This is a genomic window from Maribacter sp. 2-571, from assembly GCF_050589625.1.
GTDB lineage: Bacteria > Bacteroidota > Bacteroidia > Flavobacteriales > Flavobacteriaceae > Pelagihabitans.
In genome coordinates this window covers 1-115,343 of record NZ_JBNGOP010000013.1, presented here as the reverse complement: position 1 = coordinate 115,343, position 115,343 = coordinate 1, and the positions used below count along the sequence as shown (strand labels likewise).

General features: G+C 45.0%; 96 protein-coding genes and 1 tRNA gene (1 of these 97 running past the window's edge). 37 read left to right on the top strand and 60 right to left on the bottom strand.

Translation table 11 applies throughout. The features are described from left to right. The 5 genes from ACRD7P_RS11230 to ACRD7P_RS11210 form a co-directional block, all read left to right on the top strand. Positions 1-470 carry the 3' portion of a PorP/SprF family type IX secretion system membrane protein gene (locus tag ACRD7P_RS11230; protein WP_430907707.1) on the top strand. 469 nt of this gene lie to the left of the window's left edge, so the window shows 470 of its 939 coding nt (coding positions 470-939); its start codon lies beyond the left edge, outside the window; its stop codon occupies positions 468-470. Between the two features lie 2 nt (positions 471-472). Next, positions 473-2,461 carry an OmpA family protein gene (locus tag ACRD7P_RS11225; protein WP_430907706.1) on the top strand — a complete coding sequence of 663 codons (1,989 nt, stop codon included), beginning with the start codon at positions 473-475 and terminating at the stop codon, positions 2,459-2,461. A 190-nt stretch (positions 2,462-2,651) separates the two neighbouring features. Beyond that, positions 2,652-2,969, top strand: a complete 318-nt coding sequence (locus tag ACRD7P_RS11220; protein ID WP_430907705.1) for a cupin domain-containing protein — start codon at positions 2,652-2,654, stop codon at positions 2,967-2,969. A gap of 35 nt (positions 2,970-3,004) precedes the next feature. Then, a complete protein-coding gene (locus tag ACRD7P_RS11215; RefSeq protein ID WP_430907704.1) occupies positions 3,005-3,790 on the top strand; it encodes an SDR family oxidoreductase in 786 nt (261 codons plus the stop codon). Positions 3,791-3,972: 182 nt separating this feature from the next. Then, positions 3,973-10,086 carry an alpha-2-macroglobulin family protein gene (locus tag ACRD7P_RS11210; protein ID WP_430907703.1) on the top strand — a complete coding sequence of 2,038 codons (6,114 nt, stop codon included), beginning with the start codon at positions 3,973-3,975 and terminating at the stop codon, positions 10,084-10,086. A 15-nt stretch (positions 10,087-10,101) separates the two neighbouring features. On the opposite strand, the gene ACRD7P_RS11205 is transcribed toward ACRD7P_RS11210, so the two are convergent. The 4 genes from ACRD7P_RS11205 to ACRD7P_RS11190 form a co-directional block, all read right to left on the bottom strand. Next, on the bottom strand, positions 10,102-10,488 hold the full coding sequence (locus ACRD7P_RS11205) for a hypothetical protein (RefSeq protein ID WP_430907702.1): 387 nt from the start codon (positions 10,486-10,488) through the stop codon (positions 10,102-10,104). A gap of 678 nt (positions 10,489-11,166) precedes the next feature. After that, complete coding sequence (obgE, locus tag ACRD7P_RS11200; RefSeq protein ID WP_430907701.1) at positions 11,167-12,174, bottom strand: GTPase ObgE; 1,008 nt, start codon at positions 12,172-12,174, stop codon at positions 11,167-11,169. Positions 12,175-12,559: 385 nt separating this feature from the next. Beyond that, positions 12,560-13,273, bottom strand: a complete 714-nt coding sequence (locus ACRD7P_RS11195; RefSeq protein ID WP_430907700.1) for an SIMPL domain-containing protein — start codon at positions 13,271-13,273, stop codon at positions 12,560-12,562. Positions 13,274-13,459: 186 nt separating this feature from the next. Beyond that, entirely contained in the window at positions 13,460-14,572 is a 1,113-nt protein-coding gene (locus ACRD7P_RS11190; RefSeq protein WP_430907699.1) for an adenylate kinase, read from the bottom strand. A gap of 108 nt (positions 14,573-14,680) precedes the next feature. Here ACRD7P_RS11190 and ACRD7P_RS11185 point away from each other — a divergent pair, with 108 nt between their 5' ends. The 7 genes from ACRD7P_RS11185 (at position 14,681) to ACRD7P_RS11155 (ending at position 21,366) form a co-directional block, all read left to right on the top strand. After that, positions 14,681-15,835, top strand: a complete 1,155-nt coding sequence (locus tag ACRD7P_RS11185) for a 5-(carboxyamino)imidazole ribonucleotide synthase (RefSeq protein ID WP_430907698.1) — start codon at positions 14,681-14,683, stop codon at positions 15,833-15,835. Positions 15,836-15,910: 75 nt separating this feature from the next. Then, positions 15,911-16,402 carry a 5-(carboxyamino)imidazole ribonucleotide mutase gene (purE, locus tag ACRD7P_RS11180; RefSeq protein ID WP_430907697.1) on the top strand — a complete coding sequence of 164 codons (492 nt, stop codon included), beginning with the start codon at positions 15,911-15,913 and terminating at the stop codon, positions 16,400-16,402. A gap of 62 nt (positions 16,403-16,464) precedes the next feature. Next, positions 16,465-16,842: a DUF2200 domain-containing protein gene (locus ACRD7P_RS11175; RefSeq protein WP_430907696.1), complete on the top strand. Its 378-nt coding sequence runs from the start codon at positions 16,465-16,467 to the stop codon at positions 16,840-16,842. Between the two features lie 517 nt (positions 16,843-17,359). Continuing rightward, the gene (locus ACRD7P_RS11170; RefSeq protein WP_430907695.1) at positions 17,360-19,387 is read left to right on the top strand and encodes a M3 family metallopeptidase; all 2,028 of its coding nucleotides are present in this window, start codon (positions 17,360-17,362) and stop codon (positions 19,385-19,387) included. A gap of 257 nt (positions 19,388-19,644) precedes the next feature. After that, on the top strand, positions 19,645-19,863 hold the full coding sequence (locus ACRD7P_RS11165; protein WP_430907694.1) for a hypothetical protein: 219 nt from the start codon (positions 19,645-19,647) through the stop codon (positions 19,861-19,863). After that, on the top strand, positions 19,863-20,168 hold the full coding sequence (locus tag ACRD7P_RS11160; RefSeq protein ID WP_430907693.1) for a type II toxin-antitoxin system RelE/ParE family toxin: 306 nt from the start codon (positions 19,863-19,865) through the stop codon (positions 20,166-20,168). The genes ACRD7P_RS11165 and ACRD7P_RS11160 overlap by 1 nt, the downstream gene beginning before the upstream one ends. A gap of 187 nt (positions 20,169-20,355) precedes the next feature. Further along, positions 20,356-21,366 carry a hypothetical protein gene (locus ACRD7P_RS11155; RefSeq protein WP_430907692.1) on the top strand — a complete coding sequence of 337 codons (1,011 nt, stop codon included), beginning with the start codon at positions 20,356-20,358 and terminating at the stop codon, positions 21,364-21,366. A gap of 57 nt (positions 21,367-21,423) precedes the next feature. Here ACRD7P_RS11155 and ACRD7P_RS11150 read toward each other — a convergent pair whose 3' ends face one another. From ACRD7P_RS11150 to ACRD7P_RS11010, 29 genes are all read right to left on the bottom strand, one after another. Next, positions 21,424-23,985 carry a hypothetical protein gene (locus ACRD7P_RS11150; protein WP_430907691.1) on the bottom strand — a complete coding sequence of 854 codons (2,562 nt, stop codon included), beginning with the start codon at positions 23,983-23,985 and terminating at the stop codon, positions 21,424-21,426. 243 nt (positions 23,986-24,228) lie between these two features. Beyond that, entirely contained in the window at positions 24,229-25,275 is a 1,047-nt protein-coding gene (locus tag ACRD7P_RS11145; protein ID WP_430907690.1) for a hypothetical protein, read from the bottom strand. Positions 25,276-25,281: 6 nt separating this feature from the next. Beyond that, positions 25,282-26,187, bottom strand: coding sequence for a hypothetical protein (locus ACRD7P_RS11140; RefSeq protein ID WP_430907688.1), 906 nt, complete (start codon positions 26,185-26,187; stop codon positions 25,282-25,284). 109 nt (positions 26,188-26,296) lie between these two features. Further along, positions 26,297-26,809: a macro domain-containing protein gene (locus ACRD7P_RS11135; protein WP_430907686.1), complete on the bottom strand. Its 513-nt coding sequence runs from the start codon at positions 26,807-26,809 to the stop codon at positions 26,297-26,299. Positions 26,810-26,813: 4 nt separating this feature from the next. Beyond that, on the bottom strand, positions 26,814-28,247 hold the full coding sequence (locus ACRD7P_RS11130) for an ankyrin repeat domain-containing protein (RefSeq protein ID WP_430907685.1): 1,434 nt from the start codon (positions 28,245-28,247) through the stop codon (positions 26,814-26,816). 251 nt (positions 28,248-28,498) lie between these two features. Beyond that, positions 28,499-28,945, bottom strand: a complete 447-nt coding sequence (locus tag ACRD7P_RS11125) for a hypothetical protein (RefSeq protein ID WP_430907684.1) — start codon at positions 28,943-28,945, stop codon at positions 28,499-28,501. 68 nt (positions 28,946-29,013) lie between these two features. Next, positions 29,014-30,009: a hypothetical protein gene (locus ACRD7P_RS11120; protein ID WP_430907683.1), complete on the bottom strand. Its 996-nt coding sequence runs from the start codon at positions 30,007-30,009 to the stop codon at positions 29,014-29,016. A gap of 103 nt (positions 30,010-30,112) precedes the next feature. Further along, entirely contained in the window at positions 30,113-30,508 is a 396-nt protein-coding gene (locus ACRD7P_RS11115) for a DUF6843 domain-containing protein (protein WP_430907682.1), read from the bottom strand. Positions 30,509-30,800: 292 nt separating this feature from the next. Continuing rightward, positions 30,801-31,499 (bottom strand): DUF2071 domain-containing protein, encoded by a 699-nt coding sequence (locus ACRD7P_RS11110; RefSeq protein ID WP_430907680.1) that lies wholly within the window; start codon positions 31,497-31,499, stop codon positions 30,801-30,803. 53 nt (positions 31,500-31,552) lie between these two features. Beyond that, a complete protein-coding gene (locus ACRD7P_RS11105) occupies positions 31,553-31,747 on the bottom strand; it encodes a hypothetical protein (protein ID WP_430907679.1) in 195 nt (64 codons plus the stop codon). Between the two features lie 95 nt (positions 31,748-31,842). Then, positions 31,843-33,996 carry a hypothetical protein gene (locus ACRD7P_RS11100; RefSeq protein ID WP_430907677.1) on the bottom strand — a complete coding sequence of 718 codons (2,154 nt, stop codon included), beginning with the start codon at positions 33,994-33,996 and terminating at the stop codon, positions 31,843-31,845. 33 nt (positions 33,997-34,029) lie between these two features. Next, entirely contained in the window at positions 34,030-34,446 is a 417-nt protein-coding gene (locus tag ACRD7P_RS11095; protein WP_430907675.1) for a hypothetical protein, read from the bottom strand. A gap of 269 nt (positions 34,447-34,715) precedes the next feature. Next, complete coding sequence (locus tag ACRD7P_RS11090) at positions 34,716-39,728, bottom strand: DUF5724 domain-containing protein (protein ID WP_430907674.1); 5,013 nt, start codon at positions 39,726-39,728, stop codon at positions 34,716-34,718. A gap of 195 nt (positions 39,729-39,923) precedes the next feature. Beyond that, positions 39,924-40,568 carry a DUF6714 family protein gene (locus ACRD7P_RS11085; RefSeq protein ID WP_430907673.1) on the bottom strand — a complete coding sequence of 215 codons (645 nt, stop codon included), beginning with the start codon at positions 40,566-40,568 and terminating at the stop codon, positions 39,924-39,926. A 208-nt stretch (positions 40,569-40,776) separates the two neighbouring features. After that, positions 40,777-41,565 carry a hypothetical protein gene (locus tag ACRD7P_RS11080; protein WP_430907671.1) on the bottom strand — a complete coding sequence of 263 codons (789 nt, stop codon included), beginning with the start codon at positions 41,563-41,565 and terminating at the stop codon, positions 40,777-40,779. Between the two features lie 112 nt (positions 41,566-41,677). Beyond that, positions 41,678-43,426: a leucine-rich repeat domain-containing protein gene (locus tag ACRD7P_RS11075; protein WP_430907670.1), complete on the bottom strand. Its 1,749-nt coding sequence runs from the start codon at positions 43,424-43,426 to the stop codon at positions 41,678-41,680. A 182-nt stretch (positions 43,427-43,608) separates the two neighbouring features. Then, the gene (locus ACRD7P_RS11070) at positions 43,609-44,667 is read right to left on the bottom strand and encodes a leucine-rich repeat domain-containing protein (RefSeq protein ID WP_430907669.1); all 1,059 of its coding nucleotides are present in this window, start codon (positions 44,665-44,667) and stop codon (positions 43,609-43,611) included. Between the two features lie 12 nt (positions 44,668-44,679). Next, a complete protein-coding gene (locus ACRD7P_RS11065; protein ID WP_430907668.1) occupies positions 44,680-45,852 on the bottom strand; it encodes a hypothetical protein in 1,173 nt (390 codons plus the stop codon). A gap of 8 nt (positions 45,853-45,860) precedes the next feature. Next, a complete protein-coding gene (locus tag ACRD7P_RS11060; protein ID WP_430907667.1) occupies positions 45,861-48,413 on the bottom strand; it encodes a DUF1963 domain-containing protein in 2,553 nt (850 codons plus the stop codon). A gap of 86 nt (positions 48,414-48,499) precedes the next feature. Continuing rightward, the gene (locus tag ACRD7P_RS11055) at positions 48,500-49,393 is read right to left on the bottom strand and encodes a hypothetical protein (protein WP_430907666.1); all 894 of its coding nucleotides are present in this window, start codon (positions 49,391-49,393) and stop codon (positions 48,500-48,502) included. 19 nt (positions 49,394-49,412) lie between these two features. Beyond that, the gene (locus tag ACRD7P_RS11050) at positions 49,413-50,285 is read right to left on the bottom strand and encodes a hypothetical protein (RefSeq protein ID WP_430907664.1); all 873 of its coding nucleotides are present in this window, start codon (positions 50,283-50,285) and stop codon (positions 49,413-49,415) included. 5 nt (positions 50,286-50,290) lie between these two features. Beyond that, positions 50,291-50,698 (bottom strand): hypothetical protein, encoded by a 408-nt coding sequence (locus ACRD7P_RS11045; protein ID WP_430907663.1) that lies wholly within the window; start codon positions 50,696-50,698, stop codon positions 50,291-50,293. 97 nt (positions 50,699-50,795) lie between these two features. Then, positions 50,796-51,035: a hypothetical protein gene (locus ACRD7P_RS11040; RefSeq protein WP_430907661.1), complete on the bottom strand. Its 240-nt coding sequence runs from the start codon at positions 51,033-51,035 to the stop codon at positions 50,796-50,798. Between the two features lie 466 nt (positions 51,036-51,501). Beyond that, on the bottom strand, positions 51,502-52,596 hold the full coding sequence (locus tag ACRD7P_RS11035; protein WP_430907660.1) for a SecDF P1 head subdomain-containing protein: 1,095 nt from the start codon (positions 52,594-52,596) through the stop codon (positions 51,502-51,504). A 5-nt stretch (positions 52,597-52,601) separates the two neighbouring features. Next, on the bottom strand, positions 52,602-53,231 hold the full coding sequence (locus ACRD7P_RS11030) for a hypothetical protein (protein ID WP_430907658.1): 630 nt from the start codon (positions 53,229-53,231) through the stop codon (positions 52,602-52,604). A 4-nt stretch (positions 53,232-53,235) separates the two neighbouring features. Next, positions 53,236-54,225 carry an SPFH domain-containing protein gene (locus ACRD7P_RS11025; protein WP_430907657.1) on the bottom strand — a complete coding sequence of 330 codons (990 nt, stop codon included), beginning with the start codon at positions 54,223-54,225 and terminating at the stop codon, positions 53,236-53,238. Positions 54,226-54,259: 34 nt separating this feature from the next. Next, a complete protein-coding gene (locus ACRD7P_RS11020; protein ID WP_430907655.1) occupies positions 54,260-54,823 on the bottom strand; it encodes a DUF6620 family protein in 564 nt (187 codons plus the stop codon). Positions 54,824-54,830: 7 nt separating this feature from the next. Further along, on the bottom strand, positions 54,831-55,610 hold the full coding sequence (locus ACRD7P_RS11015; RefSeq protein WP_430907654.1) for a hypothetical protein: 780 nt from the start codon (positions 55,608-55,610) through the stop codon (positions 54,831-54,833). 1 nt (position 55,611) lies between these two features. Beyond that, positions 55,612-55,821, bottom strand: coding sequence for a hypothetical protein (locus ACRD7P_RS11010; RefSeq protein ID WP_430907653.1), 210 nt, complete (start codon positions 55,819-55,821; stop codon positions 55,612-55,614). 391 nt (positions 55,822-56,212) lie between these two features. Between ACRD7P_RS11010 and ACRD7P_RS11005 the strand changes: the two genes are divergently transcribed. From ACRD7P_RS11005 to ACRD7P_RS10980, 6 genes are all read left to right on the top strand, one after another. Then, positions 56,213-56,716, top strand: a complete 504-nt coding sequence (locus tag ACRD7P_RS11005; protein ID WP_430907652.1) for a GbsR/MarR family transcriptional regulator — start codon at positions 56,213-56,215, stop codon at positions 56,714-56,716. Between the two features lie 53 nt (positions 56,717-56,769). Next, positions 56,770-57,090 (top strand): hypothetical protein, encoded by a 321-nt coding sequence (locus ACRD7P_RS11000; RefSeq protein WP_430907651.1) that lies wholly within the window; start codon positions 56,770-56,772, stop codon positions 57,088-57,090. Next, positions 57,087-57,527 carry a hypothetical protein gene (locus ACRD7P_RS10995; protein WP_430907650.1) on the top strand — a complete coding sequence of 147 codons (441 nt, stop codon included), beginning with the start codon at positions 57,087-57,089 and terminating at the stop codon, positions 57,525-57,527. The genes ACRD7P_RS11000 and ACRD7P_RS10995 overlap by 4 nt, the downstream gene beginning before the upstream one ends. A gap of 11 nt (positions 57,528-57,538) precedes the next feature. Then, positions 57,539-58,429 carry a methyltransferase domain-containing protein gene (locus ACRD7P_RS10990; protein ID WP_430907648.1) on the top strand — a complete coding sequence of 297 codons (891 nt, stop codon included), beginning with the start codon at positions 57,539-57,541 and terminating at the stop codon, positions 58,427-58,429. Between the two features lie 64 nt (positions 58,430-58,493). Continuing rightward, on the top strand, positions 58,494-59,402 hold the full coding sequence (locus tag ACRD7P_RS10985) for a TIGR01777 family oxidoreductase (protein ID WP_430907647.1): 909 nt from the start codon (positions 58,494-58,496) through the stop codon (positions 59,400-59,402). Positions 59,403-59,713: 311 nt separating this feature from the next. Then, positions 59,714-64,912 carry an Ig-like domain-containing protein gene (locus ACRD7P_RS10980; RefSeq protein ID WP_430907646.1) on the top strand — a complete coding sequence of 1,733 codons (5,199 nt, stop codon included), beginning with the start codon at positions 59,714-59,716 and terminating at the stop codon, positions 64,910-64,912. A gap of 34 nt (positions 64,913-64,946) precedes the next feature. Here the strand turns inward: ACRD7P_RS10980 and ACRD7P_RS10975 are convergent, their stop codons facing one another. Then, positions 64,947-65,306: a rhodanese-like domain-containing protein gene (locus ACRD7P_RS10975; protein WP_430907645.1), complete on the bottom strand. Its 360-nt coding sequence runs from the start codon at positions 65,304-65,306 to the stop codon at positions 64,947-64,949. 75 nt (positions 65,307-65,381) lie between these two features. Here ACRD7P_RS10975 and ACRD7P_RS10970 point away from each other — a divergent pair, with 75 nt between their 5' ends. Together ACRD7P_RS10970 and ACRD7P_RS10965 are read left to right on the top strand one after the other, a co-directional pair. Beyond that, entirely contained in the window at positions 65,382-65,942 is a 561-nt protein-coding gene (locus ACRD7P_RS10970) for a sigma-70 family RNA polymerase sigma factor (protein ID WP_430907730.1), read from the top strand. A 92-nt stretch (positions 65,943-66,034) separates the two neighbouring features. After that, a complete protein-coding gene (locus tag ACRD7P_RS10965; RefSeq protein WP_430907644.1) occupies positions 66,035-66,166 on the top strand; it encodes a hypothetical protein in 132 nt (43 codons plus the stop codon). On the opposite strand, the gene ACRD7P_RS10960 is transcribed toward ACRD7P_RS10965, so the two are convergent. After that, positions 66,163-66,825: a hypothetical protein gene (locus ACRD7P_RS10960; RefSeq protein ID WP_430907643.1), complete on the bottom strand. Its 663-nt coding sequence runs from the start codon at positions 66,823-66,825 to the stop codon at positions 66,163-66,165. The genes ACRD7P_RS10965 and ACRD7P_RS10960 overlap by 4 nt on opposite strands. Positions 66,826-67,119: 294 nt before the next feature. Here ACRD7P_RS10960 and gcvP point away from each other — a divergent pair, with 294 nt between their 5' ends. The 6 genes from gcvP (at position 67,120) to ACRD7P_RS10930 (ending at position 74,767) form a co-directional block, all read left to right on the top strand. Continuing rightward, the gene (gene gcvP, locus ACRD7P_RS10955) at positions 67,120-69,969 is read left to right on the top strand and encodes an aminomethyl-transferring glycine dehydrogenase (RefSeq protein WP_430907642.1); all 2,850 of its coding nucleotides are present in this window, start codon (positions 67,120-67,122) and stop codon (positions 69,967-69,969) included. A 169-nt stretch (positions 69,970-70,138) separates the two neighbouring features. Then, on the top strand, positions 70,139-71,197 hold the full coding sequence (locus ACRD7P_RS10950) for a 3-oxoacyl-ACP synthase III family protein (protein WP_430907640.1): 1,059 nt from the start codon (positions 70,139-70,141) through the stop codon (positions 71,195-71,197). A gap of 72 nt (positions 71,198-71,269) precedes the next feature. After that, the gene (locus tag ACRD7P_RS10945) at positions 71,270-71,791 is read left to right on the top strand and encodes a methyltransferase (protein WP_430907638.1); all 522 of its coding nucleotides are present in this window, start codon (positions 71,270-71,272) and stop codon (positions 71,789-71,791) included. An 87-nt stretch (positions 71,792-71,878) separates the two neighbouring features. Then, positions 71,879-72,736 (top strand): glycosyltransferase family 2 protein, encoded by an 858-nt coding sequence (locus ACRD7P_RS10940; RefSeq protein ID WP_430907637.1) that lies wholly within the window; start codon positions 71,879-71,881, stop codon positions 72,734-72,736. Positions 72,737-72,808: 72 nt separating this feature from the next. Next, complete coding sequence (locus tag ACRD7P_RS10935) at positions 72,809-73,438, top strand: hypothetical protein (RefSeq protein WP_430907636.1); 630 nt, start codon at positions 72,809-72,811, stop codon at positions 73,436-73,438. 186 nt (positions 73,439-73,624) lie between these two features. Further along, positions 73,625-74,767 (top strand): sterol desaturase family protein, encoded by a 1,143-nt coding sequence (locus ACRD7P_RS10930; RefSeq protein ID WP_430907634.1) that lies wholly within the window; start codon positions 73,625-73,627, stop codon positions 74,765-74,767. 214 nt (positions 74,768-74,981) lie between these two features. Here ACRD7P_RS10930 and ACRD7P_RS10925 read toward each other — a convergent pair whose 3' ends face one another. From ACRD7P_RS10925 to ACRD7P_RS10845, 17 genes are all read right to left on the bottom strand, one after another. Next, positions 74,982-78,308, bottom strand: a complete 3,327-nt coding sequence (locus ACRD7P_RS10925; RefSeq protein WP_430907633.1) for a DUF7594 domain-containing protein — start codon at positions 78,306-78,308, stop codon at positions 74,982-74,984. 636 nt (positions 78,309-78,944) lie between these two features. Beyond that, positions 78,945-79,193: a hypothetical protein gene (locus tag ACRD7P_RS10920; RefSeq protein ID WP_430907631.1), complete on the bottom strand. Its 249-nt coding sequence runs from the start codon at positions 79,191-79,193 to the stop codon at positions 78,945-78,947. 786 nt (positions 79,194-79,979) lie between these two features. After that, positions 79,980-80,053 (bottom strand) — tRNA-Arg (locus ACRD7P_RS10915). A gap of 10 nt (positions 80,054-80,063) precedes the next feature. Beyond that, entirely contained in the window at positions 80,064-80,513 is a 450-nt protein-coding gene (locus ACRD7P_RS10910) for a GatB/YqeY domain-containing protein (protein WP_430907630.1), read from the bottom strand. 86 nt (positions 80,514-80,599) lie between these two features. After that, entirely contained in the window at positions 80,600-82,543 is a 1,944-nt protein-coding gene (gene ftsZ, locus ACRD7P_RS10905; RefSeq protein ID WP_430907628.1) for a cell division protein FtsZ, read from the bottom strand. 59 nt (positions 82,544-82,602) lie between these two features. Continuing rightward, positions 82,603-83,985, bottom strand: a complete 1,383-nt coding sequence (ftsA, locus tag ACRD7P_RS10900; RefSeq protein WP_430907627.1) for a cell division protein FtsA — start codon at positions 83,983-83,985, stop codon at positions 82,603-82,605. Between the two features lie 3 nt (positions 83,986-83,988). Next, positions 83,989-84,708, bottom strand: a complete 720-nt coding sequence (locus tag ACRD7P_RS10895; RefSeq protein ID WP_430907625.1) for a cell division protein FtsQ/DivIB — start codon at positions 84,706-84,708, stop codon at positions 83,989-83,991. Continuing rightward, the gene (gene murC, locus ACRD7P_RS10890; RefSeq protein WP_430907624.1) at positions 84,698-86,050 is read right to left on the bottom strand and encodes a UDP-N-acetylmuramate--L-alanine ligase; all 1,353 of its coding nucleotides are present in this window, start codon (positions 86,048-86,050) and stop codon (positions 84,698-84,700) included. Before murC ends, ACRD7P_RS10895 begins: the two co-directional genes overlap by 11 nt. Positions 86,051-86,103: 53 nt before the next feature. Beyond that, on the bottom strand, positions 86,104-87,198 hold the full coding sequence (gene murG / locus ACRD7P_RS10885) for an undecaprenyldiphospho-muramoylpentapeptide beta-N-acetylglucosaminyltransferase (protein WP_430907622.1): 1,095 nt from the start codon (positions 87,196-87,198) through the stop codon (positions 86,104-86,106). Further along, complete coding sequence (locus ACRD7P_RS10880) at positions 87,185-88,393, bottom strand: FtsW/RodA/SpoVE family cell cycle protein (protein WP_430907621.1); 1,209 nt, start codon at positions 88,391-88,393, stop codon at positions 87,185-87,187. Before ACRD7P_RS10880 ends, murG begins: the two co-directional genes overlap by 14 nt. A 2-nt stretch (positions 88,394-88,395) precedes the next feature. After that, positions 88,396-89,730 carry a UDP-N-acetylmuramoyl-L-alanine--D-glutamate ligase gene (murD, locus tag ACRD7P_RS10875; RefSeq protein ID WP_430907619.1) on the bottom strand — a complete coding sequence of 445 codons (1,335 nt, stop codon included), beginning with the start codon at positions 89,728-89,730 and terminating at the stop codon, positions 88,396-88,398. Further along, complete coding sequence (mraY, locus tag ACRD7P_RS10870; RefSeq protein ID WP_430907617.1) at positions 89,731-90,951, bottom strand: phospho-N-acetylmuramoyl-pentapeptide-transferase; 1,221 nt, start codon at positions 90,949-90,951, stop codon at positions 89,731-89,733. Positions 90,952-91,027: 76 nt separating this feature from the next. Beyond that, on the bottom strand, positions 91,028-92,491 hold the full coding sequence (locus ACRD7P_RS10865) for a UDP-N-acetylmuramoyl-L-alanyl-D-glutamate--2,6-diaminopimelate ligase (protein WP_430907616.1): 1,464 nt from the start codon (positions 92,489-92,491) through the stop codon (positions 91,028-91,030). Continuing rightward, complete coding sequence (locus ACRD7P_RS10860) at positions 92,488-94,494, bottom strand: penicillin-binding protein (RefSeq protein WP_430907615.1); 2,007 nt, start codon at positions 94,492-94,494, stop codon at positions 92,488-92,490. Before ACRD7P_RS10860 ends, ACRD7P_RS10865 begins: the two co-directional genes overlap by 4 nt. Before the next feature lies 1 nt (position 94,495). Next, positions 94,496-94,822, bottom strand: a complete 327-nt coding sequence (locus ACRD7P_RS10855; protein ID WP_430907729.1) for an FtsL-like putative cell division protein — start codon at positions 94,820-94,822, stop codon at positions 94,496-94,498. A 40-nt stretch (positions 94,823-94,862) separates the two neighbouring features. Beyond that, on the bottom strand, positions 94,863-95,756 hold the full coding sequence (rsmH, locus tag ACRD7P_RS10850; RefSeq protein WP_430907614.1) for a 16S rRNA (cytosine(1402)-N(4))-methyltransferase RsmH: 894 nt from the start codon (positions 95,754-95,756) through the stop codon (positions 94,863-94,865). After that, positions 95,746-96,219: a division/cell wall cluster transcriptional repressor MraZ gene (locus ACRD7P_RS10845; protein WP_430907613.1), complete on the bottom strand. Its 474-nt coding sequence runs from the start codon at positions 96,217-96,219 to the stop codon at positions 95,746-95,748. Before ACRD7P_RS10845 ends, rsmH begins: the two co-directional genes overlap by 11 nt. Before the next feature lie 224 nt (positions 96,220-96,443). Between ACRD7P_RS10845 and ACRD7P_RS10840 the strand changes: the two genes are divergently transcribed. After that, a complete protein-coding gene (locus ACRD7P_RS10840; protein WP_430907611.1) occupies positions 96,444-97,208 on the top strand; it encodes an alpha/beta fold hydrolase in 765 nt (254 codons plus the stop codon). A gap of 108 nt (positions 97,209-97,316) precedes the next feature. Next, positions 97,317-97,934, top strand: coding sequence for a ribosome biogenesis GTP-binding protein YihA/YsxC (gene yihA / locus ACRD7P_RS10835; RefSeq protein WP_430907610.1), 618 nt, complete (start codon positions 97,317-97,319; stop codon positions 97,932-97,934). Between the two features lie 11 nt (positions 97,935-97,945). On the opposite strand, the gene ACRD7P_RS10830 is transcribed toward yihA, so the two are convergent. Further along, positions 97,946-98,320: a GTPase gene (locus ACRD7P_RS10830; RefSeq protein ID WP_430907609.1), complete on the bottom strand. Its 375-nt coding sequence runs from the start codon at positions 98,318-98,320 to the stop codon at positions 97,946-97,948. A gap of 101 nt (positions 98,321-98,421) precedes the next feature. Between ACRD7P_RS10830 and bla the strand changes: the two genes are divergently transcribed. Next, positions 98,422-99,165 (top strand): subclass B1 metallo-beta-lactamase, encoded by a 744-nt coding sequence (gene bla / locus ACRD7P_RS10825; RefSeq protein WP_430907608.1) that lies wholly within the window; start codon positions 98,422-98,424, stop codon positions 99,163-99,165. 10 nt (positions 99,166-99,175) lie between these two features. Continuing rightward, entirely contained in the window at positions 99,176-100,789 is a 1,614-nt protein-coding gene (locus ACRD7P_RS10820; RefSeq protein ID WP_430907606.1) for an alkaline phosphatase D family protein, read from the top strand. Positions 100,790-100,799: 10 nt separating this feature from the next. On the opposite strand, the gene ACRD7P_RS10815 is transcribed toward ACRD7P_RS10820, so the two are convergent. The 3 genes from ACRD7P_RS10815 to ACRD7P_RS10805 all read right to left on the bottom strand — a co-directional run bounded on the left by ACRD7P_RS10815 (position 100,800) and on the right by ACRD7P_RS10805 (position 103,607). Continuing rightward, a complete protein-coding gene (locus ACRD7P_RS10815; protein WP_430907604.1) occupies positions 100,800-101,669 on the bottom strand; it encodes an AraC family transcriptional regulator in 870 nt (289 codons plus the stop codon). Then, positions 101,666-102,721 (bottom strand): flavin monoamine oxidase family protein, encoded by a 1,056-nt coding sequence (locus tag ACRD7P_RS10810; RefSeq protein WP_430907603.1) that lies wholly within the window; start codon positions 102,719-102,721, stop codon positions 101,666-101,668. Before ACRD7P_RS10810 ends, ACRD7P_RS10815 begins: the two co-directional genes overlap by 4 nt. Positions 102,722-102,857: 136 nt before the next feature. Beyond that, positions 102,858-103,607 carry an SDR family NAD(P)-dependent oxidoreductase gene (locus ACRD7P_RS10805; protein ID WP_430907601.1) on the bottom strand — a complete coding sequence of 250 codons (750 nt, stop codon included), beginning with the start codon at positions 103,605-103,607 and terminating at the stop codon, positions 102,858-102,860. 220 nt (positions 103,608-103,827) lie between these two features. On the opposite strand from ACRD7P_RS10805, the gene ACRD7P_RS10800 reads away from it, so the two are divergent. Further along, a complete protein-coding gene (locus ACRD7P_RS10800; protein ID WP_430907600.1) occupies positions 103,828-104,637 on the top strand; it encodes a DUF6503 family protein in 810 nt (269 codons plus the stop codon). A gap of 49 nt (positions 104,638-104,686) precedes the next feature. On the opposite strand, the gene gldC is transcribed toward ACRD7P_RS10800, so the two are convergent. Together gldC and gldB are read right to left on the bottom strand one after the other, a co-directional pair. Then, on the bottom strand, positions 104,687-105,022 hold the full coding sequence (gene gldC, locus ACRD7P_RS10795; protein ID WP_430907598.1) for a gliding motility protein GldC: 336 nt from the start codon (positions 105,020-105,022) through the stop codon (positions 104,687-104,689). Then, entirely contained in the window at positions 105,022-106,020 is a 999-nt protein-coding gene (gene gldB, locus ACRD7P_RS10790; RefSeq protein WP_430907597.1) for a gliding motility lipoprotein GldB, read from the bottom strand. Before gldB ends, gldC begins: the two co-directional genes overlap by 1 nt. A gap of 57 nt (positions 106,021-106,077) precedes the next feature. Between gldB and nadE the strand changes: the two genes are divergently transcribed. Continuing rightward, the gene (gene nadE, locus ACRD7P_RS10785; RefSeq protein ID WP_430907595.1) at positions 106,078-106,866 is read left to right on the top strand and encodes an NAD(+) synthase; all 789 of its coding nucleotides are present in this window, start codon (positions 106,078-106,080) and stop codon (positions 106,864-106,866) included. Between the two features lie 166 nt (positions 106,867-107,032). Next, positions 107,033-107,662, top strand: coding sequence for a response regulator (locus ACRD7P_RS10780; RefSeq protein ID WP_430907594.1), 630 nt, complete (start codon positions 107,033-107,035; stop codon positions 107,660-107,662). A 188-nt stretch (positions 107,663-107,850) separates the two neighbouring features. Here ACRD7P_RS10780 and ACRD7P_RS10775 read toward each other — a convergent pair whose 3' ends face one another. Beyond that, positions 107,851-109,674, bottom strand: a complete 1,824-nt coding sequence (locus ACRD7P_RS10775; RefSeq protein ID WP_430907592.1) for a hypothetical protein — start codon at positions 109,672-109,674, stop codon at positions 107,851-107,853. An 86-nt stretch (positions 109,675-109,760) separates the two neighbouring features. Next, positions 109,761-111,740, bottom strand: a complete 1,980-nt coding sequence (gene dnaG, locus ACRD7P_RS10770) for a DNA primase (RefSeq protein ID WP_430907591.1) — start codon at positions 111,738-111,740, stop codon at positions 109,761-109,763. A gap of 353 nt (positions 111,741-112,093) precedes the next feature. Between dnaG and ACRD7P_RS10765 the strand changes: the two genes are divergently transcribed. The 4 genes from ACRD7P_RS10765 to ACRD7P_RS10750 all read left to right on the top strand — a co-directional run. Next, positions 112,094-112,519 (top strand): hypothetical protein, encoded by a 426-nt coding sequence (locus ACRD7P_RS10765; RefSeq protein ID WP_430907589.1) that lies wholly within the window; start codon positions 112,094-112,096, stop codon positions 112,517-112,519. A gap of 92 nt (positions 112,520-112,611) precedes the next feature. After that, positions 112,612-113,169, top strand: a complete 558-nt coding sequence (locus ACRD7P_RS10760) for an SIMPL domain-containing protein (protein ID WP_430907588.1) — start codon at positions 112,612-112,614, stop codon at positions 113,167-113,169. Between the two features lie 106 nt (positions 113,170-113,275). Beyond that, on the top strand, positions 113,276-114,148 hold the full coding sequence (locus ACRD7P_RS10755; RefSeq protein ID WP_430907587.1) for a DUF4846 domain-containing protein: 873 nt from the start codon (positions 113,276-113,278) through the stop codon (positions 114,146-114,148). Between the two features lie 709 nt (positions 114,149-114,857). Then, positions 114,858-115,343 (top strand): discoidin domain-containing protein (locus ACRD7P_RS10750; RefSeq protein ID WP_430907586.1); only part of this gene is annotated, 486 nt, incomplete at its 3' end.

Below are 115,343 nucleotides of genomic sequence, written 5' to 3'. Positions count from 1 at the left end.
TGAACATCGGATCGGGACTTTACCTTTACAGTGACACGTATTACGTTGGCCTTTCGGCGCCTAATTTTTTGCAAAGCAAACACTTGGAAGACCGAAACGGAGTAGCGTCCTTGGGCAATGAAAATTTGCATCTTTTCCTTACCGGGGGCTACGTTTTTGCACTGAACCAAAATTTGGATTTCAAACCATCCTTTATGGTACGCAGCGTACAAGGGGCCCCTATTTCGGCCGACATTAACGCCAACGTAAGGATCAATGGAAATTTTGAGGTAGGCCTCTCCTATCGATTGGACGATTCGGTAAGCGGAATGTTCAATATCGGTATTACACCCGACCTTCGCGTAGGCTATGCCTATGACTATACTACGAGTAATCTGGGCAACTACAATTCGGGAACCCATGAGATCATGCTATTGTACAACCTTCGCTTTGCCGGAGCCAAACGCTATTCCTCACCTAGATTCTTTTAATCATGTCAAGAAAAAACATATACATATACTTCATCCTTTTCGTAACTACCTTTGCTTCGGCCCAAGTTTCGAAGGCCGATCGTTTGTTCAAAAAAGGAGACTTTCTAAATGCGGCGGAGCTGTATGAGAAAGCGGTGGTCAAAACCCGAACACAACATATTTTGGAACAGCTTTCCAGTTGTTATTACAATACCTATCAATACGAGAAAGGTATCGAAAGCCTGAAAGCCTTGGTAAACGAGGATTTTACCCAACCCAAAGGAACCATGGAAGCACGGTACCATTTTATGTACTATCAGCTTTTGTCGGCTACCGGAGACTATGAGAAGGCCATCGACCAACTTGTGGTGTATAAAAACAAGATGGGTATGCAAGCGCCGAACGTTTCGGAATCCAAGGAAAAGGTGGAAACGTTCCGATTGAAAAAATCCGATTTTGAAATCAAAAGAGTAGGCTTCAACTCGGACGCTTCCGATTTTGGTGCGGTAAAGCGGAACGATTCCATTTACTTTTCATCCGATCGTGAGGGCGGTACTTCCAAAAAGGAGTACAAATGGACGCATCGTCCTTTCCTCGACCTTTATGTAATCGCTTCCGACACCACCAATGAAGGCATCGGGGAACCGGTCGCAATGCCCGAAAACATCAATTCCGCCCTACATGAAGGTTCGGTATGTTTCAGCAAGGACGGGAATACCCTCTATCTTTCTCGAAGCAACTTGGTGGACGGAAAAAGAATTTTTAACGAGGAGGATAAAAATCAAGTACAATTATACGTATCCAAAAAGACCGGGGCCAAATGGTCGGAACCCAAAAAGTTACCGTTTTGTTCGGATGATTACAATTACCAACACCCTTCGTTGAGCGCCGACGGTGCTACCTTGTTTTTCGCGACCGATGCCTCTGGAGGTCTGGGAAGCCATGACATTTACCGCGTGGCCATTTCCGAAGACGGTAGTTACGGAGAACCGGAAAACCTGGGTGCTACCGTAAACACTCCCGAACGGGAACAATACCCGTATGTTTCGGAAGATGGGCATTTGTTTTTTGCCTCCAACGGACACTTGGGATTGGGCCTATTGGACCTTTTTGTGTCCGAGTATAAGGACGGAGTTTTTCAGGAACCCATTAACTTGGGAGCACCTCTCAATTCCCGATACGATGATATTTCATTGAGTTATAATTCTCCCAAGGACGGCTTTTTTAGCTCCAACCGCGAGGCCAACAACGACGATATTTTTGCTTTTACCCAAATCGGGGAAATATTCACACGTGAATATGTAAATATTATTGCTCTTAAGGACTCTATTACGGGAGGCCCTATCCCTAATGCTAAGGTAATTCTTAGAAACAAAGATGGTGAGGTCGTTTATGAAAACACCTTGGACGAAGAAGGTACGTTTACCGCAAACTTGATACCTGGCGAATATGACCTGGTAATAGAGGCCCTTGGTTTTGAAAAGACCCAACAACAACTGACCATTACGAACAAAAATAATGACGAGCATAACATATCGATCAAAAAATTATTCGACATTGCGGAAATAACCAAAAATGATTCGGAAGACTCTAAAGAGGTTCTTAGCAACCTGTTGCGTGACCATACCCCTCCTAGGGTCAAAAACAAAGACGGGAAATTCTATTTTGATCTTCCCTATATTTTCTTTGACTTTGATCGCTGGGCGATCCGGGAGGATTCCAAAGTATTGTTAAACAATTTGGTTACTAAACTCAAGGCATATCCCAGTCTAAAAATTAGGATCAATTCACACACCGATAATAGAGGATCTAACATGTACAATCAAGTACTTTCCGAAAAGAGGGCTCAGGCTACACGGGACTACTTGGTAAAAGTAGGTGGCCTCGCTTCGGACAGGATCAGCTTTAAGGGCTATGGTGAAAAACAACCGCTGTCGGACTGTCAGGACGATTGTAGCGAAGAACAACATCAGAAAAACAGAAGGAGTCAGTTCGAAATCGTAGAATATTGATTTATTTGAGCTGCTTTGGATTGCTATAGGCCAAAATCCATTTAGCATTCAAAAGCCCGAACGGTACAAAACCGTTCGGGCTTTTTATTTTGGGCCAAGGTTGTGTTATCTTAGTGTACCAAAATCCTTTTTTCTCGCTGAATACCTACAAAAGGTGTACAAAAACACAAAAAAAATTTAAAAAACTGTTATGGCCATTAACATTGCGACCTTAGCTTCAAAAGAAATTATGCCCGGTTATCATGGTAAAATGATACATACGGCGACCATGACCCTCGTTTACTGGGATGTGGAAGAGGGTGCCGAGGTACCGGAGCATTCCCACAAAAATGAACAGATCATGCAGGTTTTGGAGGGTCGTTTCGAGTTTTGGGTAGCAGGGGAAAAAGCAATTTATGAAGCCGGGGACCTTGTGGTTATCAAAGCCCATCAAAAACATGGTGGTAAAGCCCTTACCCCTTGTAAGTTAATGGATGTTTTTTCTCCCACAAGGGAGGAGTATCATTAATGTGGTTGCAATACCATTTAAAAACCGAACATAAGATGCAGATTTCACTTGTTGGCAAAAACGCCCTAGTGGGCGGAAGTAGTGATGGTATAGGCAAGGCCATTGCAATACAGTTGGCCGCTAGTGGTGCCAACGTTACCTTAATGGCCAGAAATCAGGAAAAGCTAACAAAAGTGGTCGCTGCGCTACCAAAAACGGCAGGGCAGTCCCATGATTACCTGCTAGTAGATTTCAATGACCATGAGGCATACAAACGGAAGATTACCGCTTATTTTACCGAAAGATCGGTATCCATCCTGGTAAACAACACGCAAGGACCGTCCTCAGGGAGCGCTTCGGAGAAAAACGTGGAGGACTATCAAGGGGCATTCGATCTTTTGTTCAAGAATACCCTTCTCACCACAGAACTTGCCCTCAAAAATATGCGGAAGGACCAATGGGGGCGCATCATCAATGTTGCCTCGGTCAGCGTCAAGGAACCACTCCCCTACCTGGCACTGTCGAACAGCATTCGCGCGGCGGTGGTCACCTGGGCCAAAACGTTGGCAACGGACGTGGGCGTCCACCATATTACCGTAAACAGTATCCTAACGGGGTACTTTGATACACAACGCATCGCCCAACTGAATTCACAAAAAGCAAAACAATTGGGGATTCCGGTGAACGAGGTACGTTCCGACATGGAATCGAAAGTGCCCCTGAAACGCATCGGAAGTACGGAAGAGTACGGGTATTTGGTTGCATTTTTGGCTTCAGATCAAGCTGCTTATATCACCGGTACGCAAATTCCGATCGATGGCGGACTACTAAAAAGTATCTAATACCATTTTTACCTTTAAAATGGCAGAAGAAGCGGGACGTCCCTAATCCAAAAAGGAAGTTCCCTCATTTTTCATTGTATTCAGGGAGTAGCGTTATCACCTTTGTGCCTAACTTTGAACCGGTATACGTAGATCAAGATAAAATCGTTTTATTTGAAAACGTATCGTCCAATACCTTAGCAATGAAATACCTGGCACCCATAATCGCTATATTCTTATTCTCCCAAATGACAAAGGCACAAGACAAAAATACACCTTACGAATCCCTCTGGAAACAGGTAGTGCAGGCCGAAGACCAACGTCTCACCAAATCTGCACTGGAAACTGTACGAACGATCTCGAAAAAAGCCAAAAAACAAAAAAACACGGAGCAGACCGTTAAGGCGCTGTTGTACGCCTCCAAATATATGATGGTCTTGGAAGAGGATGCCCAATTACAAATTATCAACGATTTTAAAACGGAAATAGCGAACGCGGTTTTCCCTACCAAGAATATTCTGGAAAGTTACCTGGCCAATTTGTATTGGCAATATTACAAACAAAACCAGTATCGCTTTTATCAGCGTACGCAAACCGAGCGGAAAGTCGATTCCGTGGATTTTAGGACTTGGGACCTGAACACGCTCTTCCAAGAAATATCGCTCCATTTTGATCGATCACTTGAGCACCGGTCCCGTTTGCAAAAAACCAAACTTTCCGATTTTACCCTACTGTTGGAGGAAAGGGAAGATTCCAAAAAATATCGCCCTACCCTTTTCGACCTTTTGGCCCATACCGCACTTGATTTTTATAAATCTTCAGAAAACAGCATTACCCGACCTGCCGACAAGTTCGAAATAAACGATACCGATCTGCTGTGCGACGCCGGCATGTTCACCCAACGTACCATCCCGACCGATGACCGCACCTCCTTGCACGCAAAAGCACTGCGGTTGTACCAGCACCTCTTGCGGTTACACCTATCGAGCGATCAGCCGTATGCCTTGGCCGAAATCGATTTGGAACGGTTACAGTTCGTATATGCCAACGCCATTTTCGAGGGTAAGGACAATCAGTATTTAGAAGTGCTCGAAAATAGCGTCTCGGCCAATAAGGACACTCCCGGAAGCACCTTGTACCAGCATGCCATTGCGGCTTTTTATGTAGTTCAGGGCAACCAATACAACCCTAAAAGTAACGAAGGTGTTCGTTGGAAATTGAAGGAGGCCATAGAACGATGCAACACGGTCATCGAGAAGTTTCCCGACGCCAGGGGGGCGCAAATGTGCCGTGCCTTAAAATCACAGCTGTTGCGAAAAAATATGCAATTGACCTCAGAGCGTTACCTTCCTACGGAACAGACCGGAAAGCTATTGGTCAATTATAAAAACCATACGGGCCTAAAACTCTCGGCATGCAAAATAACGAAAGGGCAGCAGAAAAAATTAAATGGACTTTACCCCAACGAAAAACAATTGGCATACATCCGTGAGCTACCCGTTTCCCAACGTTGGGAAACAGCGCTTACCGACGAAAACGACTATCAAAATCATACTACGGAAATACGCATGCCTCCCCTAAAGAACGGACGCTACCTAATTTTAGCGGAACCTCTACAAAAAGATGGCACCCCGGTGGATGACGGAACCTTTGCCTTTAATACGGCCCAGGTTACGAACATCGCCCTATTGCCGACCACCGTGCAGGACGAGCATCTCTTTCAAATGGTCGATCGCAACAACGGAAAACCCTTATCGGGAGCCGGAGCTACCCTTTCGTACCAGGTAAACTACGACGGACCCTACCTAAAAAAAACAATGACCGCCGATGCCAATGGGTTTATAAGGATCCCGTTACAGTTGAGAAAGTATTGGAACAATGTGACGATTGCGGTCGCCCATGGTAAAGAAACTGCCCACTTTGGAGACTACTATATAAACGAAAAGTACGAACAATCCGAAGTAAAGGTAAACTACCATGCATTTCTTTTTACCGACCGTAGTATTTATCGCCCGGGGCAACCTTTATACTTTAAAGCGATCGCACTCCAAAAAAACGAAGCGGGCTCCAGCGCCCTTGAAAATACCGAAATTACCATCACCTTAAAGGATGTCAACTACCAAGAGGTAGCCAAACAAACGTTCCGCACCAATGCATATGGCTCGTTGGCGGGCGAGTTTATACTACCGGCAGGAGGACTTACCGGATCGTTCTCATTGGAAGCTACCGCCAAAAAATATGCAATGTTCGGGAATGCCTCCATTTCAGTAGAGGAATACAAAAGACCAAAATTTCAAACCAATTTTGAACCGGTGACCGAAACCTATCAAGTAAACGATAGCATTTCGGTATTTGGTAAAGCAATGGCCTATGCCGGCAGCAACATTACCGATGCAAAAGTAGCCTATACGGTAAAACGGGTGGTTTCTTATCCCAGATGGTATTCTTGGTTCAGACCCTATGTTTCCGGTAACGAACAAGAAATTGCCCATGGGGAGACTGTCAGCGATGCTTCCGGGCGTTACGAAGTGCGTTTTAAGGCGATACCGGATGAGCGAATTTCCAGAAAGGACCTACCGACCTTCAGTTATGAGATCACGGCCGATGTCACCGATCTCAATGGCGAAACCCATAGCGCAACCAGTGTAGTGCACGTGGGTTACCATACCCTTAACGCCAACATCTACGTACCGGGGAATATCAACAAGGACGAACCCCAAGAACTGAACATTGGCACCACCAATCTGAACGGTCAGTTCGTTCCGGCGAAAGGGACCATCAAGGTCTATAAACTAAAAGCACCGGATAATGTCCTTCGGTCGCGCCCTTGGCCTGCACCGGATTACCAAGCCTTTGACCGGGAAGCGTTCAAGACGCTGTACCCGCATGAGGCATATGGAAACGAAGATGATTCAAGTACTTGGAAAATAGGGGAAATGGTATACGAAACGGGTTTCGACACAGGAAAGAAAAAGACCCTGAACCTAGCGGATATGAAAAAATGGCGGTCCGGAAAGTACCGGATTATTTTGGAGAGCAAAGATCGGTTGGGACAAGCGGTCAAGGACATTTCGGAAACTAACTTGAGCAGTCCACAGGACCAAACCTTACCGGACAACCAACTCTTTAGCATCCGTACCGATAAGCAAAGCTATTCGGCAGGCGAAAAGGCCGTAATTACCCTGGCGAGCAGTGCGAAAGATGTTAAGGTTACCTTGTTCGTAGAAAAAGACCGTAAAATTGTCACCACCAAAATAATCACCCTCGACAATAACTCCAAGTCGATAACGGTACCCGTATTATGGGAAGATCAGGGCGGCTTTGGGGTAAGCTATAGCCTAGCTGCCTACAATGCGTTCCGAAATGGGAGTATTTCCATTTCCGTTCCCTATCCACAAACCGACCTGACCATAGAGACCACCACCTTTCGCGACAAACTAAAACCGGGAACGCACGAAACATGGTCCTTTAAGGTAAAAGGTCCGGAAGGGGAGCGTATTTCTGCGGAGTTATTGGCCGGTATGTACGACGCTTCCTTGGATGCCTTTAGGGGACATTACTGGAGTTTTGACCCCGATTATCGCCCTTCTTATTACACGAGCGTTCACACCCAAGGGTACTCGAGTTTTGGGACACAGGCTTTTCAGGCCTACAACCCGGCCAGAAACTTAATAAGCTATCAAACACAACATTTTGATACCTTCAACTGGTTCGGTTTCTATTTTGGCAACGGCAACACCTATAGGACAAGGCATTCAAGGATGATAAAAAGTGCACCGGTCGGCAGTACTATCGACGCTATGGAAATGGATGTATCGGAAGCTGAAGCGTCTCCAGCAGCAATGGAGGACAGCGCGGGGGCACCTCCACCGATAGCAGAAAAAAGAAAAGAAAATAAGGCCCCCGAAATTGAAAATAATGCTACCGAACAACAAACGACCGGTTCGGAAGAAGTCCAGGTTCGTACAAATTTGCAGGAAACGGCATTCTTTTTCCCGCAGCTGCAAACCGATAAGGACGGATCGGTCTCTTTTAATTTCAGAACGCCGGAAGCATTGACCGAATGGAAACTGCAATTGCTGGCCCACACAAAAACGATGCAGAGCGGATATACCACCTTACGAACGGTAACCCAAAAAGAACTCATGGTAGTACCCAACGCGCCCCGTTTTTTAAGAGAGGGCGATCGTATTATCGTTAGTACTAAAATCGCAAACCTTACCGATGCCGTGCTGAACGGAGAAGCTTCCCTTCAGCTTGTGGATGCCGTTTCAGGCAAGGATGTTTCCAACACATTACTGACCGACAAAGGCCTAAAAAATACCGTTAGGGGTTTTGAAGTAGATTCCGTTGGGAACACTCAAGTCTCCTGGCAACTGCGGATACCGGACGGTTTACAGGCTCTTCAATATCGTATTATCGCAAAAGCGGGAGATTTCAGTGACGGGGAACAGAACATGCTTCCGGTACTCAGCAACCGTATGCTAGTGACCGAAACCCTGCCTATGTGGGTACGCAGTAATGAAAACAGGTCCTTCGTTATGGACAAGCTCGCAAACAACAGCTCCAACACGCTTCGCAACCACCAGTTGACGTTGGAAGTCACCTCCAACCCCGCTTGGTACGCGGTACAGGCACTTCCCTATCTTATGGAATATCCGTACGAGTGTAACGAACAGACATTTTCACGATACTACGCCAACGCACTCGCTACCTATATTGCGAATAGCAATCCTAGAATACAACAAGTGTTCGAACAGTGGCGTTCGTCCGATGCGCTTTTGAGCGATCTTGAAAAAAATCAGGAAATGAAATCCCTTCTCATACAGGAGACCCCGTGGTTACGTGATGCACAATCGGAATCCGAACAGAAAAAACGTATCGGATTGTTGTTCGACCTCAATAAAATGAAGCAAGAACAGGCATCGACCCTACGGAAATTGCGCACCAACCAAAAATCGAACGGTGCCTGGGCCTGGTTCCAGGGCGGACCCGATAGCCGATACATAACCCAGCATATCGTTTCCGGAATGGGCCACTTAAAGCAGCTCATCGCATCCGATAAAGCAAGCGTTTTTGATGGTGAACAAGAACAGATGATCAAAAAGGCCATCGCTTATTTAGACAAAGAATTTGTGGCGGAATACGAATACATGAAAGCCCATACCGACGATATCGATAAGGACCATTTGACGCACAATCAAATACACTATCTGTATATGCGCAGCTTTTTTGGCTCCGTTAAGAAAAGTAAAAAAGTAAACGGTATTGTCGCCTATTATAAAGGGCAGGCACAAAAATATTGGAAAAACAAAAACCTATATGCCAAAGGTATGTTGGCCTTGGTGCTCCACCGTATGGAAGATACGGCAACAGCAAATAAAATACTCCGTTCTTTGGAAGAGAACAGTATCATTTCGGAAGAATTGGGAATGTATTGGAAGGAGAATACGGCCTCGTGGTATTGGTACCAAGCACCGATAGAAACCCAAGCGCTTTTAATTGAGGCGTTTTCAGAAATCAAACAGGACGCAGCCACCATTGACAACCTGAAGATATGGTTATTGAAAAACAAGCAAACCAAGCAATGGAAAACGACCAAGGCCACTGCGGACGCGGTGTACGCCCTTTTGTTGCAAGGTAGCGACTGGCTATCGGTTACCGATGCGGTGGAAGTGTTGGTCGGTGGCACCAAAGTAGATCCCGCAATTTTGGACGATGTAAAAGTGGCCGCAGGTACGGGTTACTTCAAAACCGCTTGGAAAGGCAATGACATCACCCCTAAAATGGCCGAGGTTAGCTTGAAGAAAAAAGGGGACGGCATCGCCTGGGGTGCCCTGTATTGGCAGTATTTTGAGGATTTGGATAAGATCACTTCCGCAGAAACCCCTTTATCGCTCCGAAAAAAGCTGTTCTTAAAAAAGAATACCGCTACCGGTGAACAATTATCGGCCATTACGGATGAAGATGAAGTTGCCGTAGGGGATCTTATCCGAGTGCGTATCGAATTAAGAGCAGATCGCAATATGGAATTCGTTCATATGAAAGATATGCGTGCCGCCGGCTTTGAGCCCGTAAACGTACTTTCAAGATATCGCTGGCAGGACGGGCTTGGCTACTATGAGAGTACCAAGGACGCCAGTACCAATTTCTTTTTCGACTATTTGCCAAAAGGTGTCTATGTTTTTGAGTATGACGTACGTGCCAACAACGCTGGTAATTTTAGTAACGGCATCACTACAATCCAAAGCATGTATGCTCCTGAGTTCAGCAGCCATAGTGAAGGGGTACGGCTACGGATCACCCCGGACAATTAAATACCATTTCTGACGTTAAAGTCCGGCCGTAAGCAGTAGTTGTAGTTTTTCAAAGTCGATCGGGTAGCGCTGGTACAAGAATAGGCCCAAGGTATAACCGGTAGCCACGCCCAATACAACGATAAGCGACAATAAAGCTTTGGAATTGTTCGATTTGAAATTGACCAAGGACAGCTGTATTCCATTTTTGTAGATGGAGTAATCCCTTCCGGAAGGCCCTGCAATATCCAATTTGGAATGGATGTCATAGGTATTCTTCCCGACTGAGAAACGATGTGGTTTTTTTACCGCCGACCTTCTCTCGGAAATCTTGTTTCCGTTAATGCTAATTATTTCTTTTCCGAAAAAAGAGTAGTGAATCTCAATTTTATGATTGTCCAAATAGTATTCCGCGCACTTCATGCAACCTGTGTATTTACGAACTTGTTTAACGTAACCTCTTGTGGGGGAACACAAGGTTTTCATATAGTTGAAGTATCGCACAAATTGTTCTCAAGAATTTGCTTTTGACACATCAGAAGTGTTAAAGAATTGCGATTGCACGAAAATATAAAAAGTAGGAAAAACCAAAAATAAAAGTTTTTAACAATCTTATTTTTCCACCGAAAAGACGTTGAAAAAAAGTAAGATCAAGCGCAAAAAATAACAATGTAAAGCAATTTTCATCAATTAAAAATTCCGGTAAAGCAAGCCTGTTAGAAAAGCAATATTTTCGTTTCCAGTAGTTTAATTTTGATATTCGCAGCGTGTTCCAAAATTTTGGTTCGCCTCATTAGGTTATTAACAATTTCACTAAAATTGTTAATAACCTAATTTTCTCATTTTCTTTGTTTTTTGTTACGAAAATTTACACCCCTAAAAAGTAGTTCATGAAGACAGCATAAAAAATCCATTATCTTTCGTTCAGGTGCTCTCAAAAGCTAGTTTTAAGGCTAAAAAAATAGCGGGGAGTATGCTGGGAATGTCTGGCAATACAGCATCGAAACTAAACGCTAGTCGGCTGCGAACAAACCATTCAAACCATTGTTCCTTTTATGTCTGTAAAGGGATATGATCAAAAAGGCGCTTACCATCGCAAAGCTACTCCTCCCGATTTAGCATGGACCATAACCGATCTTTTAAATCGGCAATTCCCTGCTGTGCTACAGCCGAAATGAATAGGAATGGGATGTCCTTAAAATCATTATCGAGCTCGGCCTTCATTTCGCTCATTAGTTCTTCGTCGAGCATGTCGCTTTTAGAAATCGCTATCAACCGGTTCTTATCCAACAGCTCGGGATTATACCTACGCAGTTCATCCAACAAGACCTCATATTCTTTACCGATATCCTTGCTATCGGCCGGAATCAGGAACAATAGTGTTGCATTGCGTTCGATATGCCTTAAAAAGTAATGCCCTAAGCCTTTTCCTTCGGCCGCACCTTCTATAATTCCCGGGATATCGGCCATAACAAAACTTTTGAAATCGCGGTATTCCACAATGCCCAAGTTTGGCTTTAAGGTGGTAAACTCGTAATCCCCGATTTTCGGTTTGGCAGAGGTGATTACCGACAATAAGGTCGATTTGCCGGCGTTGGGAAAACCCACAAGCCCCACATCGGCGAGGACCTTTAATTCCAAGATCACGGAAACCTCTTCTCCCGGAATACCGGGTTGTGCGTAGCGCGGTGTTTGGTTGGTAGGTGTTTTAAAATGCCAATTACCGCGACCGCCCATCCCACCTTCTGCAAGAATACGTTCCTCACCGTGCTCGGTTATTTCGAACAGCGTTTCCTCGGTTTCGATATCCTTGACCACCGTTCCCAAGGGTACGTCCATATAAACATCTTCACCATCGGCACCGGTACTTCTGTTTTTACTGCCATGCGCCCCATGCCCGGCCTTAAAGTGTTTTTTAAACTTAAAATTGACCAAGGTCCACAAATTTTCGTTCCCACGAATGATTACATGGCCTCCCCGTCCGCCGTCGCCACCATCAGGACCTCCTTTGGTAATGTACTTTTCCCGATGAAGGTGTATGGACCCCTTACCGCCCTTACCCGATACCGCATGTATTTTTACATAGTCAACAAAATTGCCTTCCGTCATTATCAATGGTTTTTCCCGTAGTCTGCCAACTCGGACAAATCGTTGCAAAAATAGGCAATTCGGCACGGCTAGCGATACCTTTGTTCGGTTTTGCGGGTGCATCGTTTCTTTGCTTTTTACTTGGGTGATTTTAAAGCAGAAATAGTATTAGTGCTTGAACCCATTTTAACTTGTTCGAGCGGAAAACTAGACGAAGGACCCTCATTAAAAAATCGATTTTTATCCTGTAAAAGAAGTTGGGCAAGTGAAGCCCATAGTTCCCCTTAAAAACGAAGTAATACCATTTTAACTTTGAAATAGTATAACGCTCCGTTGGGACTTCAAGAAACCGGGGCCAAAACAAGGATGATCGCTCCGTAAGAAGGAAAGAGCGACCGTAGGTTCTCTATTTTATTCGGTACGTAAGGGTTATGGATGCTTTTATCGGGATCATCCCAACGGACAACCCATCAATGGCCATGTCGTTAGCGCCATTTTGAACGATATTTTGCGACATATTGCTTCCCGAAAACCTACCAAAGCCACTGCTCAGGTTCTGGGAATACTCGGAAACGTTCGTTACCTCCCCTAATGTTATGCCCACTTCGGACGCCAAAAAAAGTGCTTTTTCCTTTGCGGCCTCCACCGCCATTTTACGGGCCAAGGTCCTGTTCTCCTTTAGCTTGGTGGTATTGAAACTGATGCCCTGTACTTTGTTGATACCGATTTTCAACAATTCGGTAAGTATTTCTTCATACTGTTCCGGTCGTTGCAAGGTTATGGAAAGTGCCTGATCGACGGTATAGTATCTTAAATCGGCAGGAGCGTCATAATTGTAGGTAGGGTTCATATGCACATAATCGGTTTGTATGTGCTTGTCCGCGATATCCTGCTCCCGGCAGTACGCCATTGCTTTTGAAATGATTTCCGCGTTTTCCGATTTTGTTTTCAGCAGGTCCTCTCCCCTACTTTCCACACCCAATTGCAATACCACCTGATCGGGGGCCACCCGTACAATGGCTTCTCCGGTAACCGAAAATTCATTTTTATAATCTTTCATTTGTTGTGAAAAAATGATGTTTACCACAAAACAGCAAATAATGGTAACGATAGGTTTCATCTGTTTAAAATTTTGCAGTTTACTGAAATGAAGAAACTAAAAATTTCTGCACATTCAGTAATTCGCATAAACTTATTTTAATCATCTCGGTAGGGTATGCTTAAAAAAGTGTATGCTCATTTCATATCTCATTGAATTTATAGGCCTACACAAAAAAAATGTATTGGAACGGCAAACAAAGGATTTTTAAAGCCCCTCGATTACTGCGCCCAAGCGTGCCGTAATCTCATCTATCTCCCCAATACCGTTCACGCTATAGAATTTATTTTGCATCTTGTAAAAATCCTTCAACGGCGCCGTTTTTTGATTGTATTCGTCAAAGCGGTTCCGAATTTTATCTTCATCTTGATCATCGGTCCTACCGCTTACTTTTCCTCTTTCCAACAACCGTTGGATCAAAATTTCGTCGTTCGCCTCAAGGGCTATGGTAGCGTTGATACCCATGTTTTTGGTTTCCAAAAAGGCATCGAGCGCTTCAGCTTGGGAAGCGGTCCGGGGAAAGCCGTCAAATATAAAACCTGCCGCATCGGGGCTTTTGTCCACTGCATCCTGTAACATTTGAATGGTAACCTCATCGGGAACCAGGTCGCCACGGTCGATATACGACTTGGCCAGCTTGCCGAGTTCAGTATCGTTCTTCATGTTATATCGAAAAAGATCGCCGGTGGAAATATGCTTTAAATTGTATTTTTCCTTTAAAAATTCGGCCTGGGTCCCTTTTCCGGCACCCGGTTTTCCGAACAAAACAAGATTGATCATATGTTGTTGGTTTAGTTGATATACTTCCCTTAAATTTCTACCCAGCTCGTTATAATCGAGTCCATAGCCCACGATAAACTTATCCGGTATCTCTATTCCGATATAGTCGATCTTGTATTCACCGGTATATGCAGCGGGCTTATAAAAGAGACTCGCTATTTTAAACTCCTTTACCTTTGTGTTGCTAAATAAGTGCACCAATTCCTTAAGGGTACGCCCCGAATCGATAATATCCTCCAAAATAATGACACTACGGCCGGCGATATTATCTTCAGGTTCCAAAAGAGTCTCCACGATTCCCGTAGAGGTCAGTCCTTGATAGGAACTTAGCTTCACAAAGGATACCTCGCAGTCATAAGGGTATGCTTTTAAAAAATCGGAAACGAACATGAACGCACCATTGAGCACTCCTACAAAAATGGGCCGTTCGTCCTGGTAGTCCAGGGCTACGGCATTGGCCATTTTGGTAACGGCGGCCAGAATTTCATTTTCCGATAAGTAGGGCACAAAAGTTTTGTCGTGCAACTGCATGGGGTGCATTTTTAGAAAATCGTAAATATAGTATTTTGATTTCTGTTTTTCGGTAGCGGGACCTTGGTTTTAAGAATTCGATGTATTTTTGTGACATTCCGTTTCAAATAAATGGCTATGAACTACTTTTCTTCCGACTTTACATTGGGCATCCTAGGGGGAGGCCAATTGGGAAAAATGCTTTTGTACGATACCCGTAAATGGGATATTCGCACCAGCGTACTCGACCCATCTTCGGAGGCCCCTTCCAAAATAGCCTGTAACGCCTTTTTTAAGGGTGACCTGATGGATTTTGATGCGGTTTATGCCTTCGGCAAAAAAGTAGACCTATTGACCATTGAAATCGAGAACGTAAACCTGGACGCCCTTGAAAAACTCGAACAGGAGGGGCTTGCAGTGTATCCGCCCACAAAAGCCCTACGGATTATACAGAACAAGGCAACACAAAAATTGTTCTATACGGACAATGCCATTCCAACGGCACCTTTCCAACGCTTTGCATATACCAGTGAAATAGCGGACAGTATTTCCAACGGGGGGCTTTCCCTACCGTTCGTATGGAAGGCGGCACAGTTCGGATATGACGGGCAAGGGGTAAAGATCGTTCGCACCTTGGCCGATTTGGAGGGGCTGCCCAACGGAGAGTGCATTGCCGAAACAATGATTCCCTTTAAAAACGAATTGGCCGTTATCGTTGCCAGAAACGCTTCCGGATCGGTGGTTACCTACCCCGTGGTAGAAATGGAGTTCCACCCGGAAGCCAACCAGGTGGAATACGTCATATGCCCCGCGCGTATCAACGCCGAAGTAGCCGAAAAGGCCCAAGCGGTGGCACTAAAGGTATCCGAAAAAATTAAGCATGTAGGGCTGCTTGCCGTTGAACTTTTTCAGACCGAAGCAGATGACATTCTGGTAAATGAAGTGGCACCCCGCCCCCATAACAGTGGTCATTACAGTATAGAGGCCAGCTACACCAACCAATTTGAACAACACCTGCGGTGCATATTGGATTTGCCGTTGGGGCGTACCGAAAGCAAGGTGGCGGGCGTAATGGTCAATTTGGTAGGTGCCGAGGGACATACGGGACCGGTAGTTTACGAACAGCTTAAAGCGGTTTTGCAAATGCCCGGGGTTACGCCCCATATTTACGGAAAAAAAGAAACCCGCCCTTTTCGGAAAATGGGCCATGTTACCATCGTAAACGATGATATGGCCGAAGCTAGAGCGGTCGCCCAAGAAGTAAAGGAAAAAATTAGGGTAATTACCAAATAGCCTGAAACCGTTGAGAAGACCGGTTGAAAGATATCAAGAAAAAATTGAACCAGAACAAGCATAATCGTTGTACCTATGAGTAAAGTAGTGGTAGTAATGGGAAGTACCAGTGACCTCCCCGTCATGCAAGAGGCCATTGATATTTTAAAAGGTTTCGATATCGAAGTCGATGTAGATATCGTTTCGGCACACCGAACGCCCGAAAAGCTGTTCGATTTCAGTAAAAATGCCCATACCAATGGGTATTCGGTCGTTATTGCCGGAGCCGGAGGTGCGGCACATTTACCGGGCATGGTAGCGGCAATGTCGCCCTTGCCGGTGATAGGGGTTCCCGTTAAAAGCAGCAACTCTATTGACGGTTGGGATTCTGTGCTGTCCATTTTACAAATGCCCGGCGGGGTACCCGTTGCCACTGTAGCGCTAAACGGAGCTAAAAATGCCGGTATTCTTGCAGCGCAGATCATCGGTAGTTCGGACAGCTGTGTGTTGGATAAGATCATTTTGTACAAGGAAGGCCTAAAGCAAAAGGTTATCGATGGTGCCAAGACAGTGGGTGGGAAGCAATGAGTATTTAGTAGTTAGTATTGAGTAGTTAGTAGTTAGTAGTGAGTACAAATAAGCTGGTGATTATGAAGGTTACAGCCGAAAAAAACGAAAAGGTCGCCAAGATGATATTTGGAACCGTTTATCCGCTTTACCTGGATAGATTGGAAAAAAACGGCAGAACAAAAGAAGAACTCGACGCGGTAATCAAATGGTTTACCGGATATGATCAAGAGGCACTACATACCCTTATTACGGAAAAACAAACGTACAGGACGTTCTTTCAAAAAGCTAAAATCCATGAGAACGCACACCTGATCAAAGGAGTCGTTTGTGGTTATCGAATTGAAGAAATAGAAGATGAATTTGCAGTATATAAACAATGTCGGCAACTGGAAAAGTTGATCGATGAATTGGCAAAAGGTCGTAAAATGGAGAAGATTTTACGCAAAGAAAAAAAGTAGAGACCGTTGCTAACATGCTAGAGCGCGAATAGCGGGGTTACTAATTCTCTGATCGATACTATTTGCAAATACCGGCAAATCGTTCTATACAGCCTTAACTGGCACATACTGTGGCTTAATGGTAAGTAGTTAGTAGTTAGTAGTTAGTAGTTAGTAGTTAGTAGTTAGTAGTTAGTAGTTAGTAGTTAGTAGTTAGTAGTTAAAATAGCGCTTTTACCGCTGTTTTGATAGCTGTGCAAAGGTTAATATTGGGTAGCTATGGTCTTCTGCGGGAACAGATTTTGTTTCTGCTTAGAACCAACGTTTACCGTTTGAATTTTAAAAACTAGACCCCTATATAGTAAAAAGGGTATAATATGCTTTTTCCACCTTGCATCAAAGTAGCCGTCGGTAGTAAGCTGTTTTATGACCCATAAAAAATTGTTGACCGCCAAGTGCGACTGCCGACTTTTTAAAGATTTATAGATACTGAAAGTAGTACGCTAAAGTGTATCCTTTCAACTAATAATTGAGACCAATGAATCCGCTTTTAGAACAATTTGATACCGCTCCGTTTTCCAAAATTAAGAACGAACATTTTAAACCGGCCTTTTTACAGGCTATGGAAGATGCGAGAGGCGAAATAAACGCCATCACCGACAACAGTGATGCCCCGACCTTTGAAAACGTAATAGAAGCACTGGAATTCTCGGGCAAACAACTAGATCGGATTTCCAGTGTGTTTTTTAACCTGAATTCGGCGGAAACGAACGAGACCATTCAGCAGATAGCGCAAGAGGTGTCCCCTTTGTTGTCCGAATTCAGCAACGACATTACGCTGAACGAACAACTTTTCAAAAAGGTAAAGGCCGTTTACGATCAAAGGCAACAGCTCTCCCTGACTACGGAGCAAGATACCTTACTGACCAAAAAGTACAAGGGTTTTAGCCGTAATGGGGCCAACCTTTCCGAAGATAAAAAGAAACGGCTACGGGAAATCGATTCCGAACTGTCCAAACTAAAACTCAAATTCGGGGAAAACATTCTGGCCGCAACCAATGGTTATGAAATGTACCTTACGAACGCCGCCGATGTGGAGGGCCTGCCCTCTGGCGAAAAGGAAGCGGCGGCCCAAAGAGCCTTGGCAAAAGGTAAAACGGAAGGTTGGCTGATCACCTTGGATTATCCCAGCTACGTACCGTTTATAAAGTACGCCAAAAACCGAAAACTCCGAAAGGAACTGTCCCTTGCCTTTGGCAGCAAGGCATTCCATAACGACGCTTTGGACAATCGCCAAAACGTTTTGGACATTGCCCGTTTGCGATTTGAGCGTGCGCAACTGTTGGGATACGAAACCCATGCCCATTTTGTATTGGAAGAACGTATGGCGGAGACTCCCGAAAAAGTACGCGCTTTTTTGAACGAGCTCTTGGAGAAGGCAAAACCTGCGGCACAAAGGGAGTTTGAACAACTGTCGGCTTTCGCAAACGAATTGGACAATATCGAAATACTCCAAAAATGGGACGGCAGTTATTATTCCGAAAAACTGAAACAGCAATTGTTTCAACTGGACGATGAGCAGCTAAAACCCTATTTTAAGCTTGAGAACGTAATTCAGGGCGTGTTTACGGTAGCCAAAAAACTGTTCGGACTACGGTTCGAACAAGTATACGATATCGACACCTACCACGAGGAAGTAAAAACCTATCGCATCTACGATGAAAATGACGCCTTTATCGCTGTTTTTTATGCCGACTTTCACCCTAGGCCCGGAAAACGGGGCGGTGCGTGGATGACCTCTTTTAAATCGCAGTACGTATCCGACGGAACCAATGTGCGGCCACATATTTCCAATGTGTGCAATTTTACCCCCTCCACTCCAAGCAAACCTTCGTTATTGACCTTTAACGAAGTAACAACCCTGTTCCATGAATTTGGTCATGGCTTACACGGCATGCTGGCCAATACCACTTATCCTAGCCTATCGGGTACATCCGTTTTTTGGGACTTTGTAGAACTGCCATCGCAGGTAATGGAAAATTGGTGTTATGAAAAAGAGGCGTTGGAACTGTTTGCCAAGCATTTTGAAACCGGGGAAACCATACCCATGGAACTTATTGAAAAAATAAAGGCCTCGGCCACTTTTCAAGAAGGCATGGCCACCCTTAGGCAGCTGAGCTTTGGCCTTTTGGATATGGCATGGCATGGCACGGACCCTAGCCGCATAGCTGATGTAAAATCCTATGAACAAGATGCGTTCACAGGAACAAACCTCTACCCCGATACACCGGAAACCTGCATGAGTACCGCCTTCGCCCATATCTTTCAAGGAGGATATTCTTCCGGGTACTACAGTTACAAATGGGCCGAGGTCTTGGATGCGGACGCATTCGCATTTTTTAAGGAACATGGCATTTTCAATAAAGCTATCGCTTCCAAATTCAAGGAGCACGTACTTTCCAAAGGGGGTACGGAAAACCCAATGGTTCTTTACAAAAGGTTTCGTGGTGCCGAACCCGATGTTTCCGCATTGCTGGAACGGGCGGGCCTTTTGGAAACCTCATAAAAAAAGTTTGGATTACGTAGATTTTAAAAAAGACTTCTGATGAAAAGAGGCAATAATGACCGATCAAACGAATTGCTAGGAGGCAAAAAAAATCTATTATTACACCTAACATTTCCACTTTAAAGTGGTATTGGTTTACGGCAAGAAACCCGCTGAATTTTATTGCCGAATTAATCATGCATTTACCGGCTGTGAGCAATACCGGAAAATCTGATGTGATAGGGAATTTTTAGTAAATTTGAGAAAAAGGAATTGCAATGGATATCAAAACTTCAAAAATAGAACTTATCAAAATAATATTGAATATCGACAATGATAAGTTCATAAAGAAAGTCACGGATTTCATAAATAATGAAAAGTCCGACTTTTGGAATGAGTTGACTAAAGCAGAACAAGCCGAAATCAAAAATGGAATTGAACAATTGGACAAAGGCAAGCGCACCAGTTACAAGGAAACTCTCAAAAGGATTTCTTGATGGAGGTCTTTATTTCCGAACTTGCCGAGAACAAACTCAAAAAACTTACCGAATACTTGTTGAAACAATGGGGTTTTAAGGTCAAAAAAGATTTTTTGACCAAATTGACCAGTAAAATCCAGCAAATCCGGTCACTACCTGAAAGTTGCCCGAAATCAAACGAATTTGGAGGAATATATAAGTGTGTCGTTACAAAACAGACGACTTTGTTCTATCGCGTCAATTTCGAGCGTAAAGAAATAGAAATAATTACGTTGTTCGACACCAGACAAGATTTGGAAAAACTCAAACAACAATTGGAATAGTTTTAAAAACCAATAGTGAATGTTTAACGAATTATACATTTTGACGTTAAAATAGATAATCGTATAAGGGACTAAAATATAGTTTCCCAACACTCTTTTCACCCTTCACAACATTTTTGGCATAACGCCATAAAATCGTTGTATTTTTCTTGATAACTACTTACGGCACAAGACTATAAAAATTGCTATGAAAAGATTATTTACCCTCAACTGTTTGCTGCTTTTATTTTCATGCAGCACCGATAACAATGGCGTTTCGGAAGACGAAGCGAATGCGGCTTATACCTTTGCCCCACTGGTCTATACCATTACGGAGCATAGTGCCGCAGGCACCGCTATCGGCACCGTATCGGTTATCGACCCGGGAATGGCCGACCTTACCTATACCATCGATACGGATCTGGATATTCTAATCGACGAAACCACTGGGGAGTTGACCGTAGGCGAGAACTTGATATTGGATTTTGAAACCGAAAACAGTCTCCAATTTTCGGTATCCGTTTTTGATGGCGCCCAAATCGTTGATGGATCGGCCACACTTAACATTACGGATGTTTTGGAATACGAGATCCTATCCGAAGAACAGCGCGCCTTTATCGATTACTACAAATACCTAACCCTTTGGCAATCCCCTACCAGTGCCCTCCAGAACCGGACAAGCCGCTGGGAAGAACCCATAAAGTTATACTTGGATGGTAACATTTCAGGACAGTTTCGGACCGGTGTCGCCACTGTACTGGAGGAGTACAATGCCATTTTTGCCGAAAGCGACTTTAACATTACGCTAGTGGAAACCTTGGAAGAATCGAACACCCACCTGTATTTTGGTAATACGGAGGACATCGAGCCCTTATGGCCCGATATGTTCGCCCTGATCGATGGAAACAGCTTTTCCGGATACGCCCTTACTTCCAAGAACAATTCGGTGTTGAGAAACAGCAGAATTTGGGTCTCTACCACCATTTCAATTCTTTTTAAACATGAACTGGGCCACGCCCTAGGTTTCGGACATTCCGATCGGTGCGAAACCGAAAACAGCTTTATGTGCTCCAATGTGGACCCTTCCCATATCTTTCTTGACGAAGAGCGCCGAATATTGGCATACGCCTATGCCAATGACATTCCGGCCGGCCTTTCGGAAGCCGAAATCGAGATGATCATCGCGAACCGATTATTGTTGGACGGGCCTTCGCTTTAAAAACTACCCTTGGAAACTTTGTCTCGACGCTCCCTATTGACCCTTGAACGGTTTGCTTCAATACAGGTTATCAGGTCGTATATAGTCTAGGCCGAAATCCAATTTAACGATATAGTTGAGTGTCGATCCGGGGCGAATTTTTTCCTCGGCCTTGAACACGACGGTATTTTCATGGTCGACTACCGTTACCGTCTGACGCTCCTCTGTTCTGTCGACTTCTACAAAAAGCGTTTTATTGTCCCGATATAGCGGGAGCAAGCGAATGGTTCCGGAAATCAGTTTATTGTTCTCCACTTTTGCTTTTGCCAATGCTTTTCCATCGTTATCGAACGAGACTACCGTACCGTGCAATTCGCCGTTTTTTGTAGTGTAGAACAAATGTTTGACCTCCGTTCCTTTCTGGAAGACCGTTGTACTCCCGAGGGTCCTATCCGTGGCAGCATAGGTCGTAATCCTTTTACCACGGTCGTCTTTGGTCTCGGACCGGATAAGGGCCCCGTTTTCATACGTTTCCTTGGTAACGTTATTGCCGTAACCGGAAACGACCACTGTACCGTCCATGGGCAACCCCATGGCGTAGACAATAGTGGTTTCAGGAATGCCCTTTTTGTCATAAAAAATGGTCTCCCCATCACGTACATCATCCACGTACCGCGCCTTTTCCTTTACTTTTTGGTTGTAATGGTAATGGTTGAAAACGCCTTGCTTTTTATCGTTGGCATAAGTACCCTCTTCCAACAGCGTCCCGTCATAGTTAAATTTTTCGTAGGGGCCGTTTCGCTTTCCCGACTTTAAGGTGAACAGGGTGCGTTTATTATGATCGTACACGGTACCTTCCCATGGTTTTCCCTCTTTGAACGTTACGTAGGCAAGCTTTTCACCTTTCTCGTTGTAGGAGGTAGCGCAACAGTCGCTATCGAATTCTTGGATAAGTACCGGATTGATCTCACCATATACCCGCTCCTCGCCATAGGTATATTTTTTTGAGCGGAGCAATACCCCTTCCTTTCGTTTCTCCATCGATTCAATGGCATCCGAATCCACGAAAAAAACATACAAGGTGCCATCTTTCTTTTTAAAATCATAGGTTCCCAGGAGATTTTCATCTTCATCATAAAACTGACCAAGAGCCTCCGAATACTTCTCAAAAGTGGTCTCGGATTGCTTTTTACCGTTGCTATAAAAACGCACTTCCTTTTGCTTGTTATATCCATCGGATTCATAGAACACGATCGTTCGGAACGTCTTCGCCGAATTCTCCCCGATTTTGCGTTCCCTAAAACTTTCCCTTTTTACCAGATTACCCTCTTTGTAGGTGCTTATGGCGGTCACCGTACCATCTTTGTAATTGGTAACGTATTGGTTTCCCGCAAAGGGTCTGGAATATCCATTCTCATACTTTAGCTGCAGCTCCCCCAATTTGTTTCCACTTTTATCAAAGTAGGTTTGCAAGGTTTTTGTTTTTCTCGTTTGCGGAATATCGGACTTCGGATAATACTGTATTTCTTCCACCAACTCCCCTTGATGGTAGGTCGACTGTCGGTCAGTACCGGTTTCGGTACCTTCATAGGGCAGGTACTTTTTGTATTGCATACGGGCCGTTTCTTTCCCCGTATCGTCGTAACTGATCTGAAGTTCCCTGATTCCCTCCACATACCTGGTCTCATTCTTCTTTTTTCCGTTTTCGTACCAAGTTTCTTCCTTTGTGATAACGCCATCACGATAGGTGCGCCCACTACTCTTTTTATCGGTTTTTTCACCGCTTTTCCCATAATAGAAGTAATATTCGGTGCCGTTGTCCTGTTTCAGGTTCTCCCCGTTTAAGGTATAGGTAATCGATGCGGTCTCATTTCCGTTTTTATCAAAAAAGGTTTTGCCCCAAACCGGTTCCGAAGTAACGGCATCACGGACCTGGCCGTTAGCATAATAACTCTCCGTAAGCAACTGTCGACCATAAGGCATGTAAAGAATTTCCTTTATGCGCATGGGACCATAGTAGTAGAACACCTCCACACCCCTAAAATTCCCGTCCGGTCCTTTGGTGCGTTCCCCGATCAGCTTGCCCGAAGCATCATAGTATTTGGAAAGGTAGCGCGGGTCCCCTTCGGCACTATAATGGACAAACCGAATACCGTTCAAGGTGTTTCCATAGGTGACCTCTTTTAGGGAGTCCCCTTTTTTTTCGACGTAGACCCTTGCCCCACGGCTTACCGTATTTCTTTTACCCGAAACTAAATATCCGTTGCCATATTCGGCCCTGAGTTTTTGCTGTCCCAAAAACGAAATGAACGTTCCGTCCAAACGATTATTACGGTAATTTCCTTCTTGAAAAAGGCTTCCATCTTCATTATACCAACGAACGGTCCCTTCCCATTCTTCTTTTGTACGGTCTTTGGACAAGGCCGTCATTTGGAGCTGACCGGACATGTAATAATCCTGAAATCGGAACAATTCCCCTTCCTTCCGTATCGGGGGACGGTAATACGCCGCACTATCCTTTTGAACGGCTTGCCAATCGGTGTTGAAATAAAGGGTGTCCTGTTGTGCAAATGATAGGTGTGCCGTTAGGAACAGTGCCAACAAAAGGCCTATCTGAAGGAATTGGTCGGTGGTTGTCATCTTATATTTTAAATGGTCCATAAATGTCACAGGTTAATTTGATCTTGACTAACGCTTTTTTAATACCATTTTTACCTTAAAATTACCTAAATAAAAATGGCATACCTTTGAAATCGCACTCATAAATCGTTTCTTTTTCAGCTCTTTCAAAGTCCAAATGGTAGGCGTTACCGTTTACACTTCTTAGGAACAAAATTACCAATGAACGGAGCGTTTCCCATCACGGAATACAGCTAAATTTCCCTACTCCTTTTGTTTGGCCCCTAAAAGCTCAAAATACTGGAGATCGTATTTATTCTGCAGTGCTTTTCCGACCTTAAAGCGCTCCGAAAACATGGAGGCATATACAGCGTCCAAGGTGATGAACGCATTGTCGGGACCTATTTTTTCCCGAATCAAATCCTTGATTTCTTCCTCGGACAACCCTTCCCGTTGAAAATAGGGCGTAAAGTTATGGGAGCGTATCTTATTATAAAAAGACATGTTGCACCGAAATACCAGTTGGGACCCATGCAACACATAGCCACGTAAGGGAAGTGTATTATTGGTTTCCGCATTTCGGAGGTAGTGGGTAGCCCCATCTCTTTTCAGCACCAACAAGGGTTCGGGTTGTGTGCTGTTGGCGGCATTGGTACCCATACCATGCCTTTCAAGGTTGGAAAGCCCATCGGCGATCCTTTGCGCAAAGGCTTGCCCATATGCCCAAGCATCAAAAACGGTGTCTTTTTCCGAAACTAAAATCGGCGGACAATATAGCGTAAACCGATAGTCATAGGCATCCTTTGGTACTTCGGTGGCCCGGGAGATGAAAACATCGGACCTCTTCTCCAAGGAATCTTTTTGTTGGAGGTAACGGGCCTTCGGCACATAAATGGATTTCAGCGTTACCGGGCGTCCATATTCCCGCAAATTTCCGACCTGGAATGTTTTGAAACTTCTCGCCAACCTGGCATGCACCAACCTATTATCCTTAAAAACCCTTATTCCGTTAGCACCGCCCCCCTCTCCGGGCAAGTAACTCAGCCAACTGACATCGGTCTTTATCTTATCTAAATTGTCCGATAATATTTGGGGATCGTCTATCAACACCGGCGGTCCGTCCTTATCGACAAGGAAGGCATAACTTCCATCGGACAGATCAAGATTTTTGAAGAACGCCTTTTCCGTTTTGGAACTACCACTATTATTAAAGGTGTCGGACACACCTTCTTTAATACTGGAAATGCAGGCCTTTACCATGACAAAAAGGAGGACTACGACCACGGAGACTATGAGCAGTGTTTTTTTCATTTCCCCTTACTTGTCCATCTGGGTCTTTATCTCCTTCAAAATAGCGATCAAATGCGCTTCGTTGCCACCGTTGCTATTGTGCCAGTATACATTCCCTTCCGCTAACGACAGCCCGTTACCGCTATTCGCCCTTTCTTTGGAGCCAAGGTAAAGCGTGTGGTTTTGATCGGCCCGTATGATCAATTCGATATACGCTTTCTTCTGTACTTCATCCTCCAAAAGTAAGCCCCGCTGATCACCGGTACCCAAATACACATCAAAACCATTAAAACGATAATGGGGATTGTGGTTATCGAAATTTCGAAACGTTTTTCTGTCCCCATTTTTAAAGATAAAATTTCGTATTCTTTTAAAATCCTTTGCCGAAAACCGTTCTTGCATGGGGATAAACCTAGCGGCCCGTAGTTGCTCGTACGCTTCCAATAAACTATACATTCCATCAAAAAGGTATTCTTTTCGTTCCATGGTAAAATGGAGGTCTTCCTCGGGGGAGAACCGAACGTACCGCTCATCCGGGCTACCTGTTTTAAGCGAATACCCATACTCCTCCAAGTGCGGATAACTCCAATTTCCTATGGAATCGGCATATATTGAAATGTTGCGCAAATCCCTCTCGTTCTTATAATCGAGGTACAGAATGGCGTTCAACTTACCATCATCTTCATAAAACGTTTTAGAGGTCATTCGTATCGGGGACAATTGGGGTACCAATTGTGTGGTGCGCATGAGGATATCCAAGGCGGTTTTGGCCCGGTCCCGATACTGTTCCAGACTATACAGGTCGTACTGGCACAAACGAATCTGTTTTGTTTGCCTATTTACATAGATTTCGGCCGATTTTGCGCCAATCGGATGGTCCTCCTGTGAGAGGAACGAAACCAATGCGAATACTAAAATTTTTATTTGTTCCATGGTATCTATCAATGAACTTATTTAGACTTTTTGGGCTAACGGTACTTTCTTTTCCGTTGTACCTATAACATTCCAACATCCTCCTGTTTCGTTCCTGCCACCTCCCCCTTTATTGTACCTCGGTTTGTTCCGAAAACAGTTTGTAATAGCTATCGTTATAACAGTGCATACCGATGCGATCGAACTGTTTGAATTTTAAGAAGGTTAGCTTCCCGACATCGACCACCAGCCGTTCTGGATATCCAAAAATGCCCGTACTCAAACTAGGGATGCCGATCGTTTTTGCCCCCAACATAACGGCTTTCTCCAAAAGATTGGTATAGAAACGTTCGAGCTGTTTCTCGGGCTCCACTTCCGACGCCATGGCCAATACCGCATAAAGCAGATCTGGCAGCTGTGGCCGTTCATTGGCAACGACAAAGGTGTCGCCCGATCGTATTATCGGATTTTCATCCCTGATCTTTCCTTGCTGTCCCAGCAGGTATCGGTGTTCCGAGATGACCATAGGTATCGCGGAATGGATACCCGAAACGGCCAAGGTCTGGTTGCAAGGGGCCACCACCAAGTCGTAACCAACGGCCGTAATCGGTACGGACCGATCTAAAACTTTTACATGTTCCATAGTATCAGAGGTATTTTCGCGACTTCAAAAATTTCACCATTTTAGGGTGCATCTCATGTCGTTTTAACTTTCGTATCGGTTTTGTCTTTGCGCCTTTTTTTGCTAAAAAGGAGACCATTTCCGTATCGTTGTTCCAAACTGCGGCACAGATAGGGGTTTCCCCACGGCCCATCCAACTGCCCGATCGAATTTCGATATGGGCACCTCGTTCGAGCAAAAAATCGACCGTTTCGGTATTTCCGGTATTGACCGCAACTTGCAGTACACTTTCGCCATTTCCGCTCACAACGTTTACCAAGGCACCCAAATCGATCAAATACTGCATCATCGCATGGTTCGAGTCCTTGCAGGCGACCATTAAGGGGAACTTGTCCATCATGCTATCGGAATCCGAAAAATTTAGGTCGGCGCCGTACCGCAGTAACAATTCGATAAGCGTTATGCTGTTTCGCATTACGGCCATGGACAATGGCGATCCGCCCAACCCCACATAGTTCGGATCAACGCCTTGGGCCAATAATGTTCCCGCGGTATCGAGATCTACCTCCAGGCATGCCCTGGCCAATTCCTTTTGTAGCCGTTCCCGCGTTTCTTTGGAAACTTCCTTTTGCGCTACTTCCTTCGTTTCACCGATACGCTCCAAGGTTTGTTCCGCCACAGTTTGTTGGGACCGTTGCCAAAATAACGAAGGGTCTTTTTCGTTCTCCCTGGATTGCAGAAAAGCTAAGCTTTGCTCAAAATAGTTGCGAACCGACTTACCCAATTGGTTTAGGTAAGGGTGCTCCTGTTCCTTTTTTTTAAGGGATAAGCTTGCCATGGCGTAAGCGCTGATCTGTTCCGGCAAATAGCCCTGACTTTTCATTTGCCACCCAAAACCATTATCCCCACCGGCCGAAAACTGAAATTTGGCATTTGCAATAAAAATCCCAAACCCGTAGACAATGGCCGTAAGGTCCGTCAGGTACTCGTCGTTCTGGATAATGCGACCTTCTCCCAGCAGTTTTTCATGGGACAGTTCATGGGCAATGGTGGCAACAAGCGTTTCCGTATGTTTCAATTGTCCCCGTTCGATACGGATAATGGCCTTCCCCTTTTGTTTTTGATAGGTGCCCGCAGCTCCGGCGGACTTCCCAAAAATATCGGCCGACGAGCTCAAAAGGGTACCATCGTCCAAATACCTATTTTCTTCGGAGTAGTATTCCAAAAGTACTTTTCCTTCCGGAATGTCCATCAATGCCATACACTGTTGAAGAATATGCTGCGCATCGGCTTCCGTACCGTCAAATTCCCTAGGGAAAAAGTCGGCGGAAAGCACTACGGTCGGTATTTCCAAAAGGGATGTTTCGCCCAAGCGCTCTTTTAAAAAAGAGAGGGATTCTTCCACCCAAATCTGATCTTCTGCCGTTATCGGCAGTTTCGGTTTCTTTTTGAACAACATACTTTTCTATTGTGATGGGCACCGGGTTTTGACAAACGTCTGGTAAACCAATGTCCTGAGTCGTTTTAACTTTGAATTGGCACTAACAATTAGAACGGCTTTTTTTGGTCCTAAATTGCCATTGCGAAGACCTAATTTGGATTCAAACCATCGGAACTATGGTGTTTTCCAAGGCATTTTTAAAGATGGATGTTCCGATAGTATCTTGGACGGTCAATAAAATGATAAAACCAGATTCGCGGATTATTCTACTATTCCACAAAAAACGACCACTCGCCCTCGCATTGCATTTGATAGGCTTTGGCGTTTTCTTCCATATCGATATACCAATAATTCCATCCTTTTTGAAAACCGGGGCCAACAACTACCGAAGTTATCATAATGTTCAGGGTCGTAAAGGCCAGCAGCAGTACCACAACGATACGATAACCGATCCACCATGCTTTTTTTGCATTAAGATGTTGGATATAACGGTGTATTGCAAACAGGGGAATGCTCCATACCAATACGTTCAGAACAATTCCCGAAACGCTATAGTAGTATTCCATAGAAGTGACCAATGACTTTTGTTTGAACACAAACGGGCTACCGTAGTACTTGGGCAATAGCTCATCTCCCACACAGGTATACTCGACCCCTATTGTCAGTGACAATACTAGGCCCAAAGCGATATATGGTATTAGAACGTACTTGATCATATTACATTTACGATAGGTCCGACAACAGCTGGTTTTAATGCGCTATAGTAACTACAATTAAACAACACTTACTGTTCTTGCAGCAGGGCATAAAACGTTGACTTTTCTAACATATTTTTGAGTTCCGCTTTTATAGATTCATCATCGCTCACGGCTTTTTCGTTCCAAAACGGAACATGAATTTCAATATTGAGATACTTGATGTAATAATCATCATGACGCCCATCAGTTGTCCTCTTCGTATAGCCATTGTTCATAGCCGTATGGAAGCTTGTTTTTAAAAAAGCCATATCATACTCCTTTTTGAGCAGTTCCAAGGCCAAGCGTACTACCTCTGAATTATCGGAGAGCGTGTTGTTAAAAAGATTGGAAAGTAAAAGACGTTCCGCCTTTTTTGTTTCCCCCAAACCGTAGTAAATTTTTGCGTATTGTGTTACACTTCTTAGATCGGCCGCTGCATAAGCGTTTCCACAGAAATGTTCGTAAGAGTACTTCTCGTTCAATTGTTTGTACTCCAATGCTTTTTCAAAATTTCCCTTGCCAATGAAGATGTCGACAAGTCGATTACTGGCCTCATTCTTAAAATTGGCATAAGGGCTTGCCATCAATCCTGTTTTTCCGCTCGCTTCCCTATCGTTCGCATTGCTTTTCAACATCAAATCAAGATAGTATCGTTCGCCTCGTTCATCGGCCATCATGCGATGAATAAGAATCAGATTGTACAGCGATTTGTGATAGAATTCGGAGTTAGGATACTGGTTCAACAGCGCATCGAACTGATCTGCGGCAAAAAGCAACATGTTCTCTTTTACTTCCAATAGGTCATCGTACTGGTATAATCCTATGGTAGTAGTGGTATCGATGTTCTCCAACGTATAAACAACTTCCGATTCTTCCACAGTTTCAAAAATTGCCGTTCCCCTTGTAAAAAGTAGCACATCCGGTTTTTCGGGATTGGCAACTACCGTCTCCTTTGCCGTTTTGCACGAACCGAGCAGACATACCGTTACACCTATAAAAAGAAACTTCTTTGCAAAAAACACTAGTTGTTTCAACTTAACCATACTTCAAAAATAATGGTTGCACTGTCTTGGAACATCCCCAAAAACAGGGTTCTTCCGTAGCCAAAAGGCGGTATTCCAAAGGGAACATTTCGTGGCGCCCATCTTACGGGACTTCATTTTGCCGACCTACAAAGGCCTTATGAAAACGGTAGGTATACCCAGTGGCGTCGGTGCTGATTCCCGTAATCATCCGATGCACATAGATTGCAGTGCTATCGGGAAGGGGTCCCGTACTGGTATACGTTTTCAAAGGTGTACGTCTTTTTTCGTCATCCTCATAATAATAGGTTCCCAAACTGGTGGCATTCCCCTTTACCCGAAATTGCGTTTTTAAAACACCGCCCTTAGGTATCCGGTAGATGCGTTTGCTCCCTTCAAATTCTTTTTCAGCTCCTTCTTTTTGCCCATAAATGACCGTTATGTTTCCCCGATAATCCTGTGGAACGATAAAAACATCCTCCGATGGTTCGTTTATGTACAGATAGCCGCAGAATGCCATAATCGGTGAGACCCCTATGAGGAACTGCCAAAAAGTAGCATACGGTAGCCATTGTGTGAAACCGTTGCCTACCAAAAAGAGGAGACCGATGCCGATGGCATAGAAATACGATAAGGTAAGGATACCATTGTCCTAAAAACATCCCGATAGTCATTACCAGCCCAAAGATGAAGTAGCACAATCCTATAATACCTAGTGGTGTTTTCAGGTTTTTCATCGTAATAGGATTTGTTCACTTGGTTTCAAAAACATTTACAAACGGTTTTATACCACATTACAGCCCCGTCATGTGCTATTGGTATTTTTTGCCCAAACCGATCCATTCATGGTCAATGTCCTTCATCAATAGGGCGTTGTCAAAGGTTACGGAACCTTTTGGAAAGATAGCTTGGTCCTCAAAAAAACTGGAATACACCGCTGTTACTTCCAAAAGCGACACCTTCCAGTTATGGGCCTTTAACTCCAGACCATCAAAGTGGTCCTTGTTCGGTGAATATCCAACGGAACCGTTCTCAAAAAAATCGGAAAGGCATTCCAAATTTTCAAAAACACTTTGGGTATTCCAGTAGTTGGTCTCCTTGGCCTTTATGGATAACGAAGTTTCGTCATCGCTCTTAAAAGCGACTTCATACTTCCCGTCTTTTTCAGATACCGAGAAATCAGCCAAATGATGTACTCCCGGAAAAAGAGAGCCCCCTGCCCAAGCGTTCAGTTTTGAGGAAGTATCCCTTCTAGGGATGTAGACCCCTTCCCTACGTTTGCCATTCTCCGTCCACTCCACGGCAATCCTATGGGCACCATTTTCCGATGCTATCCCGAGTTGCTCCGGTAATCCCTTGGGCCGTATTCCTTTTAACCGGATCAAACAAATACCGGCGATACCCTTACCCCCGACCAGTTTTGGAACAAAGGGCTCGGGCAAATAGGTTTCCAAGACTTCCTTATCCACAGTATAATTGATAAGGATCCTACGGTCTATGATTCCCTGCATTACGGGTATTTTTAACATGGAACAACTTTCAGGATTTTTAACCGATGTAAGGACTACCCTTTTTTACGTTTATCGAACCAGATCACTACCAAGGCGGAACAGCTGACGATAATGACTTGACCAACCAGATACCCGAAACCAGCGACGAGCTGTGTCTGTAAGGTGACGTCTGCAAACAACACCACCCATAGTACCAAAAGGATCATGGTCAAGAGCAGTAATTTTGAAAGCGGCTTTTTAAGGAACATTTTTTTCATTGTACGAACACATCAATGCCATTGGTCTCGTTCAAAGGTAACGCAGCTCGTATATGCCAGTATCCCCTAAAACAGGGAAATGTCCGTTACTTCGGAAACTTGGTCAACACCACTTTTTCGTTCATGGTCATTGTCTTTCGTTTTCGGAACCGCGTTATTTCCTCTTTTATAACGGCCGCGCATTTGTTTTGTTTTACCAATTGGTCGGCCAATCCCAATCCGGCGATCCGTTGGTCCTTGTTTTTAGATCGCATTAGAAACCGGAGCGCTTTCCCCAGATTGCTTTCGGACTGCTTTAAAAGGGACAACATGGCCAATTGATACAATGTATTACCCCTTCGGGTAAACAGATCCATTACTTTTTGTAGCTCTTGTTCGTCCAGTTCCAAATATGGGGCGCTCTCATCATCGGTACTGTCGAGTACACTGTCCATCAAAAGGATTTCGTCCACCGGTATTTTTTTCCGCTTTAAGTAGGCATTGGCTTCCCTATCCACAAATTCAAGGCAACGTTCCTTTTGCTTTAAAATGCCCAATAGCTCCAATGCACCCAACCGTCGCGCCGGTATAGTACTATAGAGGTCTTTTTCCAACATGCCCGTCAACGTACCATCGTCCTGTTTTAGAATGATGGTAAGGGCGAACAGCCTTATTTCGGCATCGTTACTTTCCAACAAACGGGCCAATACGTCGGTATCCTCCCCATTCAAGTCGGAATGGAACAAAGCGAGCAAGGCCGTAGCCACTACATCTTCTTCCGTGTCCGCCAGCGCCCGGTGCAAAACCGAACGCTGCCATTTGTTTTCATCAAGGTGCAACCCCTTATGCCTATTATGTTGGCTAAGAAATCGATATCCTTCCGGTACGGCCCACGTGCTACTGTAGAAGTCGGGAAACAGGCGTTTCATCATAAAACTTCGTTGTTCCGGCGGAATCAAAGCCAAATCGTTCGCTACCAACAGGAACTGTTCCCCCGCTGCGGCAGCAATCAGATATTCGTAAAAGGAGGCCGCAATGGGAACTTTTGTATCCACGGGTTCCCGATTTTCTTGAAGTAAGGCATCCGCCGTTTCTTTTATCCGTAGCAATAGTCCATCGGGCAAGGGAACGAAGGCCGCATTTTTAAGTATCCAATAATCCAATTCCACATCCTCGCCCCAGTTCTTTTCCAAATAAGGGACCAACCCGTCCATTTTCACCTCGGTATTGGAGGCAAAGGAAAGAGCCAACCGTTTCCTTGATTTTGAAAGGGTAGCATCGGACACCATTTTAAGCACGTTTTGGTGTGCCAAGCCCACATCATTGACGGCCATGACCCATAGGGCCACATAGGCCGCCATATCATCATCTTGCCATAGGGCAGCGTCCCTTTTGTCGGTATGCTTCAGGAACTCGGAAGCATGGTTTAAAAAAGCGTCGACAGTCTCTCTTTTGGACGTTCCCTTATCGAAACCAAACCAGGAATCGACCGTTTTCACCACTGATGGCCGCTCGGTCAGTCGGTGGTCGATAATGGCTTCGATAAAATATTCGAGTACCATAATCGGCGAACGTTCCAACTCCTTCAAAACAATCTGATGCACCGGATCTTTTTCTGCTCCTACTAGCAACAGCTCTTTTACCAATTCCCAATTTGTTACGTTTCCGCTTCGCAAGAATCCCCTTAGGTGCTGTTGTGCCGTTTTGCCTAGCGGATCCGATCCTTTTACGATGTTGACCAAGGTTTCCTGCAATTCGGTATGGCCCTGTTGTAGTACGGTTCCAAAGAAATAACCCATGACCACATCGTTGGTGTAACCGCACAGTTGTGCCTGTTCCTTCATGGACATATCGGAAAACCCCTTGGAATACGACATGGCCAAAAGGCGAAAAATGGTTAGCTTATAGTCCAGATGTCCCGTAGTAACGGCACTCCTAAAGGGCTTGTTGTATTCGTTTCTTTGATAAATTTCATCATCTAGGTCGTTCCAAAGTTTTTGGATGTAGGGCATGCGCACGGCGCCATAGACCAAAGTACCCAGCTTTTGTCCTTCTTCGCCCGACCAGGGATCGTGGCGTAGATCATCCCCGAAGAGTTCTTGATACACCTCAACATTGGACCGTTTTTTTAGGTTTTCGGGCAAATCGAAAAACAACATCCTGCCCAACAAGCGGTATTCCCTGGAAAACCCCTTAAGATCTTTTCTGGTCAACGGTCGCTTTCCCCTGGAAAGTAACATGATTTCTATTTCTTTCTTCATTTTTGTTGTTTTTGCTCCAACGTATTCTTGTAACTACCAGTACGTCCCGGATAAAAAAGTCATCCGGATAAAACTTACGACACTCTGTTCCGACAACTGTATGGGCGCATCCAGGTCGGTGATTTCCTCATCATCGATAAAAACTAGATAGAGTCCATCTTTAAAAGCGATCAACGCATTTTCCATCGCTTCTTTTTCCACCGCCAAGGTGTTGTTCGGGCTATCGCCAAAAGCGATCTTTCCCGTTTGTCCTTGCGCTTCAATTTCGGCCGGACCTAAAAAGGGAAGTATGGAAACACCTTCCCGTTTTTCATTATACTTTTTTACTTCATGGCGTACACAGGCCATCACCAACGCTTTAAGGGTTTCCGGTTTAACGGCAAAGGTGATATGAAGTTGTTTTATCTTTCTTTTTCCGAGACGTTTGAAGCCTATAGTCAATTCGTTCATAGTTGGTTCAATGTAAATTGTGTTTTTAAGAGGTGTATTGAACTCCCAAACAAAAATGTCTTTTTACTTCAGGTCGACCACATTTAACGCTCATCATTTTCAAAAGACTTGGATAGGTCAAAAAACGCCCATCATTTCTTTTTATCGATCGGTTTATTCGCCATAAAGCGTTTTTAAAGTGGGTTGGTTTTTCACCGAAATTAAAATATTCGTAAAAACCTACTGGGTCGATCTGTTCGTAATAGCCGTTCAACGCCTTTGTCATCGTATTACTGTTTATGGATTTGCCCTAAAACGGTTGGATCCTGAATTTTATGGTCTTCGGCCAATAATTTCATTTTTGAGATCAATTCGGCCGTTTTGGGGTCGTCATCTACGAAGGGAAGGAACATACGGCCCCGATGCTGACTATGTACCGGAACAATATTTAGGGCCAAGCCCCGCATACTCACGTTGGCACTTCCTAGGTGAATGTTGTATTCCCCCAGTTTTCCGGTGATGACAAGGTGTCTTTGCTTTACCGTTACATTGTCGAGCTTGAACAAACGGGCGGATTCCCTGGCCAACACGCCCCGCATTTCCATGGTACTATGGCTCGCTTCGGGATCGACGCCCCCTACATGGGCCACACTAACCACTAGGTCTACGTCGCGCATGACCTCGCTGAACACTACCGGAGGTATTTCCGCCATTGGAAGTGGCTTGTAATCCTTTAGGGAATGGAAACAGACATATTCCAAGGTCGGCGCTTCCACATCGGCCGGTGAGAACCAATCGGCCATGGCATACATGGTGGCCATAAAACCATGCCTGTGAAATACTTTTTGAAGTCCCTCGTCGCGGTTAACCGTCCACCCTCTACTACGCAACAAGGCTACTGTTTTTTTGGGCTGTATCTGATGCCCTTGGTATCTTTCGGAACGAAAACTACGCTCGCGTTCATCGTCGGTAATCACATAGAGCTCACGAAACACTTGTTTAAAGGGTTGTACGATGCGGTTTTCGAAAAGGTACTTTTGATACAGATCCCATTGTACGGCATCGTACAAATGTGAAGCATGGGCGATAACCAGACCGTCCGAAGATTTTAGGGAATGTTGTACGCCATCGGCATCGACCAAATGGCCTTCCCGATAAAATCCGGACGCTTTGGTCCCGGGGTTAAAGAGCACCAGTTTCCCCAGCATGGCCTTTACTACCGGATGGCGCATAATCTTTTCAAGTTCCTCAGGTCGGAAGACATCTTCTCGGACCATCGCATGCGCTAAGGAATTTCGGGTACGGGAATACTGTTTGGCCAAATAACTTTTACCTTCTTTTAAAAGTGCGATCTTTTTATCCTTTTTGTACTTGGCAGGAATGGTCTTTTGTGTTTTCTCTCCTTTAAACACCTTGATCTCGGCCTTGCCCATATCGTCAACCACCAGTTTTACGGTAACATCGTCGAAGGTGACGGTATCGTTTTCCATAATTTTTTCGGTGGCCTTGCCCTCCATTGCCCAACCGAAACGAATACGGTCCTCAAAACCGGCATTCCTGGAAAGGTTGTCCAAGGCGATTTCGGCGGCGTTTCGCTCGCTCTCTTGTCGTTGCGCCCCGAACTGTTTGCTTTCCTTAATATAGTTTTGAATAAGGTTATAACGGTTCAAAAGGTCCTTTTCCGCATTCGTCTTGCTCAAGGGTATTAGTCCCAAGGCGCGTAAATAATCCTTGTCCCGTTTTTCGTTTATTTTTTTAAGCGTGGCGGTAATTTTCACTTCTCCCAGCATTACACCGGAATACAGTTTTACGCGGCGGTGGCCATTGCCCTGTGAAATGTATTTGGCGGCATCGTGCAATAGCTTCCAATTGCTTTTTCCCAAACTGGCATACACCCGGTTGAACCAATCGATATCGATGGCGCCCTTGGCGAAGTCGTTTTTTTCGATATTGGAATATCTTGCGATGGTCGTTTCTTTTTGTGCGCTCATATAATGATCGGCGGCATGGGCATGAAACCACCATACGGCGTGCTCCAAATCGTCAATTTTAAGATAACGGCCGATCCATTCGGCCCATTGCGTCGCATAACAAGCCAACTCCATGAGTCTTTTTTTCGTGATCTTGGCACTTTTGACCCCTTCCGCAAACACTTCGTAGGTATCCGTTTCGGAGGGTTCGCTGATGCTCAAAATCGTACTGAAATTGGCTTTTTTACTATATCGGTCGTAGCTGTATCCGCGATCCAGGTTCTCCTTGCCCAAGCGTTCCAATACTTCAAATACATAGCGTACCCCTTGTACGTTTACAAAACTACCAATGTACTCGGAAGCTTCGGTAGGCAGGTCGCCCCGTTCTACCTCTACCTTGAGCATATTGGTCTTTAACGGCGACATACCGGTGGCCCTTATGTCATACTCCTTATAGCGTCTGGTGTTGTAACTAATGCCCCCATCGAGCAACCGCAATAGATCGGGATGGTAAAATGCCTGAAAAAGCAGGTTCTCCTCCGGTAATAGCCCTTTTTGAAAAAGGGTCAGCAGTATATGCAGCTGTGGAGGCTTTAGCTGCCGGTCTTCTATTTTTGCTTGGGTCACCGCTTTTACATCGGTAACTTTTTTTGGAAATCCGAGCCGCTGGACAAAAAGATACTGCTGAAGATCATAATATCGCTTTAGGATATCGCTGTTTTTTTCGGCCAGCATATCAATTTCATGGTCCGCGATCCAGAAACCGGCCTCCAGTATCATTTGCGTCCATATCAGCCCTTGTTGGTAGTGGTACTTTGGTGTTTTTAAATGTCTGCCCTTAAATGTTTCCGGGCAATTGGCAATCATATCCTCCAGAATATCCAGCTTAAAATGGATCAATGTCATCATGTCGCGGTGCACATTGTTCAGGGCGGCCAAAATTGCACCGACCTTTCGGTTGATGCTGTTGTAATTTCCGGTACTATCGATCTGTAAGCCATCCAAATCCAGGTAGTAGGACTTGATAAAATCGGTCATTTCGCTGTAACGGGCAAAAGGATCACGGTAGGCGTTCAAAAAAAACAGGGCGTAGAATACCTCAAAATCGTTCAGTTTGCTTTGGGCGTACCATTTTTTCCAAACATCGGCCAACGGCAGGTCGTTTAGATACTCCTTCGCGCTAAAATCCTTTCGATCACGGGACTTGGCACGAAACACATTGCCCAGCAAGGCGGTTTCTACGGCGCCTTGGTAGCCCTCGTACCGGTATTCGTAATTTCGATTTTCTTCGAAAAGGGCAATCAATTTGTTGATTTCGGTGACGGTCTTTTTCTCGTCCACTATTCCCTTGATACGGAATTTTGATTCCGGCTTCATGAACCCTAACAGTCCTTTTTTCTCTTTGAACTTGGCTTGTGGCGTAATCAAAGGTGTGATCTTGGAATAGTCGATCACCCCAAAACCGTTGGAAAAGGTATAATCGCTGGTAGGTGCTTTTGAAAATTTGGCCAAAAAGACCGATTCGTTTTTACCGAGACTTTTTCGTTGTTGATAGGCTTCCACCTGGGTCGCCACAAACTCGGGGTACTTATTTTCCCCATCGAGTACCGTCAAAATTTCGAGTCCCGCCAATCGTTGCTCCACTTTGTTGGAGGCTACCAAATTTAAGGTGCTCGCCTTCAACTTCTCCTCGGGTTGTTTTACCAACAATTGTATGGTATGCTTTCGAAGGTCTTTCCCTTTTCGGGAGAGCAGTCCCTCCAAAATTTCCAACTCCTCCTTTTCCAGATCCATATGACCGAACCCTTTTAAACCGGTCGCCATTACGGAAAGGTTCCGGTCCGTGGCCGCTTGCCGTAACAAAACGCGTTGCCAAGCATCTTTTTCCAAGGTCAATCGGGGCGATTCCTGTTTTTTGTTTTGATAACGGCCACTGTTCAACGAATAGGTATAATGCTTGGGAAATATTTTTCTGATGAACGCTTCCCGTGCATGGTTCGGCAGCTTGGCCAAATCTTGTGCCAATAGTATCATTTGTTCTTCTTTGGCATAACGGATCAGATAGTCATAAAAATAGAAAGGGGTAATGTCGTACTGCTTCCATTCAAAAACGGTACCGCCAAAACGCTTGCCCTCCGTTGGTAATGCATCCGCGGTTTCCTTTACCTTCAAAAAGAAATCGCTGGTCCAATCCAAGGCGGGCGCATTGCGCAACATCCAGTAATCCAGCTCCACATCCTTGCCCCAATGTTCCAACATATAGGGGGTGAGTTCATGTTTGGTCCGCACGGTCTCGTAAACAAAGAAAAGTGCCAAAAGCTTTTTCGTTTTGGGCGTATCGTTATCGAACACTAGCTCAAAGGCTTTGGTATTTGCTAGAGTCACATCCTTTATGCCTATCGCCCATAACGCCACATAACTTGCCAAATGGTCTTTCCCCTTAAGGGTTTCGTCTACCTTTTCCGGTGCGTCCATAAAGGTTACGGCGAGTTCCAATGTTCTTTTGATGGTCGCTTTTTTTGGTGCGTCCCATCCAAAACCGAACCAAGTATCCACGGCCCTTACCACACTGCTAAAACGGGACAGGTCGTGTTCGAGCACCGTATCGATCAAATACCGCAGGGCACCAATGCTGGTCTCATCCAAAGATTCCAAAATGGTCTGCCGCAGCCCCTCCTGCCGCTGGGCGGCCAACAATAACTTTTCTACCAGCTGCCAGTTTTCTTTTTTATCGGTCAGCAACAGGGCCTTTATAATGTCCCTGGAGACGACCCCTACCTCATCCTCGCCATTGACAATATCGGTAACGGCCCCTAACAGTTCTTGGTTTCCCTCCGACAGCACCACGCCAAAAAGATAGGCGTTGCCCATGTTTTGATAGTACCCTGAAAGCTGCGCCTGTTCGGTAAAGGAGCAATCGGCAAAACCGTAACAACTGGTGTTGCAAAGGACACGTAGTTGCTTTAATACCAAATTGATGTGCTTGGTGTTGGCCGTCATACGGAACGGTCGTCTATTATAGCCCGATTGATAGGGCAGCTGCATGAACAACGCCCAAATTTTTGAAATATAGGGTGCGCGCAAATCCCCGTAGATCAGTTGCGCCAACCGAAGTCCCTCCTTACCGTCCCACGGATTGGTTTTTAAATCCTTACCGAAGGCCTCCTTGTAGTACGTCAATATCGGCTTTGTATCCCGATACTCCGGAAGATGGGCCACAACGAGTTTCCCCAAAATTTGATAGGGTTTTGAAAAACTGGAAAAGGTTTCTTTTTTGAAATCTAGCTTCCTTTTGTTTTTGAGGAGGGCCGTTACTTGTTCTTTTGCAATCATAAGGTTCTACCAGTTTAATTTTGAAATAGCACTAATAAATGGTTTTTTTCGTTATTCTTCGTTAAAAAGCCTGTCCCCAGCTTGACTAGGGATCTAACCGTAGCTATGGCTATACTTAGGTTTTTCGCCTTGAATACCTAAAAAATAATTCAATTTCTATTGATACCATTTCAAAGTTAAAATGGTATTCCTATTTTATCCTACCAACGCCTTCACTTTCCAGAAGGCAATGGCATTTTCCAACTCCTTATAGCGTTTGTCGAAGGATGGTTTTTGAGTGATGCCGTGTGCTCTAAAATGGGATTTCCGTTCTCCCAAAGCATACTCCAAAAAGTACACCACGCTCTTCATTTGCGCCTTGTTCAACAATGAAAATCGCTCACGGGAAAAATCCGATTCTAAATTATACGTCAATGCGAACTGCACTTCCGGTGGTGAAAGATCGAAGTCCTCGTTTTCGTGCAAAGCTTCCTCCTCTTCCCAAAATACCTCCAATGCGAACAGGAGGTAAAGTCCTAAATGGAAACGCATGCCCTTGGCATCCAAAAAGGATATGGAACTACTGCAATAATATAGGTCCAAAATGGGGATTTTTTGCCAGTCTTCACGCTCGTCCTTACCCTTTAGACGGTAATACTCCTTCGTATTTTCCAAACGCTCGTCCAATGCATAACCTTCCCAAAGACCAATACCCTCCTCAAGGGTCACTCCCTCAAAGGCTTTGTAGATAACTCCTATAAGTTGGGCTTTCGTTCGTCGCATGATCTTTACGTTCAAGTGCTGTTTCAATCCGTTACTTTTTATCCGCAATGGTGGGGAACGCTCCAGTACGTATACCATTTCATATTTCGGTATTCAATTTTAGGACCATTCCCCATTTTTTTTGCATACCCCTTTTTTCAGTGAAATGCATTTTTCGCACCGACCGTACGGAAGAAACTATTCCCAGCCAAAGGCAAAAAGTACTCTAGGCCTACTTATACCATTTCTAGTTTTAAATTACCCATTAAAAGTTTGGCCATAAACTTGGTATGAACTCCAAGGACGCCTATTCCATGAAACCGCAACCGTAGGTACCGGTTTCCGTTCTTTTACCGGTTTTTACATTGAACCGTATTTGCTCCGTTGGAACATAGTTGGCATAAAATTCCGTGTTCCTATGTTCGGGGCAAATGGTGTCTTTATCGAGTTCTTTTTCCGAATATTCCCAAAAGGTGGCCACGGTACCGTCAAAAGAGAGCAGGCCTTCCGCGGTGGTCGCAAGTTTGGCGATCAAAACGTTTTTCTCAATATCGATAATGGTCACGAGTTCTCCACCATCGGCACGTTCACCAATACATAAGTACTGCCCGACCAGGTTACTGAAGTAGGACATGTCCATCTCGTACCGTGCTTCGGTAATAGCATACAGCGCACTGGAAAGATCAAGCTGTATCTCATTTGTCAATTCCGTTGGCCGATCAAAAATGTAGTAGGCATTTTGTGGCCACTCTTTTGTGGCATCTGCATACTCCAAAACACCATAGCGATCATTACAAACAAAGGAAAGGAATTCGGATTCTTCGTTGCTAACATATTTGGTCAGCTGTTGTTTTTTGGCATCCCAACCGGTGACTTTCCGGAGCACAAATTGCGTTCGTTTTATGGTATCCCCAGCAACCGTTACCTCATTTTTTGATACTTCCTTTGCTCCTTCCGATAGGTTTCCCGTTAATGCTTTCGTTTCTTGATCTTTACAATTAAAAAGGAGTACGTTGACCATCAAAAACCACACTATCGTTTTCATCTCGCTTATTTTTCTACTCTTGGTCAATATGGCTTCAACTTGATAACCCATCGTTTTTGATTTTTGGTTTTGGGCCCCTCACATGGACCCGCTTACACATGCGATTTCCGTAACAAAGAAACGATTGCCATGATGTTTCCCTCTCACTGGATTCCGTTATTTATCAATAACGGGATACCTTTATCTTCAGCTTGCGCAATTCGGCGATCAAGTGTTTGGGGAAATTCATATCGTTCGTTGCTTTTAAATTAGGCAGGTATTTGATATCGGAAATGGAACCGACATCGAACTGACGGTCTTCCCCGTCCCAAAAAGGAATGATCTGGCGATAAATAGCATCTCCACCGTCGGATTTCAATTCCTTGATATCGATCAGCAGATCCATCGGTATTTTTAATTTTCTGAAATAGGCCTCCGCTTCGGGAATGCGTTCATAGCCTTCTTTTTCAATATCGATGTTACGGTCGGGATGGTTTTTTGCAAATTTCCAAATATCAAACTTGGGCAGCAGCACCTCGTCAACATACATAAGCTCATTGATGACCATCAGTTTCAGATTAAAATCGGCTTCAAAGGCACAATCGCCTTTCGAGTAAGTAGCCATTTTGGCCTTTGCTTTTGCATCGTACAAGGCCGCGTTCCGAAGTTCAATCTCCACCACCCTTTTGGGGAATTGGAGCAGGGATTTCGGTAGCTGTTGAAAAGGATTTTTTTTGAGTTTGAGTGTTTTAAGGTTTTTCAATTGGACTATAGTGTCGGGCAAACTGGTCAGACCCGTTTGGGCAAGCTCCAACACTTCTAGACTTTCCATTTCTCCGATCCATTCGGGTAGTTCGGACAAGGGATTTCCGTCCAAACGCAAAGTTTTTAAATTTTTAAGCCGTTTTAGGCCGGTCGGTAGTTCTTGGATTTTATTGGCGTTCAAATACAGTTCTTCCAAATGTTCCAGTTGATGGATATTTGCCGCAATGGTCGTAAGTCCGCAATTTACCAGGGACAGTCGCCTGATATTGACAAGTTGCACCACCTGGTCCCAGTTTTCAAACGGGTGACCGCTAAAGTCGAAGTATCTCAGGCTTTTTAGCTTTTCGATACCTAAAGGAATCCGTTGCAATACCGTTCTTGAAATGGTATCGGTATTGGTCAGTTCCAGCGCTACCAAATAGGGCAGCTCCTGAATGTGATCCATGGTTTTTTGGGGAAGGCCGTTCAAATTTCGCAAGGCAAGGGCGTTCAAATTTTTGAGTTGTAGCAATCGATCATCCAATTGTTTTGCCGTATGGTTCCAAATGGCCAATGCTTTTAGGTTGATACAGTTGAAAAGTTGGTCGGGAATGTCGAACCCGTGACCGTAATACTTTTTTTCGACCAAGGGACCATAGGTATCCTTGCCGGCCAAATCATAAATATCGCTATAGTATGCTCTAGGAAATCGGCGAAGGTATTCCAGTATTTTCTCCCAATAGACCTCCTTTTGCAGCACTGTAGCATGCATGGGTTCCTTAGTGTTGTAGAAGGTAAAGGAGTGTGCAAATACCTCGTTAGGCCCCAATTTTCCCAACTTATTTTTAAGCCGCTCCCTTAGTCCGTTCCGCGTTGCTATGGCATCGTACTTTTTGGCAAAATCGGGCGATCGCAACAATTTGAACGGTGTGTTCAGCCTAGCCTTTATATAATGCCCCATTACCGATTTTTTGTCGGTGACATGTATTACCTCAAACCGAAAAAGCCCCATATGGTCCGGAGAAACAGGGACCTCCTTTCGGGTGCTTATTTTTAACACCGAAAATAATGTGCCCCCATAACCATTGGGTTCCGAGAAAAACAGATCACCAAAACTGGAATACCCTAATAAGGTACGCGTTTTATTGTCCTGTATTATTTTTTGCAGCAACCGTTCGGGAAGGTTCATTTTTGTATGTTGTTACACTTGTTTATTGTTCCCATACTTTTGTTGTTCGCCCATTACTTAACGGTGGTCATTTTAAAAGCAAATCGGTACGGTTTATACCGTTTTTGAGATAGTGTCCATACTTTTGATATTGTTTTTTTTGTAACCACTATTTCCTTAAAATATTCCCTAATCCGAAGGTTTCACGCTCCATCCACCAATACTTTTGTTTTAGGAAGGGCCGCGACCAACCTTTTCTGGGTTTTTACGTTTAAACTGTTCGTGGTCAATCGCAATTTTTTCAACCAGTTCATTTCATATAGGGTATCGGGCACCTCTTTTAGCAGGTTGTTGTCCAAATCCAGTTCGCGTAATCGTCCGCATTGGTTTATGGTATTTGGGATGGATTTTACGCTTTGACACGACCACAGGTGGAGTACCTGTAAATTTTGCAACAAATGGATTTCCGCCATCAAATGGGTCACATCCAAACTATTGCCCCAATTGGAATTTAACTTTAAAACTTTTAGCTGTTTCAATTTTCCGATACCCTCTGGTATTTTTGCGATACTATTGGTCCCCAGGTCCAACGTTGTGAGTCCGGTCAAGTCAAATAATTGTTTTGGAATTTTCGTAAGTCGGTTGCCGGATACGTCCAGCTTTTTAAGCTTTTTGAGTTTCGCAATGTTAGGGCTTAACCTTAATTTTTCGGTGACTATTTTCAAATGGGTCAGTTTAGGGCATTGCACCAATACCGTTATTGCCTTCTCAACATCCAACTTTTCCAATGCCGTATTTACTTCTAATGAAGTCAACTCGGGAAGCTGCGTTAGCACCAACGGAAGCTCTTTTATGGGAAGCCCAAACAATACCAATTTACGGAGCCGTTTTAAGCTTCCGATGGCATCGGGAATGGACTTTATTTCCCCGGTAATGGTCAGCACTTCCAAATTTTCTATCGCCCAAATGGCCCTAAGGTCTTTTTCTTTTTTGGCATGCACCCCTACCTCCGTCAAAACCGCATGTTCCTTCAAATTATCCGGTAAGTTCGGCATATAACAACCGTTCATACGAAGCGCTTTTAACTTAGGTAGTTCAAAAAGGAATTTCGGTAGTTTTTCCACATCTGAATAAGAGAGGTCCAAGACTTCCAAATTTTTACATTTTTTCAATGTTTTGGGTACCTCTTCGTAGTACATCGGCAATTCAATTCTTTTTATTGCCAACGGATTTTTTATAATCTTTTTTTCGATCTTATCCATGCAAACTAGCTATCATTTATCGACCTCGGAAGCGGTAGGCCCTTGATTTTGGTATCCCGGATAATATGCCTTAAACGCATCATACTCCCCCGTAACGTAATACCGTTTCAGTTCGTCATCATAAAATCCCATTACCTCTCGGTCATCTCCTTCCAACACATGCGGATATAACTTTTTGTTCGTTCCGGTGGCATAGTATTGCCCGTCTTCGGACCACACACAGTAGTATCTTTTTTCTTCATTTTTCAGTTTTGGGGTGGCGGTGTCCAAACGATCGACAAACGCTATCCGCTGTTCATTGGTGTAGGGATGGATATCACCTTCGGTATAAGCTACCACAAGGGCCTTATTTCCGTTTCGATAGATCTTGCTTAGGACGGTCAACGTATCGCCCTCCTTTTGGGGCGGAAGGAATTTCATGTCGTTTCCCGGTGCAATACTGTCCTGTTTCCAGGCATGATACGCCGTTACAACGGCATAGGATTGGTTACCAAAGAGTATCCGTTTTGCTTCCGGAACAAATTCGGGATAGGTGTGCATCAATAACTGTATGGCCTCTTGGTACTTATATGCCATCAGCTCGTACAGCGTTCTGTCCATCTTCTCCAGTTGTTCAAAATAGGGTTTAAAAATGCGGTATCCCCGACTACCACGGAATACTACCGAATCGGTTCTTTCCGTGTTGGTAACGATATCGTAATACAACCGATCGAGTTGCCCTTCATTCTCCAACCATCTTCGCCGAAGTTTAAAAAACGGCATTAAGGTCTTCACCTCATACTCTTTTGAAAACATATTCCGCAACGCGCCCAATTCATGGTCGATAAGCCCAATATCATTTTTCTTGACGGACTCAATGGTACCGATAAGTCCTTGGTGGTATTGTTGGAACTCCGCTACCGTATATGGCTGGTGTTCTACCGTATCACGGGTATGGTTTAAAGTGAGTTTGGCAACACTTTCGTTCCACCACGGTATCAGGTTCTGGAGTTGTTCGTACTCGAATTTCACGTGCCAATACAGACTTTTAATCGCTTCCTTTTTGGCTGTAGCAGCCGCGTGCTCACGAGCATTGGTTTTCCGATAATCGATTCCTGCCAAGACCAACAAGGCGATACCGATGATGGTCAAAATCACCAATAAAGTTACAATCTGAGTATGTCGTTTTTGTTTTTCTACCATCATTTTTTGGTTTAACTGCTTTCTACCGTTACAAATATGTTGCTAAAGTCGCCTTTTGCCAAATCGCTTTTGTGAATTACAAAAAAGAGGTCACCGGCATCGCTCCATTGCATATCGCCAGCGGAGGTTACCGTAAGCAGTACCATCCAATCCTCCGGATTTCCTTTCAGCACCAACGAGGCCTGTAATTCGGGAGCTTCATGTTGTGTAAACCCGTGCCCGTTCACCTCGTACTCGTATTGGTCCTTGCCGTTTATAGGGGCTTCAAAGGTGTCGTACAGACTTTCCAACAAATCGTCGTCCTCCTTTAGCTTTTCGGCTCCCCTTCTAAAAAGATGTTCGTTTACGTGGCTAGCATAAAATGAAGGTGCGCTATTCATTTTTTCGGCGGAAACGGTATACCCTTGGTATCCCCCATCGACCATTTCGGAGTAATCGTCCTCGGTAAACTGAAACCGCTTCCCCGACGCCAATTCATCGTTATTTTGAACATGAACCACCCTGGCTGGGGCATTCCTGCCCCCATAAATACTGTGTATCGTTTCCAAAAAGAAGAACAAGGTCCCCGTTCTGGGAAGGTATTCCTGTAAATGCGCTATTTCCCCACAATTGATCTGTGCTATAAATTCATATACATAGTCATCCTTATCTTCTCTCCAATTTTCACCAAAACGTGGGTAGGGCATACTTTTGGGCAAATCGGGCATACCACCGAAACGATGGTTCCCTACCTTCTCGTAGGTTTCTTCGGCAACATGTCTAAAGCCGATACTTTTTTTCACGATAGTCCTTAGGGCGACTTTAAATTCCTCTAGGTCGTTTTCCGCCAATACGGCATCTATTCGTGGTAACAAGGACGCATCGTTTTCGGACCAGTATATGGTATCGTCCCAGGCTACGGTTCCTTTGCCGTCGGCTCCTTTGTATTCGTAATCGAGCAACCGTTTTTTATCCTCCATGGAAAGGGTCACTTCCGATATGGTGTTGAATGCTTCCGGTAACGTCTCAAGCGGATTGTGCTCTAAATTCACACGTCTTAGTTTGGGTTGCAGTGCTAGGGAAGCGGGTACCGATGTTAACTTATTATGGTCAAGAAGGATGTTACCGAGCAAGGGAAGGTCGATGTTTTCAGGTATGCGATCAATATCATTTTTGAAAAACGACATATAGGCCAGTTTGGGTAACTGCCAAACTGAATCGGGCAAGGTCCGCAACAGGCAATTGTTGATCGATAGCTGCTCCAAGTTTTTTAAGGCACCGATACCTTCCGGCAATTCTTGTATAGCGGCCCCATTGATCTGTAGTTTTTTGAGCTTGTCCAAATTTCCGATATCCTCGGGGATATTCGAAAAAGGTGATTTTTCGCCATCCCAATTTTGCATTTTATTGACAATGATCAGCTCTTCCAGGTTCTTAAATTCTAATGTTTCCTCGGGAAAAACGGTCAAATTTGGATCTCTGAGCTGTAAAAAGCGAACGTCTTCTTTACTTACACCCCGCGTTTCCGCTATCGAGGTAAACCGATAGTGTTTCCAATCCAGCCCCTCCACATCGAATTTTTTGTACAGTTTAATGGGAAAACTATGATCGTGATAGCTTTTGGTCATTTCCCCTTCCAATAGCACCCAGCCTTCCTTTAGAATCAGCGTTCCGTTAAGATCGATACGATAATCGAACCCTTCTATTTTAGCGTTCAGAAACAATGGGGCGTTGGTTTTGCCGTCCTCAAAAAACAGACTTCCGGTCGGCACCCCATTCTTGTGGATCCCTACGGCAGGGATGGTAATGGTCACTGCACCATCGCCGGGATAGTCGTCCAATACCTTTGCGGCAATGCCTTGTTTTACCTTTTTGGTTTTTGCCTTTATGGTAATCAAGAGTTCCCTAGAAAAGGTAGTGATATGCATGTCGGTAGCCTCCGAGACGAACTCGAAGGAAAAATCACCTACGGAAAAATGTTCGGCACCATTTTTTGGTATGGCAATATCGGTGGGGCGTTCCGCCTCTTTGGGTACTTCTTTTTTCTGTGGACGGTCGCCTAACAACCGATTCAATCTTTTGTCGTAATCCGACAGGGCCTTTGCCCGAAGTTGGGTATCGCCCAGAACTTCCAACGAATGTAGCACTTCCATCATCCAATCCTGCATCGTTCCGTCCGCGGTAATTTCATGTACCCCTAAAAAAGAGATAAAGTGTACCTCGTTCAAAAGGACCGCCGCAAATAGGTAGTGCAGGTGGTATTCCTTTTCCAGTACCACGGAACTGATCTTTGCCGATAGGCTAAGGGTTCTAAATCCATTGACCGATAGCTCTTGTACTTCGCTTCTATCGCCCTGGCTGTCCTCTGCCAAATAATAATGTACCACTTTCTCGGCCAAGGTATTCCCGGTAGTTTCGTCGCGGTCCAGATCTTCGAGTTCTTCAAGATTCCAACGTACAAAAGGTGGCTGTACCTTATGGGGAATGTTCGAACTTCGCACAAGGGCAATGGTTTCCGAAAGCAGTTGCTGGTCGAACCCCTCGGGAACCTCAAAACTAAAAAGGGAATGTTCGATCTTTTTCATATCCATAGTACTGTTTATTGTTCTCATTTATGGGCCGTTCCAATTTCAAGACTCCTTTTCCGGTCCCATTTGTTCGGTATTGCCAGCTACTCGATAACGTATAACTTGGTGGACACCTTTACTTTGGCATCGCTATTCATATCCGTAATTTCCGCTGTCAATCGTAAGGAGGCTTGTGAATCGAAGTTTGGATTGTCGGCTTCTCCCAAATTAAAACTGCAAGCAACGGGAACGGTCTTCATTTCAGAGGGATCACCGCTTTTTATGGTATATCCCGATCGCTCCAAGACCACGGCACCGGAAGCTTCTGTAACGGTATAATCCATACGTAAATTGACCTTTCCGTCTTTTACAAGGTAACCCGATACCTCTTTTAAACTAAGACTTACCATTTCATTTTTATAGATGACATTATTGGTTACGATACGATTTCGGTCGTTCGACTCCAAAAATACATCGGCATAGTTCAACCCTTCGGGTATTGCGGTGATATCCGGATTTTGAACAACATTAAAATCCAGCAGAAATTCCATTTCGTTAGAACTTTTGGTATCTCTTACGGTACCGTACATGGTATAGGCCCCATTGGAAGTCACGCTATTACTGAGCTGTATGGAAAACTCAAAAGAGGTATCCGGTATACCGGCAACACTATTATCGGGACCGTATAAATTTTGTTCCGAAAAAAGGGTATCGCCCTGTTTGGATACCAAGGTGATATCAAGATTGGGGTGCATTTGATCATTCTCCCGAACAAGCCCTTCCAGTTCCTCAAAAACGATATAAAGCTGTTGCCCATATTGGTAATAAGGTTTTTGCAGTATACGATCTCCATTGGAAACATGCACACTTTTAGCGGTTATGCCCCGCTCCTGAACCTGTATGGACCGTGGTCCGGTTTCCGTTTGGGCGGTCATCCCAAAAACGGAACATAACAAGGGTGCCGCCAACAACAAATGGCTTAACACTCTTTTTATCATTTTGGCGCAATATACCATATCAATTTTCGATGGATACCTTAGCGGTCAAGCGAACGGTGGCATCGCTATTTTTGTCCCAAATCTTGACCGTCCAAACGACATCTTCCGTTGTGGCGCCTTTATTCACTTTTAAGGTAGCGCCCAAGCCCCTTTTTATATCAGCCTCCTTTAGCGGCCTATTTTCGAAAAGATCGTTCATGTTTAAAATGGTACGGCCTTTTTCATCAGTTACGTTCAACGACATGCCAAGGTTCGGTTTGCCGTCGACCATACGGTAACCTTCCAATCCCTGTACATCGAGCAATACGTTGTTATCAAAACCTATGGTACCATTAACGCGTACTTTCTTGCTGTCCTGATCAAATATGTAGGCTTCTTTCACCGTCAATCCTTTTTCTTCGCGTTTGATAACGGGGTCCTTTTTCAGGTCCAGTTCAAATTCGGAGGTAAACACCCCATCTCCCTTGGTATCGGTGATGGTGTACAAAACCGTATAGCTGTTTCCCGTCTGTATCGGTGTGGCCAAGGTTACGTTCCCCGTCAAAGTCCTTAGGGCGGCATCCAATCCCTTGCCTCCAAGAATGTGTTCGTTTTTTAGTACGGTATCGCCCTGTTTCGATATCACGGCTACCCCCATCTCGGGATAATACTTCCCGTTTTCTACCAAAAAACCGTCCATTCCCTCAAAATTGGTGAAGATTTTTTGACCGTAAAGAAAGGTGTTGTCCGCTACGTCGGCATCCCCATCGGTAATGGAAACCGTATTTGCGGAAAGTCCATTTCCCCTGGTCTCCAAACCGGTCATCAAATCTTTCGCGACGGATTGATTGAAGTTGCAGGCGGTCAGTAACCCGACACCAAAAATGACTGTTATTTTAGCAGTTGTCTTCATATGGGTTATTTTAATCCCGGTCCGCCCATGGTCCCTTTGGCGAACAGGTGAAATTGCTTTTGAAATTGTTTTTTATCCAACCTATTTTTTTCGGCACAGGCGGCGACCTGTTTTTTTAAGTTCCGTACCGTTTTAAAAAATACTACCCCTAAAATAAGCAACGCTACTACAAAAACACTCAAAACCGAAACCATAATGGTCTTGATCGTGTTGAGTTCATCCAAGGGGAACCGTTTTCCCGCTACAAAAATGTTATAGCCTAAAATGACCGCTACAAAACCTATGGTGATGAAGCGGAAGTACTTGTATTTTGACAGATAACCAAGATATCCCTCGACCAAAACCGTCAATTCTCCTTTGGGAACTTTTTTCAACAATTCAAATTCATCGTTTGTCGTGACCTTTTCGTCCATATCCTTCATTTATACCATTTCTGTTGCAAAGTTGCTGCATTAAGGTAAACCGGACACCCCTTATTTCAGGGGTTTTGTATAGCGTTCCTTTGGGTATTTATTTTAAGTTGGCGTCGGGAAAGGACGAAGCGACCCATTTGAAATTCAGGATGCTCAAAAAAATACCCAACAACAATATATAAAGCCCGTTTGCCTTGGTAACGAACAGCTCCCAAAAGACCTCCGAAGGCAGCCACGTAGCGCCAAACTCGCTTCGCACTTCTGTTGCGGCCTGAAAAGCAATAGCCGTATACGCTACGCTAAAAAAAATTAGGGACCACAACAGAACTAATACCATTTTAACTTTGAAACAGCCCTAATAAATCGTTTCTTTTTGAGTTGTTCTTCGTTAAAAAATATAACCGTAGCTAAGGCTATGCCTAGATTTTTTGCCTCGAACAACTAAAGAATAATTCAATTTCTATACGCGCCATTTCCAAGTTAAAATGGTATAACCGTTTTTTACGAAATCTACCGACCCATAAAAATACAAGTACAATGTACACTATGGTCACCATAATTATTGGAACCAAGAGGTACGCCTTAAAATTGTAAAACGCAATGGAAACCAGTAGCCCCTTTGCAAAGACCAACAAACACAAGAACAACACCACTCCGCTGGTTATCGAAAATAGGATACGTGTTGCGCGCTTCATTTAATGAACTCGTCTTGTATTTTTACAATACCAATTGCTACTTAAAAAAGTCTTCATCGGGGCATATAATCTTGGTTTTTCGGGCGAACTAAAAAACTCCGGAAGGGTTCAATTTTTCAAAGTATTCCGAAACCTTCCCAGAAAAAAATTATCCGATGCTTCGAACTCGCTTTGTACTTCCGGCCGGATCTGTAACTCAAAACCCAGCTGCAAATGCCCTTGATGGTTCCAACCGAGATATTCGCTTCCCACAAAACGGACTTTTGCCATCTTGTTCCCGTACGCCACAATACAAAAACCCGAAGGACTAAATACAATACCGTGCTCGGGGCCGAAAAACTCAAGTACATCGGCGAAACTTGTGATGGTGTTGACGTTCAAATGGTTTTCCTTGGCCCGCTGTACTACCCAAGCATCTTTTTTAAAAGCGGACACTACGGCCTGTTCGGTAAAATACTTTAATATGGAAACCTCTTCTCCGGAATGGACCGCTACAGTTTTCACACCTGCCAAAACACCTGCATGCCCACAGGCCGAAGCCGATACGCTACTGAACTCGTAACTATAGCTGCTCCCGATCAAGGATAACGGACGGTACTCGGCAGAAAATTCCAGGGGACAGTCTGAACCCGGGGCGGCCTCTTTTTTTATAAAGGCTTCGTGTTCCGATTTGGCATCGTAGATCGTTCGGTCGTTCCCCAGGGCACGATCGGTAAAAACCGAAAAACCGTCTTTCTCGAACAACGGTACCTTTCCCATTTGTTTTTGTATGCTATTGCTCACCGCACTGGCTTTTCGCAAATCGAAACCGGAGAGGTTGAACATTCCATTGGGAATGGGCATGGCTATCATCGCCTTACTGACCAATTTACCGTTCAATAAAAGCGCTCCTTCGGTCGGATGGTTCTCCTGCGTAAAATTTTTGAACTTTTCCGTACCGGTATCGTTCAACTCGAACACCAAATTGAAACCACCTCCGAAAGCGTCCGGTTGTGGTTGTACCGCTTCTATATCCCCTAAAGTTAAAATGGGAGTAGGCACCACATAGAAATCCGTTTTATTGTCCAATTCCCGTACCAGGGTTCCTTCGTAGCTATCGTCTACCTGATAAAAACCGGTTGGCAATTGTTGCCCGTTGGTCATGAAATGCATCATACCAAGGACTACAATGAAAAAGGGACGGATGTCATACGGAAAACCCATAGCTGCTATTTCTCGTAATAGGACACATACAGCACGGCCATCTTCAAATAGTAAGGCCCGTTTTTAATACCACTGGTATGAGCATATTGCTTGAACTTTTTATAGACATCCTGATATTTTAGTTCGTCGGTATTGTAGGTATATGCCCCCGCCAAAAGATATTGGTTTGCGGCGACCATCCAGTCCTCCCCACCTTCCTCGAGCTGTAGACCAACTTCCAAATAAGGTTCGGATTGCATGTATTTGCCCAACTGGTTGTAAAGCAATCCCAACATAATATTGGCCCTTCCGTGTTTTGAAAACAAGGCGATTGCACCCAAATATGCCTGTTCCGCTTCGTTGGCGATCTGATGCCCCCCATCGGATAACGGGTTCTCCGTCGCCGTGGCCAAACCGGGCTGTAGGGCCGTGGTCAGGCTCAAACCATAGTTGAAAATGGAATTGGAGTCCTCCAAATTCTTTAGGGCCAGCCCGTGGTTCCCATATAGGTTGGGAACAGCGTTTGCATTTACCTCGGAGGTTGCCTTGGCCGTTGTCAGCCAAGTATCGAGCTGTGTTTTTGCTACTGGCGTAAAGGATGTTTGTGCGAATAGTATTTGACAGATTAAAAGTAAAAATAGGGTTAAGGGTCTCATAGATTTACAGTTGCTCTAAAAGTTGTTGTTTTTTGGCCCGAAACTCTTCTTCCGAAATCAGGTCGTCCTCAAAAAGTGCTTTTAACTCTTTTAATTTGGAACGAACATCGGGTTGTGCCGGTTCCGTTTTTTCTTCCGATGCAGGTTGTCCCATGGTATTTCCCATTTGCATGCCGGCGAACATTCCCATCCCCGCTCCCGCAGCACCTTCGTTTTTGGCCATATCGCGCATGGCCTTTAATTTCTGCAATTCCGCAAAGTCCACTCCCGCAATATTTGCCGAATGTACCTCTGCCTGCACGTCGCTGATTTCGTTGATGCGATCATTGGTTTCCTGATCAAAAGAGTTCCCCTCGATCCGGAAATCCAATAACTGAAAGCCCAATTCCTCAAAAACCGAAATAGTCTTGTTTTTGGCTTCTCCGGCAACATTTTCCATATTGGCGTCGATTTCGGCGTAGGAGAATTTTGCATTGGCCAGATAATTGGATATCGGTTGGGTAATCCGTGATAAAAAGACTTCCTGTAGCTCGTCAACAAAATAGTCCTGCTGACCAGCAAGAATGTTGCGAAAAAAGTTTTCGGGCCTGCTGATCCGTAGTGAATAGTTCCCGTAAGCGCGCAGTTTTACCGGGAAGGCGTATACCGGGTCGTTATAGGTAATAGGAATGCGGGTGCCCCAGCGAATGTTGACCATATCGGCCTTTCTATAAAACCAGATTCCTGTTTTGTGTTCGCTTTCAAAAGCGTTCATAAACTTCCTCATGGTAGTTAAAAAAGGTTTGTTCCCCGTTGCCAGATCATAAAGCCCCTCTTCTTCGAAAACACCTTCTACTTTTCCTTCGTAGGTGAAAATACAGCCTTGCCCCGGTTGCAAAATAAGTTTGGATGCATTTTTGAGTTCGTCCCCTTGATCGGTAAACTTGAAAAAAAGTTGGTATTCCTTGGGATGCTCCCATTGGATTACCGAACGCATTTGTTTTTTAATATCCATACCTTATTTTTTTGAATTGACGTTGATGCGTTGTTTAAAAATCGATATCTCCACCGAGGTCTACCACGTCATTTTTATATTGTTCCCTAAAAAGCGTTTCCCACTTTTTTCGCAAGGCCTCCATTTCATTGTGACGTTCGCCCCAGCCTTCGGATCCGTTTTGTATATAAGCGTGATACCAGTCGGAGTAATGCATATTCAACTGTCCCCAATTTTGGAGATTCAATCCGTAACTTTCGATAATCGCCGTTGGGTCTACCCCGTGCTCCGATGCTACGGTCTGGTGGATGGAAACTTTTAAATAGGAATCGTAATCGGGAAACTTGGCCAAAAGTTCGTCCAAGGATGGTGTTTGCGCTCCCGCTCCGGCGAACTTGCCTACTTTGGGATTTGTAAAAAATCCGCTATAGGTCGTCATCACTTCCATATCCTCAGCGGCAAGGTCGCCCAGTTTTCCACCCCAGGCCTCGTTGGTCTTTTGCCATACGGGAAGTTCAATGCCCAATACTTGGCATACTTCTTCTTCCGACATGCCTTGTGCCAGGTTGCCGCAGGCAGCGCCCCAGTCTTCAAATGTTACTCCGTTGATTGCTTCCATAATGCTCTTATTTTGTTTGTATTTCCTTATAGTTTTCAAATTCTTTTCGCTTGCGTTCCATATCGGCCACGTACCGTTCCTTTGCATCCGCATTCAAGACAATACGCTCTTGAAAATACTTTTCCCAATAACGGAAATAGGCATTTTCGTAGGATGCCCACTCTGCTACTCCCCTTTCCGACTTTCGAAGCGCGTGTAACGCGGACAATGCATTTTCCATTGCGGCATACTCCTTTTGGCAATTCATAGCGGCAATGTTATCGATGATGCCCCAGCCCAGTTTCACGAATTTTGTGTCGGGTTCAATGGTATTGACCGTGTTGCAGTACGGACAGCTAATGTATTGTGCCCTAAAAATATCTTTTCGTATCGCAAGTTTGGCGTCGCATTGCGTACATAACGATTTCTTATCGGCACTTTGGATGGCGTGGTCGTAATATGCTCGCGACAGTTTTCCTTCAAGTTGGCGTTCGAAGCCGAAAAGGGTTTCGGTCAGACTATCGTTCAATTGTGATCCTTTTGCGGCCTCATCGGTATAAAAATCGCCCATTGCCCGCATCTCGGGCATTACCTTGCCATCCCAAACCGTATCTATTTTGCGAATCAATTCATATATCTGGGCCTTCATACCCTGCCAGGATCGAAACACCGTTTCATATTCATAGTCCGTTTCCACCAACTGTTCGGAACAGGCGGTTTCGGCATGTTTCAAGGACTCTTGAAATCGCGTGCTTATTTTTTCGAGAAAGGTATCCCAACGGACGATCAAGTCAGTTTGCGTGTTCATATCAGGTATCGCTTTTGATTGAAGGAACATCGTTCATAAATGGCTGTCGACAATAGTCGCAGCGTACCAAATTTGTATTCTTTGGGCGCGGTGCACCACAGCTATCGCAACTTTTAACGCTCACTTTGGCAACGGTCCGATCTTCCTGCACGTACATGGTGCTTTTGGAAGTTTCGGCATTTTTGACAATCTTCTTAAAGGGGTTCGACATCTTATCCGTTTTTACACACCGCAAGCTAACGACGGGGCTTCATACCTTTCACCCCTTTTTCAGGGAAATGCATTTACCTACATTTTAGGGTGTTGGGACATTTAGAAAACTACAAATTCCGACAATTATTGTTGCGCGCCCAAAGCGGGCATGTAGTAGTTAAAATCAGTATTGCGCTAACCGCAATGCATCGTAAAAATCCGATCATGGGCGGCATCCAAACCGTAATTTGGGTTACACAGCAGCAATCTATCTTTATCTTTTGGTGCAGTACAAAACGTTCAGGAAACCTTCGTTTTTTTTGCTTAGGGAGGGAGTCGGCTACATGACAACATCAAAAAATAACTTTCAATAATTTTTGAAAGTTTAAAAATATTAATATATTTGTACCATGGAAATGCAACAAGCAAAAGAAAAATTCATTAGCACCTGGGGGAGCTTGGGTACACTTTGGGGCATTAACAAAGCAATGGCACAGATACAGGCGTTACTGTTCGTGTCGACCAAACCGCTATCCACGGAAGAAATTATGGAGGAGCTCAAAATCTCAAGAGGGAATACCAGCATGAACGTTAGGCAGCTAATCGATTGGGGCATTGTCAGTAAAGAATTGGTTCCCGGAGAGCGACGGGAGTACTTCAGTACGGAAAAGGATGTACAGGAATTGGCACAGATCATTGCACAGGAAAGAAGCAGAAGGGAAATTCAGCCCGTAATCAAAACCTTGGAAGAGGTCAGCAGTATTAAAGATGATGGCACGGCCGCAACCAAAGAATTTATAAAACAGACCAAAGCCTTACATGATCTTGCACATACGGCAGATAGTATGTTGGGTAAACTTGTGAACCAAAAACAAAATTGGTTGACAAAGTCGTTATTTAAATTCATAAAATAAAAAAATTTAAATATTACTTTCAATATTTTCTGAAAGTTTAAAATAACTGAAACATGAAAACCATACACTACGGCAACGCCCTACTTTACATTACATGCGTGATCTTTACGATAATGGTGGACGGTACCATAAACATTATTTTGGGGTTCGTACAAATACTGCTATCCCTCCAAGTTTTCAACCGTACAAAAAGTCAGGAAATTGTAAAACTGTTACTTTTCTATTGGCTGTTCTCTTTTATCAGTGTCGTTGTGGCTACAACGTATTTTAAGTTTACGGATTTACAGTATCACCTAATGCCGTTAATGACCGCCACCTACTTCGTGTACTTGACCATTCGTGCCAAAAACAAAACAAAAAAGATAATATTATGAACTACAATGTACCACAATGGCTTATCATTACCGGAGGCTTGGGCCAAATATTCACTGCCCTTATTTACCCATATATCCGGCACCGGGTATTCGATTGGTATACCGATGTAAAGCAATTACGACCATTGAACCAAGAAATTGCGAAAACCTATGGCCGTTACATTCAGGGATTGAACTTTTCCTTTGGGCTCATTGCATTGCTTTTGCCCATGGAACTTCAAAACGGCACCGCACTTGCCGTTGCACTTTCGGGTTTGATCGCTGCTTATTGGGTAGGTAAGGTCGCCACACAAATTGCCTACTATCCGATGTATGAAATCCCAAAAAAAATGTTGTTCAAAATCGGCAGTTACTTTATGAACGCCCTATTTACACTTTTTGCCTTGGTGTACACATGGCTTTTGATCTTGAATCTTAGCCTATATATAAACCTTTAAAATCGATGATCATGAAAACGTTATCCGTATATGCATCCGATCAAATAAACCTCCAACAGGACAGTAAGAATACCTTGGATCTAATCGACTTTTACAATGAGGCAACGGAAGACTACGCCTTTTGGAGCAAGGATTTTAACATGCATTTTGGCTATTTCCATGGTGGTCGAACCTCCATTTTTAAAAGGGATAGCATGCTAAACGAAATGAACCGCCAGGTACTGCTACGACTCGGGCTACAAAAGAAAAAAGGGACATTGATCGATCTTGGCTGTGGCATGGGGGGCACCATGCGTTATGTACTGGGCCAAAATTCAAAGCTCAGTGCATTCGGGGTTACCCTTTCCGAATTTCAGCAATTGGAAGGCAACAAACTCCTAAAGGGCTTAAAGGGTAGTATTTTGAAAGAAAATTTCAACCGTACTTCATTCGCCTCGAACAGTTTTGACGGCGCCCTCGCCATTGAAAGTTTTTGCCATTGCGGACATGGCAAAAACGCCTTTGAAGAAGCATATCGCATTCTCAAACCTGGAGGTCGGTTGGTCGTCGCCGATGCGTTTCTTAAAAAGGAACCAGATGAATTTTGTTTTGGGAGCCGTTTGTCCTATCGGAAGTTATGTGATCATTGGAGTCTTGAACAGTTGGGAACCATCCAAAGGGTTACCGAACAGCTGAAGGAAATCGGTTTTACCGATGTTTCCGTGGAAGATATTTCTTTCCGGGTAGCCCCCTCGGTATTACACGTTCCTTTCGCCATCTCTGGATTTATACTGAAAAAATTGCTCGGGAACGGTACCCTAAAAAAAGAAAGCCTTCATAATTTAAAAGGTTCGTTTTACGCCTTATTATCGGGACTGCATATGAAAAGCTTTGGTTATTATATGATTACCTGTAAAAAATAATACTATGAAATGAGCAGAAACGTTTAGTTTCCTCATTTTCCGTAGACTGCAAAAATTTAAACAAATGAAAAAGCTCGTCATCGCCGGAGGTACAGGTTACTTGGGAAAAGCGTGTGTTGCATATTTCAGCACCAAATATGATACTATTGTCGTCTTGAGCCGTAAAAAACGGCCGACCCTTGGAAACGTTCACTATGTACAATGGGACGCTGAGCAGCTCGGCCCATGGCGTGCACATTTGAATGACTGTCATACTCTCATTAATATGACGGGGCGTTCCGTGGACTGCCGTTATACCGAAACCAATAAAAAAGTCATCCTAAATTCTAGGATCAACAGCACAAAAGTTTTGGGTGCGGCCATTGGCATGGCAAAAAATCCGCCACAAGTATGGCTCAATTCCTCGACCGCGACAATTTACCGTCATTCCCTAAACATGGAGATGGACGAACGTTCCGGCGAAATAGGAGAAGGTTTCTCCGTTGAAGTGGCAAAGGCTTGGGAGACAGCTTTTTTTTCGCAACAAACACCACGGACCAGAAAAGTGGCCCTCCGCACCAGTATTGTTCTAGGCGGCAACGGTGGTGCCCTTGTCCCCATCAAGAACCTGGCAAAAATTGGTTTTGGAGGCAGGCAAGGCCCTGGAAATCAAAAATTCAGCTGGATCCATATCCACGACTTTGTTCGGGGTCTCGAATTCTTGATCGACAGCCCAAACCTCAGCGGACCGGTAAACATAGTATCCCCAAAACCGGTAACCAATGCCGAGTTGATGCGAAAAGTGCGAAAAGCGGTCGGTTTCCCATTTGGTTTTCCCTTGCCTAAACTTTTATTGGAAATCGGCGCCCGTATCATATGTACGGAAACGGAACTGGTGTTAAAAAGCAGGAACGTAATCCCCGGGCTCTTACTGGAACATGGTTTTGTGTTCCATCACGACACCTTGGAAACTGCCTTGAAAAGCAGTGTGTGAACCACAATTATCTTTACCAAAAGCCACCTATATTCAAATGGTATTATGGTTGGTCAGGAACAAAAATCCCCTTTCAAAAACAGCGATATTATAGTAAGAAGTCAATATCGTAAACCCCATAGGCGTTTGGGAATCACCGTTCAGCTATTTTTTTGACGTTTAAAAGTTTGGACTATCGAATTTGATAGGAATAATATTATTTTTGACCCACCAAACTCGATTTCAATTCAAGGGTGTGTTTCATATTAATTTACATCAGTATGAACCATTTCCGTTTCCTTGAACAAATTTGGCACTAGTACCCGATCCAAATGACCGAACAAAGCAAACAGCAATGCGTTTACCAGACTTTATGGCAAAGGATTTGGCGCTTTTTGTTGATGTTCATTTTGGTGATTTCCTGCACCAAAGAGGTCACCGTTTTTACGGAAGTCGAGTTTGAACTATCCAAGCAACATGCTTCCGAAGGGTTCGTTAACGAACCTTTGAACACGATAATCACCATTGTTCCGGAAGCGATGTTGGACGATTTGGAATATACCCTACGCTACTCGTCCAATCAAGGCAACGGTCGCTTTGAAACTTCCGATAACGTTTTGTTCGATCCCGGAGAGGCAATACCGGTAGAAGAATTATCGGTGTCCCTGAACTATATTGGGACGGACATCGGCGAACATGCGGTGACCATAACGATAACCGACAGTTTTGGCTTTTCAGAAGAAATAGAAATCAATTACGCCTTAGAAAATGTCCCTGTCACTTGGACGGTAACAAGTGGGGAAACCCAAATTGAACTTGAGGAAATTACCCCTTTGACCGTAACCCTAAATACTAACGGGCTGGATACCGGGACTACTTATGAAGCGCTATACCGTATAACCGAAGGGGAAGGATCCCTTGCTCGATTACCGGAGAACGAAACGCTCTTGCTTGACGAGTATACCACCATACTACCCGGCACTTATGACTTTTCGTTACTTCCCACGGCACTGGGACCTTTTACTTTAGAAGCGCTGTTACGGGACAGTAACGGACAAGAGCTTACCGCCACCCTCTCCTTGCAGGTCGTAGAAACCATACCGGTAACCGCTCTTGACTTGGACAAGGAAGAAGGAATTGAAATGCAAGTCGGCGAAACCTTGGAATGCCCGGTCATTTTTGAACCATCCAATGCTACCGACCAAGCGGTGAGTTGGAGTTCTGAGGACGATACCATACTATCTGTCGACCCTAATGGCGTTTTTACGGCAAATGCTGAAGGTACCGCTCTGGTTACGGTCACTTCAATTGACAATCCTGAGGCCATTGCCACCGTTTTGGTCACCGTAGTCCCCGCCCCGACTATAGCGGTAACATCGATTAGTGTCGCCCAAGAAGATGCCACGGATTCCGGTATTACACGACAACTCGTAGCCACTGTATTGCCGACCGACGCCACCGATAACACCGTGGTATGGTCCTCCGGTGATACGGATATTGCTACCGTTGATGAAAACGGTTTGGTCACCGGCGTTGCCATGGGTGTTGTGGTAATCACCGCAACTTCCGTTTCCGACCCCACCGTTTCGGACGATATTGAACTGCTGATTCCACCAATAGGTCAGAATGGAAATGACATTACCACATTTTCTTTAGCGGGCCAGAACGGTTCGGACATCAACGAGGCCGAGCATACCGTAATCGTCAATGTACCCGACGGTACCGAACTTAATTTGGCACCAAACGTATTGACCGTTTCCCCGGGCGCAACGATCGACCCTGCTGAAAATGCGGTGCAGGATTTTGCGGAAGTGGTCGAATATGTAGTTACCGCAGAAAATGGCGAGGAACAAATTTGGACGGTAAGCGTTGTTGTGGCAGCAAATCAGGCGCCAACAGCTTCGGACGATACAGGAATCGTACAACAGGGAGCGTCGACCGACATTGACGTTTTGGGCAATGACACGGATGCTGATACCCCAGATGCAGAATTAAGTATTATCACTATTGGAGACATTTCCCCTACCGCTGCCGGAAATGCAGAAATCGTCGGAAACCAAATACGATTTACCGCAGCCACGGATTTTGAGGGAACGGCCTCTTTTTCCTATACCATTAACGACGGTGTTCCCGGAAACAATGCTACCGCCACGGTTACCGTAACCATAAATACGCAACCCAATGCAGACCCAACGGCACAAGACGACGTATTTACGGTTGCCGAAAACGGAACGCTTACCGAAAATGTTTTGGTGGACAACGGCAACGGTCCCGACAACGATACGGATGGAAACCCGCTGATAGTCGATAGGGTAAACGGAAACGCAACGAATATAGGAAACCCCGTAACCGGCTCGGAAGGTGGCCTATTTACCTTAGCGGCCAATGGCGCCCTGAACTTTGATCCAAATGATGCTTTTGATGACCTGCTGGATGGGGAAACACGACAAACCAACATCACCTATCGTATCAACGATAATAATGGTGGAGTGGCCACTGCGACCATTTTTGTTACCGTCGCTGGAATATCACCTGCGAACCAAGCCCCTGATGCCGATGCCGGGGAAGACATCACGATAACCCTACCTACCGACGAAGCGCAATTGAACGGAAGCAACTCGGATGATTCCGACGGAACCGTTGAAAGTTACTTATGGGAACAGGTTTCAGGACCCAATACTGCCGTTATCGTTACTCCCACGGCACCGATAACGACGGTTAACGGTCTTGTCCAAGGCAATTATGTGTTCATGCTTACCGTACGGGACAATGATAACGCTCCCGCTACGGATGTCGTGGAAGTACTTGTGAACGGTGCGCTGAACACAACGCCGGTGGCGGTTAACGACATATTTACAATAAATGAGAATGGTTCGCTTACGGGCAATAACGTATTGGCCGACAATGGAAACGGGGTGGACTCCGACGCCGATGGCGACCCTTTGACTGTAGATAGAGTCGATGGCACCCCCTTAGCGGTAGGGGTTACAACGCCAGGAAATAATGGTGGGTCTTTCATTATTGAAAGTGATGGTACCTTAAATTTCGAGACCGGTGGGGAGTTTGATGGCCTAACCGAGGGAGAATCCATCCAAACCGAACTGAGTTACCGTATCAGCGATGGAAATGGCGGAACCGGAACGGCCTTGGTCATCATTACCATTAATGGCCTTAGCCCCGCCAATCAGGTTCCTACCGCAGATGCCGGTGATAACATTACGGTAAACTTACCGGAAAATACCGCAACCTTGGATGGTTCGGGTTCCCAAGACAACGACGGTGACATAACGCTCTATTTATGGGAACAGGTTTCAGGACCGAATACGCCGACAATAGCGGATCAGGGTGCAGCAATCACTCAAATTAGCGGTTTGGTCGAAGGTACCTATATTTTTATGTTGACAGTTACCGACGATGCGACGGACGAGGCCACCGATACTGTCGAAATCCGGGTCAACGCAGCGGCAAACACTGCGCCCATAGCCCAGGACGATGTATTTACCGTAGCGGAAAACAATGTATTGGCAAGAGGTGTTTTCAATGATAACGGCAATGGTCCCGATAGCGATGCCGAAGACGACCCATTGACGGTAGACCGGGTAAACAACAATCCCGCCAATGTGGACGTTTCCGTTAACGGAAGTACCGGAGGAGTTTTCACCATTAATGCCGGAGGTAGTCTGACCTTTGATCCGAATGGCAATTTTGATGCATTGAATGCAGGCGAGAGCCAAGAAACTACCGTTACCTATCGGATTACCGATGGCAATGGAGGCACCGATGTTGCGACCGTTACGGTAACGGTGACCGGAGTGTCCGCTGCCAACGATGCTCCCACGGCACAAGATGATGCCTTTACCGTAGCGGAAAATGCAACGGCAAGTGGTAATGTCCTTGGCAATAATGGAAATGGTACCGATACCGATCCAGAGGGAGCGACCTTGACGGTAAACCAAGTTAACGGAAACGCCGGAAATGTCGCAACCAATGTCGCCGGCACCAATGGGGGAGTATTCAACCTGGCCGCCAACGGAAGCCTAAGCTTTGATCCAAATGGGGAGTTCGATGGACTCAATACCGGAGAGACCCAAACAACTTCTGTCAATTATACCATTACGGACGGTACCAATACCTCTAACCTTGCTACGGTAACCGTGACCGTAACAGGGGTCGGTGCTGGCAATGCCCCTCCTATAGCCCAGAACGACGCCTTTACCGTAGCCGAGAATGCGACGGGTAGCGGCAACGTATTTAACGACAACGGCAATGGTGCAGATAACGATCCCGAGGGGGCTGCCATTACGGTAAACCAGGTAAACGGAAGCGCAGTAAACATCGGAACCAGTATTGGAGGAACGCTAGGCGGCAGGTTTACCGTAACCGCCAATGGCACGTTCAGTTTTGATCCAAATGGAGAGTTCGATGGACTTAATACCGGAGAAACCCAAACAACTTCTGTCAATTATACCATTACCGATGGTACGAATACTTCAAACTTGGCGACCGTAACCGTTACTGTCACGGGGGTAACCCCCACCAACGATCCGCCTATAGCACAAGACGACATCTTTTCCGTCGCAGAAAATGCTACGACAAGTGGTAATGTCCTGGGCAATAATGGAAATGGTACCGACACCGATCCCGAAGGTGCGACCCTGACCGTAAACCAAGTAAACGGAAATTCCGGAAATGTTGGAACAAATGTTACCGGCACCAATGGAGGGCTATTCATTGTGGCCGCTAACGGAAGCCTTAGCTTTGACCCGAACGGTGAATTCGACGCACTAAACGACGGAGAAACACAAAATACGACCATCAATTATACCATTAGTGACGGTAGCAACACTTCGAACCTTGCAACCGTTACCGTTACGGTTACGGGTGTGAGTCCGGCCAACATCGTTCCAAATGCCGTGAACGATAACTATGATGTCGATATCAATACGGGACTCATCGCCACGGTATTGGAAAACGATGAAGATCTGGACGGAGACACCTTAACCATCACCGCCGTCACACAACCGACCAATGGTACCGCTACGATTTTGGGAGGCAATACCACGGTTAGTTATAATCCTAGTACCAACTATACCGGTCCCGATTCTTTTACCTATACCATCAGCGACGGAAACGGGGGGGTTGATACGGCTACCGTGAACATCACCGTAAATGCGGTTAACTCAATAGTGTTTAGTGATGAAACATCATACAACGATGGTAATGGCAATCCTTTCTTTACCGTTAGTGGTACAGTCACCATTGTTGGAAGCGCAGCTACTTTTACAGTGAACTCATTCTTAATCATTGTATCAGAGCCAGGAGCACCTGCCACTTTAGACAATATCGTATTTACTAGATTTACTATTGATGGCGACAACTACGAGGCCGTTGCAACAGAAGCCAATACAATTGTAAACGAGGAAACCCCTTCTTATTCCGCAGGCACTTATAATTATTCATTCGAAGTCCAGGCGGAGGTTATGGATAGTGATGCCGGTTGGGGAGGCAGAGTAACAGGGTCTCAAGATTAATTAAGTAAAAAATCTTTAGGCTACCTATAAAATTTTATTCTTTCCTGAAAAATTCGTAAGAAGCGTAGCCTCCTTCCAGGTTCACCACATGAGTATACCCCAACGCTTTTAATTTTTCTTGGGCCTTGGCGCTACGGCCACCCATTTTGCAGTACAAGTAAATGGTTTCTTCCTTATCAACGGTCGCCATTTGGGCGGCAAAATCAGCATCGTACCAATTGATGTTCCTGGCGTGTTCCAAATGGCCCGCCGCAAACTCCTCGGGAGTGCGCACATCGATCAAAACAACACTTTCGAGTTCTTTTTGTGAAACTTCTGTGATAGGTTTTGACGAAATTTGTGCAACAACAGTGGTTCCAAACATCAGTAAGAACGATATGCAAAAAGCTCTCATGGCGACCGCGAGTTTCATTCAAAAGTAACGATATTCATGAAAATTCCATTACATTTGATTCCAGGAAAAACAACTATGGTTCCACACGAACTACATCCCGACAATTGGGTCGATAATTATGCCGACTACCTCTTCAATTATGCCGTGGGCCGCGTAAGCGACGCGGAAATTGCAAAAGATCTGGTACAGGAAACGTTTTTTGCCGGACTCAACTCTGCCAAAAATTACAAAGGCGATGCCGCCGAAAGGACCTGGCTGATCGCTATCTTAAAACGTAAGGTAATCGATTATTACCGAAAGATCAATTCAAAAAAAGGCAAGGCAGAGGTACGCATGAGTTACGGCGGGAACAACGATTCCGAAGGGGATTGGTTGGAAGAGCAAGTGGCGGACCCCTTTAGTACCCTGGAAAACGACACCATTGAAAACGAGGAATTGGGCAATGCCATTCAAGATTGTATCGGCAAACTTCCCAAAAAACAGGCCCTGGTATTTAAAATGAAAACCATACAGGGTATCGGTACGGAAGATATCTGTAAGGAACTTGGTATCAATCCGTCAAACTTGTGGGTAATGATCCATAGGGCCAGAACGGCTTTGATGGGCTGCCTCAACCAAAACTGGTTCAATTTATGATTTCCTGTGAAAAAGCTGCGATAATTTGCAACAAAACCCAATACCGCGAAGCCACTTTTGTAGAAAAACTACAATTGCGATACCATCTATTCATGTGTAAAAATTGTTCGGAGTTTACCAAAAAAAATACCGAACTGACTTCGCTTTGCGATAAGGCACAACTCAACGGCCTTTCCAATAACGATAAAGAACAGATGAAAGCCGCCATCAAGGAAAAAAGCTAGCCTAAAAAATAGTCCGCTCCCCTAAGTACCAAGTACCAACAAATCGGAACCGCTTCAACAAAGAAAGCGGCAAAATACCGATGCTGCGTTTTTCTCGTGGCCAACAGACAGCACAGTAACATTAGGGTCAGGGCCGCTGTCCCAAAAATGGCGACTTGCGACACGGTATCTTTTCCGAACAAAAGTAAGACCAGTAAAAAAGCCCCGATAAAACCCAACCTTTTGGCACCCCGAACCCCATAACGTTGGGGCAATGTCCTCAGTTCCGTACCATCATACGCAAGGTCGCGTATTTCAAAAGGGACCAACAATACGAAAACCAATAAAAAACGCTGTACAACGCTAATGCTGGCGTCCCATGACCAAGCTATGTAGCTCTCCATAATCGGTAGCACCACCGTAGCGCCCGCCCATACCAAGGCTACCAAAAAAACTTTGATGCCGCCCCAACTTCTCAGGTTCTTGGTTCCCGGTAATATGGGTATGGCATACAGTCCAGTAAGGGCAAGTAATACCAGTAGCCCCAGCCAGGTTTCCCGCTCAAGATAAAAACAGAAATATGTGGCTATCCCCAAACAAAACAGACTAAATATCTGAATACTCCGGTGGTATCGATTTACGAGCTTATAGTACTTTTCGGCCTCTACACCGTACTTCATGAAATTGTAACAGGCTATCGACCCAAAAAACAAAAAAAAAGCAAGGGCCTTTGGCAGTGGAATGTTGAACAAAACGCAAGTACAGCCTACCAATGAAAAAACTGCCAAAGCCACGTGTATACTGGCATCAAGATAGAAATCGAAAACACGTTGCAGCCACTTCATTAAACAAAAATAGCCAAACTGTTTATAACCCTCCGGTTTGGTTAAAAACTTTGATGCAGTTGGTCGATAATCGGTTTATTTAAAGCCAATTAATGCCTAATTTTGCACAACAAATTAAAAGCTCGCTTTATGAAAACTGACGTGTTTGCATTGCGCCATATCGGTATTAGGGAAGAAGACCATCGACATATGCTCGATGCCATACAGGTGGCGGATCTGGAACAACTGATCCATGAGACCATTCCGGAAGAAATTCGGTTGAAACGACCATTGCAATTGGACCGTCCTATGAGCGAGCATTCCTTTTTGAACCACCTTCAAGGTTTATCGGAAAAGAACGCGGTTTTTAAAAGTTATATCGGCTTGGGGTATCATAAAGCGCTGACGCCCTCGGTGATCAAAAGAAACATTTTGGAAAACCCGGGCTGGTACACCGCTTATACTCCTTACCAGGCAGAAATTGCACAGGGCCGTTTGGAGGCACTGCTCAATTTTCAAACGGTAGTAACCGACCTTACGGGTATGGAACTGGCCAATGCCTCCCTGTTGGACGAAAGTACGGCCGCGGCCGAAGCGATGACCATGCTGTTCGATGTGCGTTCGCGACCACAAAAAAAGAATGGTGTAACGAAGTTTTTTGTTTCGGAAGAAATTTTGCCGCAGACCTTGGCATTGCTCCGAACAAGATCCAAGCCCATAGGTATCGAATTGGTTATCGGCGACCATAGGGAGTTCGATTTCAATGATGAATTTTATGGCGCGCTCTTACAGTATCCGGGCAAATACGGACAGGTCCATGATTACGAAAGCTTTGTTGCCAAAGCAAAGGAACAGGACATCAAGGTTGCCGTTGCCGCGGACATCTTGAGCTTGGTACTCCTAACCCCTCCCGGGGAATTCGGCGTCGATGTTGTTGTGGGAACTACACAGCGTTTTGGAATACCTTTGGGATACGGAGGACCGCATGCGGCTTTCTTTGCCACAAAAGAAGCGTACAAACGGAATATTCCCGGACGCATCATCGGGATAACCAAAGATACCGATGGCAAACCCGCCTTGCGCATGGCCCTACAAACAAGGGAACAGCACATTAAAAGGGACAAGGCTACTTCAAACATTTGTACCGCCCAGGTGTTGTTGGCGGTTATGGCGGGCATGTATGCGGTGTACCATGGTCCAAGAGGCCTAAAGTATATTGCTTTAAAAGTACACGCCAGCGCATGTACCCTTGCCGACGCCCTTGAAAAAACGGGCGTCTATCAAATGAACAGCTCCTATTTCGATACCATTTTGGTGAAAGCCGATGCGAAAAAAGTGAAACCGATAGCGTTGGCAAAAAAAATCAACTTCCTCTATGTGGATGAAGATACCGTAAGCATTTCGGTAAACGAGGCGACCACCTTGGAAGATTTGCAGCAGATCGTCGCCGTTTTTTCGGAGGCGTTACAAAAACCCCCACACCACATAACGGCGCTATTGAACGAAACCGCGATTGAAAAAACATTACAACGTGCTGCCCCTTTCATGGAAAACGAGGTATTCAATTCCTACCATTCCGAAACCGAATTGATGCGATACATCAAAAAATTGGAACGAAAAGATCTTGCGCTCAACCATTCCATGATCTCTTTGGGCAGCTGCACCATGAAATTAAATGCCGCTACGGAAATGCTTCCTTTAAGCTGGTCGCAGTGGGGCAACATTCACCCTTTTGTTCCCCTAGAGCAGGCCGAGGGATATCAAATCGTTTTACGGGAACTGGAAAAAGACCTCAACGAAATAACCGGTTTTGCCGGAACCTCCCTACAACCCAATTCCGGGGCCCAAGGGGAATACGCAGGACTGATGACCATTCGTGCCTACCATGAATCCCGAAACGAAGCACACCGAAACATCTGTATCATTCCCGCATCGGCCCATGGCACCAACCCGGCATCGGCCGTTATGGCCGGTATGAAAGTAGTGGTCACCAAAACGGACGAAAAGGGAAATATCGATCTGGCCGATCTTGAGGAAAAGGTACAATTACATTCGAGCAATTTGGCTGCGCTTATGGTCACCTACCCCTCTACACATGGTGTTTTCGAATCTTCCATAAAAAAGATCACCCAATTGATCCACGACCACGGTGGCCAGGTATATATGGACGGTGCGAACATGAACGCCCAGGTAGGTCTTACCAACCCTGCTACCATCGGTGCCGATGTATGCCATTTGAACCTACATAAGACTTTTGCCATTCCCCATGGTGGTGGCGGACCCGGTGTAGGTCCCATTTGTGTGGCACCCCAACTGGTACCCTTTTTACCGGGCAACCCGATTATCGAAACCGGAGGGGAACAAGCCATTTCCGCCATTTCGGCAGCTCCCTGGGGAAGCTCCCTTGCCTGCCTCATTTCCTACGGATACATTAAAATGCTAGGAGAGCAAGGTTTGCGCCATAGTACCGAAATCGCCATTTTGAACGCCAATTATATCAAACATCGTCTCAACGGCCACTATGAGGTATTGTATACCGGTGAAAAAGGAAGGGCGGCGCACGAAATGATCTTGGATTGCAGGCCCTTTAAACAGCATGGTATTGAAGTCACGGACATCGCAAAACGGCTTATGGATTACGGATTTCATGCCCCTACCGTTTCCTTTCCCGTAGCCGGAACCGTGATGATCGAACCCACGGAAAGTGAAAATTTAGCGGAACTCGACCGTTTTTGTAATGCCATGATTTCCATAAGAAGCGAAATTGAAGCGGCAAGTGCCAGTGACCCGGACAATGTATTAAAGAACGCACCGCACACCTTGGCCATGGCTACGAACGACAAATGGAAGTTTCCATATAGCAGGGAAAAAGCCATTTTCCCCTTGCCTTTTGTGGCCGACAATAAATTTTGGCCTACGGTACGACGCGTAGACGACGCTTATGGCGATCGTAATTTAATCTGCACCTGTGCTCCCATAGAAGCATATGTAGAAGCTTAAAAAAGAAGCATTTACACCTATTTAAAGGCCTTTGCGCGAACATGCAGGGGCCTTTCCCATTTATTGGGTGCTTAAAAATATGCGCTGGGCATCGTAGTATTTTATTATGCACGCATAATATGATAGGGATAAGCTGGTATATTGCGATAATGCTAACCATTCCCTCTTTATGAAAACGACCATAACCGGAACCGGATCGTATATCCCCACCGTTACCGTTCAGAACAACGCCTTTACCAACCATCGGTTCCTTAACTCGGACGGTAGTGGTTTTAAGCATCCCAATGGAACGATAATCGAAAAATTCGAGGCCATTACGGGTATTGTCGAACGACGGTACGCCGAAAAACACCTTAACGCCTCCGACCTTGCTTTTTTGGCGGGTGAAAAGGCCATTGCGGATGCCGGTCTGGATAAAGAAACGCTGGACTACATCATCGTGGCACATAACTTTGGGGACGTAGCCCACGATGTATCCCAATCCGATACCCTGCCCAGCTTGGCCTCAAGGGTAAAGCATTTGATGCGCATCCAAAATCCAAAGTGTGTGGCATACGACCTGCTCTTCGGATGTCCCGGATGGATTCAGGGACTTATTCAAGCACGGTCGTTCATTAACAGTGGTATTGCCAAAAAATGTTTGGTGATCGGGGCGGAAACCTTATCCCGCGTAATCGATCCGCACGACCGTGACAGTATGATCTATTCCGATGGCGCCGGCGCGGCGGTCTTAGAGGCAAACACAGGTCAAAGTGGTGAAATATTGGCACAGGAAATGGCCACTTTCGCCAAAGAGGAAGCCTACTTCTTATTTTCCGATGTATCGTATTCCAAAAATGCCGACCCGACAAAATATATTAAAATGTACGGGCGGAAAATTTATGAATTTGCCGTAACCCATGTTCCCCATGCCATGAAAGACTGTTTGGATAAAAGCGGGTATGGAATAGAAGCCGTTAAAAAAATATTCATCCACCAAGCGAACGAGAAAATGGACATCGCCATCTTAAAGCGCTTTTATGAGTGCTATGGAGCCACACCACCTGATAATGTCATGCCTATGAACATCCATGAACTCGGCAATAGCTCCGTGGCCACCGTACCGACACTTTTCGATATGGTACGCAAAGGAAAATTGGCCGATCAGTCCGTCTCCAAGGGAGATGTTGTTATCTTTGCCAGTGTAGGGGCGGGAATGAACGTAAATGCCATCGTATATAAGGTATGACGTAAAAAAAGCCGTTCCTGTTTTTCAAATTTTTAATTTCAGGACCAAAATAACGTCAAGCGGCATCTATCCATGTACGAACAAACCTATCCGAGCAAGCGTTTTCATAATACCCTGTCTTTTCTAAAAAAACACGTTGGAACCGAAGAAGCTATCCTAGATCTTGGAGTACCCAACCCCTTTTCCAAAATTATGACGGCCGAAGGGTTTCAAGTAACCAATACCAACGGGGAAGACCTAGACCTCACCTTCGAAAGCGTTCAAAACTCCGCGGCGGACGTAACGACGGCCTTCGAAATTTTTGAACATTTGGTAGCACCCTTTAATGTATTGCGAAACATCCCTTCTGAAAAATTGGTGGCGAGCATTCCCTTAAAACTTTGGTTTTCTTCGGCCTATAGGAGCAAAACCGATCCTTGGGACCGGCACTACCACGAATTTGAAGATTGGCAGTTCGATTGGCTCTTGGAAAAAGCGGGATGGGAAATCAAAGATCGGATGAAATGGACCAACCCGGTGCGAAAAATTGGAATTCGCCCCTTGTTGCGCAGCATTACCCCCAGATACTATATTGTTTATGCAGAAAAAAAGTAAGGGGAAAGCCGTTCGAAAACACAGCTATTTCGTGAACGATGGCATCACAAGGTCAGCTGGGAAAGAAACCTATGAATTACGGACAATATGAACTATTACGTGGTCATACCCGCCCATAACGAACAACAGTTTCTTTCGTTTACCTTGGATAGCTTATTGCGGCAAACCCTGCTCCCCAAAAGGGTAATCATAGTCAATGACAATTCTACCGACGAAACCGAAAACATCATTGACTCCTATACATCCGAACATTCCCTTTTCACAAAACTGAATACGACTTCCGACACCCTGCACATGCCCGGCAGTAAAGTGGTCAATGCCTTTAAAAAAGGGCTGGCCCTACTGGATGAAGACTACGATTTTTTGGTAAAGCTCGATGCCGACATTGTTTTGCCCGACCCTTACTTTGAAAAAATAGCCCTCGCGTTTAGGGCCAACCCCAATATTGGTATCGCCGGCGGTTTTGCTTACGAGGAAGACGCCAAAGGAATATGGAAACGGAACCATCCCATGAACAACGACCATGTGCGCGGAGCCTTTAAGGCCTATTCCAAACGATGTTTTAAGGACATTGGCGGGTTAAAATCGGTAATGGGGTGGGACACGGTAGATGAACTGCTGGCGCGGTACCACGGCTACGAAATACATACGGACGAAAACCTTCATGCAAAGCACCTTAGGCCCGTTGGCAACGCGTACAATAAAAAAGCCAAACTGCTACAGGGCAAGGCCATGTATGGCATGCGATATGGGTATCTGATAACACTGATCGCTTCGTTAAAGATGGCTTTGAAACAACGCAAAAAAAATGCTTTTTTCGATAATATGGAAGGCTACCTGGAAGCCGAACGGAACAACGCAGCGTTTTTGGTCTCTGAGGCAGAAGGGAAATATATCCGCAAATTGCGGTGGACCAATATGAGAAAAAAACTACTGCCATTTTAACGGTGAAATGGGATAATTTGATTTTTTTGGGATATGACGGTATCCCAAAAGCTCGCAAACACGTTCGAATAAATGAGACCGATCTTGATCCTTTTTTTCAGCTTAACGCTTCTTATCAATTGTAAAATAAAGAACGAAGCGCAAGAAAACATTCCAGCTCCACCAACAAATGTCCAAGGTCCGGGGCATAGCCTGAAAGCCTCTTGCTTTTTTAAGCTCGATGACAAGTATTCCACTGTTCGGGACAGCGCTCAAATCGAAGAATGGTTGACCGAAAAATCAAAAGTACTTTTGAACACCGATAGCATACCCAACATTTTTCATCGGAACGGCGGAGGGCCGAACGGAGCACAATGGAACCCGGGTACAGATCTGTATCTGGCCGTGCTTGCCAAAGGCTCTTCCATGGACAAGGAAACACCATCTATCTATATTAACGGGTCGCTTTATGATCAAAAGTCAAATCAAAAAGAAATCGGCCTTTTTTGGTATGCCATACCGCTTGACTATTGGGAAAAACAACTTACAAATATCGACTCCGAAGCTATCGGGAACTTATATTCGCCTGAACTGCTGGCCGGTGCTGAAAATGGCATTATTGATCTTTCCGCACCTCTTGATGAAGGACAAATTCTAAAGTTCGATATCCACTATAAAAAAGAAACGATAACCCGATATTTTCACGTCGCTTTTGGGGAATAATGCCGTTAACAGAAGTCGGTGGCCCTCAAGCTCCCACGAGTGACGCCAATTTAAGTTTTGGTTTTCTGCTTTCTTTATGGTCTTAGGAGCATTTTAGCGTTTTTACCCTAAACAAATCCTTACCGTGGCAATACACCAAAATCCCCGTTGTAACGTTAGATAAACATATCCAAACCAAAATATCCCATGAAAAACCAAACCACCCGTATGAAAATCGGCGAAGGCAGGATTAGTGGAGCCATTTCCATTTTTCTTGGTTGCCTTACCTTAGGGGCCTTGTTGTGCTTCAAGTTTCCAGAGCTGCTGACCACTCCGGAATTTCGAGAAGTATACACCGCCGAAATGGCCGAAAACCTCATGTTGGGGGGCATCATTGCCACCTTTCTTTTTGCATTGTTAAGCCTGCTGTTCAACAAAAACAAAAAAAATGCCGTTATCGGGGTCTCTCTCGGCGTACTTACCGTTGTATTGGGTGGAGTAATGGTCGAAGGGCGGGCCGTAGAAAAAGTAAATTGGAGCATTGGTCTGGATTGGCTTATTCTGGACCTATTGATCATGGCGGTATTGTTCGTACCGATAGAACTGGTTTTTCCTAAAAATAAATTACAATCCAAATTTCATGAAGAATGGCGCACCGACCTCATTTACTTTGGAATAAGCCATTTGGCCATTCAGCTCTTTGGGGTGCTGACCAAAAAACCCGCAGTGGCCTTTTTTGGATGGATGAACTTAGATCAGGTGCATACCTGGGTTTCGGACCTTCCCTTTATCCTAGAATTGTTCTTGGCACTGTTGATTACGGATGTGTTTCAATATTGGGCACATCGGTTCTTTCACTCGCACCACTACCTATGGCGTTTTCACTCCATACACCACTCTACCGAAAACATGGATTGGTTGGCCGGTTCGCGCACCCATTTTATAGACATCTTTTTTACCCGAAGCGTATCGTACATTCCGTTATACGTTATGGGTTTCTCCACCTTGACTTTTAACGTATATATTATTTTTATCGCCATACACGCGGTGTTGATCCATGCCAATACCCGAATCAATTTCGGGTTCTTAAAATACATTATTACCACTCCGCAGTACCACCACTGGCACCATTGCGAAGAGCCGGAGCACTACGGAAACAATTTTGCAGTGGTATTCCCGTTCATCGACAAAATTTTTGGTACCTACTATCTACCGGGCAACGAATGGCCCAAAGGAACCGGTTTGGTCGATGCTACCTTTCCAAAAGGGTTTCTAAAACAACTCGTTTTTCCGTTTACCAAAAACCCGTTTAAAAACGATCTGTTGCCGGAGGAACGTAGCAAACGTTAAGTAGACACCTACTTGCCGGGATAGGAATCTATACCGTTCTTACACAGTACTGTTGCCGTTATCCCTGTAAAGAAGACTTCTTAACCGCCCAGGAACTTCCAGCGGACCATATCACAACAAAAAAGGGACAAGATCAAAAAGTCTTGCCACCTAAAATCCTGTTTCAAAAGATTTTAAAACAACGCGGTGCAGTCAACACCGAGAAGCTTCCTTACTATTTTGAGATAATAAGTTTAAATGCCGTACCGCTATTTCTAGCCTGCACCAAATAAACTCCGGCCGGTAAATGCGATGCATCTATTTCTTCCCCTTTGGTGTTCGCTATCTTGGTTTCATAAACCCTAACGCCCGAAAACGTTTCTATGGTGAGTATCTCGCCTTCGTTAAGACCTTCAATTTTGAAGACACCCTTTGAAGGATTTGGATACAATAGCGGTGCTTTTTCGTCCGATACCTCAACATTCGAGACCACAGCCGCTGTATTCCCCACTGTTTTTAGGATAAGAACAGGGCCCTTATCACCCTCTTTGGAACCATATTCCAACCATTTTCCATTTTCCCCTGAAATTTTTAGGGAAACAAAGCGTCCCTTTGAGGCCTCTATGGCCGCGGTAACATCAACATCTATATAGGCGGCAATCTTTTTAGGTGTGAAAGTACCCACAACGGAACCCGCAGCAGGGGCGTTTTTGGCTGTAATCGTCGTTTCGGACCACGAGTGGTCGTTGATCTGCGCGACGGTCATTGTATTGTTTCCCGAATTTCTGTTGACATAGAGCCTGAGCTTCGCATTTTCAATAGTGCCGGGCAGCTTGCCCACATCAAATTTTAAATACGACTCCCTGCTCCAGACCGAGGCGTCGCGTACCACCAATTTGTCTTCCTCTCCAAAATTGGTATCGGTATAGTTTCCAAAACGGACATAGGCATCATCTTTGGGCGCCAACCGTAACGTACCATTTTCTCCACCACCCGCAGAAGCGCCCGATTGCGATACCTTAATTTCGCGTCGGACCCCATCCCCGGAAATGAAGATGCTGCCCGAGCGGTCCCCTTTTCCCAAATTAGGTTCGGCAGTAACGGTGATAGTACCATTGCCGCTACCATTTTTTGGAGATACGCGCATAAATCCCCTATTATCAAAAAGGGTCCAATCGATATTGGAAGTAATCGATACCTGTTGCTCACCTCCTTTGGCATCAAAGCTTAGCGCAGTAGTTCCGGCGGTTAAAATAGTATCCGTTTCGGTTTCCCCATCGGCATCGTTAGTGGTACCTACCCAAGTTCCTGCTCCGGCAGATCCAATGTAAAACTGTCCGTAGATATAAGGGTCCGCCGCAAAAATCGCTCGCCCTTTGGTAATTCCAAAAGGATAGAGCGTACCTACTTTAACAAAGGTCTCCCCTTGGTCCAAAGAACGGTGCACACCGTATTCCCCGTTCACCTTTCCATATATGTACCATGCTTTATCGGTAGTGCCCGGTTTTGGCGCCCCGAAGGAAATGTCGATTACCTTTTCGGTTCCCTTGACTTCTGTCCAGTTCGCTCCCCCATCCGTTGACTCGTACAACGGATGCATACCGTTATCGGAATTTTGATATGCGTTAAAACCGTACGAAAAAAACAGATGTCCCGAATTGGTCGGATGCGTCCTCAGTTTACAGGAAACATCGGATTCATTGGGCAACGAACCCTGTAGAGAAAAGTTTTCCCCATAATCGGTGGAGCGATATAGCTTATTACTGCGGTGGTTATAGGCATAAAAAATGTTTCCTTGAACAGGATCGGCAGCAAGTACATTTTTATAAAAATAGTAGTGATCGTTCCATGAGTCTTCGGGTTCGGGCGTGTTTACGTTATACCAATCGGCACCGCGATTTGGAGAATATAAAAACTTTCCAGGTACCCTTTTTGAGCGGTCCGCGTCCCATTTCGCCAATTCTTCGGTGCACCAAATAAGTTTGTTCTTATCTTTGGAGGAAACCATGATGTTTCCATATACGTTGCGCTTGGCATCGCCACTAACGGCTTCTGTATTAAAAGGAAAGGTATTGAACTTAAAGGGAGTCCATGTTCTACCGGCATCTTCGCTGTAACCGGAATACTTTACGCCGGTGTGTTTGTTATTGTCCTGTGCTTCGAATATGCCATATACAATATTCGTATTTCCCGGAAAAACGGCAAAATCCCATCCGGTGTTAAATTCTGCCGTAGGCCCGTATTGGTCGGGATAGGTCTCCAAATTCTCCATTTTTAATGCGGCACGGTCCCAATTGCCGATCAGCGGTTTACCGGCCTCGGGGACCACAATTTTGTTTACGACCAACTCCGAAATGCCCCTGCTCTGCGAGTTCCATGTCAAACCTTCCTTAGCAGGATCGTTGTAATCATCAAAGTACCATACCCCGACACCTTCGGATACCCAAATTCGTTCACGGTTCGGGTCCCAAGCGAATTCCGCAAAAGAAGCTGACGCTATCGTACTTAAATACGGCACATCATTTTGGGTATTCAACCTATCGATGTACAACTTTTTCCATGTGGCTCCGCCGTCATTGGTAATAAAACTACGAGGGATGGTGTTGCCAATGAAACCGTTGCGATTGAAGACTAGCATTTGATCGCTATCCGTGGGGTTGATCAACACTTCCCGAAAGGCACTTGCAAAAGGCGGTGTCAGTTCGGACCAAGCTTTGTTTTTAAAAAGGAACACTTTTTGATTTTTTTCTTCTGAAACCAGATAGGTACCGTCATCGGAAATTTCGGCGTCCTCTACCTTTTTGTAATCGGCCATTTTACTCCAGCTGTTTCCCGCATTGTCGGTTCGAAAAATTCCTTCTCCCCAAACCGATACATAGATCCGTTTTGTGCTTCCTTGACCATTGGTCCCGGAAGATTTATCAAAAACGATTGTCCCGATTCCCGGGAAATCGTTACGTCCCCTTCCGATGGGTTCCGGAGCCCCCACGGGAACACCGTTCAACACCGTCCAATTTTTGCCCCCATTATTGGAAACCAAAAGCCCATCCTTATTGCTTCCAAAGTACACCACATCTTTATTATTGGGATCTACCGCCAAACGTTCCCCCTGTAACCGGCCCGCTCTGGCATTTGGCTCCATATGAATGGCCCCTTTAGAAGTAGCACCGACTTTCCAGTTATCCCCCTGATCATCACTGTAAAACAAACGGTCTACAAAAGCCATATACAAACGGTTCCCGTCCGATGGGGCCGATACGATACTGGCCACCCCGTCGTATTCAAAAAACCCTAGTTCATAATCCTTTAGTGATTGTTGCGTTACGATGTTTATCCACTTGTCCTCACGATTACTCCAACGATAGGCTCCCCCAACATCGGTCCTGCAAAGCATTGGAGCTCCGGTCGGGTGAATGTCCAAACCGGTGACAAAACCTCCGGATCCCTGGGCTATGGTACGGTACTCCGTTGATACCTGTTGGGACGAACCAACATACATACCGAGCATCAGCATGCAGTACGTGCTTACTTCTAAAATCAATTTAATGGTAGCTTTCATCATGTTACATTTTTATTAGAGGTTATGTATGCCGTTGAGCAGAAAAAAGATGTTAAAGGAATGGGCTTGAGCAGGGAAGAGAAACGCTTCCTTGTCAAACCTTGTTAAGTAACCCGTATTGTATATGTAGTATGGTCTACCGTATAGTATGTGATAATCGCCTAAAACGGTAAGGGTAAAGCTAAAGGTTTCTTAGGGGCAGGAATTCACTAAAAGTGACGGCTTTTGTTGAAAAATGACAATTCTTTTTAAAGCCAAAAAAAGAAGAATATGGAGTTTTTGTCTTTAATTGGTTTGGGCCTAATACTAACGCTACTTTTTATCGATTTGAAAAATAACATTCATAATTAGAAACATGGGCTGGGCATTAGAAAATTCCTTGCCCTGAACAGGTAAGAACAAAAGCAGCATTGCGGTCCTTGCCTTTTTATCTTCAATCTTTTTTGATGCACTGGATGCATTATAAGATTATCCTAGTATATTATCCCTCGTTCAAACACGGCAAAGCAAGCACAATCGATTCAAACCGCTTTTAGCATAAGTTCAGAATGAAAGGTGAGCGGTACGTGATGGAGATTTAATTTAACAGCAATAATGAATTGGTTATGGGTTCAACATCCAAATCAGCTGGAGAAAACTTTAAGGAGATATTTTGTTTCTGTTCTCGTACTTCATTAGGGAATCCATTAAAATCATAGCCCATTTCTTCGAAAACCCTTCCCAGCTTTTCATGTTTTCTTTAGAGGTTTCCAGCCAAAAATCAATAGCGGCAGAATGTCTTTGGCAACCATAAAAATTTACCGCTACGCCACCTACCATCGGCATTCGCACACCACGACTATCGGCCAGCTTGAGAAATTGATCAACGTCTTTTTTCCATTGTTGCATTAATCGTTGGTTTTGATTTTAACCTTGAAACTGTTCTTGTCCAGTTTTTTTTGCCCTGGTGGGAAGCCTCTTGCCATGTTGTATCAACTCAATAAAACGATAGCACCTTTCGCTTCCGGATAAAGCAAGGAAATCTCTTTCCTGCTCCATATTTGCCTCGTCCTTTGTTCTGAAAGCTATTTTCATCTATTAATATTTATTGCTTTTTAATGGTCAGATGTAATTCGCCAATAATCATCTCGGTTGGTATCAAGAATTGTTATGGCTCATTTCATAATATGAGATTTTAAATCTATAAGTTAAGCGTTTATAGACTCAAGGTCGTCAGCCATCAATTGAGGTTTATAGATGTCTTTTACGATCAATTGCCCAACCGCCAATACTTTGATTAGCCAAAGTAATAAACGTTCGAACCGAAAAAGCTATGATACTCGATACTTTAAATTAGATTGTTCGTTTTAGGTGACACTTTGAAATTCAAACTTATTAAATAATGATATCCTGTAATTTACCGTTGCATAATACTCAAAACCTCTTGGGAGAATAGTTTGAATGAATTCAACGCGTATAATTGAATATCAACAAAATAAAAATAAACAAACATAATGTTTATCTCTTTTTATGACCACGGAGGGATTGCATATCCCTATTGCGCTCCCCTTTGCAAATTGCGAACCAGGGGCTATCGCCCTAGTTTTGTGTTTTTCTCCTAAACTTCAAGGCTACTGCCTTAGTTTTTCCAAAAAACAAAAAACCACGCCTAAAAGACGTGGTTCTTGATTGTAGTGACCGCGGAGGGATTCAAACCCCCAACCCTCAGAGCCGAAATCTGATGCGCTATTCAGTTGCGCCACGCGGCCTACTATATGGCTATGCCAATTTCTGTTTTACTATCGTAGAGATGGTTTTTCCATCGGCCTGCCCGGCCAACTGTTTTGATACCATTCCCATTACTTTTCCCATATCCTTCATTCCGGAAGCACCCGTTTTCTGGATGACATCCGCAACTACATTTTCTATGGCCGCTTCGTCCAATTGCTCCGGAAGAAACTGTTCGATTACCGCTACCTGCTCCAACTCCGGGGCAGCAAGGTCCTCACGGCCTTGCTCCTGAAATATAGCGGCGCTGTCCTTCCGTTGTTTTACCAACTTCTGAACCAACTTCACTTCCTCCTCCTCGGTAAGTCCGTCATTGGAATTACCACTCGTTTGAGCCAACAACAAAGCTGATTTTATGGCGCGCAACGACTCCAATGCTACCTTGTCCTTCGACTTCATAGCCTCCTTCATCTGCTCCATTACTTGTTGTTGTAAACCCATCTTTTGTAATTGGTCTGCGAAGATAAAAAATAAACCCGAAAAACAAATTGCTTTTCGGGTCCAAAGTGTAATTGAAATTTTTGACCTTAATCTACATTGTCGTGCAAAAAGGAATTGTTGGACCGCAATTGCGCATCGTCATTACTATCTTCACTCAACGTAGTACGCGATACCTTGTTTTCCCGAGGTTTCTCCGTTAGGTCGATTCCTTGTCGCTTATAAGCAGGTTCCTTTTCGATTTCTTCTATATTGTTCACATTGTTCTGAAACTTATAGTTGAAATCCTTTAGTTTTTTTCTGCGCTCGTCGGCCCGTTCCTTAAGCAATGCTTCTATTGGGCTGTCCATAGGGTCGATTTCAGAAACTTCCTTGGTCTCTACCGCCTTGGCTTCCGTTTCGGTCTTCTTTTCGAACACCAGCTCGTCCTCCACGATTTTTGGCTCGTATTCTTCGGCCTTGGATTTGGCACCTGTCAGCTTGTTCTCCAGCTCCATATAGTCATCCAAACTATAGCGTGTTTCCCCATTTTTATTATACTCCAAAACTGGGATCACCTCCACGTGGTCCTCCACTTTAATGTCCTTTACTTCTTCCTCCAAATTGAACATCACCACATTTTCCTCATCCTTTTCCGAGTCATTGTCCGTGGCCAAAGGCATATCAAAACTTATGGCAAATTGATCGTCGTTCTCGGGAGCTACTACTTCTTCCGCATCGATAACCTCAATATTGTTCAATGTTTCGTTTGCATCGATAATAATGAAGTCATCTTCCTTTACTTCCTGCTTTGCCACCTGCTCCACCACCTCTTCATAAAAAACATTGAAGTTTTTAATGTAATTGGTCGTCGGTATCAGATCCATACCGATTTCCTCTTCTTCCAAAACATACTTTACCGTAGGTTCCTCTTTAACGGTCTCCTCCGGTTCTTCGATCAATTGGTGTACGACCGTTTTGGGCTCGCTCAAATTGCGGACCGCTCGTTGCTCGTCCTCCAACGTATGAATGATTTTTTTGGATTCGGTATTCACAATGTCGTCCTGCTGGTCTACATCAAAACCGGTAGCGATAACGGTTACGGAAATGGCCTCTCCCAATTCCTCATCTTCACCGACCCCCATAATGATGTTTGCACCATGCCCGGCCTCTACCTGAATATGGTCGTTAATTTCACCGATTTCATCAATGGTGATTTCCTGCGAACCGGAAACGATAAGCAACAACACATTCTTGGCCCCGGTAATTTTATTATCGTTCAACAAAGGAGAATCCAACGCTTTCATAATGGCTTCATTGGCCCTTGCCGAACCAGTGGCAACTGCGGACCCCATAATAGCGGTACCGCTATTGGAAAGCACTGTTTTGGCGTCCCGAAGGTCAATATTTTGCGTATAGTGATGGGTAATCACCTCTGCAATGCCCCTTGCGGCGGTGGACAACACTTCATCCGCCTTGGAAAAACCGGCCTTAAAGCCTAAGTTCCCATACACCTCACGCAACTTATTGTTGTTGATGACGATAAGGGAGTCCACATTGGAGCGTAATTTTTCTATACCCAATTGTGCCTGTTGGCAACGCATTTTTCCTTCAAACTGAAACGGCATGGTAACGATCCCCACGGTAAGGATATCCATTTCCTTTGCTTGCTTGGCAATGACGGGAGCAGCACCAGTTCCTGTTCCTCCGCCCATACCTGCGGTTATAAATACCATTTTTGTAGTGGTATCCAACATTCCTTTAATATCTTCCATACTTTCCAAAGCTGCCTGTTCGCCCACTTCGGGATTGGCACCTGCACCGAGCCCTTCGGTCAAGGATACTCCCAACTGTATTTTATTGGGTACCGAACTATTTTGCAGTGCTTGTGAATCGGTGTTCAAAATCACAAAATCAACGCCATTGATTCCCGACTGGAACATGTGGTTGATGGCATTGCTTCCACCGCCACCAACGCCGATTACTTTAATTACATTGCTTTGATGCTTGGGCAGGTCAAAGGCAATTCCTTCAAATTCCGTGTTGTTACTCATAGTACTTTTTTACTGGTTCTTATTGTTAACTGATGCTATGCATGTTCTTCTTTTACCGATCATTCGGCATTATCCAAAAAGTCTTTCAACTTCTCGGACCATTTGTCAAAAACAGATTTCCGCTCCCGTTTTGGGCGTAGCTGTTTTTCTTGTTCCGCCGGCTCTCCGGCCATGACCAACTCGCCTTCCTCGTTGGCCGATTCCCTTGCGTTTTCTTTAGCCGCGGCAACATTCTTTTGTGCGGCCAAAGGTGTTTCGGTTTCCTGCATTTTTTCTTTCACACCGTTTTGAACGGCATTCATCAACAGTCCGACCGCAGTAGCGTATAGCGGACTGGCGATTTCGGAATCGGAATCGCCCGCGAGGTGTTCGTTCGGAAATCCGATTCGAGTATCCATTCCGGTAATGTACTCCACCAATTGCTTCAAGTGCTTTAATTGACTACCACCGCCCGTAAGTACGATACCCGCGATGAGTTTCTTTTTTTGCTCTTCGTGTCCGTAGTTTTTAATTTCAACGTAAACCTGTTCGATAATTTCCACCACTCGGGCATGAATGATCTTGGACAGGTTTTTTAAGGTAATCTCCTTGGGCTCCCTACCGCGGAGTCCGGGAATGGAAACGATTTCGTTGTCCTTATTTTCCCCGGGCCAGGCCGAACCAAATTTGATTTTCAATAACTCCGCCTGTTTTTCTATAATGGAACATCCCTCTTTAATATCCTCGGTGATGATACCACCACCAAAGGGAATGACCGCTGTATGGCGAATGATACCATCCTTAAAAATGGCGAGGTCGGTGGTACCGCCACCGATATCGATCAAGGCCACACCGGCCTCTTTTTCTTCCTTGCTTAAAACGGCCTCGGACGATGCCAAGGGTTCTAGGGTAATGTTGCCCAAATCCAGACCGGCACTTTTAATACACCTGCCTACGTTTTTAATGGACGAAACTTGGCCTACCACTACATGAAAATTTGCCTCAAGACGGCCTCCGTACATTCCAATCGGCTCTTTGATCTCTGCCTGACCGTCCACCTTATACTCTTGGGGAAGAACATGTATGATTTCTTCGCCGGGAAGCATTACCAATTTATACACCTGGTTGCACAGTTTGTCCAGATCATCTTCATTGATCACCTCTTCCGAATCGGCCCGGGTAATGTAATCACTATGGTGTAGGCTTCGGATATGTTGTCCTGCGATACCAACGACGACGGAACCAATTTTAAGCCCAGAGTTCATCTCGGCCTCCTCTACCGCTTGCTGTATGGATTTTATGGTCTGTGTAATATTGTTGACCACACCCCGGTGCACGCCCAAGCTTTTGGATTTGCCGATTCCCAGTACTTCAATTTTTCCGTACTCGTTCTGCTTACCGATTATGGCAACAATTTTGGTTGTTCCGATGTCTAAACCGACCGAATAATTTCCTATTTCCATAATTTATATTTTGGTGCACACCACTTGATTGTTAAACTCTAAATTCACCATGGCAAATTTCCCTAAGGTCTCATCTTTTCGGGCCTTTGCGTAAAAGGCCTTGAAGTTGTCGAACTTTTCTTTTAAATGTTGCACATCGCCGAGGTGCACCACAAAATTTTCCATTCGAAATTTCAACTGATAACTATGAAGCTCTTCTACGTGAATGCCGATGACATTTTTGCGTAAAAACTCGTCCTCATTAATAAACTTCAATATCTCATAAACGTCCTCCAGACTATCGCCAGTAACTTTTCCGGTAATAATCGGCACCCGCGCGGAGTACACCCGCGATAATGGCATGCGTACCCCTTCGTCATCCAAATAATATTTAGATGACCCCTCTACTCGTCCTATTGGTTTTCGCTGAACAATTCTGGACGTAAGTTCACCGTTTACAGTAAGATAAACTTGGGCGTTTTTTACCATTTCATTGGCCTCAACGGCCTTCTCCATAGTATTCAAAACTAATTTTTCTTTGGGCAGGTTTTCGAGGCTCCCGAATTTTTGTATTAACAATTTATTAACCATGTCCTGCGTAATGTACAGGTTCTGGTCTCCCGTAAACTCTACCTTAAGTCCTTGCACTTTCTTTTGTTTGTTCCGGTGCGCGGAGAAAGCATAAAGCCCGGTGACGACCACCAACAATCCCATTAATTTTACAAGGTTCCAATTAATACGCATATTCCAATTCTCTTTTAATTTTTGGTACTTCCAATCCAATATCTCCGGCCCCTAAGGTTACCAAAACCTCTGGTCCTTGTTGTTTGATTTCGGCGACAAGTTCTTTTTTCGCCATTACTTTTTTATTCGGGTTCGTTATCCTTTCCAATAACCATTCAGAGGTCACTCCGGGCATGGGCCGTTCCCTTGCCGGATAAATATCGAGCAATATGATGCTACCAAAGCGGGAAAGGCTTTCGGCGAAGGCATCGACAAAATCATTGGTCCTGGAAAACAGGTGCGGCTGAAAAATGGCAAGGACCTTTTTTTCGGGATGCATTTCCGAAATGGCCTCAAATACGGCATCGATTTCCGTAGGATGATGGGCATAGTCGTCGATGAAAATAAAATGTTCCGATTTCATTTGATAGGAGAACCGTCGCTTCACCCCTTTAAAGGCATCCAAAGCCTTTGCAAGATGGTCCGGTTCCACGCCGGTTTGAACTGCCATGGCGAAGGCCACCAGAGCGTTCAGCAAATTGTGCCTTCCCGGTTTGCCGAACCGAACGCCTTTAATGGTTGTTTCCGGAGTTTCCAGATCGAACCGATAGGCCCCCTCTTCTATTTTTACATTTCGGATACAATAGTCCGAATTGTCCTCGATACCATAGGTAATTCCTGGGATGGGCAGTCCGTTGCGCACGAAAAGCACCCCTCCCGGCTTGATGCGTTCCTTAAAATCCCGGAACGACTTGTGCAGTTCCGATACATCGCCATAAATATCCAGATGGTCGGCATCCATGGACGTAATACAGGCCACGTTGGGCGAAAGGCTTAAGAAGGAACGATCGAACTCATCGGCCTCCACTACCGAAACTTCATTTCCCCTAAAGTGAAAATTACTGTTAAAATCCTCTGAAATCCCACCTAAAAATGCGGTCATGGACGTATTCGTTTCGGAGAGCAAATGTGCCAGAATACAGGAGGTCGTCGTTTTCCCATGGGTACCCGCGACGGCCAAACAAAAGGTACTTTCGGTAATAAGGCCCAATACCGCCGATCGTTTTAACACCTCAAATCCCATAGATACAAAATACCGGTATTCGGTATGCGTTTCCGGCACTGCCGGGGTATAAACGACCAAGGTATCCGCTTTATCTAAAAAGGGCGCCGCAATGTGCTCCAAGTCGTCCGTATAGTGGATATCGATACCCAATGCTGTCAACTCGGCCGTCAGCGGCGTGGCAGTTTTGTCATATCCGGCCACATTTTTGCCTATAAACTTGAAATAACGGGCCAAAGCGGACATGCCGATACCTCCGATACCGATAAAATATACGTTATGTACGTTGTTCAAGTTCATTGCAATACGATGCTGCGCTAACTATTTTAAAGTTCCCTCGGGAACCATATAGATCATTCGTTTTCTAATAATTTTTCAATTTCGTCCACAATATGCCGTGTGGCATCGGGCAATGCCAATGCTTTGATGTTGTTGCCCAAGGCGTTTCGCTTTTCTTCGGACTGGTGCAATGCCGAAAAAACCGTTTCAAATTCGGTATCCAATTGCGATTCTTTCAGAAGAAGGGCCGCATTTTCCTTTTCCAATGCCTGTGCATTTTTGGTCTGATGGTCTTCCGCCACATTGGGCGAGGGAATAAAAATGACAGGCTTCCCAACGATACACAGTTCGGAAACCGAACCTGCTCCCGCGCGTGAAATAATGCTATCCGCAGCGGTATAGGCATAATCCATACGGTTTAAAAAAGCGGTTACTTTTACGCTATCCGAATGGTACTTTTTATACTCCCCGTAATATAGCTTTCCACATTGCCAAAGCAACTGAATGCCCAACGACTCCAAAAAGCCCAGTTCTTTTTCGATCAACTGGTTGATTCTTCTGGCCCCTAAACTCCCCCCTAGCACCACTAAGGTAGTTTTGCTTTCCTGCAACCCAAAGTGCTCGAGCGCCTCCTTTTTTCCTGCTTTGATATCGACCAGGTCGCCACGTACCGGATTTCCTGTTTTTACAATTTTATCCTTTGGAAAAAAACGCTCCATTCCATCATAGGCAACACATATTTTGGCAACACGATCTTTCAATAATTTATTGGTTATTCCCGCATAGGAATTTTGTTCCTGCAACACACAGGGGATGTTTCTGCCAGATGCGACCCGCAACAACGGACCACTGGCAAAACCACCGGTACCGACAACGGCATGGGGCCTAAACTTTGAAACAATTTTTCGCGCTTGTACCAAACTACTGATCAATTTAAATGGAAACATCAGGTTCTTAAGCGTCAGTTTCCGTTGTATCCCCGTAATCCACAGTCCTTTTATAGGATACCCCGCCTGTGGCACTTTCTCCATCTCCATACGATCCTTTGCCCCTACGAACAACAGTTCGGCATCAGGGTAACGCCGTTTTAACTCATCGGCAATTGCAATTGCCGGGTAAATATGTCCTCCGGTACCCCCCCCGGACAGTATGAACCTAAACTTGCCCACTGAGTACTTCTAAAGGGTTGCTATCGCTCACTTTTGATTTCTTACCGCCAACGGAGGTTACCGAAAAATCCTTTACGCTGGCGCTCAATACGATTCCGATGGCCATACAGGTCATCCAGCTCGAAGTACCCCCGCTACTGATCAACGGCAGGGTCTGCCCCGTTACCGGAAACAGCTCCACCGCCACCGCCATATTGATCATGGCCTGGAACACGATGGGCAGACCTACCCCCAATGCCAACAATTTTCCGAAAATGGTAGGGTTGGCATTTGCCACCACCACGATCCGAAAGAGCAGCAAGAGGTAAAAAAACATTAAGGCGAAACCGCCTACCAGCCCATATTCCTCTATGATGATCGCATAGATAAAATCGGACGAACTCTGGGGCAAAAAATTCTTTTGGACGCTCTTTCCCGCGCCCTTGCCTACCAATCCCCCGGTAGCGATGGCAATCTTGGCCTTTTCGATTTGGTAACCCGCTTCCGCATCCTCACCCCCAAAAAAACTTTCCACCCTGCGCTCCCATGTGTCCACACGGTTGTTGAACAGTTCCGGTGCCGCTTTTGCCACCACAATGAACAGGGTAAGGCCCAATAGCCCGGTACCGATGATACTTAAAAGGTACTTTATGGGATAGCCACCCAAGAAGCATAACAACAGCACCATGGAGAAAATGATCGCCGCCGTGGAAAAATTTGCGGGTAAAATCAATACCAATACTAAAAACACGGGCAGCCATAAGGGCAGTATGCTCTCCTTAAAACCGATCGTTCGATCTTTGATTTTGGTCAGATATCGGGCCACATAGATCATCAGCACCACAGCGGCCAAATTCGATGTCTGAAAACTGATGCCCACAAAAGGCACACTGATCCACCGACTTGCATTGGCACCACCGATCGTGGTACCCTGGGCAAGCGTAAAGGCCAACAGTACAATGACCACGGGCATCGCAATTAGCGACAGCCCCTTAAAATAATGGGTGGGAATACGGTGGATCCCATAGATGATCCCAAAACCCAAAACAAGCAACAAGGCATGTTTGAACAGGTGTCCCGTTGTGGTACCATTACCTACCACGTAAACGAGATTACTGCTCGCACTATAAACCGGCAAAAAGGAAAACAGGGCAAGCAGGGCCACAACCGCCCAAATCGCCTTATCCCCTTTTATATTTTTTACCAAGTTGCGCATTGTTACAAACTTTTAATCGCTTTAATGAATTGATCGCCACGATCTTCATAATTCTCAAATAAATCAAAACTGGCACAGGCGGGAGAAAGCAATACGGTATCTCCCCGTTCCGCAATCTTATAGGCCACCTTTACGGCCTCTTCCATAGCAAACGTCTCTACCAAAAGATCCACTACATTACCAAAGGTTTCCTTGATCTTGGTATTGTCGGAACCCAAGCAAATAACGGCCTTTACCTTTTCCCGGACCAATGGCATCAATTGCCTATAATCGTTTCCCTTGTCGACCCCGCCAACGATCCAAATGGTGGGTGCGGACATACTATCGAGCGCGTAGTAGGTAGCATTTACATTGGTCGCCTTGGAATCGTTTATGTATTGGACGTGATGTATTTTCAATACTTTTTCCAGTCGATGCGAAGCCCCCTGAAAGTTTTGTACACTCTCTCTGATGGTCTGTTTGCGAATGTTCACCAATTTGGCTGCCGTCGCGGCCGCCATGGTATTCTTTACATTGTGTTTTCCTTCTAAGGCAAGGGAATTGGTCATAATCGTAATGGTATTATTAGCTGTTGTTATTTGTATTTCGTTGTTTTTGATACAGGCCCCTTCGTCCACCATCTTTTCCAGTGAAAAAGGGAGTAATTTTGATTTGACGGGGTTGCGGGCCAACCAATCGACGATTACGCTATCATCGGCATCGTAAATAAGGTAATCCTCCGAGGTCTGGTTTTGTGCTATCCTAAATTTGGAGGCTACGTACTTTTCAAACTGATACTCGTAGCGGTCCAGGTGATCTGGTGTTATATTGGTGATTATGGCGATATGCGGTCTAAAATCCGTTACACCGTCCAGTTGAAAACTACTGATCTCGAGCACATAATGGTCAAAAGAACGTTCCGCCACCATTTTGGCAAAACTGTCGCCTATATTTCCCGCCATTCCCACATTGGCGCCCCCTTTCTTAAGGATATGGTTCGTCAATAAGGTAGTGGTGGTCTTTCCATTGCTGCCCGTTATCCCAATAATCGTTGCATCGGTATACCGCGCGGCGAACTCGATCTCGGAAATTACCGGCACCCCCTTTTCCTTCAACCGTACCACCAATGGAACGGTATCGGGTATGCCCGGACTTTTCATCACCACATCCGCGGTCAGTATTCGGTTTTCGCTGTGTTGGGATGCTTCCCAGTCAATCTCAAAATGTTCAAGAACGTTTTTATAGTTTTCCTTTATTTTTCCGCTATCGGATACAAATACCTCGTATCCTTTTTGTTTTCCCAAAATGGCGGTACCCACTCCGCTTTCACCTGCACCTAAAACCACTAAACGCCGCATCTATCGGATTTTCAGGGTTACAATGGTCAAAATGGCCAAAATGATGCCCACGATCCAAAAGCGCGTTACGATCTTGCTCTCGTGGTATCCTTTTTTCTGATAGTGATGATGCAATGGGGCCATTAAAAAAATGCGTTTGCCCACCCCGGATTTCTTCTTGGAATATTTGAAGTATCCCACCTGAAGCATGACGGAGAGCGATTCCGCAAAAAAGATTCCGCACAGCAAAGGAATCAACAGTTCTTTTCTAATGATGATGGCGATTACCGCAATAACACCGCCAATGGTCAAACTACCCGTATCGCCCATAAAAACTTGTGCCGGAAAAGCGTTGTACCATAAAAAACCGACCAAGGCGCCTAAAAAAGCGGCAATAAAAACGACCAGCTCCGCCACATTGGGGATGAACATAATATCCAGATAATCGGAGAATATGTAATTTCCTGAAACCCATGTGAGCAGGCCAAGTGCAAAAACAATGATCGCCGATGTACCCCCGGCAAGTCCATCGATACCATCGGTAAGGTTGGCCCCGTTGGATACGGCCGTAATGATCAAAATAATGACGGGAATGAAAATCAACCAGGCATAGTCCGTAGCGCCCTCTCCCGCCCAAGAGATGAAATTCGCATAGTCGAATTCATTGTTCTTAAAAAACGGCACTGTGGTACGGGTCGATTTTACCAAGGCGCCTTCTACCGTTTCCACGGTAAAACTTTCGGTAATCCTAGAGGTGTTGCGTTCGCGCATGGTCACATCGTCATGAAAATAGAGCGTTGCGCCCACCATTAAACCAAGGACCAGCTGTCCTAAAACCTTAAAACGTCCCTTTAACCCTGCTTTGTCCTTTTTAAAAACCTTGATGTAATCATCGGTAAAACCGATCAGCCCCATCCAAAGGGTGGTCACCAACAACAGGATGATATACAGGTTGTCCAACTTGCACAACAATAGCACCGGTATCACTGTAGCCATGATAATGATTAGCCCCCCCATGGTAGGCGTACCCGCCTTTTGCTGCTGTCCTTCCAGACCAAGGTCCCGTATGGTTTCCCCGATTTGCTTTTTCTGTAGAAAAAGAATGATCCGTTTCCCATAAGCTGCGGCGATTACCAAAGAAAACAATACCGCCATTGCCGCCCTGAAGGTGTAAAAACTGAACAGGCTTGCACCGGGCACTTGATATTCTTTTTCTAAATAATCAAATAAGTAGTACAGCATTTGTTTGGGTTACTTGTTGATCGTATTCGCACGACCTGCTTTTTTCTAATTGTTTTATCGTATCCGTTGTTGAAAACTACTTCTCCAACACCTTTAAAAACTCCTTTACTATTTTAAAATCATCAAAATCGATCCGCTCTCCGTTGGTCTCCTGATAGGTTTCATGCCCTTTACCCGCCACCAAAATAATATCGTTGGCCATTGCCATTTGGCAAGCGGTACGGATGGCCTGTTTGCGATCCGTGATGGACAATACCTTTTTGTGGTGCTGTGGTTCCACTCCGTTTTCCATTTCGGCAATAATGGCCTCTGGCGATTCGGAACGGGGATTGTCGGAGGTAAAGATCACCTTGTTGCTCATCTCCGCGGCGATATGGCCCATAACCGGACGCTTAGACCTGTCTCGGTCGCCACCACACCCCACAACGGTGATGACGCTTTCATTTCCAGTTCTCAATGTGCCGATGGTCTCGAGCACATTTTTTAACGCATCCGGCGTATGGGCATAATCGACAATAGCGGTAATTCGTTCTTCGGACATATAATATTGAAAGCGTCCATCCACATTATCCAATTCGCTCATAAACCGAAGCGTTTCCAACTTTTCCAGTCCCAAAAGATCGGCAGTCGCATAAATGGCCAGCATGTTGTAGGCATTAAAATGGCCTATCAACTTCGACCACAGCTCTTGCTCGTTAATTTTCAACAATTGCCCGTCCAATTGGTTTTCCAATATCTGGGAACGATAATCGGCATAACTTTTTAGGGCGTAGGTATATTTTTTTGCCTGTGTATTCTGCAACATGACCATCCCGTTTTTATCATCGATGTTCGTTAAAGCGAAGGCTTTCTTGGGCAGTTCGTCGAACAGGATCTTTTTGGTGTCGCGATAGGCGGCAAAGGTTTTGTGATAGTCCAAATGGTCGTGGGAAAGGTTGGTGAAAATAGCACCTTCGAATACTAATCCTTTTGTTCTTTTCTGATGGATACCATGGGAACTCACCTCCATAAAACAAAAAGCCACTCCTGCGTCCACCATTAGGCTTAGGTAGCGGTTGATGGTCAGTGCATCCGGAGTTGTATGTTGGGTAGAATGGGCCACATCATCGACCATGATCTTGATGGTAGAGATCAAACCCACGGTATATCCCGCTTTTTTAAACAGTTGGTACAACAAGCTGCTTATTGTCGTTTTACCGTTTGTTCCGGTCACCCCTACCAATTTTAAATTCTTGGAAGGATTATCATAGAAATTTGCTGCCATTACGGCCAAGGCCGTATGTCCGTTGCGAACCTCGATATAGGTCAATTCGTTTACCAAGGTTTCTGGCAATGTTTCGCATACAATGGCCTTTGCTCCTTGGGAAATGGCCTGGGCGATATATTCGTGCCCATCGACCAAGGTTCCCCTTAAGGCAACAAACACATCGTCCATTCCCACCTTTCGGGAATCGAAACAGATTTCATTTACGAGTACAGCGGTGCTTCCGGTTACACCGGTAAGTCCTACCCCGTATAATATGTCCTTTAACGACTTCATGAAAGTTCCAATACGATTTTATCCGCCTTTTCCAAATCGGTGCCCTGCGAAACCGATTGTTTTTTTACCGTTCCATTTCCGCGTACCTCTACTTGCAACCCTAAATTCTCCAATATCGAAATGGCGTCCATACCACTCATTCCCTTTACATTGGGTACTTGCCGGTACGCTTTCTCTACTTCGGCATAATACTTTTGAAAATGATCTTTTAAGGCAGGATCGATTTCCTTTGGCAGTTCTACCTCATCGATCAGGGGAGAGTTGGCATATATTTTTTGGGCTACCGATTTGAAAACGGGTCCGGATACATCGGCACCGTAGTACCCTACCTCAACGTCGGGATCGTGAATGACCACCACACAGGAATATTTAGGGTTGTCGGCAGGGAAATAACCGGCAAAACTAGAAACGTATTTCAATCGATCACGATCTTTGGTAGCGTAGTTCTTTTGTGCCGTTCCCGTTTTTCCGGCCATTGAAAAATTGGGCGAGTACAGTCCGTGACCGGTGCCATGTTTCTTTTCCACCACATTTTTCATCAAAGCCTTTACCTTTGAAGCGGTTTCCTTGGAACAGATGGCGGAGTTGATCACTTCCTTCTCGAATCGATATACGCTTCGGTCCCACTCCCGTACTTCCTTGATCAAACGCGGTTTCACCATTTCCCCATCGTTGGCAATGGCATTATAAAAGGTTAGCACTTGAAGGGGGGTCATGGCCACTTCATAACCGTATGCCATTTGCGCCAAGGACAGTCCGGACCATCCTTTGTCGCCCGGGTAACGCAATACCGGTTTCCCCTCGCCCTTTATCGGTAGGCCGAGCTCCTTGTGCAGGCCCATTCCCATTAAGCGGTTCACATATTTTTCCGGCGCGTCCTTATAACCGTTATGTATGGTTTTGGCAAAAGCGGTATTGGAGGACACTTCAAATGCCTTGGCCATGGAAATTTTTCCATATCCGCCCCATTTGGAATCCCTTACCCGGTGCTTATAAATTCGCCAAATCCCTTTTTCGGTATCAACGACACTACTGGTATCGATGATTTTATCTTCCAGTGCGGCCACCAGATTCATCAGTTTAAACGTAGACCCCGGTTCGTGTGATTCGCCGATAGCGTAGTTCAACCGTTCGTAGTACTTCCCTTCGGAGGTTCTTCCCAGATTTGAGATGGCCTTGATCTCCCCGGTCTTTGTTTCCATTACGATTACCGAACCGTGTTCCGCCTTGTAATGCTCCAACTGCCGCAACAGTGCATGATGGGCAATATCCTGAATGTTGATATCGATTGTGGAAACCACATCGTAACCGTCCTTTGGCTCTACGATATTATCTTGCCCGATGGGCTTCCATTGGCCTTTTGCGATACGCTGTTTCAGTCGTTTGCCCTGGGTTCCCCTTAAATAGTCCCCAAAAGCACCTTCCAGGCCGACCCGGGTAAAGTAACCGTTCTCGTCCACACGTTCGTACCCGACGCTACGCTCGGCAATTTTTCCCAACGGATGCTCCCGTACCGTTTTTTGCTCTACGATCAGGCCGCCCTTATACGGCCCTAAACGAAATAAAGGGAAGGCCTTGGCCTCCATGTACTCCGAATAATCCAAGTTTCTTGCGATCAGGGCATAACGGTTCTTATGTTGTCTGGCCTTGCGCAACCGTTGTTGGTAATAGGACGATGATTGTCCCAAAAGCTTGGAAAGAGCGTCGGACAGAGGAACCACGTTGTCCTTAAAGTCATCGCTATCCACCGTAACGGCATCGAAACGTATGGTATAACGGGATACGGAGGTTGCCAAAAGACTACCATCATCGGAATAGAGGTTTCCGCGATTTGGAGCGATCGTAAACATTTTGGTCGTCCGCTCTTCGGCCAGATCGCGATACTTTTCGCCATCTACCCATTGAATGCTGACCAGTTTCACCATTACCGCAATCGCGAACAGAAACAGGCAGCCCGCCACCAAGTATAATCGTCGTAGTATGTGTTTTTCGGTTACCGCCACTTTATTCGGTTGCTTCTTTAGATTTTACCCTGATCTTTCTGGGCGGCTCCTCTGAGGGGTACAGGGCATTGGCCGCCACCGTTTCGGTGATGGTAGACTCCAGTTTTAGGCGTTGTACATCTTTATGGATATCTACAAACTGACTGCGCAGCTCTTTTACTTCCTCGTTCAGTGCCGCGATACGGTGTACTTTTTTATCGGCGCTATGGCTGCTACCGATCATCACGGTGGCCAAAAAGGAAACAAAAATGATGAACAACCAATTTTTAGGCGCGTCGCCGCTTACCAAAAATTTGCCCTTTAAAATGTCTAGAATTCCTTTTTTCACCATGGTCGTACTTGTTTGGGACGTATCTATTTTGTCGGGATTAAAGCCGTTCCGCTATTCTTAACTTGGCGCTTCTGGCCCGATTGTTCTGTTTTAATTCTTCTTTGGAGGGAACTACCAAGGGTCCAACTTTTTTAAAGGGGACATCGATATTTCCATAAAAATCCTTTTCCGGTTCGCCTTCAAAACGGCCTGCCCTGATATATCTTTTTACCAACCGATCTTCCAGGGAATGGTAACTGATGATACTGAGCCTACCTCCCGTTTTGATTACATCTTGGGTCTGCATCAGAAACTCCTTTATCGAAACGATTTCCTGATTTACCTCGATTCGGATGGCCTGATATATCTGGGCCAAGATCTTATGCGCTTTCGCTTGGGGCAAAAACCGTTTCAATACCGCTTTTAGGTCCGAGGTAGTATCGATACTACCGTTATCCCGGAACCCTGTTATTTCGGTAGCAATGGCATTTGCGTTTCGCAGCTCACCATAATCGAACAACACCTTTCGCAGGGCATCATAGGAATACGTATTCACAACATCATGGGCCGAAATTGGATTGCGACCGCTCATCCGCATGTCCAAGGTCGCATCAAAACGGGTTGAAAACCCGCGCTCCGCGGTATCGAACTGATGGGAGGAAACCCCAAAGTCGCCCAGTATACCATCGGCCTCCTTAACGCCATAGAACTTTAAAAACTGTTTCACATAGCGATAGTTCTCGTTGATCAGCGTAAACCGGGGGTCGTCAATGGTGTTTTCCAAAGCGTCCTCGTCCTGATCGAAGGCGAACAACCTTCCGTTTTCGCCCAACTGTCGCAATATTTCTTTTGAATGTCCCCCGCCACCGAAAGTGACGTCGACATACGTTCCATTGGCCTTTATTTGAAGCCCCGCTACGGAAGCCTCGAGCAATACGGGATTATGATACATCTTCAGGTCCTCCTTCTTCCGTTCCCATAACCTCTTCGGTAAGTGCTTCAAAATCGACCGCGGTCTCGTCCAACACGCTCTCATAGCCCGTTTTGTCCCAAATCTCCACCATATCGATCGCACTGCTCAACACCACTTCTTTTTTGATGCCGGCCACGGCAATCAGATTTTTGGGAATCAACAGGCGCCCAGTACTGTCGATCTCGACCACCTTTACCCCGGCGGTGAACCTTCGGATAAAATCACTGTTCTTTTTCAAAAAGCGATTTTTACGGTTCATCTTTTCCATCATAGCGTTGTACACCTCCATAGGGTACAGTTCCAGGCAATCCCTAAAAACGGCCCTTTTGATCACAAAACCATTTTTCAATAAAGGTGACATCTGATTTTTTAGCGCAACAGGTAGCATTATTCTACCTTTGGCATCAGCTTTACAATCGTATGACCCAATGAAATTGATCACCTTAAATGGTTGGTTTTTTGTTTAATAACTCAAAACTACAAATTTTATTACCACATTTTACCACAAATTACCACTTTGTTGATAATTTGTGTCGTATTTTGATGCCTGAAGACGTCTTGAAAACCAAGAACCGCTTTCGACGGTCCCTTTGAACCGTATCCTTAATGTGTCGCATTTCAGTGTTAAATACCTATATTTGCGCAATAAGCCAAGACGATTCCTAAATGGAAGAAAAATTGATTTCTGAAGGTAAGTACCGGTATATTGAAGTGGGGGAAGGCGCTCCCATCATAATACTGCACGGACTGATGGGAGGGCTGAGCAACTTTCATGGGGTTACCCAACATTTTCCACCAAAAGGATACAAGGTCTTAATTCCGGAATTACCGATCTACGATATGCCGGTGCTAAAGACCAACGTAAAGCAATTCGCCAAGTTTTTGGAAAAATTCATCGAATTCAAAGGACTAAAGGACGTTATTTTGCTGGGCAACTCGTTAGGCGGCCATATCGGTCTTTTGCATACCAAAATGTATCCCGAAATGGTGAAGGCGCTCGTCATTACCGGCAGCTCCGGTTTGTATGAAAGTGCAATGGGTGACGGGTATCCACGAAGGGGCGATTATGATTTTATCAAAAAAAAGGCCGAGGATGTGTTTTATGACCCGGCGGTCGCCACCAAGGAAATCGTGGACGAGGTTTTTGAGACGGTAAACGACCGTAACAAGGTCATTCGGACATTGGCCATTGCCAAAAGTGCCATACGCCACAACATGGCCAAGGACCTTCCAAAGATGAAGACCCCTACCTGTATCATTTGGGGCGAAAACGACGGCGTTACCCCGCCCGATGTGGCCGAACTATTTCATGAACTACTGCCGGATTCTAATCTCTTTTGGGTAAAAAAATGTGGCCATGCGCCAATGATGGAACACCCTGAGGAATTCAATGAAATTCTTGATGCCTGGCTGGAAAAAAGAGGGTTCTAATAACATTGCCCTTCTTGCCGATTTACGGAGGTATTTTTGCCCCGACGATGGTCTATCTAAAATTACATACCTTTTCAAACATCCCTATTCTAAACACCAACGGAAGCAGTGAAAATAAAATCGGCCCATTTTGTAATGAGCAACTCCAAAGTGGAGCATTGCCCCAATGAAAAAATACCGGAATATGCCTTTATCGGGCGCTCCAACGTGGGGAAATCGTCGCTCATCAATATGCTTACGGACCGAAAGGGTCTCGCCAAAACCTCTGGAAAACCTGGAAAAACACAGCTTATCAATCATTTTAAAATCAATGATAACTGGTTTTTGGTAGATTTACCGGGATATGGATATGCACGGGTCTCCAAAAAGGACAAAAAGACCTTTCAGCGCTACATCACCGACTATTTTGAAGCACGCGAACAATTGGTCTGTTCCTTCGTTTTGGTAGATGTACGCCATGAACCACAAAAAATAGATTTGGAATTCATGGAATGGTTGGGTGAAAACGGAATTCCATTCTGTATCGTATTCACTAAAGCCGACAAATTGAAACCAAAGGCGATCGAACGCCAGGTATCGGCTTATATCGCACAACTTCTGGAAAGTGTTTGGGAAGAGGCTCCGCAATACTTTGTTACCTCTTCTTCTAAAAAAATGGGCAAGGAAACGTTGTTACATTTTATAGACCAGATCAATTCCGATTTTTTTACCGCTCAAAACTCTTAAAAATAGCATTCTCAAAGACGTTCCTCGATAGTGGTGGTCAGTGCTTCAAGGTCTTCCATGGCATTGAGTTCCTCGGTACCGATAAAAACATCCAAGCCTTGGAGCGTTGCCAATAGTACGATCGGAAACGTGAACTTGTGTCCAAACTTTGAACGATAGGTTTTCGCAAACTCGTCCTTATGCAAAAACTCCATCTCGATCTTGCTTTTTTCCCGGAACGCCTTCCACTTTTGGTTTTCCGTGAAAAACCCGTAGGTGATATCGCATAATCGACATGCGTAGGTGGAGGGACTAAAAATTTTATGTGCCGTGTCCAGCATCGCGTTGCGAAGTCCGGCATCGGCATTGTAAACAAATATCAATTTTTCATTGGGGCCACTATTCATTCTTGAAAGATAATACCACTTTAACCTTGAAATGGTATAATGTTTTAAATTTAACGTACGAATACCTTTTTAACTTTGAAATGGTATAAAAAGCATCCAATATGCGCCACGGCAAACACTTTCTATTGCTCACCTGCACCATGTTCATGACAATGCTATGTAGGTCACAAAAACAAACGATAGCTTACAATTCCGATTCCTTAAAAATCATAGCGCTATCCGAAAATAGCTTTGTGCATGTTTCGTACTTACAGACCGAAGATTTTGGAAAGGTGGCCTGCAACGGTTACATCTACCTAAAAAACGGTAAGGCAGTTGTGGTGGACACCCCTACGGAAGATGCGGTCTCCGAGGCACTGCTCGCATGGGTCACCAAAGAAAAACGGCACATGCTCCGGGCGGTGGTCATCAACCATTTTCACAACGATTGTCTAGGGGGCCTACAACCTTTTCATGATGCCGGTATTGCCTCCTACGCCAATATACGAACGATTGCGTTGGCCGCACCGTCCGGATCGGCGGTTCCGCTACATGGATTTTCGGACGTATTATGGCTCAACATCGGCGGATCCATGGTCGAAAACCGTTTTTTGGGCGCTGCCCATACCAGCGATAACATTTGCACTTATGTCAGCGACGAAACTTTGTTGTTTGGCGGTTGCATGGTGAAGTCGATGAACGCGACCAAAGGTTTTCTAGGAGATGCCGATACCGATGCGTGGAGCGAAACGATAGCAAAAATACAGCACACCTATCCCGATCTGAAGACGGTAATCCCCGGGCATGGGGAATCGGGCGGAACGGAATTGCTACAATATACCGAACAATTATTTCTCAAAAAATAGCCCCATGATCATGAAACCATATCTGTTTGTTCTCCTTGCGGTTATTCTCTTTAATTGTTCAGAGCAAAATAAAACTTCCGGCAACTACGTTATCGCTCCATTTTCAAAGGTGGACACCTTGGCCATAAACGATTGGTGGAATCGCGGGAAAAACCCGATTATCGAACTGAAGGTCGATCGGGACAGTGTAATCGCTTTTGGTCTTTATACCGTATCAAACAATACGCTCAAGCTAAGCGCGCAACTTTATCCACTTTACCCGGACGAGACGCGGGAAACGACCCTTGAAATAGAGGAAGACGGAAAATGGAAAGCGATACAAACCAGAAAAGTGAACGAGTTGGGATGGTCGGCCCTTTTTCGGGTGGGAAACTGGGACGATTCCAAGGATGTAAACTATCGTTTGCGCCATGGCCCAAATGCCGTTTATACGGGACGTATCCGGAAAAATCCAAAGGCGAAAAACGAAATCGCACTGGCCGCGTTATCTTGCAATTCCAATAAAGATCGTGGATTGCGCGAAAATTATGTTCGAAATATCGACTACCAGGACCCTGACCTAATTTTTTTTGCCGGAGACCAATCGTACGACCATACTGAACATACGGCAGCCTGGTTAAAGTTCGGGCTTCAGTTTCGGGAAACCTTTAGAAATAGGCCATGCATCACCATCCCGGACGACCATGATATCGGGCAGGGCAATTTATGGGGCGAAAACGGAAAGGTTTCTAAAAGCCCCGGAGGTCCGGACGGTGGTTACCGCTATCACCCCGAATACGTAAAAATGGTAGAACGCTGTCAAACGGCCCATTTACCGGATCCGTTCGACCCTACCCCTATCGAACGGGGCATTGGCGTATACTACACCAACTTGGTATTGGGCGATATCGATTTTGCCATTGTGGAAGATCGCAAATTTAAGTCCGGTCCGGAGGGAAAAATTCCACAGCAAGGCCCTAGGCCAGATCATATCCGAAATCCTGCATACGATCCCGCATCCATTGACCTGCAAGGGCTACAATTGTTGGGCGACCGGCAACTCCGTTTTTTGGAAACTTGGGGCAAGGAACGTACCGAAATGCTCAAAGTGGTTTTGTCGCAGACCGGATTTTGTGGAGGTGCCCACATCCATGGTGGCACCGAAAATCGACTGCATGCCGACCTCGACAGCAATGGCTGGCCCCAAACGGGAAGAAACAAAGCGCTCAAACTGATACAGCGGGCCAATGCCGTTCACATTGCGGGGGACCAGCATTTGGCGACCATCGTCAAACACGGAACGGAGGCCTTTGGGGATGGCCCTTGGGCTTTTGTAGTGCCCGCGATCGTAAACGATTATTACAGTCGCTGGTGGTGGCCCGAAGATGAAAAAACAGGCGCACATCCGAACCCGGATACCACGCTTCCCTGGACGGGCGATTACTTAGACGGGTTTCACAATAAAATATCGATGATGGCCTATGCCAATCCGGAAAGTCGTTCACAAGGGAGCGGTTATGGTCTTATTCGGTTTAATAAAGAATCGGCTACCGTTACTTTTGAATGTTGGCCGCGGTACGAAGATGTTACCAAAACAGGTGCCCGCCAATTCGAGGGATGGCCCTTTACCATTTCCCGACCATAACTGTGAGGTACTATTTTTTTCGATACTCGTTGGGCGAATTGCCCATATGTCGTTTAAAAAAGCGTATGAAATAAGATACATCTTCAAAACCCAAACGAAATGCAATCTCCCCAACTTGCAAGGCCGTATAGCGCAATAGACGTTGCGCCTGCAATATCCTGCGTTCAGAAACTATTTTAGAAGGGGACTTTCCCCCTTCTGCATTGCAGATCGTGACCAGCGTTTTGGTGGAGATATTCAAGGCATTCGCATATTCCTTCATCGTATATTGCTTTGCATAATTTGATTCCACCAGTTCCCGAAATCGATAAAACTGTAACGCGTAGGCGTTGCTTATAGTCAGGGCCTCGTCAGTTGTTTCCCGATGCATCCGTTCCAAATTGATCAAAAACGATTTTAATAAAAAGCGTACGATCTCCCCGTAACCAAAGCGTCCTTTATTGAAAAGCTCTTCCCTAATCATTGCGACAAAGTTGGATGCCGCGGTGCCAGTGGCCCTATCCATTGCATAAAAGGAATTTTTACCCGTATTAAAAATGGTATACTTTAAAAATATATCAACATCGGAATGCATAAAAAAACCCTCGTTAAAGTGGATCAACCATCCGTTTACGTTCAAGTTCTCATCAAAGGCATGAATTTGGTCCTTACCGATAAACAATACGGTGTTCGATTGTATTTGATATGTTCTGAAATCTACGACATGTGTTCCCCCGGCGTCAAAAAACCATATGATTTGATAGTAACTATGTGAATGCGGTACAGCGGCCATAGTCCCACTTTCTTTTCGGTACGTTTTTAAATCGTACAACTCAAACTGCAATTTTTCGGGTCTTGCTTTATGTAGGTGGTATTGTGTTATTCGCTTTTTCACCTTCATTCTTGTCGATGTTCCAAAAGTTGTTTTGCCGCTCGAATTCCGCTCGAGATGGCACCATCCATATATCCACCATAACTACTGGCTGTTTCCGTACCTGAAAAAACAAGGGAATTGTTCAAGTATCCCCTTTGAAACAAGACATTGCCATAGGAAAGACTATCATACCCGGTTTGCTCAGTTTCTTCGGAAGTATGCCGATCTTGGGACCAATCTTTTTCTTCGTAAGTAGTGTACGTATTGACCTCTTCTCCAAGGTATGTGGCTAAATAATGTAATATGCGTTTTTTACGTTCGGTTTCGGAAAAAACCCGCAACCCTTCATTGATAAACCCCATTAGCGCATAATACCGATTACTTGCGTCTGAATGGTCATATAGTTCCGTAACCGCCCCAGTCTGTCCAATGAGTGTTCCAGAAAGACCTTTGGCCCTCCAAAACGGTCGTTGAAACGTTAATCCTACTTTCATTGAATTGCTCATCCAAGTATGGGTTTTCGCCATAACCAAGCGAAGGGCCTTGGGCAGTTCAGGTTCAAATAGTATTCGGTCCGTAATTTTTGGCGGAACCGTTACTACGACCTTCTCACTTTTAAACGACCCCTGATCGGTCTCCACCAAAAACAACTTACCTTCTTGTCGTAATCCCCGTACCGTAACCCCTGGCATCAAATGCTCCCTTCCTCCATTTGCCAAACTATTGACCAAGGCCATCGACCCTCCCACAATACGATAAGCGGAAGGAGTGTTGGGGTCGCTCTCAAAGTACCGCTCCGGAACTCCATTTCGGTATACCAAAACACTTTTCCCCTTTACGTACTGATGAAATTTTGCTATTCCCAATTCATCCAATAAACGGAGTACATTTAGGTGATGGGATTGAAACCATGTACCACCAAAATCTATCCGATCTTGCTCAAAAATCCTCCCTCCGATACGCTTTCGCGATTCCAAGACCATCATATCGGTCTCTCCCGCTTTGCGCAATACATAGGCGGTAGTAAGCCCGGAAAGGCCAGCCCCTATGATCATGTATTTTGTAAATGGGATGGACATACGTAATTGTTATCGATATTCAAATCCTTATTGGATGGAACCAAAAATAAGACTCCTTGCTATGATATGTCGCCAACTATCGGAAATCCTTAGCCAATATTCAGAAAGCGACCTAACGACCGATCAAATATACCTGCTAGTTTCTACCGGACATTACACCTCCATCGGTATCCCAAATGGCTCCAGTTACCCATGAAGTATTTTCGGAAAGTAAAAAGCATATGGTGTTGGCAACGTCATCGGGAGTACCATATCGGCCTATCGGATGAAACCCGTGAAAACCCTGTAACGCCTCATGTGCCGCTTCCCTATTGCCAAAAACGCCATCATAAACCGGGGTTTCCACTACCGCAGGGGAAACGGCATTTACGCGTATTCCATATTCTGCCAACTCCATGGCCAAATGTTGCGTAAGGGAATGTAAACCGGCTTTCTGCATAGAATAGGCCGAAGAAGGCGTAGCCCTTATCGCTTGTTTTGCCCACATGGACCCGACATTTACAATGGCGCCCCCATTTTGTTCCGCCATTTTTTTTGATGCGGCCTGTATAATAAAAAAGAACCCCCTATTTAAATTCATATACGAATCGTAGTCCTCTAAGGAATGGTCCAAAAAAGGCTTTGGCAAAAAGATACCAGAAGCGTTTACCAAGAAATCCAGATTATCCCAAGTTCCTATTTTTTCATTGAAAGCACTTACATCATCGATGTTGGTAATATCTACTTGATGCGTTTCCAAACCGTCGTTTACTTCGTTCTTAAAACGTAACAATTTATCATAGTTGGTACCCACCACATGTACCGTGATGCCTTGCTTTAATAAGTTTTCCGCAGTAGCTTTCCCGATTCCACTACTCCCCCCGATAATCAATGCCTTTTTTTCCATTTCATTTTTTTAAGTTATATAGACACAAAAGTATTTTGAAATCAAATTAGGTGATAGTGCATACGGGAAAAAGAACGGTACTTTTGGGAAGGATGCAATAGCTACAATTTTAGTTGTTAGGTTTATTTTTTTTAATTGACAAATGGAAGAACATTTGGTTTATGTATAGGTATCATACCGTAAACCTTGTACGTTTTTGACATAAAACCCAAATCAATTTATGCACCGAATCGCACTATTACCGATGCTTGCCATGCTTTTTTTGGTAAGCTCCTGCAAAACGGACCCAAATAAAGAACAATCGGAAACCGCTCCCGAAGACAGGGCGAAGATAGAAACGTCCAAACCGCGACTATCGGAAGAGGCCCAATTGTTACATGATGTTGTTGCGGCACATGGCGGTGAACGTTACAAAAACGCGTTTTATCAATTTACTTTCAGAAACCGGAACTATACGTTCAAAAACGGTCCGGAAGGATATACCTATACCGCCAAAGACACCAAGGACGGAATCGAAATTTACGATACCTTAAAAAATGGAGTACTTACCCGTACCGTAAACGGGTCGTTAACCTCCTTTTCCGATAAGGACGTGGCTAAATATTCGGAGGCGCTGAACTCGGTAATCTACTTTGCTACGCTCCCCGATAAACTGCAGGACAAGGCGGTACAAAAATCCTTCGAGGGCAGCACCCGAATAAAAGGAATCCCCTATCAAATTCTCGGCGTACGTTTTACGGAAGAAGACGGAGGTACCGATTTTGACGATATCTTCCATTATTGGATAAACGAAAAAACAAAAACCATCGATTATCTGGCCTATAGCTATAATACCAATGGTGGGGGCGTTCGCTTTAGAAGCGCGTACCATCCGAGAACGGTGAACGGCATTCGCTTTCAGGACTATGTAAACTACAAAGCCCCTATAGGTACCCCATTAAAAAAGCTGCCCGCTCTTTTTGAAGAAGGAAATTTGGAGGTACTTTCAAAAATTGTGACCGAAAACGTGATTTCCTTAAATGGCGACTAGCGTAGTACAACATGCCAAGTATACCACCGGCAATGATCACCATGGAACCTTAGCCTTTTAACTCCATTTTTTCCTCAAAATAGGCACAGAAGTCCTTCATGGTGGCAGTCATCTTTTCATCTTGCGTGGCCTTCATAAAGGTATCGGAAAGCGATACCAAGGTTTGATGAAAGAAAATTTTCATTTCATCGACGGGCATGTCCTTGGTCCACAGGTCGATTTTAAGGGATTCCTTGTTCTTACTGTCCCAAACCGATAAAAGCATGGCCTTGGCCTCCTCGTTGTCGATGCCGCCATCCTGAGCGGACCAGGTAAGTACCTCCGGTACTCGATTTTCGTCCAAACCGACTTTTAACGTAATTTCCGAAGTGTGAAGCGCTGCCATTATTTTTTGGGTTTGTAGTTGCTTTTCTTAAAAAGATCATCTGCAGAAAGGGTCAACAACTGTTGTAGGGTAATGTTATTTTTTTCCATGAAGGAACGAACGATCTGCCAACCGATAAAGCGACCTATGCGGCCCGGGGACTCGTTATCCAGTTCAAGACCGAATTTGGAAAACGGGGCGGGCTCCAAAAACCGCGGTGTCAATTTACTTTCCGTACTATACAAATATTCGTTCGCTATAAAATTGCGCCATATCGGCGCTTCGTTTTCCAATGCCCATTCCAGCTCCGCCTCGGTATACCGTATTTTCTGGGCATCGGTGGCCAAGGGCATCCACAGGTCTTTTATGTAAAGGAGTTTTCCGTAGAACACCATACGCGCCAAAAAGCTACGGTCCCGCAGTCGCGGAAGGGTTTTGTTCGCAAAAGCGGATGCCACATCGGAAACCAAAAAATCCTTGTCCAACTCCGCGGCGATATAGGCCGACATTCCTTCATAAAACTTATGATCGGGACCCAAGTAATTGTCCAAACTCAATAGCAACAGGGAATCCGTTGCGATTACCCTATTTTCATAATCTACATTATTGGTGACCGTAACCACTTTTGGCACGGTATATTGCGGAAAGTAATGGGTAATGTGTTTGAACAAAAGGGTCAGCCCCTCCTCCTCTTCCGCAAAATCGGGAAAGGCGTTTGCCACCTCGGCCCGGATAACTCGTTGTAAAGAGTCCGAAAGCATGCCGCGCCATACGCTGTCCGGGAATTGTTTCGGAAAGAGATAGGGATACTTTTTCTTTAAAACGGCGATATCCTGAGGTCTGGCCGCTGCAAATTCCTGATCGAACCGCGATACTTCCAAATTAATATCGATTTTTTCGACAGCTTCCAGCACTTTTGGCGACCGATTACAAGAACCCATTAAAAATAAGAGCATTAGCGCACCAAAAAAGTGGCGTATCGCCATAAGAAAAGTGTCTTTCGTTTTCGTATTCGGCATCTACGGTTTATTTTTACCGCTGCAAAGTTAATTGTTTTTAAATCAATCGGTAGCCCTATGCAAACAGAAAAAGTAACCGAACATATTGTGGCCTGGCTCAAGGAGTATGCCACCAATGCGAACATGAAAGGTTTTGTAATCGGAATTTCCGGCGGTATCGATTCCGCGGTGACCTCTACCCTTTGCGCCAAAACCGGATTGGAGCTATTGTGCCTGGAAATGCCGATACACCAAGCAGACAATCAAGTTACCCGGGCCGACAGGCATATCGATTGGTTACAACGGAATTTTAAAAACGTTTCGCGCCAACCGGTAAACCTAACACCGGTTTTCGACAGCTTGGTCGCTGCGCTACCACCCGTTGAGAACGAAGAAGACCGTTTTATGTCATTAGCAAATACGAGGGCACGTTTGCGCATGACAACGCTCTATTACTTTGCCGCCCTTCAAAAATACCTCGTTGCCGGTACCGGAAACAAGGTGGAGGACTTTGGTGTCGGCTTTTATACCAAATACGGAGATGGCGGGGTAGACCTGAGCCCCATCGCGGATCTTTTAAAAACACAGGTATACGCTATCGGAAAATTCCTCAACCTTAATGAGGATATTATTAAGGCCGCTCCTACGGACGGACTATGGGGAGATAATCGAACCGATGAAGATCAGATCGGCGCCAGCTATCCCGAACTGGAGTGGGCCATGAAAATGAAAGACGCCGGAAAAACGCCAAATGACTTTGTGGGAAGGGAAAAGGAAGTATTTCTGATATTTAACCGTTTCCATATCGCAAACCAACATAAGATGGTTTCCATCCCTGTTTGTAAGATTCCGATGTCATTATTTTGACATCTTAACCTAAAATGTTGTGTTATAGTCGAATAAAATATTAAAATTGGCGAAATGTGCAAAAAAAATCGCATTTTTGAATAAGAGTTAAAGCATTATGCCTTACATTGCGTGTCAGTATATTTGGACACGCCACCAATATACCAAATAGATATAAACCTGTATTATGATTAAAGTTCTGATTGCCGACAACCATCCGATTATTCGTATGGGCGTAAAACACGTGCTAGAAACGGCTTCTGGCATAGAAGTAATGGATGATGTCGCTACCACAAACGAATTGTTCGAGAAGTTGGAAAAAGTAACTCCGGACGTTGTCATGTTGGAAATGGATATCCCGGAAATTAACGGAATCGCTGCATTACGGAAAATAAAGAAAGAGTTCCCTGATGTAAAAGTTTTGATGTACAGCGGTCAATCCGAAGACGTATACGCATTGAGCACGATCCGTGCAGGTGCCTTTGGTTACCTATCCAAAGCATCCGATATCGATTATCTGATTTCAGCGGTACGAAAAGTGGCGGAAGGAAACATGTTCATCACCAATGAACTGGCGCAACGACTCGCCTTTGATGAAGGCACCCAACGACCAAGAAGGTTCTTTAGAAAACTTTCCTCAAGAGAAGTGGAAGTATTGAAACTATTGGCCAGCGGTAAACGAAACAAGGATGTAGCCCTAGGGCTCAACCTAAACGAAAAAACGGTAAGTACCTATAAAGCGCGTTTGATGAAAAAATTGAACGTGGACAATATGGTAGACCTATTACAGCAAGCAAAAGCACTTGAGCTTTATTAATTTATTGCTTTGTAAAAAATAAAAAAAGCCTCCAATGGAGGCTTTTTTTGTACCGATACGCCACCTATCAATCGGTATCGAGTTCTATTGATATGGACGGAAAAACGTACGATAAACCCTCTGCAGTGCTGTTTGATCGACCCAGAAGCGTGAAGCTATACCTTCCTGTACACCGCGCTGTGTTCGACCTATTTCTTCTTAGGTAGCGCTTCCCATTTTCCGGACAAAAAAGCTTTATCCGTAGCAACGACCATATCTTGGTCACCGGTTTTTTCGAAAAACTTCCTCAAATCCCAATAGCAATAAAAATTGATCCAATAGCCATAGCTATATTTTTCCCGTAAGGACTTGGGTTGCTTGTAAAACGCGTACCAGGCGGTGTTGAGTCCAAAGCCTTCCAAAGTGGCCAATGCCCTTTGACCTTTGTCCCATATGGCATCGCCCATTTTTTGGTACAACTCGGAAAGCACCTTATAATCAGTGGTTTGCATCGATATAATTTCGTTGGTATCTTCGATGCCCAAAGCCTTAAAGGAAAGGTTATGTTCGAAAAGGGTATCTCCGTTCAAATCATACTCCAACAGATCGATAAAACCATTTCCATCGGTATCGGAATACTTTACCGTACCAAAGCGCGGCGCTTTCAACTGGCTGCGCACATAGCCCGATCTATCATATAACCCACCGTACCCTTGATAGGAGTACGCATCTTGGTCGATACGCCATGCGCCCCACTCCGCACCGTATAAATGCATTCTTCCATCAAAAGGGGCGATGTAAAGATTTCCTTTTCCGGAGTTGTCCAGATCGAACTCCCCACGATCCCCGATCTCATCGGCCTGGGGGTTATGGTCCAATCCTTCGTTTCGCATCCCGGTTTTAAAGAGTTCCTTGGGCTGTAATAGTTCCACTCGTTCCCAACGGGCACAATCATCATCCTCATCAAAGACAAACCAGCACGCTTCCCAATTGCCATCCTTAAAAAGAATATCCCGGGATGCATCGCGCGTGGGGTACACCAGCTCGCTGAGATGTCTCCAACGGGAGTCGAACATAAGGGTATCGGCCGCTTTAAGGCCATCAATAGAGCTAAATGGTCGCTTCATGTGATTGTAATCATAACCGTGTTCCCCGTTGAACTGTAGGCTCATATCGAAATCGAATTCGTTGGAGGGGGCATTGTCGTTGTCCAGATCAAAGGAAATGTACCCTTTGTCCAATACTCCGATGAACGTTACGTCGATAGCTTCGTCCAAATCCTTAAAAAGGGAATTGTCCACCCTACCGTTTATGCCTTCGGGCTTGTTCTTAAAAACGGGGGTATCTTCCAACCGTATGGCCATTTCGCTATGGGTGTCGCCATCCATATCAAAAAAATAGAACGGGTTCTCCCAGCTATATCTAAAATCGTGCATTCTAAAACTGGAAACGTTCATTTTGGTAAAGGTCGTCTGACCATGATAATCTGCGTAAAAATTGGCATGCCCATAGTGTTCCCAGCATTTTAGGTCTATTTTATTCCAGTCGACATAGGCGAAGTTGGCATCCTGTTCCCCATCGTCGATAAACCACATGATATCGGCGGCCCAGTCCCATTCGTTCCGCACGGCGCTATCACCATTACCGACGACCAACTGTACATCCGCTACTCCATCACCATTTTCGTCCCCGTAATCGACGGAAAAGTCCCAAGGTCCGGCAAAGGTGCCATCCTTATCCCGGTCGATCAGCACACAATCGTTATCGATATCCCCTTCCCAATCGTTCGCTTTCATATCATCGTCATCGTCGACCCACATAACGGGAATGCCCCCGTGTATGGTATACCGGATCGCGTCCGGGTCCCCGTCCTTATCAAAATCCAATCGTTCCACTTTATCCATATCATCGGGAAAGGGAAACCGAAACGGGAGCAGCACCTCCCCTTCCTGTCCGTATACCGGCACAAAGGCCGTGACCGCATACAATAGCGTAATCCAAAGAAAATTATTGACTGTTTTGTATTCGTACATTGCTTGTTTCTTTTTGTTGAAAGCTATTTGTCTTTTTCAATTTTAAATAATACCATTTTAATTTTGAAATGGCATAACGTATCCGATCAAGAAAGCACGCGATTTAACTTTTGGTTGAGCAATTTGTTCAGCTGTAGGTAACTCATGATCTCCTCCATGACCTCCCTGTTATCGGTTTCGCTCTGTTCGGTACGTTTTTGCAGGGAGCCCATTCGTTTTTTGATCAAAAAACAACGCAGGGTCAATATCGTTTCCCCTACCAATTGGGCAACGCCCATATGTTTTTCTTTTGGAAAAATATCCTTTCGCTCCCAGTTGTGTAGCGTATACTTTTCCTCTTCCATTAAAATAGCCGAAATCTGTGATACCATTTCCTGATCCAGTTCGGCCATAAAACTGTTCACGGAGAAGGCCTCATTTTCATTCAGTTCTTTGATCAGGTGGGAATAGATATCCCTAAACTTTTCATTGGCCAGTTCTATTTCATCTTCCTGAAGGTCCAAATATATTTTCTCGTACACTTTTACGTTCGCCGATTCGGGTTCCAATTCCAGATCGCCATTGTCGTTTTCCTTCAACACCAAATCTTCAAAAGATTCCTCTTTTTGGCCGTACAATAATAGTATTTCTATGATCTTGCGCTCTAGTTCGTATTGTACGTCCACCTTTTCAATGGTAGGTTCGTTCTTGACCACCTCAAACGCTTTCGGCTCCTGCTTGGCTTTTTTAGAGGCGTCGGCAAGCTCTTTTTTACCGATCTGTGCCAAAGTACTGAACAACACGTTTTCGGAAACGTTCATGATCTGGGCACATTCCTGAACATAGATCTCCCGTTTAATGGCATCGGGTATTTTGGAAATACTGTTCACGATATCCCTAACCGTATCGGCCCTTTTAATGGGATCGTTGGCTGCTTCTTCGGCCAATAGGTTGGCCTTGAACTGAATAAAATCCTTGCTGGCAGCTTTCAGGTAATCGGTAACTTCCTCCAAGCTATTGTTCTTGGCAAAACTATCGGGATCTTCCCCTTCGGGAAACGAACAGACCTTTACGTTCATTCCTTGCTCCAAAATGAGGTCGATACCCCGAAGCGAAGCCCGAAGCCCTGCCGCATCGCCATCGAACAGTACCGTAATGTTTTTTGTCAAACGGTTGATCAACCGTATCTGTTCCGGGGTCAGTGCCGTACCGCTGGACGAAACCACATTGGCGATGCCACGTTGCTGAAATTGAATCACATCGGTATAGCCTTCCACCAAATAACAATTATCTTCCTTCGCAATGGCCTGCTTGGCATGATAGATCCCATAGAGTACCTTGCTCTTGTGGTAGATATCGCTTTCGGGAGAGTTCAGGTACTTAGCCGCTTTTTTATCATTGGTCAGTATACGCCCCCCGAAACCCAGTACCCTACCGCTCATGGAACGAATCGGAAACATGACCCTACCCTTGAAACGATCAAAGGTCCTGCGCTCGTTCGGACTGTTTTTGTCTTCCTTTACTATGGTAAGACCGGTTTTTTCAAGATAATTCAACTGATACCCCTTGTCCAAGGCCGCCTTGGTAAAACCGTCCCATTGGTCCAGACAATATCCCAAGCCAAATTTCTCAATGGTAGCGTCGGTAAAACCGCGTTCCTTAAAATAACTCAGGCCTATGGCTTTTCCAAGCTCGGTATCCTTCAGTATGCTACTAAAATATTGTTGGGCGTATTCCGACACCAGGTACATGCTTTCGCGTTCGTTGGCCTGCTGTTTTTGCTCGTCGGTACGCTCGGTCTCCTCTATTTCAATGTTGTATTTTTTGGCGAGATACTTTATGGCCTCCGGATAGGTGAAATGTTCGTGTTCCATTAAAAAGGCCACCACATTGCCCCCCTTACCGCTACTAAAATCCTTCCATATCTGTTTTACGGGAGAGACCATAAAACTAGGGGTGCGTTCGTCGCTGAACGGACTGAGCCCCTTAAAATTGGAACCTGATTTTTTTAAGGTCACAAAATCACCGATAACCTCCTCTAGTCGAGCGGTTTCGTATACTTGATCGATGGTGGTCTTTGCTATCAAAGGAGGAATACTTTAGGATATGGTCGAGCGTGGCAAGTTCGTAAAACATTCTGAATTATGGAAATGGAATCCATAAAGGGACTCGGTCTTTAAAAACCCCGCGCCCACTATTAAAAAGGTATGCTACGGCACTTTTTGAAAATCCCGTCAGAGAAACCTCAAAAATTTAAGCACCGACAAAAACCCTTGGCACTACACCGAACATTCCTGGTATATCCCCGTATTCAGGGTGCTCATTTTAGCTAGTGAAAGGGTGAAAAAACGTGAGGTCCGAAGGCATCTTTGTATCAGAAAAACAAAACGGTTGAAACCAATTTCAACACCTCCTATTACTAACCTTAAAAAACAAACGTATGTTCTGGGGAATTTCATTAGTACTATTAAGCATTATCGCAGTACCATCATTGATCCTATCAAAAAAACCCAATGCCAAAGAGCTCTTGGAAAAAATAGAGCCCTACCAAGGATGGATCGGCATGGCCTTTTGTATTTGGGGCCTATGGGGAATTGTACAGGCCATACTCCATATCGGTTGGTTGTCGAGTGCGCCAATCTGGTGGGTCACTTTTTTGGCCGGTAACATCATTTCAGCCATTCTGGGCTTTATGCTCGGCTTGGGCCTGATGAACAAATTGTTCCTTTCCAAAAACGAGACGGCGCGGGCAAAAGCGGAAGAACTGCGCGGCAAAATAGCTCCGAAACTGGGGAAACTCGGTATTGTGGGTATCGCCGTAGGAACATGGATGATCGTGGCCTCATTGATCTATACCATTTCCTAAATGCTAAAACCAAATACCACTTCAACGCTTTAACATCAGAAATCATGAAAAAACTAACGTTCCACCTTTTCTTTATTTTAATCACAACAAGCATGATCGCACAAACCGAGCGTGACCAAATTTCAGTTACCGGAAAGCACCAATATGCTATTGCCCCAGAGTTCTCGGCCAAAATGATCTTGAGTATGGTAAATGTCTATTATGATGCCCAAACGACCAATATTTCCGAATTAAAGTCGACCTATATGGAAAAACTGGCCAAAGCGGGTATACCGACCGAACAAGTGGTGGAAAAGCCATTTCACTATGCAATGTTGGGGTATGACAAAGAAGGTACAGTTTACGAATTCAAGACCAAATCCATTGAAACACTTCAGAAATTCTTAATGGTAAAGGCTATCGGTGTTCAAAAAAACGACACCAATTTAAAAACGACCCTTACCGATCAACAAATGGCCGAGTATGCGACGGCGGCATATGAAGATGCCAAGGAAAAGGCTTCTATGCTGGCAAAAAAAATAGGCCGGAAAATCGGAAAAGCTACGTTTATCAACGATTCCAACCGTAACGAAATTGTAGAATCACTCTATTATGGCAGTTCGGCCGACACTAGGGATTATCAAATCTCCGTGACCTTTGAACTGCTGTAGACCGCATTAGTTGGTTGTTTTTAACACCCTGTTCCTCCCAGAAATAACAACACCGTTTCTGGTATTAAGGAACAGGGTGTTATACCTTTGTCGCAACGCCTTTACCATGACCGCATACCTAAAATTCATCAGTTGTATCCTACCGCTTTTTTTGGCCTGCAAACCAAAGCGTACGCCGCCGGCGCCCCAAACTGCGGTAAACCATTCCACAACGATAACGATAGACACCGTGCAAACTTCAAAAAACACCATTTTTTCACGGTTTACGGTACCGGAAGGCTTTGAAAGGACCCCTAGGGACACCAATTCATTCGCATTCTTTTTAAGTAACCTGCCCCTGAAAAAACCTCAGGCCCGAGTCACGTACTTTGATGGCACTACAAAACCCAATGCCAATGTTTATGTGGCAGTGGTGGATCTCCCCATCGGTAAAAGGGACCTACACCAATGTGCCGACGCGGTAATGCGCCTGCGTGCCGACTATTTGTTCGAGCAGGGACTGTACGATAGTATCCATTTCAATTTCACCAATGGCTTTAAGGCCGAATACAGTAAATGGCGCAAAGGAAAGCGGATCGTAGTGGACGGGAATCGGGTATATTGGAAACAGCGAACAGCGCCTTCCGATGACCCGGACGATTTTTGGCGTTATCTTGAAATGGTCTTTAGCTATGCCGGTACGGCATCCTTATCCAAAGAAATGAAACCGGTGCCCTATGCTTCGCTACAGATCGGAGACGTGTTCATAAAAGGTGGTTTTCCTGGCCATGCCGTAATTGTTGTCGATATGGCAACACACGTAAAGACTGGTAAAAAAGCTTTTTTATTGGCCCAAAGTTATATGCCCGCACAGGAAATACAGGTGCTTTTGAACCCCGATAGCGAAGGAGGTTCCGGGGCTTGGTATTTTGAAAACGAAAAAGCGCCGCTGCAAACGCCCGAATGGGTTTTTAAGACCAAAGCACTAAAACGGTTCTGATCGACATTACCGTAGTCGGTGCACCTATCGATGACGACGCGGTACCGTATGTGCTCCACTTATACTTTGAGCATTGCCCATAAACCAACCCGTGTTCGATAAAAGAAAGGGGCGTGATGCTAGAAAGAACGTTATAAATCAAATCTTGATCTTTTCGTAGGGGTTTTTTGATGGTAGCTCCAAAACCATATCATAAACTACGCGCTTCAGCTCATTTCCAGAGGCGCTCCCCGTGCAAAACTTACAGAGAAGTTATTTTAGAGGTGCCGGACGGCGGGGGATTTAGTAAAGTCCCCAGTCAAAAGACACCATCTTTTGTTCCTAGGAGTTCCGATAAAATGACCCAGAGGGATACCGATCGGAAGGACAATTGCCCATAACGTTACGCGTTACCTTAAAACAGCATCCAGATCATAATCCTTTTAAGAAGGAGCACTAATCCCATCCTATTCCATTTTTTAGAAGACGACCGGATCATGCGGGAAAAAGTATTTGGATTCCTATCCGAACAAGGAAATACGACTATGGGAGGTTTCCTTAAAATTCCCAAACCATGAAAAGCCGGTATCGGAATGGTCTCCAAAGGGTATGTCAACGAATATTCCGGGCAACACAACGGATCTAAAATCCGTGTGCCTCAATCGATACGTACAACTCCTTACAAGTAAAAAACCTACAACACCTACAATCCAAAACATAACACCATACTATGAAACGGTGTAAGGACGTCGGGAATTTTCCGCGTTCGCCACCACATTTATATGGCCAAACACAGAAGAACATGAAAGACCGATCGCTCCTTTTTTCCGCTTTTTTCAGTATCACGATGGCACTGTTCGCCCAGCAGCCCTTGACCCCCGTGGCCGTTAGCGCCACGGAAGAGGACCGTACCAACATTGTCGACAACCTTTTTGACGGGGATCTTAACACCCGATGGAGCGCCAATCTGGACCCGGTCTATGCGACGATCGACCTGGGGGAGGTAAAACGTTTTGCCGAGGTACGCATCGCCTACTACAAGGGCGATCAGCGCCGTGCGTATTTCGATCTGCAACGTTCCGACGATGGGATCAACTGGACCGATATCCGCACGGGCTTCCAGAGCAGCGGTACCACCTTGGAACCGGAACCCTTTCCCTTCGAGGCGCAGGAGGGCCGTTACATCCGTTATGTGGGCCGGGGCAATTCGGCGAGC

What these genes read in the sequence shown, in the direction of transcription:
- ACRD7P_RS10765 (WP_430907589.1), top strand. Translation starts at nt 112,094, where the DNA reads ATGTTCTGGGGAATTTCATTAGTACTATTAAGCATTATCGCAGTACCA.
- ACRD7P_RS11065 (WP_430907668.1), bottom strand. Translation starts at nt 45,852, where the DNA reads ATGATGGTAGAAAAACAAAAACGACATACTCAGATTGTAACTTTATTG.
- ACRD7P_RS11015 (WP_430907654.1), bottom strand. Translation starts at nt 55,610, where the DNA reads ATGAACACGCAAACTGACTTGATCGTCCGTTGGGATACCTTTCTCGAA.
- obgE (WP_430907701.1), bottom strand. Translation starts at nt 12,174, where the DNA reads ATGACGGAAGGCAATTTTGTTGACTATGTAAAAATACATGCGGTATCG.
- ACRD7P_RS10985 (WP_430907647.1), top strand. Translation starts at nt 58,494, where the DNA reads ATGAAAAAGCTCGTCATCGCCGGAGGTACAGGTTACTTGGGAAAAGCG.
- ACRD7P_RS10935 (WP_430907636.1), top strand. Translation starts at nt 72,809, where the DNA reads ATGAGACCGATCTTGATCCTTTTTTTCAGCTTAACGCTTCTTATCAAT.
- ftsZ (WP_430907628.1), bottom strand. Translation starts at nt 82,543, where the DNA reads ATGAGTAACAACACGGAATTTGAAGGAATTGCCTTTGACCTGCCCAAG.
- ACRD7P_RS10775 (WP_430907592.1), bottom strand. Translation starts at nt 109,674, where the DNA reads ATGTACGAATACAAAACAGTCAATAATTTTCTTTGGATTACGCTATTG.
- murD (WP_430907619.1), bottom strand. Translation starts at nt 89,730, where the DNA reads ATGCGGCGTTTAGTGGTTTTAGGTGCAGGTGAAAGCGGAGTGGGTACC.
- ACRD7P_RS11115 (WP_430907682.1), bottom strand. Translation starts at nt 30,508, where the DNA reads ATGGCATTCTGCGGCTATCTGTACATAAACGAACCATCGGAGGATGTT.
- ACRD7P_RS10805 (WP_430907601.1), bottom strand. Translation starts at nt 103,607, where the DNA reads ATGGAAAAAAAGGCATTGATTATCGGGGGGAGTAGTGGAATCGGGAAA.
- ftsA (WP_430907627.1), bottom strand. Translation starts at nt 83,985, where the DNA reads ATGGAAATAGGAAATTATTCGGTCGGTTTAGACATCGGAACAACCAAA.
- ACRD7P_RS11035 (WP_430907660.1), bottom strand. Translation starts at nt 52,596, where the DNA reads ATGGGTTTTCCGTATGACATCCGTCCCTTTTTCATTGTAGTCCTTGGT.
- ACRD7P_RS10920 (WP_430907631.1), bottom strand. Translation starts at nt 79,193, where the DNA reads ATGCAACAATGGAAAAAAGACGTTGATCAATTTCTCAAGCTGGCCGAT.
- ACRD7P_RS10880 (WP_430907621.1), bottom strand. Translation starts at nt 88,393, where the DNA reads ATGCGCAACTTGGTAAAAAATATAAAAGGGGATAAGGCGATTTGGGCG.
- ACRD7P_RS11130 (WP_430907685.1), bottom strand. Translation starts at nt 28,247, where the DNA reads ATGTTGTTCAAAAAGAAACCGAAACTGCCGATAACGGCAGAAGATCAG.
- ACRD7P_RS11220 (WP_430907705.1), top strand. Translation starts at nt 2,652, where the DNA reads ATGGCCATTAACATTGCGACCTTAGCTTCAAAAGAAATTATGCCCGGT.
- ACRD7P_RS11205 (WP_430907702.1), bottom strand. Translation starts at nt 10,488, where the DNA reads ATGAAGTGCGCGGAATACTATTTGGACAATCATAAAATTGAGATTCAC.
- ACRD7P_RS10820 (WP_430907606.1), top strand. Translation starts at nt 99,176, where the DNA reads ATGAAACCATATCTGTTTGTTCTCCTTGCGGTTATTCTCTTTAATTGT.
- ACRD7P_RS10865 (WP_430907616.1), bottom strand. Translation starts at nt 92,491, where the DNA reads ATGAAGTCGTTAAAGGACATATTATACGGGGTAGGACTTACCGGTGTA.
- ACRD7P_RS11100 (WP_430907677.1), bottom strand. Translation starts at nt 33,996, where the DNA reads ATGAAGAAAGAAATAGAAATCATGTTACTTTCCAGGGGAAAGCGACCG.
- ACRD7P_RS11195 (WP_430907700.1), bottom strand. Translation starts at nt 13,273, where the DNA reads ATGAAACCTATCGTTACCATTATTTGCTGTTTTGTGGTAAACATCATT.
- ACRD7P_RS11040 (WP_430907661.1), bottom strand. Translation starts at nt 51,035, where the DNA reads ATGGTATTAGTTCTGTTGTGGTCCCTAATTTTTTTTAGCGTAGCGTAT.
- ACRD7P_RS11150 (WP_430907691.1), bottom strand. Translation starts at nt 23,985, where the DNA reads ATGACAACCACCGACCAATTCCTTCAGATAGGCCTTTTGTTGGCACTG.
- ACRD7P_RS10925 (WP_430907633.1), bottom strand. Translation starts at nt 78,308, where the DNA reads ATGATGAAAGCTACCATTAAATTGATTTTAGAAGTAAGCACGTACTGC.
- ACRD7P_RS11025 (WP_430907657.1), bottom strand. Translation starts at nt 54,225, where the DNA reads ATGGATATTAAAAAACAAATGCGTTCGGTAATCCAATGGGAGCATCCC.
- ACRD7P_RS10995 (WP_430907650.1), top strand. Translation starts at nt 57,087, where the DNA reads ATGAACTACAATGTACCACAATGGCTTATCATTACCGGAGGCTTGGGC.
- ACRD7P_RS11085 (WP_430907673.1), bottom strand. Translation starts at nt 40,568, where the DNA reads ATGGTATACGTACTGGAGCGTTCCCCACCATTGCGGATAAAAAGTAAC.
- ACRD7P_RS11160 (WP_430907693.1), top strand. Translation starts at nt 19,863, where the DNA reads ATGGAGGTCTTTATTTCCGAACTTGCCGAGAACAAACTCAAAAAACTT.
- ACRD7P_RS11070 (WP_430907669.1), bottom strand. Translation starts at nt 44,667, where the DNA reads ATGGATAAGATCGAAAAAAAGATTATAAAAAATCCGTTGGCAATAAAA.
- ACRD7P_RS11145 (WP_430907690.1), bottom strand. Translation starts at nt 25,275, where the DNA reads ATGAAAAAAACACTGCTCATAGTCTCCGTGGTCGTAGTCCTCCTTTTT.
- ACRD7P_RS11045 (WP_430907663.1), bottom strand. Translation starts at nt 50,698, where the DNA reads ATGGACGAAAAGGTCACGACAAACGATGAATTTGAATTGTTGAAAAAA.
- ACRD7P_RS11020 (WP_430907655.1), bottom strand. Translation starts at nt 54,823, where the DNA reads ATGGAAGCAATCAACGGAGTAACATTTGAAGACTGGGGCGCTGCCTGC.
- gldC (WP_430907598.1), bottom strand. Translation starts at nt 105,022, where the DNA reads ATGGCAGCGCTTCACACTTCGGAAATTACGTTAAAAGTCGGTTTGGAC.
- ACRD7P_RS10960 (WP_430907643.1), bottom strand. Translation starts at nt 66,825, where the DNA reads ATGAAGTACGGTGTAGAGGCCGAAAAGTACTATAAGCTCGTAAATCGA.
- ACRD7P_RS10810 (WP_430907603.1), bottom strand. Translation starts at nt 102,721, where the DNA reads ATGTCCATCCCATTTACAAAATACATGATCATAGGGGCTGGCCTTTCC.
- ACRD7P_RS11010 (WP_430907653.1), bottom strand. Translation starts at nt 55,821, where the DNA reads ATGTCGAACCCCTTTAAGAAGATTGTCAAAAATGCCGAAACTTCCAAA.
- ACRD7P_RS11000 (WP_430907651.1), top strand. Translation starts at nt 56,770, where the DNA reads ATGAAAACCATACACTACGGCAACGCCCTACTTTACATTACATGCGTG.
- ACRD7P_RS10910 (WP_430907630.1), bottom strand. Translation starts at nt 80,513, where the DNA reads ATGGGTTTACAACAACAAGTAATGGAGCAGATGAAGGAGGCTATGAAG.
- ACRD7P_RS10990 (WP_430907648.1), top strand. Translation starts at nt 57,539, where the DNA reads ATGAAAACGTTATCCGTATATGCATCCGATCAAATAAACCTCCAACAG.
- ACRD7P_RS11075 (WP_430907670.1), bottom strand. Translation starts at nt 43,426, where the DNA reads ATGAACCTTCCCGAACGGTTGCTGCAAAAAATAATACAGGACAATAAA.
- gldB (WP_430907597.1), bottom strand. Translation starts at nt 106,020, where the DNA reads ATGCCGAATACGAAAACGAAAGACACTTTTCTTATGGCGATACGCCAC.
- ACRD7P_RS11125 (WP_430907684.1), bottom strand. Translation starts at nt 28,945, where the DNA reads ATGATCAAGTACGTTCTAATACCATATATCGCTTTGGGCCTAGTATTG.
- ACRD7P_RS10965 (WP_430907644.1), top strand. Translation starts at nt 66,035, where the DNA reads ATGTGTAAAAATTGTTCGGAGTTTACCAAAAAAAATACCGAACTGACT.
- ACRD7P_RS11060 (WP_430907667.1), bottom strand. Translation starts at nt 48,413, where the DNA reads ATGAAAAAGATCGAACATTCCCTTTTTAGTTTTGAGGTTCCCGAGGGG.
- murC (WP_430907624.1), bottom strand. Translation starts at nt 86,050, where the DNA reads ATGAACTTGAACAACGTACATAACGTATATTTTATCGGTATCGGAGGT.
- ACRD7P_RS11215 (WP_430907704.1), top strand. Translation starts at nt 3,005, where the DNA reads ATGCAGATTTCACTTGTTGGCAAAAACGCCCTAGTGGGCGGAAGTAGT.
- ACRD7P_RS11120 (WP_430907683.1), bottom strand. Translation starts at nt 30,009, where the DNA reads ATGGTTAAGTTGAAACAACTAGTGTTTTTTGCAAAGAAGTTTCTTTTT.
- ACRD7P_RS11090 (WP_430907674.1), bottom strand. Translation starts at nt 39,728, where the DNA reads ATGATTGCAAAAGAACAAGTAACGGCCCTCCTCAAAAACAAAAGGAAG.
- ACRD7P_RS11110 (WP_430907680.1), bottom strand. Translation starts at nt 31,499, where the DNA reads ATGCAGGGAATCATAGACCGTAGGATCCTTATCAATTATACTGTGGAT.
- ACRD7P_RS11190 (WP_430907699.1), bottom strand. Translation starts at nt 14,572, where the DNA reads ATGCACCCCATGCAGTTGCACGACAAAACTTTTGTGCCCTACTTATCG.
- purE (WP_430907697.1), top strand. Translation starts at nt 15,911, where the DNA reads ATGAGTAAAGTAGTGGTAGTAATGGGAAGTACCAGTGACCTCCCCGTC.
- ACRD7P_RS10830 (WP_430907609.1), bottom strand. Translation starts at nt 98,320, where the DNA reads ATGAATAGTGGCCCCAATGAAAAATTGATATTTGTTTACAATGCCGAT.
- ACRD7P_RS11135 (WP_430907686.1), bottom strand. Translation starts at nt 26,809, where the DNA reads ATGGAACATGTAAAAGTTTTAGATCGGTCCGTACCGATTACGGCCGTT.
- ACRD7P_RS11225 (WP_430907706.1), top strand. Translation starts at nt 473, where the DNA reads ATGTCAAGAAAAAACATATACATATACTTCATCCTTTTCGTAACTACC.
- ACRD7P_RS11050 (WP_430907664.1), bottom strand. Translation starts at nt 50,285, where the DNA reads ATGAAGACAACTGCTAAAATAACAGTCATTTTTGGTGTCGGGTTACTG.
- ACRD7P_RS11030 (WP_430907658.1), bottom strand. Translation starts at nt 53,231, where the DNA reads ATGAGACCCTTAACCCTATTTTTACTTTTAATCTGTCAAATACTATTC.
- ACRD7P_RS10780 (WP_430907594.1), top strand. Translation starts at nt 107,033, where the DNA reads ATGATTAAAGTTCTGATTGCCGACAACCATCCGATTATTCGTATGGGC.
- ACRD7P_RS10895 (WP_430907625.1), bottom strand. Translation starts at nt 84,708, where the DNA reads ATGCGTATTAATTGGAACCTTGTAAAATTAATGGGATTGTTGGTGGTC.
- gcvP (WP_430907642.1), top strand. Translation starts at nt 67,120, where the DNA reads ATGAAAACTGACGTGTTTGCATTGCGCCATATCGGTATTAGGGAAGAA.
- mraY (WP_430907617.1), bottom strand. Translation starts at nt 90,951, where the DNA reads ATGCTGTACTACTTATTTGATTATTTAGAAAAAGAATATCAAGTGCCC.
- ACRD7P_RS11175 (WP_430907696.1), top strand. Translation starts at nt 16,465, where the DNA reads ATGAAGGTTACAGCCGAAAAAAACGAAAAGGTCGCCAAGATGATATTT.
- ACRD7P_RS11095 (WP_430907675.1), bottom strand. Translation starts at nt 34,446, where the DNA reads ATGAACGAATTGACTATAGGCTTCAAACGTCTCGGAAAAAGAAAGATA.
- ACRD7P_RS10930 (WP_430907634.1), top strand. Translation starts at nt 73,625, where the DNA reads ATGAAAAACCAAACCACCCGTATGAAAATCGGCGAAGGCAGGATTAGT.
- ACRD7P_RS11080 (WP_430907671.1), bottom strand. Translation starts at nt 41,565, where the DNA reads ATGGGTTATCAAGTTGAAGCCATATTGACCAAGAGTAGAAAAATAAGC.
- ACRD7P_RS10970 (WP_430907730.1), top strand. Translation starts at nt 65,382, where the DNA reads ATGGTTCCACACGAACTACATCCCGACAATTGGGTCGATAATTATGCC.
- ACRD7P_RS10975 (WP_430907645.1), bottom strand. Translation starts at nt 65,306, where the DNA reads ATGAGAGCTTTTTGCATATCGTTCTTACTGATGTTTGGAACCACTGTT.
- ACRD7P_RS11155 (WP_430907692.1), top strand. Translation starts at nt 20,356, where the DNA reads ATGAAAAGATTATTTACCCTCAACTGTTTGCTGCTTTTATTTTCATGC.
- ACRD7P_RS10950 (WP_430907640.1), top strand. Translation starts at nt 70,139, where the DNA reads ATGAAAACGACCATAACCGGAACCGGATCGTATATCCCCACCGTTACC.
- ACRD7P_RS11105 (WP_430907679.1), bottom strand. Translation starts at nt 31,747, where the DNA reads ATGTTCCTTAAAAAGCCGCTTTCAAAATTACTGCTCTTGACCATGATC.
- ACRD7P_RS11165 (WP_430907694.1), top strand. Translation starts at nt 19,645, where the DNA reads ATGGATATCAAAACTTCAAAAATAGAACTTATCAAAATAATATTGAAT.
- rsmH (WP_430907614.1), bottom strand. Translation starts at nt 95,756, where the DNA reads ATGTATCATAATCCCGTATTGCTCGAGGCTTCCGTAGCGGGGCTTCAA.
- ACRD7P_RS11055 (WP_430907666.1), bottom strand. Translation starts at nt 49,393, where the DNA reads ATGATAAAAAGAGTGTTAAGCCATTTGTTGTTGGCGGCACCCTTGTTA.
- ACRD7P_RS10760 (WP_430907588.1), top strand. Translation starts at nt 112,612, where the DNA reads ATGATCGCACAAACCGAGCGTGACCAAATTTCAGTTACCGGAAAGCAC.
- ACRD7P_RS10755 (WP_430907587.1), top strand. Translation starts at nt 113,276, where the DNA reads ATGACCGCATACCTAAAATTCATCAGTTGTATCCTACCGCTTTTTTTG.
- ACRD7P_RS10840 (WP_430907611.1), top strand. Translation starts at nt 96,444, where the DNA reads ATGGAAGAAAAATTGATTTCTGAAGGTAAGTACCGGTATATTGAAGTG.
- ACRD7P_RS11005 (WP_430907652.1), top strand. Translation starts at nt 56,213, where the DNA reads ATGGAAATGCAACAAGCAAAAGAAAAATTCATTAGCACCTGGGGGAGC.
- ACRD7P_RS11170 (WP_430907695.1), top strand. Translation starts at nt 17,360, where the DNA reads ATGAATCCGCTTTTAGAACAATTTGATACCGCTCCGTTTTCCAAAATT.
- ACRD7P_RS10940 (WP_430907637.1), top strand. Translation starts at nt 71,879, where the DNA reads ATGAACTATTACGTGGTCATACCCGCCCATAACGAACAACAGTTTCTT.
- ACRD7P_RS11185 (WP_430907698.1), top strand. Translation starts at nt 14,681, where the DNA reads ATGAACTACTTTTCTTCCGACTTTACATTGGGCATCCTAGGGGGAGGC.
- ACRD7P_RS10800 (WP_430907600.1), top strand. Translation starts at nt 103,828, where the DNA reads ATGCACCGAATCGCACTATTACCGATGCTTGCCATGCTTTTTTTGGTA.
- ACRD7P_RS10815 (WP_430907604.1), bottom strand. Translation starts at nt 101,669, where the DNA reads ATGAAGGTGAAAAAGCGAATAACACAATACCACCTACATAAAGCAAGA.
- ACRD7P_RS11210 (WP_430907703.1), top strand. Translation starts at nt 3,973, where the DNA reads ATGAAATACCTGGCACCCATAATCGCTATATTCTTATTCTCCCAAATG.
- ACRD7P_RS11140 (WP_430907688.1), bottom strand. Translation starts at nt 26,187, where the DNA reads ATGGAACAAATAAAAATTTTAGTATTCGCATTGGTTTCGTTCCTCTCA.
- nadE (WP_430907595.1), top strand. Translation starts at nt 106,078, where the DNA reads ATGCAAACAGAAAAAGTAACCGAACATATTGTGGCCTGGCTCAAGGAG.
- ACRD7P_RS10945 (WP_430907638.1), top strand. Translation starts at nt 71,270, where the DNA reads ATGTACGAACAAACCTATCCGAGCAAGCGTTTTCATAATACCCTGTCT.
- bla (WP_430907608.1), top strand. Translation starts at nt 98,422, where the DNA reads ATGCGCCACGGCAAACACTTTCTATTGCTCACCTGCACCATGTTCATG.
- ACRD7P_RS10980 (WP_430907646.1), top strand. Translation starts at nt 59,714, where the DNA reads ATGACCGAACAAAGCAAACAGCAATGCGTTTACCAGACTTTATGGCAA.